We start from the raw sequence: 115,343 nt of genomic DNA, 5'->3' as shown, positions 1-115,343 counted from the left end.
GCCCTCGTCGCGCGTGGCGACGGCCGGATCGCGGAGATCGGCTCCCGCCGGCACCATCGTCCATCCCGTCCCGAGGTCCAGCAGCGACCGGTGCTTGATGTCGTAGTACCCGGCTCGCCCGGAGATCACGACGCCCGCCGCGCCCGCCGCGGCCGCCATCAGGTGGATGTGGAACCTGCTCGTGAGCCACGACTGCCCGGCGCGGGCCGGCAGGCCGTCGGCCCAGATGTGGCCGAACGGCCAGAAGCGCGCATCCGGGTCGACCATCCGGGCGTAGCGGATGTCGTCGGGCGGAACGGCCTCGACGAATCCGCGCGACGCCTCCGGCGCGGCCGCGAGGAAGCTCGCGATCGACGCGACCGCCGCCTCGTCCTCCCACGCGCGCAGATCGCCCTGGACCAGGACCATGCGATCCGGGGACGGGCGCTCGTCGAACACGGGCCGGCCGACGTCGAGCGCGAGGAAGGCGTCGTCGAGGCCGACCTCGCCGCCGATGAGCGCGGCCGACTCGGCATCCCTGGTCTCGACGACGTCGAAGCCGGCGACCTGCTCCCGCAGCCACGGACCGAACTCGCCCGCCGGCATGAGCCCCTGGCCCGTCATGTGGACGGGGATGCCGAATTCGCGCCGCAGCACCGCGAGCGCCGCGACGACGCCGAGGTTGTCGTGCCACATGGCATTGAGGTATCCGCCGCCGAGGAGGTGCACGGATGCCATCCCCCGGAGCGCGAGCAGCCCGGGATCGAATCGCGGCGAGCCGAGACCGGTCACCAGGCCCGCGATGCGCTCCGCGTCCTCCCGGGGGTCGTGCGACGGGCTGCCGTGCGCGAGCTCCCACAGCGTGTCCGTGAAGCGGACCCGGGGGTGCGTCCCGGCGAAGAGGTGGGCGGCGCGGCCGGGGCGGGGGCCGTCCAGCCACACGTCACGGTCTGGATGCCGCTCGGCGAGATGGTCGAGCCAGGCGCGTGCGATGAGTTCGTCGCCGTAGTTCGGGTGGCCCGCGGTGGAGACGAGATAGGCCGGCGGCGGCTCCGGCGCCCGTCGGCGTGCCGGGAGTCTCAGCGCCACAGCGCCCTCGTCGGTGCGTGCATTGGCGGCTCCTGGTTCGTCACGCGCGCCGGGTTCCGGGCACGCATCGATCCTATGGCGCAACGCCGGATGCTGCGCGCCCATGGGCGCGTCAACCCCACCGGGTGCCGGAGCTGGATACTTCACCGCGTAGAGTCGTCTCCGTCCGCGCGGCTCGCCTCCACCATCTCTGGAGCGATGTGAGCGGGATCGATCAGTGGAATGAAAGGCGACCACGACTCGTGACAGATGGAGACTCCCCTTCGCCGCCGACTCCTTCGCTCGGCGCCCGCGCCGCTCGAGGCAGCGCGATCACACTGGCCACCCAGCTGACGCGATCGCTCGTTCTGCTCGGGGGGACCATCGTCCTTGCGCGAATGGTGGCGCCCGCGGACTTCGGCCTGATCGCAATGGTCGTGGCCGTGAGCGGCGTGGCAGAGATTCTGCGCGACTCCGGTCTCTCGTGGGCCGCGTTGCGCCGCACCGACCTCACCCAGCAGCAGCGGTCGAATCTGTTCTGGATCAACGCGGCCATCGGACTTGGCCTCACCGCCGGCGTCTTCGGGTTATCGTGGCCGCTGGCCGCGTTCTACGGCGAGGACGTGCTCGTTCAGACCGTTCAGTGGATCGCCCCCATCTACTTCCTCAACGGGGTCGCCACGCAGTTCCGCGTCGCGATCAACCTCGACCTGAGGTTCGGCGCGCTCGCGATCATCGACGTCGCGGCCCCCGCCGTCGCCCTCGGACTGGCGGTCGCCGTCGCTGCCGGCGGACAGGGCCTGGCAGCCCTTGTCGTTCAGCAGCTCGCAACGGCCGTGCTGGCGCTCCTGCTCACTATTCCGCTCGCGCGGTGGTGGCCGAGCCTACCCCGACGCGCCCCCGAGATGAGGGCCTTGTTCGGCTTCGGTATGAGCTTCGCCAGCGTGCAGCTTCTGTCCTACGCGACTCGCAACATCGACAGCATCGCGATCGGCCGAGTGTACGGGGCTCGCCCGCTCGGTCTCTATGATCAGGCTTACCAGCTGTCAGTGGCACCGCTCGTGCTGCTGAACTCCCCGATGAGCCGTGTGGCGGTGCCGGTGCTCTCGCGCGTGCGCGACGATCGACCTCGCTACATCAAGGCCCTGCGGGATGCGCAACTCATCGCCACGTATGTCACCGCCACGGTGCTGCTCGTGGCCGCGGGTGTCGGGACGCCCCTGATCACTCTGCTTCTGGGGGCGAACTGGGCCGCGGCCGGGCCCATCTTCTCGGTCCTCGCCGTCGGTTCGGTGTTCCGCTCAATCCAGCAGATCGCCAACTGGATCTTCGTCGTCGAGGACAAGGCGGGCTCCATGCTCAGACTCAACCTGGTCGGTCAGCCGATCATCGTGGCATTGATCCTCCTCGGCCTCTTCTGGGGACCCATCGGCGTGGCAACCGGGGGTTCGCTGGGTTGGTGCGTCTTCTGGCTGATGTCGCTCGTATGGGTCCAGCGAACGACGGGACTGCCGGTGCGGCCGCTCGTCACTGACGCCGTCCGGATCGTCGGAGTCGTTGGACTGCCCGCAGGTGCGGCCGCGCTGCTGGTGACACTGCTCGTTCCGTTTGCGCCGCTGTGGGTCGTGATCCTCGGGGTCGCGGCGGCCGCTGCGTGGTGCTGCATCGCCCTGATCTCACGTCGGGTACGCTCGGACGTGCGGACGCTGACCCGCTTCGCGCGACTTGCCGCCAAGGGAGGATCCCAGCCGTCGCGAGCCAACGACGCGTGATGGAGGCTAGTCGCCATCCGGCTGGTCGATGCGGATGATCCTGGCGGGGACGCCCGCGACCGTCGCAAAGTCGGGAACGTCCTTGGTCACGACCGCGTTCGCGGCGATGACGGCGTTCCGACCGATCTTGACCGCACCCACGATCACCGCGCCGGCGAAGATGACGGTGTCGTCACCGACCTCGGGATAGTTTCCTGCCTGCCAGTCCCCGACCCGCGCGCCACCGAGGGTGACGTTCTGATAGATGCTCACGCGCTCGCCGATGCGCACGCCCTCGCCGATCACGATGCCCACGGGGTGGGGCATCCGCATCGTCGACGGGAACGTCGCATTCGGATTGACGTAGACGCCGAATCGGCGAGCGAGACGCTCCGACACGAATCGCGCGAGAAGGGGGTGCCCGGCGTCACGCAGCGTGCCGATCCGCCTCAGCCGCAGACGCACGCTCGGCCCGGGCGCACCGACGAGCACCCCCAGGAACTCCTGCACGTTCCGCCGCATCGTCATCGCGAACGTCGGTAGTCGGCGTACCACTCGACGAAGGCGCGAACGCCGTCCTCGAGGGACGTCTCGGGCACCGCACCGACGAGTTCGCGCAGCAGCGTCGGATCCGCCATCGTCATCGCCACGTCACCCGGTTGCATGGGCAGCATGTTCTTGCGCGCGACCTTCCCGGTGACCCGTTCGACTGCTTCGATGAAGGCCATCAGTCCGGTGGGACTGCCGCCAGCGATGTTCACCACTCGCCATGGAGCCACCGGCGAGAGCGAGTCCAGCCCCTCAGGGCCGACCGGCTTCCCCGACTCGGGGACGCACGAGGCGAGGTCGACGATGCCCTCGACGAGGTCGTCGACATAGGTGAAGTCGCGCGACATCCGGCCCTCGCCATACACATCGATGGGCTCATCGCGCTCGATTCGCTCGACGAACTTGAAGAGGGCCATGTCCGGCCGGCCCCACGGCCCGTAAACCGTGAAGAACCGGAAGCAGGTGGTGGGGATGTCGAACAGGTGGGCGTACGAGTGGCTCAGCGCCTCACCCGACTTCTTCGTCGCCGCGTAGAGCGAGACGGGGAAGTGGGCAGGGTCGGTCTCGCTGAACGGCACCTTCTGGTTGCCTCCATAGACCGACGACGTCGACGCGATCATCAGATGGCGAGGCGACCGTGCCCGCGCAGCCTCCAGGATCGCCTGGGTGCCGACGAGGTTCGCACTTATGTAGCTCTCGGGGTTCTCCAGGCTGTACCGGACACCTGCTTGGGCGGCCAGATGAACCCAGACGTCCAGATCATGACCGTCCAGAGCCTCGGCCATCGCGGCTGGGTCCTCGAGCCTGCCGCGCACCCAGCTGAAGTTCGGGTGCTGGTCGAGCACCGCGAGCCGGGCTTCCTTCAGGGCGGGGTCATAGTACTCGGTGACCGCGTCGAGGCCGCGGACGACGTGGCCATCGGCGAGCAGCCTGCACGCGAGGTGGAATCCGATGAACCCGGCGACGCCGGTGACGAAGTACTTCAAAGCCATTCGGCGTTCCCACCGAGCGACCGGAGCTTCTCCGCGAAATCGACGTACCCGCGCGAGATCTGCCAGGCATCCGTGACTGTGGTCTCGCCCTCCGCCATGAGACCGCAGATGGCGAGCGCGGCACCCGCGCGCAGATCGAGCGCCCGCACTGACGCCCCCGTCAGCTTGCCGTCGGCTCCGTCGATCAGCAGCCACTCGCCGTCGACGCGCGAGGTCACGCCCATCTTCGCCAACTCATCCGCGTAGCCGTAGCGTCCGGGGAAGCGCAGGTCGATGATGCGCGACTCGCCTCGCGCCCTGGCGGCCCACGCCGCCATGACCGGCTGCACATCCGAGTTGATGCCGGGGTGGGGTCCGGTGCTGATCTCGAACGGGTAGCAGTGTTCTCCGCGTACGACGAGAGAGCCGTTCCGCTCGACGTACGTCGCACCCGCCGAGCGAAGGTGGGCGAGGATCACCTCGAGGTCGCGCACCGGGAAGTCGACGATCTCAACCTCGCCGCCCGTGACACTCGCCGCGATGAGCCACGTCAACGCCTCCATGTTGTCGGGCATCACGGCGTAGTCGACCTCGTGCAGAGCTTCGACGCCCTCGATCTCGATGTGCTCCTGGCCGTGGACGACGATCTTCGCGCCCATCGCATTGAGCATCGACACGAGGTCGAGGACCTCCGGGCGGATGTGCGGATTCCACACGCGGGTCGCACCCTTGGCCAGGGTCGCCGCGAGGATGGCGTTCTCGGTGGCGCCGGTCGAACGCAGGCGCAGGTGCACGTCGGTGCCGACGAGCCCGTTCGGCGCCTCGGCGTAGAGGTAGCTCTCGTCGTCCCACACGCGCGCGCCGAGCTGCTCGAGCAGGCTCACGTGAATGTCGTACTGCCGCTCCCCGAGACGGCATCCGCCCGGAAGCGGAACCGCCGCCGCGCCGTAGCGGGCTGTGAGTGCGCCGAGAATGAGCAGAGTGTTGCGAATCGAGCGACCGGGCCAGACGAGTCGCGTCGTCAGCGGCGCCACCTGGGTGATCCGGACCGAGTCGATCCCGGTGGGCTGCACGGACTTGCCGAGCGCCTCGAGCATTCCGACATGGATCTGGGCATCGAGCAGGCCGGACGGGTAGTTGGTGAGGTGGACCGGCGCGTCGGTGAGGATGGACGCGGCAAGCAGCCGGAGCGCGGAATTCTTCGCTCCTGCCACGCTGACGCGGCCGTTCAGTGACGATTTCGACACTGTCAGTCTCTGGTAATCTGGCACATCGTCCAGCTTATCGGCCGGTTTTCCAGCCGCCGAATCCTCCCCACCCCGCGACCTGAAAGTCTGTAGTTGCCCCATCCGCCAAACGAGACGTCTGCCCGGGGGGCTCTGGGACTGCCGACGCGAGTGGCTCCCGGCCCGTCGCTCGACCCTAGGCTCGTCGTAGCGTTGAAGGAGATCGCGCCCGGAGGAGTCCACGTCGGACTCGACTTGGCACAGGCCTCGTCGTGGCGCATCGGCGGACCGGCCGACATCGTGGTCGAGCCTGAGAACTTCGAGCAGGTTGCGGCGTTCCTGCGTCTGATGGGCCAGCGGCCCGAGCCGGTACTGGTGATCGGAGAGACGACGAATCTCTTCTTCGACTCCCGTGGCTTCCGCGGCGTGCTCCTGCGCATCGGCCCGAAGCTCGCGCAGGTGAGCATCGAAGGAACACGCGTGCGCGTCCAGGCTGGCGCCCGCGTCCCTGAACTCGTTAGGCAGCTTGCCGAGGCAGGACTCGGCGGAATCTCGCACGCCGGCGGCGTACCCGGGACGATCGGCGGGCTCGTGCTCATGAACGGTGGCAGCCAGCGGAAGGGCATCGGCACCCATGTCGCTAGCGTGCTTGTGGCCGATGCCGACGGCACTCTCCGGCGGTGGGCACCCCCCGAACTCGGCTTCTCGTACCGCCATTCCGCGCTGCAGGGCCGTCGAGCGGTGATTCTGGAAGTTGAGCTCGAGCTCGAGTCCGCCCTGCCGGCGGATCAGATCGCCGAGATTGACGCCATCATCGCGGAGCGCGCCGCCAAGTTCCCGCTCGACCTGCCGAGCGGCGGGTCGGTGTTCCTCTCCGACCCCGGCATGTACGATGTCGTCGGCCCGCCCGGGCGCGCGATCGAGACCGCGGGGCTGAAGGGTCTCGCAGAGGGCGCGGCGCAGATCTCACCGAAGCACGCGAATTTCATCGTGAACCTCGGCACCGCCAGCGACGACGACGTCCTCCGTCTCATCGCGACAGCACGCAACAAGGTCCGTGCGCGGACGGGATTCTCGATGGCTTGCGAGGTGCGACACGTCGGACCCGACGGCGACCTCCGCGTCGCCCACGAGGTCGCGGACGAGCGCTGGCCCGGGCTCGACCTTTCGGAGTGATGATCGCATGCCCAAGGTTTCGGTGATCACCGCTTACTACAACCGCGCGCACGTTCTGCGGCGCACGATCGAGTCCGTCTTGCAGCAGACGTTCGCGGACCTCGAAGTCATCGTGATCGACGACACCTCGACCGACGGCACGGCAGACCGGCTGGTCGAGCTCGCGGCCGAATGGGAGGATCCGAGGCTGCGGATCGTCGTACATCCGCAGAACAAGGGGTTCGTCCGCAGCGTGCGGGACGCGATCGCGAGCACCGACGGCGAGTACATCGCAATCCAGGGTTCGGGCGATGTGGCCCATCCGGAGCGGATCGCTCAGCAGGTGGCGCTTCTCGACGAGCGGCCGGACGTCGTCGCCGTCGGCTGCTGGTATAGGAACATCGATGAGGTGAGCGGGGCGATCGAGCAAGTTCGCCCGAATGCCGCGACGGCCACCGGCGGCGTCACGACGTTCTCGCACGGCGAGATGATGATGCGCCGCTCGGCCTACGACGCAGCGGGTGGCTACCGGGCCGAGTTCACGGTAGGCCAGCTCACGGATCTCGGGTTCAGACTGCACAAGCTCGGCTCCTTCGCAACTGTGCCGCAGTTCCTCTACGACCGGCACGTGCAGGGCGACGGCGTCACCTACAATGCCGGCAAGGTGGTGCAGCAGGCGCAGTTCCTCAGCCTCGCCCGCCACCTGCAGAAGCTCCCCACGGAGCAGTCGGTCGACGCCGCCCTGGCCGAGGTCCGCGAGGGTGGCGTGAGCGCCGTGATTCCGATTCAGGATGCCGGTGTGCAGATGATCCTCGCCGAGAGGTGCATCCGATTGTGCGCCTACGATCGCGCCTCGGATGCCGCGAAGATCGCCGCGCATCTGACCAACCCCTCGCAGCGCCGGGTGGTCGAAGTGATCGCCCGCGCAGCCCGATCGCCGTTTGCGCCGCCGCTGCGTGGTGCCCTCCGCGTCGCGCTCAAGGCGACTCCGACGATGCGTTCGCTGTGGATGCGACGGACGCGCTGACGATGTCCAGTCATCTCAAGTACCTGCCCCACGTCGACGGCATCCGCGCTCTCGCGGTGGTCCCGGTCGTGCTCTTCCATCTCGGCGTTTCGGGAGTGGACGGCGGCTTCGTCGGCGTGGACACTTTCTTCGTGATCAGCGGATACCTCATCACTGGAATCCTCTGGCGGGAGATGGATCCGGATTCGGCGACCCGGGGACGCTTCTCGGTCTGGGACTTCTACAAGCGGAGGGCGCTGCGGATCCTTCCCGCTCTCGTGCTCGTCCTCGCCACTGTGGTCGCGCTCTCAGCGCTCCTGCAGACGTCCGGGGCGCAGGAGGCCCTCGGCCGGCAGGTGCTCGCGGCGACGCTGTTTGTCTCGAACTTCTACTTCTGGCAGAACGAAGACTACTTCGCCGCCGATCCGAGCAGCCAGCCGCTGCTGCATACGTGGTCCCTCGCGGTCGAAGAGCAGTTCTACCTCATCTTCCCTCTCGTCCTTCTCCTGATTGCACGCTGGATGGGCAAGCGAGTGCTCCTTGTGCTGGGGATGCTGGTGGGGGTCTCCCTCGTGGCGAGCATCGTGCTCACGCCGGTCTCGCCATCCTTCGCGTTCTATCTCCTGCCCACACGCGCCTGGGAGCTCGGCGCCGGCGCGCTGCTCGCGATCTGGCAGCAACGCCGCGGCGGGGGAACCTCGAATGCGTGGGTCGCGTCCGCCGGACTGCTCATCGTGATCGGCTCGGTCCTCTTCATCGACGAAAGCATGCCCTTCCCGGGGGCCGTCGCGATCGCGCCCGTCCTCGGTGCGACCCTGCTCATCGGATGGGCAGGCGGAACCTGGGTCGGGCGCGCCCTAGAGATTCGTCCACTGCGCTGGATCGGTGGCATCAGCTACAGCCTCTATCTGTGGCATTGGCCGGTCATCGTGTTCTGGCGCACGTTCACGGGGAACACCCTGGACCCGCTCGAAATCCTGCTCCTCGCCGCCATCTCCGTCACGCTTGCGGCCGTGTCGACTGCCTTCATCGAGAAGCCGTTCCGCACGAGGCAGGCCCGGAACCTTTCGCCGCGTCGCGTACTCATCCCGGCGACCGCGGTGCTCATAGTGTGCGCTTCGGTGGGCGGCCTATGGACCCGCTACCACTTCAGCGCTGTTCCGATGTCGACAGACTCCGAGCTGATCGCTGCCACCGCGGAGTACTCCGAAGCCGCCGACTACCGCGAACAGTTCCGACGCGGGACGTGCTTCTTCAGCGGCAGCGAGGATGGCGCGTTCGCGACATACGACAAAGACATCTGCGCAACCCCTGTACCCGGCCAGTTGAACGTCCTGGTCGTCGGCGATTCGCACGCGGCGATGTGGTGGCGCGCGCTGGATCTCGAATACCCGGATGCCCACGTCATGCAGGCAACGGCGTCCGGATGTTTCGGCCTGCTCGGCGGCGGCGGCGAAGACGACTGCCTCGAACTGCGCGACTGGGTCTGGAACGATCTTCTCCCCTCCGGCGGGATCGACCTCGTCGTCCTTGCGGGGCGTTGGCAGAGCGAGACCCTGACCGCCGTCGAGAGCTCGATCGACAGACTCGGCGACCTCGGCGTCCGCACGGTCGTCTTCGGGCCAGCAGTCGAGTACGACGGCGACTTGCCGATTCTGCTCGCCCGCAGCGTGCAGTCCGGAGCCGACTTCGACTTCGACACACTACGAGTGCATCAACGCGACCAGGTAAACGCGCAGGCACGGGCCACGGCAGAAGGCGCGGGCGCGAACGCCTTCATCGACGTCATCGATGTGCTCTGCAGCGCCAGAGGCGACTGCATCCTTCGCGCGCCCGACGGGACGCCGATGCAGTTCGACTACGGACATCTCACCCTCAGCGGCACCAAGTGGGTCATCTCGCAGGTCGCACCGAAGCTCGACCCGTACCTGGAAGCGCGCGCGGAGCGCTGAGCGCGGCCGGCTCAAGCCGCGACCAAGGTGCGCTGATCGGTTGAAGCCCTGACGGCGCTCATCGAAGGTCCTCAGGGTTGCGTCGACGGGTCCGGTGCTAGCTTCCGCAGGCCCCGCTGGTCACCGGGTCGGTCCCGCCGTTCTCCATCCGATACATGAACGCGGCCATCTGCTCACGGGTGATCTTGCTGAGCGGCCGGAACTCACGACATCCACCACCCACGACCCAACCCGTGGTCACCCCCTCCGATGCCAACCACCGGATCTCCTTGTAGAAGGTCGAACCAGCGCCGACGTCCCGGAACGGAGTACCCCCGGCGGGCACATAGTCGGGTGAACTCGAGAACCGGTAGAGGAACGCTGCCATCTGCTCACGTGTGATCTTCTCCAGCGGACGATACTCCGCACCACCACTCACGATCCAGCCGTTCGAGATGCCGGTGGTCCCCAGCCAGGCGATCTCCTTGTAGAACGTGTGCCCAGGCTTCACATCCAGAAACGGCGAAACCGCCGGCGCCGTGAAGTCCGGCTCGCCCGCGAGACGGTACAAGAACGCCGCCATCTGCTCCCGCGTGACGCTGTTCAACGGACGGAACGTGCCATCCGGCCAACCCCGCGAAATGCCCTCCGAAGCGAGCCACCTAATCTCGTCATAGAACGTCGACGACGCACCCACATCGACGAACGAGACACCCGGGGTCGTGTCCGTCGCGCCGGGGGTTACCGAGGGCGAAGGCGCGGACGCGGGTGAGCCACCGACACGGTTGGAGGCCGTCACAGTGAAGGTGTAGGCCGTTCCGGGCGTGAGCCCATTCACTTCCGCGGTTGTGGCGCCGGTGGTCGCGGCGGTCTGCCCGCCCGGAGAGGCGGTCACCGTGTAGCCCGTGATGACGGCGCCCCCGTCGTCAATGGGCGGCTGCCAGGACACCGTGGCGCTGTCGGCCGACGCGACTGCTTCTACCGCGGTCGGAGCGATCGGTGTCGTGGCCGGTGTGACCGGATCGGCCGGGTCGGATGCCGGAGATGTGCCTTGCGCGTTGGTCGCGGTCACCGTGAACGTGTACGCGGTTCCGTTCACCAGTCCATCGACCAGGACCTCGAGCGCGCCACTCGTCGTCCAGGTCTTTCCCCCGGGGAACGCATTGACGGTGTAGCCGGAGATCGTCGCGCCGCCATCCGTGGTCGGCGCCTCCCACGACACGAGCGCTTTCCCATCGCCGGGGTCGGCAACGACACCGTGCGGGCTCGATGGCGGATAGACCGGCGGCACGTAGCCCGCCGGGCGAAGCGTCCCGTCGATTCCTCCTCGAGTCACGCCGGAGGCTATTGCGATCTCGTCGGCGTTCGAGAGACGATCTTGGCCGTTCCACCACTCCTCGGACACACCGCCGACCTCGGGGTCGGTGCGATCGTTCTCGAACCCGACCGTGTACGTCCCCTCCGGAAGACGGAAGGAGAACTCCGTGGGCGCCGTCGAGCCCGCGTTCGCAAAGAGCTCGGGCACCGGAATCCATTCGCCCTCGAGCTTCTCGTAGACAATCGCGCTGCCGAGCACCTTGCCCTCGGCCGATGCCGGGAAGCCTTCCGTCGAGATGGAGCCTTCCATCACCGAGTCGACCGCGCGGGCGACGAGCGTTCCGGTGTACTCCTCGCCGGCGGCGAGTTCGATGAACGCGTCATCCTCGAAGCGAAGGTACTGCGAGGTGACGATGTCGATACCCCCGTCGGCATCCCATGTGGTCGTCAGCGCGGCGAGGCGGTACGAGCCCGGGGTGAGGTTGCGCCAGGAGGTTTCGATCTCGTCGCGGATGCCGTCCCCGCCGAACCCACCCCGGGATCCGCCGTCGAGTCCCAGAAGGAGGAAACTCACGCCCTCCGCGCCGTGCGCGTTGACCGCCGACAGGTCGACGGTTGCGTCGATCGCAGCCCCGTATCCGAGTTCCACAGTCACTCCCGTGACGTCAGAGTCACCGACGGTGATAGGGGTTGCTTCGTCCAGGCTCGCGGCGTCGTCGAAGTATTCGGTGGCTAGATTCGCCGCGCCCCAAGCCTCGAAACGGAGTACATATTCCCGGCTACCCAGGCGCTGAATCTCGAACGTTCCGGTCTCCGAATCGACTTCGCCGTATGCGATGGTCTCGCCGCTGGGAGTAAACGCCGACACCGAAACGTCCTGCATCCACTCAGCCGGGGCATCCGCCGGAATGGCGACGGTCCCGCTGATGCTCCGGCCGAGAACCATCGCGGCATCGACACCCGTCTGGTCACCGGCAGACACGTCGACCGGCGACGCATCCTCTCGGCTGCCTGCCGAGTCGAAGTACTGCGTCACCAGGTTGGTGCTGACCTCGCCCAAGCTCGGATCCCAGTACGTGTCGCCCCGGAACTCGACGAGATAGTCTCCGTCCGGCAGCCCGGAAATCGTGTATCCGCCATCCGAGTCGACCGAGGCCGTGTAGTACATGTATCCGGCCGTAGAACTGGCGGAGACGCTGATGGCCTGCATCCATTCGGCGGGTGCGCCGTCTGGGAGCGTCACCGTTCCGGAGATCGTGCGCCCCTCCTCGAGCGTTGCGTCGATGCCGGTTGCATCCCCTGCGTTGAGGTCGATGTCGGTCGCGGCATTCCAGTCCAGCGCATCGTCCCAGTACTCGGAGACGAGATTCGGCATCTGCGAGTTGCCGTCCTCATCGATGTAGGTACCGCCCGCACGGAACTCGACGCGGTAGGCACCGATCGGGAGCCCGGTGATCGCATAGGCGCCGTCTGCGTCGACCGACGCGTAGCCGTGTCCAGATCCATACACGGAGCTGGCCGACACGCTGATGGTCTGCATCCACTCCGCGGGCGCGTCGTCGGGGAGTGTCACCCGTCCGGAGATCGTGCGTCCGGACTCGAGCGTCGCGTCGATGTCCGCCACGTCGGCGTCGAGCTCGATGAGGGATGCCGATCCCCAATCGACGGTGTCGTCGTAGTACTCGGCGACCAGATTCGGTGTGACGTCACCGTCGATGTCATCCCAGTAGCTGTTGACCTGGAACTCGACCCGGTACGCGTCGGCGGGCAGTCCCGCAATCTCGTAGGCTCCGGTGCTGTCGGGGTAGCCATAGCCGTAAGCACCGCTGTCCGAGGATGCGGACACGGTGACGCCCTGCATCCACTCGGCGGGCGCGCCCGCAGGCAGTGCGATGTGACCGGTGATCGAATAGCCGACCTCGAGAGCAGCGTCGATACCGGTCGCGTCACCCGTGGCAATGTCCACCAACGTGGCGTCATCCCAGCCTGAGGCGTCATCGTAGTACTCGCCGACGAGACTCGGTGTCACATCCTGGGTTCCGTCCCAGTAGGTCCCGACCTGGAACTCGACACGGTACTCGCCTGGTTCAAGACCCGCGATCGCGTAGGAGCCGTGCTCGTCGACCGATGAGCTGTCGGCCCAACCCGTAAAGGTCGGTGAGGCGACGACGGTAATCGCCTGCAGCGCTTCGGCGGGGATCGAGCTCGGCAGGGAAACCGTGCCCGAGATTGACTGCGTGGTCGCGGCGCGCGCGGGGGACGCTGCGGCCGGAGCCACGGCGGTCGCCACGATCGCAATGATCGCGAACAGGGCCGTGATGACGATGTCTCGACGGACTGAGGATTGCTGGATGCGGGCGCGCGGCAAGGAGATCACCTCGGGATCAGGGTGCCCCATCGTCCAGGCGACGGGAATCAGAGACGGGAGTTGCTCAGCGCGGTTACCGCTTTCGGGCCGACGGGCGCAGGGAACAACGCCGATGAGTATACGCGGCTAGGAGTCGGGGCAAAGGGGACCAAGGTCCTACGGAATGGCGCATGTGTGCCGCGCCCCGACCGGTGACAACTGGTGTTGCCGCTGGGCGCTCCGCGGCGCGGCTCGCGGCGGAGCCACGGGCGCTCAACTTGCGTCGGGCTCCTCGAGGAGACCGCGCTCCAGGAGTTGGTCCTGCAACTCACCGGGCAAGACCCAGAGCCGGAAGCTGTTGTAGTCGGGATCGCCTTCGACGACGAGCGCGTCGACACCGCGCTCAGCGGAGAAGTCGCCGCAGGCCACCACGAGGTCGCTGTCGAACGGTTCGTCGCCGCGGACCACGGTGACCTCGCGCGGGGCGAACCAGTAGCCCACCCAGTTGCGGGCTTGGTGAACCGCGAGAGACGAATCGCACCGCTCGAAATAGAAGTCGACCGGCAGCAGCTCCCCGCCGTCCTCGACGCTCTCGAGCGCAGCCGTGAGGCCGTCCGGGTAGTCGCGGTACTGCTCGGGGTTCGCTGCGAGTGCCACCACGATCGACACGGCGAGCGCGACGGTCGTGAAGATGCGGGGCCTCCGGCGCAGGAGCGCGATCGCCGTAAGGACTCCGAGAACCCAAAGAGAGGCGAGCAGCCAGAAGCTGTTCTGGTTGGTGAGAGTGGGGACGAGCGGCCAGTCGAACGGACCAGCCGGCCAGAATCGACGCCACTGCTCGATCGCGGCGACGTTCGCCGGGCCGTCTGTCAGGCCCCATGTCGGCACCCACGGAGCCACCCAGAACAGCACCGGCAGGATGACAGCGACACTGCCGCCCGCCGCGACGGCGACGACAGAGATGCTGACGCCACGCACGATCGCGACCAGCGCGATCAGCACGACGACGACGACGAACGGGTCGATATAGCGGCTGTAGACCCAGACGTCGAAGCGATAGGGGGTCGTCTCGAGGAACTTCGATCCTCCCCACGCGATCACGGACATCATCACCGCGCCGAAAGCCGTGCCCACCACGAATCCGGCCGGGCCGACCTGCCACGAGCGGAGGTCGCGCACCACCCATACGGTGAGCACGACTGCGCCGATCGCGATCAGCCCCGAGGTGCCGACGAGCTGCACCCACGTCTGGTTCAGCGCGATTCGCAGGAGATCGTCCGCCGGCGCGCTGGTGAGCTTGCCCAGGAACCCCGCCTCCTGCCGGAAGCCACCCGGGATGAGTTGCGCGTTGATTGCGCGCGACACGGCGCGCACCGCGATCGCCCCGAGCACGAGGACGCCGAGCCCGACGAGCGAGACCTGCCACCTCCGGCGCACGAAGAGAACAAGCCACACACCGGCCACCGCTACGAAAACGAGCGCTCGAGCGTGCGCGAGGTATGCGCCGACCACCGCAAGAGAGAAGAGCGCCCCGTTGAGCAGCGTCGGGTTCTTCCACACCGCGAACGCCGCGAACGTTGCCCAGATGACGAGGGTGGTGAGGAGCTGCTCGGAGAGCACGTAGTCCGCGACGCCGATGCGACTGGGGAGCATCATCGTGATCGCGGCGACGGTCACGGCCTTCGCTGTCGTGAGCCCGATCCGGCGAGCGATCAGTGCGAGCGGGATGATGGCAGACAGGGCGACGATGTTGAGCAGGATGTTCGACGCTCGGTACACCGTCGCCGGGTCCTGCGTGAGCAGCCAGATCGGAGCGATGAGGAAGGACGTCCCCGGGTAGTAGCCGCTCAACGACATGGTCGAGACCTGCTCGCCGAGGATGATCCGCGCCATCTGGAGGATGCCGTTCTCATCCCAGGGAGTGCGCGGCGCAGTGGCGGAGATCGATGAGATCGCGTGCATCGCGATGCATGCGATCACCGAGATCGCCGCAACCCACCGCCACCACCACTCGGGCCCGGCGCTACTGAGAGGGGCTTCCGTACTTCGCTTCAGGCTACGCGGCAACTCGATTGGAGCAAGGGAGCGCACAGGTGACGGGCCTTTCAAGGGGAGATGACGTGTGGGTTCCGATCGGGTCAGGCCCGCGCAGACTCCCGAGTCGAGGCCGCATCCGAGGGCGGGTGCTGCGCGATGACGGCATCCATGCTAACCGCGAGAGAGGGATGCCGCGCCGCGTCGACGAGGCGCTCGGAGTTGGGGTCGAGCCGGTTCTCCGGTGCGTACTGAAGCTGCTTGATGCGCTCGAGCGAATCCTCGAGCAGCGTCCGATTCGTTCGCAGCATGTCGGAGATGACGGTGAGCGCGAGGCTCAGGAGGGCCCCCACGAGCATCGCGCTGCCGAAGATGAGGGACTGGATGTGATCGCCCGCGATGCCCATCCACGTGAGGATGAGGAAGCGCCCGAACGGGATGGCTGCGCCGATGAAGAAGAGGACGGCGAGGGTCAGGAAGACAACATGCGGCTTGAACATGATGTAGCTACGCATGATCGCCTGACCCGACCGACCCATGTGCTGGAAGATGTTCTTGAACAGCCGCGACTCGCGGGTCTTGGGGTTGGTCTTGACCGGGACGCTCGCGATCCGAAGGCGCTTGTTGCCCGCCTGGATGATCGTCTCCATGCAGTAGCTGAACTCGGTGACGATGTTCAGCCGGATGAGTGATTCGCGCGAGTAGGCACGGAAGCCGCTCGCGGCGTCGGGGAGCTTCGTCTCTGCGGCGAAGTTCACGACTCCGCTGCCCACTCCCTGCATCAACTTCTTGAACGGCGAGAAGTGCTCGATGGTCTTGGTCTGGCGGTCACCGATCACGACGTCCGCGTCGCCGCGGAGGATCGGCTGAACGAGATCGGCGATTCGCTCCTGCGGATACTGGTTGTCGCCGTCCGTGTTGACGACGATGTCGGCACCGTGCTGAAGCGCGTAGTCGATCCCGTCGCGGAACGAGCGCGCCAGTCCCATGTTGCGGGTGTGGAACACGAAGTGCTCCACACCGAGTTCGCGCGCCACCTCGACGGTGCGGTCGGTCGATCCGTCATCGACGACGACGATATGGATCTCATCGACACCGTCGATCTGCTTCGGCATCGAGCCGAGCACGAGGGGAAGGGTGTTCTCCTCGTTCAGGCACGGGATCTGGATGAATAGCCGCATGTCGATCGATTCTACCGGCTCATGCCCGGGCCACCGTCCCGAAGCATGGCACTCCCACCCAAAGGCGCGAGCCGCCGTTCAGGCCGCAATCGCATCGATGGCTTCCTCAACGTCGCCGTCGAAGACGACCGTGCCCTTGCGGATAACCACGGCGCGCGTGCATAGCTCGCGGACCATCTCCATGTCGTGGCTCACGATAACGAGGGTCTTGCCCGCGGCGATGAGCTCGTCGAACTTGCCCCGGCACTTCGCCCGGAACGGCGCGTCTCCCACCGAGAGGATCTCGTCGACGAGCAGGACGTCGACATCGACGTGTATGGCGACCGAGAACGCGAGGCGCATGAACATGCCCGACGAGTAGTGTTTGACCTCCTGGTCGATGAAGTCGCCGATCTCGCTGAAGGCGACGATGTCGTCGTATCGTTCCTCGATCTGGCTCCTGCTCATGCCGAGGATCGCGGCGTTGAGGAAGACGTTCTCCCGGCCCGAAAGCTCGGGATGAAAGCCCGCACCTACCTCGATGAGCCCCGCGACTTGACCCCGCGTGAGCACGCTCCCCGCGTCGGGCTTCATGACGCCCGAGAGCAACTTCAGCAGCGTGGACTTCCCCGATCCGTTGAAGCCGAGAATCGCCACGGACTGCCCCTCGTCGATGACGAGATCGATGCCTTTGAGCGCCTCGAACGTACTCGTCGTCTTCTTGCGGCGCACCCAGCTGACGACGGTGTCCTTGAAGGAGTGCGCGTGATTGAGCGTGAATCGCTTGTGGACGTCTTCGACGATCACGCTGGGACGTCGGGAGTTAAGGATCTCACTCATAGGTCCTGCGCGAACCTTCCTTCCAGGCGGCGGAAGACGAACTGTCCGATCAGAATCGTCGATAGGCAGACGACGAAAGCGAGCGCGGAGTTCATTGCGAGTCCGGGCGGGACCGGCAGATCGGCCAGTGAAGCGGAGCCGGCGGTGACCGGTCGCCAGAACGCGAAATGGAACAGCTCCACCGCCTGCGTGATCGGATTGAGCATGTACACCTCGGTAAGCCATCCAGGCAGAACGTCGGCGACCATGGTCCAGAAGTACAGAACGGGGGATGCCCACGTGACGAGCAATAGCAGCAGCTCCACGATGTTCTCCGCGTCGCGATATCTCACGTTGAGCGCACCGAAGAACAGTCCGAGGCCGAAGGCCAGGAGCATGACGATGATGACGGCGGCGAAGATCGCGGCGATTCCGAGGAGCGACACCTGCGTGATCCAGCCCATCACAATGCACACGACCAGCAGGAGCACCACCTGAGGAAGGAAGTGAACGAAGGCGACGATCACCGCCGACACCCCAAACAGCTGCCGCGGCAGATACACCTTGCGGACCAGCGCCGCGTTGCCCACGATCGAGGTCGTCGCGTTCTTGAAAGCCTCGGTGAACAGATTGATGATGACGATCCCCGAAAAGAGGTACACCGCGTAGTTCGGAATGCCCCGTTCGAGCGCGAGGAACAATCCGAGAACCACCCAGAACACAACGAACTGAGCGGCTGGCCGGACATAGGACCAGGTCCACCCGAGCAACGAGTTGCGGTATCGGGTTGTCACCCCGGTGCGCACGAGCAGTCGCAAGAGGTAGTGCCATCGGATCACGTCGAGCAGACCGCGGCTGGTTCCGGGGGTGCTGAACTCGGACCTGGGCACGCCGGCGAAGAGATCTCTGGTGTCTGACACGTTCTCGCAGTTCTTGGCACGCGCGACGTGATCCGCCGCGGATTCGACGACTCAGTCTAGGCGATCGCCACCGTCACCCCGCCATCACCGCGTCCAGGCGGTGGAGGAACGCGGCCATGACGTCGCGATTCACAGCGGCCGTCGGCCGGAACTCGAAGAGCCCGTCGTCCCGCTGCCAGCCCGTACTGATGCCCGTCGCTGCGAGCCACGAGATCTCCGCATAGAACGGGCTGCTCACGGGCACGTCGACGAAGGGTGAGGCCTCGGGCGGATCGAACTCGGGCGAGCCCGCGAACCGATAGAGGAACGCTGCCATCACATCGCGCCGGACCGATTCGGCCGGACGGAACTCCCGGGTGCCGTCCTCAAGCGTCCACCCTTCGCTGATGCCGGATGCCGCGAGCCAGCTGATCTCTCTGTAGAACGACCACGTCACCGGCACGTCGACAAACGGCGACTCCGCGGGCGCGACGAACTCTGGCTCGCCCGCGAGCCGGTAGAGGAAGGCGGCCATCGCCTCGCGCAGCACGGGTCGGGTGGGCCGGTATTCTCGCGCGCCGTCACCACGCGTCCAGCCCTCGGAGATTCCCTCCGACGCGAGCCACGCGATGTCGGCCGCGAACACGCTATAGACCGGCGATTCGGTGTCGCTCGACACGTCGACGAACGGATTCTGCAGCAAGTACAGGCGATGAAGGAACGCGGCCATGACGTCGCGGTTGACGACGCTCGTCGGTCGGAACTCCCGCCCGCCGTCTGTCCTGCTCCACCCCGCACTCACGCCGGAACCCGCCAGCCACGAGATCTCCCTGTAGAACGTGTCGTTCGTATCCACGTCGACGAAGGGTGACTCGTCGGGACTCGTCCATTCCGGTTCGCCCGCGTATCGGTACAAGAACGCTGCCATGACCTCCCGGCTGACGGATGCGTTCGGTCGGAACTCACGACTTCCCGCCGACGTCGTCCAACCCGTGCTGATTCCGGAGGCCGCGAGCCAGGCGATTTCCTCGTAGAAGGGTTGCGCGCTGCTGACATCCGTGAATGGAGACACCCTCGGCACGTCGAAATCCGGGCTTCCCGCCATTCGGTATAGGAACGCCGCCATGACGTCCCGCTTCACCGCCATCCGCGGGCGAAACTCCCGCCATCCGCCAGCGACGGTCCAGCCTTCGGAGATCCCTTGATCCGCCAACCACACGATGTCACTGGCGAAGGTGTTGAACACCGGAGACGACGGCTCCGACGAGACGTCGACGAAGGGCGTGTCCGTCGCCGGCGGTGCGGCCGACTGCGTCGACCCGAACCAGTCGGTGAAGTAGTTGTAGAAGTTGCGGTTGCCGTACGCCGAGCATCCGTCGCCCTCGCCGTAGCCGGCCTTCAGCGCTGCGGCGTTGGGCTGATAGGGCGTGTAGTAGTAGAGGTTCGCCGTCGCCTGGTTGCTGATGTACACCGGGGACGATCCGCATGATCTGTCCGGGTTGTAGAGGACGTTCCACGTGTTCTTCGGCGCGTACCACGTGAAGTACTGGCTCGTGCCGGGCGGGTTGGCGTAGCGCTTGAACTGCCACGCCGCGCCGTAGACCTGGTTGAAGAATCCGTAGTACTTCTCGTCGCAGGCGGCGGTGTCGGGACAGCCCTGGCCCATCGCGATCGTGTAGCGCCACTCGCTCGGCCACGTGTGCGTGACCAGTCCCTGCTCCTTCTGGAGCGTCACCAGGATCACCCGCGGGTTGATCCCGCACGCCTGCGCCACCTTGTAGATGATGCGCGAGGCGCGCTCGCTCGATCCGCCGCTGTACGCACCGCACATCGCGTCCGCCGACGTCGAGCGGGACGTGTCGTACCAGTCCTTCAGGCAGGTGTAGCCCGACCGGCACGTGGGCACCTGCGCCTCGAGGAACTTCTGGATCTGCGCCTCGGTCATCGCCCCGTCGTCGAAGAAGACGGCGTCGCTGATGATGTCGCCCGCGCTGAAGCCGGCCAGCGACGTCTGGACGACGGACCCCGACGCCGCGGCGGGCTGCGCCTGCGCCGCGGGCGCCACGATCAGCGCGGCGACGATCGCGAGCAGCCCGGTGACGGCGTGGACGAGCCGGATCACACGCGCTCCGCAGCGGCGCCAAGGATGGGGACCATGTGATCAGTGTGGCGGAAGTGACGGATGCATACAACACTCTGCCGGATTCCGCGGGAGCGACACGGCCTCCGATCGCGGCGGGTCGTCTCGGTCGACGTCATGTCGCCGAAACGCGGATCTGCTAGAGAATGGGGGGACCGCGCTCTTGCTGACGGAGGGGATCTGTATTGAAGGGCATCATCCTTGCGGGGGGTTCTGGGACGCGTCTGCATCCGATCACGTTGGGTGTGTCGAAGCAGCTGGTCCCGGTGTACGACAAGCCGATGGTGTACTACCCGCTGTCGACGCTGATGCTCGCGGGCATCCGCGAGATCCTGGTGATCACGACGCCGCACGACGCCGCGTCGTTCGAGCGGCTGCTGGGCGACGGGTCGCAGTTCGGCGTCGACATCACGTTCGCGCAGCAGGCTTCGCCGGACGGGCTGGCGCAGGCGTTCACGATCGGCGCGGACTTCATCGGCGATGACAGGGTCGCGCTGGTCCTGGGTGACAACCTGCTGTACGGGCCGGGTCTGGGCACCCAGCTGCAGCGCTTCGCGGACGTGGACGGGGGTGCGATCTTCGCGTACTGGGTCGCCGATCCGCAGGCGTACGGCGTGATCGAGTTCGACCAGTCCGGTCGTGCGGTGTCGCTGGAGGAGAAGCCCGCGGCGCCGAAGAGCAACTACGCCGTGCCGGGGCTGTACTTCTACGACAACGATGTGATCGAGATCGCCCGGGGTCTTTCGCCGTCCGCGCGCGGGGAGTACGAGATCACGGATGTGAACCGGGCGTATCTGGAGCGCGGGAAGCTGCGTGTCGAGGTCCTGCCGCGGGGCACGGCGTGGCTGGACACCGGGACGTTCGACCAGATGACGGATGCCGCCGAGTACGTCCGGACGATCGAGCGGCGCACCGGGATGAAGATCGGCTCCCCCGAGGAGATCGGCTGGCGTCAGGGGTTCCTCACCGACGACCAGCTGCGCGCCCGCGCGGACAAGCTGGTGAAGTCCGGCTACGGCCGGTACCTCCTCGAGCTGCTCGAGCGGGGGCGCTGATGCGGCGGCTGCTGGTCACCGGCGGGGCTGGGTTCATCGGATCGAACTTCGTGCACCACGTCGTCTCGCACACCGACGACCACGTCACGGTGCTCGACAAGCTCACCTACGCCGGCAACCTCGCCTCTCTCGCGGGCCTCCCCGAGGATCGGGTGCGGTTCGTCCGCGGCGACATCGCCGACGCGCCCCTGGTGGACGAGCTGTTCGCCGGTGTGGACGCCGTGGTGCACTACGCCGCGGAGAGCCACAACGACAATTCGCTGAACGATCCGCGACCGTTCCTGGACACCAACATCGTCGGCACGTACACGCTGCTGGAGGCCGCCCGCCGTCACGGAACACGGTTCCACCACATCTCGACCGACGAGGTGTACGGCGACCTCGAGCTCGACGACCCGGCCAGGTTCACCGAGACGACGCCCTACAATCCGTCGTCGCCGTACTCCTCGACCAAGGCCGGCTCCGACCTGCTCGTGCGCGCCTGGGTGCGCTCCTTCGGCGTCCAGGCGACCATCTCGAACTGCTCCAACAACTACGGCCCGTACCAGCACGTCGAGAAGTTCATCCCCCGGCAGATCACGAACGTGCTGCGCGGCATCCGCCCCAAGCTGTACGGCGCCGGCGAGAACGTGCGCGACTGGATCCACGCGGACGACCACTCCTCGGCCGTCCTCACGATCCTCGAGGGCGGCGTCACCGGCGAGACCTATCTCATCGGCGCCGACGGCGAGAAGAGCAACAAGGAGGTCGTCGAGCTGATCCTCACCCTCATGGGGCAGCCCGCCGACGCCTACGACCACGTCACCGACCGGGCCGGGCACGACCTGCGGTACGCGATCGACTCCGCCAAGCTGCGCACCGAGCTGGGCTGGCGGCCGCGCTACCGCGACTTCGAAGCGGGCCTTTCGGCGACGATCGAGTGGTACCGGACGAACGAGGCGTGGTGGGCCCCGGCGAAGGACGCGACCGAGGCCTTCTACGCGACGAAGGGACAGTGACCGTGCCCGAGGCCGACGCCATGTTCGGCAAGCCCCTCGCCTCCGCCGAGACGCCCATCCCCGGCCTGCTGGTGTGGGATCTGCCCGTGCACGGTGACGCCCGCGGCTGGTTCAAGGAGAACTGGCAGCGCGAGAAGATGACCGCCGCGGGTCTGCCCGACTTCGGCCCCGTCCAGAACAACATCTCGTTCAACGACGCCGTCGGCACCACCCGCGGCATCCACGCCGAACCCTGGGACAAGTGGGTCTCGGTCGCCACCGGCCGGATCTTCGGAGCCTGGGTCGACCTGCGCGAGGGGCCGACCTTCGGCGCCGTGTACACCGCCGAACTCGACCCGTCGCGCGCGATCTTCGTCCCCCGCGGCGTCGGCAACGCCTACCAGACCCTCGCGCCCGACACCGCCTACGTGTACCTCGTCAACGACCACTGGTCCCCCGACGCCGCCTACACGTTCCTCAACCTCGCCGACGAGACCAGCGCCGTCGACTGGCCGATACCGCTGGCGGACGTCGAGATCTCGGCGAAGGACCTCGCGCATCCGCGCCTGGCCGACGTCGTCCCGATGCGGCCCCGCAAGACGCTCGTGCTCGGTGCGAACGGACAGCTCGGCCGTGCGCTGCGGGCGGAGCTCGGCGACGAGGCGTCCGTCGAATACGCGACGCGGGCCGACCTCGACATCACCTCCCCCGACCTCGCCTCTGCCCGCCGATGGCGCGACTACGGCGTCATCGTCAACGCCGCCGCCCACACCGCCGTCGACGCCGCCGAGACCCCCGAAGGCCGCGCGCACGCCTGGAAGGCGAACGTCGCAGCCGTCGCCGGGCTCGCCCGCATCTGCACCGAGAACGGCATCACCCTCGTCCACGTCTCCAGCGACTACGTGTTCGACGGCACCCTCGACCGCGCCTACCGCGAGGACGACCCCGAATGCCCGCTGGGCGTCTACGGCCAGACCAAGGCCGCCGGAGACCAGGTCGTCACCACCGTCCCCCGGCACTACATCGTCCGCACCTCCTGGGTCATCGGCGAGGGCCGCAACTTCGTGCGCACCATGCTCTCCCTCGCCCAGCGCGGGGTCGACCCGTCGGTGGTCGACGACCAGACGGGGCGACTGACCTTCACCGACGACATCGCCCGCGGCATCCGCCATCTTCTGGACTCCGGCGCCCCGCACGGCACCTACAACCTCACCTCAGCAGGCGAACCCACCACCTGGGCGGACGTCGCCCGCCGCGTGTACGAACTGTCCGGACACGACCCGTCGCGGGTGACCGGCACCACCACCGCGGCCTACTTCGCCGGCGCGACCTCGCCGGTCGCGCCGCGCCCCGCGAACAGCGTGCTCGACCTCGCCAAGATCACCGCGGCGGGATTCGAGCCGCCGCCGCAGGACGAGCGCCTGACGGACTACGTCGCGCGCGAGGGCGGCGCTCCCGCCTGACACCGGCGCCGGCCCCGCGGGGGACGGCCGGTCAGAGGTCCGCGTGCAGCTGCCACACCCTCTCGGCCGCGCTGTGCCAGGAGAACACCCGGCCCCGGTCTCCGGCGAGCACCGCCCACCGCTCGGCGGCCTTCGTCGTGGCCAGCGCCTCGGCGAGCGCCGAGCCCATGCCCTCGGCGAGGCGGTCCGCGTCGGCGGAGTCCACCAGCATCCCGCCGTCGACGACGACGTCGGCGTGCACCGCCGAGTCGGACGCGACGACGGGAACGCCGAGAGCGAGCGCGTCGACCACGCGCCAGGGGAACGCGGAGCGCCGGGACGGGGCGAGGAGTGCGAGCGCGGCCCCGAACACCGCGCCGCGATCGTGGGTGTCGAGGACGCCGCGCACGTGGACACGACGCTCCGGGATGCCCGCGGCGACGGCGAGTTCGGCCACGGCGGGCTCGAGGCCCTCGGCCACATCGATCACCACGATCGGGATGTCGATGCCGGATGCCGCGACGGCGCGGAAGCCGACCGCGAGCGCGTCCGAGGGCATCGGGCCGCCCGCCAGCAGGACGAAGCCCTCCGGCAGCCCCAGCGAGCGCCGGCGCCCGACCTCGTCGCGCGGCACGGCGAGGTCGATCGCCGGCGCGCCCGCGATGACCCGCACGCGGCCGCCGAGCCGCGCGAGACCCGACAGGCGCTCCCCGATCGCGTGGGTCGGGACGACGACCGCATCGGCGTGCTTGGCAGCCCGCTTGAGCATCGCGCGATGCCACGTGACGACCGGCTTGGGAAGCTCGGCGGGTGCCTCCCACGGGCGCAGGTCCCACACCGTCACGACCGTCTGATCGTGATCGTGGACGCGGTCGTGGCGCACGAGCGGCGCCATCAGGGTCGGCGCGTGGATCATGCCGCCGCCGATGCCCGTCGCCACGCCCATCTGCAGCGCGGTGGCCAGTTCGCGCCGCGCGAGGGTTGTGCGGCGCACGTCGACGAGGCCGGGGATCGCGGACGGATCGCCGGCGCCGCCCGACGGCGCGATGCCCTCGACCGCGCAGCCGTCGGGTGCGACCGCGATGAGCGCCCGCGTGAGGTCGCGCGCCGCGACGGCGAGGTCGGCATCCGTGGGCGACGCGACCTGGTCGAGCATGACGCGGAGGATCGCGGTCACGGCTCAGGTGTCGGGGTCGGCGGGTGCAGCGCCTGCTGCACCAGTTCGCGGATGTAGGCGTAGTCGGGGTCGCTCTCGTCGATGCCGCCCTCGGGGGTCAGCTCGATCGTCGTGACCTCCTGCTCCTGGGCCTTCAGCGCCAGGTCCGCCAGCGCGGGGATGAGCGACTGCGGCAGGTCCGTCTCGACGAGGTTCGTCCCCGCCGCGGCGATGTCCTGGAACCGCGTGAGCACGACCTGCGGCGTGAACTGCGCGAGGATCGCCTCCTGCAGCTGACGCTGGCGCTTCATGCGGTCGAAGTCGCTCGTGGTGTAGCGCGACCGGGCGTACCACTGCGCGGTGTCGCCGTCCATGTGCTGCGGGCCCGCCTCGATCCAGCCGATCGCCCAGTCGTCGACCGGCTGGCCGTCGTACGCGGGGCCGCCGCCCTTGGGCAGCCGCTCCTCGACGGTGATGTCGACGCCGCCCAGGGCGTCGATGAGCGCCGCGAAGCCGTCCATGTCGATGAAGACGTAGTACGGGATCTCGATCCCGAGGATCCCCTCGGCGGCGTCCTTGGTCGCCTCGACGCCCGGCGTCGACCCGTTCGCGCGCGCATCCGGGTACAGCGCGTCGCCGTCGCGGCACACCTCCACCTCGGTGTTGAGCTGGTTGATGGCGCTGGTCCACCCGCAGGTGGGGTCGGCGTACCCCTGGTGCACGTCGGGGTACAGCTCCTTCATGGGGCCGTCCGAGAACGGGAAGTGGGGCATGTCGCGCGGGATGCCGGTGATCGTGGTCGCACCGGTCTCGGCGTTCACCGACACCACCGAGATGCTGTCGAACCGCATCGAGTCGCGTCCCTCGCCGCTGTCGGCGCCGAGCAGCAGGATGTTGTAGTAGCCGTCGGAAGGCGGGACGCTCGGCCCGCTCGCGCCGAAGATCGCGCCCAGGGCGTCTCGTGCCGCGCCGGCACTCGTCCCCGCGTACGCAGCAGCACCGCCCGAGACCACGAGCAGCACCACGCCGAGCAGCGCGATGCCGAAGCGCGCGATCGGCCCCGTCTTGACCAGCCGCACCAGGCGCAGGGTGTCGATGGTCAGCCAGACCCACAGCACGCCGTACGCGTACATCGCGCCCTGGACGACCAGAAGCGGCACCCCGCGCAGCAGGCTCAGCCAATCGGGGAGCCACGCGCCGGTGATGAGGCTGATGCCGGCCATCGGGGCCAGCAGCGCGAACAGCACGGCGAGGACCAGCCCCAGCCAGAGCACGAGCGTCGCGCCCAGGCCGATGCGCCCGAGGCGCCGATTCCCCGCCACCGCCTGCGCGGACCCCGGGATGAGGAAGTTCAGCACGACCAGCCACCAGCCGCGTCGGGTCATCATGGCGCGCGAGGACTGGTCGGGATGCCGCAGCGGGCGCTCCTCGACGAGGTGGCGCGCGGCTGCGGCCGGCGCGGGCGCCTGCCGGCGCGGCGGCGCGATGCTCACAGGGACTCCTTGAGCCGCCGGTTCTTCTCCTCGACCTGCGCTTCGAGGTCGCGGGCGTACTGCTCGATCCGGTCGCCGAGGCCGGAGTCCGCCGCGCCGATGATGCGCGCGGCCAGGAGCCCGGCGTTCTTCGCGCCGTTGATCGACACCGTCGCGACCGGGATCCCCGCCGGCATCTGCACGATGCTCAGGAGCGAGTCCATGCCGTCCAGCGTGGCGAGCTGCACCGGGACGCCGACGACCGGGAGCGCGGTCATCGACGCGAGCATGCCGGGGAGGTGCGCGGCACCCCCGGCGCCGGCCACGATGACGCGCAGCCCGCGCCCGCGGGCCTCGCGGGCGTACCGCATGAGCTTGTCGGGCGTGCGGTGCGCGGACACCACCTCGACCTCGTGCGGGACGCCGAGGTCGGTGAGGATCTGCGAGGCGTCGCTCATGACGCGCCAGTCCGAGTCGGAGCCCATGACGACGCCGACCAGGGGCGCTTCGGAGGAATGCAGCGGCGTGGTCACCCGTCCAGGCTAGGCCGCGACGCCGGGAGTTTCCCGCAACGGCACGGCATCCGCCCTCTCCCCGGCCCCTGCAGCTTCTCCGTCACGGCGCAACAGCACCCCCCGGCAGCGCAATCTCACCGTCACGGCGCGATAGCACCGCCAAGCGGGCAGAAGCGGTGCTATCGCGCCGTGACGGCAGAACAGCAGGGAGGGGGCGGATGCGGGGACTGAGGGGTCAGTCAGCGAAGAAGGCGGCCGCGGCGCGGGCCTGGTAGACGACGTCGTCGAGGTCGTCGCCGGCGCAGTTGACGTGCCCGACCTTGCGTCCGGGGCGCGGAGCCTTGCCGTACGTGTGGATCTTCGCCGCCGGGTGCTCGTCCATCGCGGCGGGGAAGCGGTCCGTGAGCGCGTCCGTGCGCGGTCCGCCCAGGATGTTCACCATCGCCGACCACGGATGCCGCGGCGACGGGTCGCCCAGCGGCAGATCGAGCACGGCCCGCAGGTGCTGCTCGAACTGGCCGGTCACGGCGCCGTCCTGCGTCCAGTGCCCGCTGTTGTGGGGCCGCATGGCGAGCTCGTTGACGAGGATCCGGTCGTCGGTCGTCTCGAACAGCTCGACGGCGAGCATGCCGGTGACGCCGAGCCCGGACGCGATGGCGGTGCCCACCTGGGCGGCGACCTCGATCAGGCGCGCACCTGCGTGCGGCGCGGGGGCGACCACCTCGGCGCACACGCCGTCGCGCTGGAGGGTCTGGACGACCGGGTACACGGCCGTTTCGCCGGACGGGCGGCGAGCGACCTGCTGGGCGAGCTCGCGCGTGAAGTCGACGAGCTCCTCGACCAGCAGCTGCCCGCCGCGGGCGTCCTCGGCGAGCGCGGCGAACCAGTCCTCCGCCTCGGTCGCCGCCGACACGACGCGCACGCCCTTGCCGTCGTAGCCGCCGCGCGGCGTCTTCACGACCGCGCGGCCCCCGTGGGCGTCGATGAACGCCTGCAGCTCGTCCGTCCCCGACACCGCGGCCCAGTCCGGCTGGGGCATGCCGAGCTCGGCGAGGCGCGCGCGCATCTCGAGCTTGTCCTGCGCGAACCGCAGCGCTGCGGCGCCCGGGTGCACGGGGATGCCGGCGTCCGCGACGGCGGCGAGCACTTCCTGCGGCACGTGCTCGTGGTCGAAGGTCAGCACGTCGACCTCGCGGGCGAAGGCGAGCACCGTCTCTGCGTCGCGGTAGTCCCCCACCGCGGTCGCCGCCAGCGCCGCCGACATCCCCTCGTCCTCGGCGAGCACCCGCAGCTCGACCCCCAGTTCGACCGCCGGCGCGATCATCATCCGGGCGAGCTGCCCTCCGCCGACGACTCCGACACGCAGCGCCATGCCGCTCCTTCCGTCCCCTCCATCTTTCCTCACGACGCGCCCCGTCGTGAGCCGACGGCCGTCAGGTGGCGACGGGCCCGGTCGGGAGGGACTGCGCGTCGCGGTGCGCGAGGATCTGGTTGACCTCGATCTGGTCGACCAGCGTCTCCTGCACGAGGGAGGCGCTCGGAACGTTCTTCAGGCGCATCGGCTCCTCGACGCCGCCGGCGAGCACGAGCGTGCCCGCTCCCCACATCCGCTGCAGGATGCTGCGGCGCAGCTCGACCGTGTAGCCGCGGACGTGGGCGAGTTCGCGGCGCTGGGGGACGAACAGCCCGCGGCGCTCGATGATGCGCTGCGTGGTGACGATGTAGACGTGCGCCAGCCACGACAGGTACGGCAGGACCACCACCAGCAGCACGAGCGCACCCGCCGCCGCCAGCAGCATCCAGTCCTCGTACGGAGCGGGCAGGTTGCCCAGGAGGTAGCCGCACGCGCCCGCGACGGCGATCAGGAGCGCCGCGGGCCAGAACAGCTCGCGCGCATGCGGACGGAAGCGCGCGATGCGCTTCTCGGGCGCCTCGACTCCCGGGGCCGGCGTCTGCGGGCGGCCCCCGTACGGAGTCGGCTGGGTCATGAGTCCATTGTGGGCCGAGGCGGCGACATCGCGCTCCCGGGCGCGCCACATCGCGACACACTCGGCGCGGGCCGCGCCTCAGCGCACGTGGACGACGTCGCCCGCGCCCACCGGCGTCGCCGCGCCCGAGGCGTCCTCCACCACGAGGCGGCCGTCGGCGTCGATCGCGCGCGCGATGCCCACCAGCGTGCCGCCGCCGGGAAGACTCACCTTCACCGGCTCGCCGATCGTCGCGCACAGCCCCGCGACCGCGGCGCGGATGCCCGCCGCCTCGGCGTCGCCGCCCGCTGCGGCGAGCGCCCGCAGCTGGGCGTCGAGGTCCGCGAGGTAGTCCGCGACGAGCCGGTCCGCGTCGGCCGTCAGCCCGACCGCCTGGAACGACACGGCCGTGTCGACCGGCAGCGCGTCGGCGGGCATGGCGGTGTTGACGCCGGCGCCGATGACGACGGCATCCGGATCGGCCGGCACGACCTCCGCGAGGATGCCGCACAGCTTGCGCGCACCCTCCCCCGCGCTCCCGCCCGACAGCAGCACGTCGTTGGGCCACTTCAGCCGCGCGCTCACGGACGCTGCGGCGACCTGGGCGGCGACGGCGCGGGTCATCGCCGCACCGGCGAGCAGCGGGAGCCAGCCGCGCGCGGCCGCGGGCACCGCATCCGTCCTCACCACGACCGAGATCGCCAGCGCGGTGCCGGCCGGCGCCTTCCACACCCGGTCGAGGCGTCCGCGCCCCGACCGCTGGTCGTCGGTGAGCAGCACCGACAGATGCGGCCACGCGCCGGGATCGGCCGAGACGTGACGGACCAGATCGGCATTGGTCGAGCCCGTCTGCGCGACCACCTCGACGCGGGGGCTCACCTCGCCGGTGAGCGGGAACATGTGCGCGGTCAGGACCATGCCGCCACGTTACGGCTCCCCGGGGCCCGGGCGAAGGATCCGACAGCGGATGCCGTCAGCCCTTGTGCGAACCCTCCAACCGTTGCGCGGGGACGCTCGCTAGTGTGGAACGCGTGACCGAACAGCCCGACCTGTCCACGACCGCCGGCAAGATCGCCGACCTCCGCACGCGCTATCAGGAGGCGGTGCTGGACGCCGAGAAGACGGCGAAGGACAAGCAGCACGCGAAGGGCAAGCTGACCGCGCGCGAGCGCATCGAGCTGCTGGTCGATCAGGGCTCGTTCGTCGAGTTCGACGAGTACGTCAGGCACCGCACGACCGCATTCGGCATGGACCGCTCCCGCCCCTACGGCGACTCGGTCGTCACCGGCGTCGGCACCATCCACGGCCGGCCCGTGGCGGTGTACGCCCAGGACTTCACGACGTTCGGCGGCTCCCTCGGCGAGGTCGCCGGCGAGAAGATCATCAAGATCATGGAGTTCGCGATGCGGGACGGCATGCCCTGCATCGGCATCCTCGACTCCGGCGGCGCCCGCATCCAGGAGGGCGTGGTCGCTCTCGGCAAGTACGGCGAGATCTTCCGCCTGAACACCGCCGCATCCGGCGTCATCCCGCAGATCTCGATCATCATGGGCCCGGCCGCCGGCGGCGCGGTCTACTCCCCCGCCCTGACCGACTTCGTGGTGATGGTCGACAAGACCAGCCAGATGTTCGTCACCGGCCCCGACGTCATCAAGACCGTCACCGGCGAGGACGTCGGCATGGAGGAGCTCGGGGGCGCCCTCACCCACAACACGCGCTCGGGCGTCGCGCACTACCTCGCCGAGGACGAGGACGACGCGATCGACTACGTGCGCACGCTGGTGGGCTTCCTCCCCGACAACAACATGTCGGAGCTGCCCGTCTACGAGACCGAGTTCGAGTTCGAGACGACGGATGCCGACCGTGCGCTGAACTCGATCATCCCCGACTCCCCGAACCAGCCGTACGACATCCACGACGTCATCCGCCACGTCGTCGACGCCGAGGACTTCCTGGAGGTCCAGCCGCTGTTCGCGCCGAACATCGTGATCGGCTTCGGCCGCATCGAGGGACGCACCGTCGGCATCATCGCCAATCAGCCTTCGCAGATGGCCGGAACGCTCAACATCGAGGCGGGCGAGAAGGCGAGCCGCTTCGTGCGCTTCTGCGACGCGTTCTCGGTGCCGATCGTGACCCTCGTCGACGTCCCCGGGTACCTCCCCGGCACCGACCAGGAGTGGACGGGCGTCATCCGCCGCGGCGCGAAGCTCCTCTACGCCTACGCCGAGGCCACGGTGCCGCTGGTGACGGTCATCCTGCGCAAGGCCTACGGCGGCGCCTACATCGTCATGGGCTCCAAGCAGCTCGGCGCCGACATCAACCTCGCGTGGCCGACGGCCGAGATCGCCGTCATGGGCGGCCAGGGCGCCGTCAACATCCTCTACCGCGGCGAGATCAAGCGCGCCGAAGAGGCGGGAGAGGACGTCGCGGCGGTCCGCACGCGCCTCGCCAACGAATACACCTACAACGTCGCCTCGCCGTTCCTGGCGGCCGAGCGCGGCGAGCTCGACGGCATCATCGAGCCCGCCGCCACGCGCGTCTCGATCGCCAAGGCTCTGCGCGCTCTGCGCGGCAAGCGCGCGAGCCAGCCGCCCAAGAAGCACGGGAACATCCCGCTGTGAGCGCGGCGGCGACCCCGGAGGACGACGGCGTCCGCGTCGATGTGCGACGCGGACAGCCGACCGACGACGAGCTCGCGGCGCTGGTCGCGGTGGTCAGCGAGGCGTACGTCACCGAGGCCGAGACCGCCGTGGCCGACGAGCCGGCGCGTCGCAGCGGCTGGGAGCTGTCGGCGCGGGGGCTGCGCGAGCCGCTGCGGCGCGAGCTCGGCTGGGGTCCCTGGACCTGCTGACGGTGGGCCGCGCCGCCGTGTGGCCGACGATCTTGTCCCCCGAAATACCTACAGACGAAACCCTTGCGGACCGGTTTACTTGGTATCGCTGGAACGCATCAGCGTTCGGCTGACCTGCTCTCCGCTGCACGGACAGCAACAGGTTCGGCCCTTTGCGGACGGTTTTCGGGTAACCGCTCCGCCAGGCGAGGGGCGGGCGGCTTCGCCGCCCCTCGCCTTTCCGATTCTCCTCCCCGTCCCGGTTCCCCTCCCCCACCGGGGCGGGGAGAGTTTTGCGCCTGAGCGCGCCGCGAGCGCGCTCAGGCGGCCGGGGGACGGGGGATCTCCTGCCAGAGGTCGACGGCGTCCTCGTCGCTCATGCCCTCGCCCGAGTCCGATCGCCCGACGACGGTGACCGCGACGTCGGCGTGGGGCGACGTGCGGATGTACAGCCGGTCGGACCCGGCCGCCCGCAGCGTCTCGGCCAATCGCGCGCGGATGGCGACCAGCTCGTCGTCGCCCACGCCCTCGAGCCCGCCTTCGTCGAGCACCGTGACGGTCGCGCCGCGCCGCCGGGCGCGATCGAGCTCGTCGCGGACGGCGTCGTCGAGCAGCCGCGGACCGCGCAGCTCGTCGCGCAGACGTCCTTCGGCCAGCCGCGCCTCGAGGCGCTCATCGTCGTCCAGGCGCCCGGACGTCGCGATCACCCGCGTGAGGATGGGCCCGGCCACCGAGAGAGCGCGCTGCACCTGCACGCGGCGCTCGCGCTGGCGCACCACGTGCGAGGCCTGCCAGGCCGACGCGGCGCGCTGCAGCTGCGCGAGGCGAGCGGTGTCGCGCGCCGCGCGGTCCATCGACCGCAGCAGCAGCTGGGCGGCCGCCACCCACACGAGCGACCCGACGAGGCCGAGCGACAGCGCCGCGACGGGACCGATCAGGATCATCGACGACACCGACAGGAGGCCGAGCCCGGCCCACGCGAACCACGGGCGTCGGCGCACCATGACGATCGTCATGAGCGCCCCGATCCCGCCGAGATACCACGTCGCGTAGGACTCCTGACGCGCGTCGACGCCCACGGCGATCGAGATCGCCGTGGGGATGAGGGCGGCCGTCACGACCGCGAGGATCGCCGCCGATCGCGGCAGCGTCGCCGGCCCCCGCGAGCCCGCCGTGAGGGGCGCATCCTCGCCCTCCCGGGCCGCGGCCGCCGCGGGGCGCCGCGCGGGCTCCCAGAACAGGCACAGCCACGTCGTCGCGAGGTAGAAGATGAGGGCCACGACGATCACGAGCGGGTACGGCACCGGCAGGCTCCACCACAGACCGCGCGCGGCCAGGTACGCGGTGAACGCGAACCCGAGGCCGATGAGCATCGTGCGCACGCTGATCATGACGGCCCTCCCCGCCACACCAGCCGGACCACGGTCCCGTCCGCGTCGCTGCTGATCCGTGCCGTGCCCCCGATCGAGGCCATCCGCGCGACGATCGACCCGCGGATGCCCAGTCGGTCGTCGGGCACGCTGTCGAGGTCGAACCCTCCCCCGCGATCGCGCACCTCGAGACGGATGCCCGAGCGCACGGCGTCGAGGGTGACCTCGAGCCCCTCCCCGCCGGCGTGCTCCACCGCGTTGGCGACCGCCTGCGCGGCGGCGAGCGTGATCGCCTCGGCGACGCGGCCGGGGAGGATGATCGTGGCGAACGAGATCGAGCGGGTCACGTGCAGGTCCACCCCCATCTCGGCGGCGGCGGCCTCGACGTCCTCGGCGATGAGCGCCGCATCCTGCGGCTCGTCGCTGCCGGAGCCGGACTCCTGCTCGGTGGTGGCCAGACCCGACATCGCCTCGCGCGCCATCGCGACCGCGAGGGTCCGCGCGCGGTCGGAGTCGGCGCGCTCGGCGGCGATCAGCGCCGCCAGCACGCTGTCGTGCATGAGCGCCGCGATCGCGACGCGCTCCTGCTCGGCGGCGTCGGCGGCCGCCGCCCGCGCGTACACGTCGACGGCCTGCGTCCGCGTCGCATCGACGTTCGCGGCGACGGCGCGGAACAGCCAGCCGAGCGCCAGCAGCACGCCGCCGAGGATCAGCGCGAACGACACGTCCAGCGCGACGATGAAGCCGAGGTCCGCCTCGAAGTCGCTGCTGACGATCCGCACCACGCCGTAGAGGATCGGCGTGAGCACCGTCCAGACGACCTGCAGAGGGAACGGGAACGCGAGTACGGCCGCAAGGGTCGCGATGTTGACCAGGTACCAGATCCACGGCTCGGGCACGGCCACCTGCGCCGAGGGCGACATCGGCCAGACCGTCAGGGCGAGGAGGAACATGACGGCGAACGCCCCCGCCGACACGCGCACCGCGCGCCCCACGATGCAGGCGGCGATCATGATCGCCAGCAGGCCCATGGTGACGATGATCAGCGGCTGCCGGTACCACGGCTCGGCGGCGGGGGTGCTGATCGCGACCAGGAGCGACTGCGTCCCGAGGACGACCGACCCGAACGCGGCGACCACGTCGATGATGCGCTCGACGCGCGCCCGGGTGAACGAGCCCGCGGGCACGCGCGCCTCGCGCCCCGCCGAGGGGATCTGGGTCCAGGCGCGGTCGAGCAGCGACCCGGAGCCGTCAGCGGGCACCGCGGGGGCCTCCCGGATCGCCGCCGGATTCGCTGAGGATGCCGTCTTCCATGGCGCGGCGCAGGAGATCGACCTTCGTCGGCGCGGGACGGCCCACCTCGACGTACTTCACCCGGATGCGGGTGATGTTCTCCTTCGCGGTGGAGTAGGCGACGCCGAGCCGGTCGGCGACGACCTTCAGCGGCAGGCCGGCCGCGTACAGGCGCAGCACGTCGCGCTCGCGGGCCGACAGCTGGGCGTCGGCGAACTCGCGGTCGCCTTCGACGGCGCTGGCCCACTCGACGTTGTTGAGCAGCTCACCGCGCGCGACGGTGCGCACGGCCGCCGTGACGTCGTCGATCGGCGAGGCCTTGCTCACGACGCCGGCGGCTCCCGCGGCGAGCGCTTCGCGGACGGCGGCCGGCCGGTCGGCGACGCTGTGGATGATGACGCTCGAGCCGTCGTTCACGAGCCGGCCGACGTTGCCGGTCACGGTCGTGCCGTCGCCGAGCGTGAGGTCGAGCACGACGACGTCCGCCGGCTGCGCGGAGATGCCGGCCCGCCACTGCAGGTACTCGACCACCGTGCTGCCCGAGAACACGACCTCCTGGTCTCCGGTGCGCAGGCACGCGGCCTCGAGCCCGAGCCGCACGGACTCGTGGTCGTCGATGAGGGCGACCCGCGTCATAGCCGCCACTCTAGCTTCGCGATCCGGTGGGCGTGAGCGCGGCGACCGCCTCGATGTGGTGCGAGTGCGGGAACAGGTCGACCGCCCGCACCGCATCGGCCTCGTAGCCGGCTTCGCGGAACGTCGCGAGGTCGCGCGCGAGCGCGACCGGGTCGCACGCGACGTACACCACGGCCGCCGGGCCCAGGGTCACCAGGCTCTCCACGACGTCGCGGCCGGCGCCCGAGCGCGGCGGGTCCAGCACGATCGCGCCGCGCGCGAGCCGTTCGCGGTCGCGCGCGGACGCGGTCTGCGCGAGGCGTGCGAGCCATCTGTCGACCCGGTCCGTCTCGGCGCGCGCACCGATCCACTCCGCGAGGTTCTCCCCCGCGTGCTCGGTCGCCCGCACGTCCGACTCGACGCTCGTCATCCGGATGGCCGGGCCCGCCCAGTCCCCGAGGGCGGTGGCCAGAAGGCCCACGCCGCCGTACAGGTCGAGATGCCAGGCATCCGGATCGGGCGCGACGCCCGTGCCGCTCAGCGCTGCGCCCACGCGCTCGACGAGGTTGTGCGCCGCGAGCCGGTGCACCTGCCAGAACCCGCCCGCGTCGACCCGGAACTCGCGGCCGCCCGCCCGCTCGACGACGGTCTCGCGCACGGCCCGGCTGCGCGGGCCGGACGGACGGCCGACGTGGCGCGGCCGCGGCAGGACGCGGACGCGCCCGTCCGCGGGCTGGACGAGGTCGATGCGCCCAGGCTCGCGCGACGTGAGCTTCGCCGCCGCTCGCTCGATCGCCCCCGTGGCCAGCGGCATGTCGTCGACGGCGATGACGCGGTGACTGCGCGCGGCGTAGGGGCCGATGCGGCCGTCGTCGTCGACGTGCAGGCTCACGCGCGTGCGCCAGCCGGTGCCGTCGGGGCTCTCGGCGGCGACCACCTCGCCGGCGTCGCCGAGGATCGGGCTCGCGGCGTCGATCGTGGCCTCGAGCTCCGGCAGCCCGCCGATGCGGTCGAGCGCGTCCCGCAGCACGTGCAGCTTCAGCTCGCGCTGGTGGTCGAGGTCGATGTGGCCGAAGTCGGCGCCGCCGGGCCGATCCGCGGGGGCGGCGGACACGTCGGCGGCCGCCCAGATGTGCGGACGGCGATGGGGCGAGGCGGTGAGGACCTCGAGCGTCTCGCCACGCCAGAAGGACTTCTTGCCGGTGTCGGTCAGGCGCACCCGCACGCGCTCGCCGGGGATCGCATCGGGGACGAACACGACGCGCCCCTCGTGCCGCCCCACGAACACGCCGCCGTGCGCGACGCCGGTGATGTCGAGGTCGATGAGGTCGCCTGCCCCCGCGGTCGAATCCGTCACCCCTTGAGCCTACGGTGGGATGCATGCGCGTCTGCCTCGCCTCCACGTCGCCCGCCCGCCTCATGCTGCTCCAGCAGTTCGGCATCCGTCCCCTCACCGTTGCGCCCGCCGTCGACGAGGAGGCCGTGATCGCCGCGGTGGAGGAGGCCGAGGCGCGCGTGCTCGCCCCCGACGAGCACGTTCTGCTGCTCGCGCGGCGCAAGGCCGCGGACGTGGCCGCCCGGCTCGCCGACGACATCCCGGGCTTCGACGGCATCGTCATCGGCGGCGACTCGATGTTCGAGATCGACGGCAGGGTGCTGGGAAAGCCGTACACGCCCGAGAACGCCGCCGCGCGGTGGCACGACATGCGCGGGCGCACCGGCATCCTCCACTCCGGTCACGCGGTCGTTCGCGTATCGCCGGATGCCGCGCCGCACGAGGTGCACGCCGTCGCGGCGGCAGCCGTCACGTTCGCGGGCGACATCACCGACGCCGAGATCGACGCCTACGTCGCCACCGGCGAGCCGCTGCAGGTGGCGGGAGCCTTCACCGTCGACAGTCTCGGCGGCGCGTTCATCACGCACGTGGACGGCGATCCGTCGACGGTGGTCGGCATGTCGGTGTCGACGCTGCGGCGTCTCGTGCGCGAGGTCGGCGCCGACTGGACGGCGCTGTGGAACACGGTCGACCCCTCGGTGGGCGGGTCCGACGGCGCCACCGGCGAGAACCTCCAATCCTTGTAGTTGGAGCCCCACGTTTCTCGTCGGTTCTTGTACAAAGCACTCAAAGGACCGAACGAGCCCGTCGGTAGGCTGACAGTCATGCCTCAGATCGCCAAGGTGCTCATCGCCAACCGTGGCGAGATCGCCGTCCGTGTCATCCGTGCCGCGCGAGACGCCGGCAAGGGCTCGGTCGCCGTCTACGCCGATCAGGACCGCGACGCCCTCCACGCACGCCTCGCCGACGAGGCGTACGCGCTCGACGGCGACACCAGCGCCGAGACCTACCTGTCGATCGACAAGATCCTCTCCGTCGCCCGCCGCTCCGGCGCCGACGCCGTGCACCCCGGCTACGGCTTCCTCGCCGAGAACGCCGACTTCGCGCGCGCGGTCATGAACGCCGGTCTCGTGTGGATCGGCCCGAGCCCCGAGGCCATCGAGGCCCTGGGCGACAAGGTCACCGCCCGCCACGTCGCCGAGAAGGTCGGCGCGCCGCTGGCCCCCGGAACCCCGGGCCCGGTCGCCGGCGCCGAGGAGGTCGTCGCGTTCGCCGAGGAGCACGGCCTGCCCATCGCGATCAAGGCCGCGTACGGCGGCGGCGGGCGCGGGCTCAAGGTCGCGCGCGAGTTCGACGAGGTCGCCGAGATGTTCGAGTCGGCCACGCGCGAGGCGATCACGGCCTTCGGCCGCGGCGAGTGCTTCGTCGAGAAGTACCTCGACAAGCCGCGCCACGTCGAGACGCAGTGCCTGGCCGACATCGCCGGGAACGTGATCGTGGTCTCCACGCGCGACTGCTCGCTGCAGCGCCGCCACCAGAAGCTCGTCGAGGAGGCCCCCGCGCCGTTCCTGACCGACGAGCAGAACGAGATCCTCTACGCCGCCTCCAAGGCCATCCTCCGCGAGGTCGGCTACGTCGGGGCGGGCACGTGCGAGTTCCTCATCGGCGCCGACGGCACCATCTCGTTCCTCGAGGTCAACACGCGTCTGCAGGTGGAGCACCCGGTGTCCGAGGAGGTCACCGGCATCGACCTCGTGCGCGAGCAGTTCCGCCTCGCCGAGGGCGGCACGCTCGACTACGACGACCCGACGCCCGAGGGCCACTCGATCGAGTTCCGCATCAACGGTGAGGACCCGGGGCGCAACTTCCTGCCCCAGCCCGGCCCGATCCACGTGTTCAAGACGTTCGGCGGCCCCGGCATCCGCCTCGACTCCGGCGTCACCGCCGGCGACGCCGTCTCGGGCGCCTTCGACTCGCTCCTGGCGAAGATCATCGTCACCGGGCGCAACCGCGCCGAGGCGCTCGAGCGCTCGCGCCGCGCGCTCGACGAGTTCGAGGTCGCGGGCCTGCCCACCGTGCTGCCGTTCCACCGCAAGGTGGTGCGCGACCCCGCGTTCGCGGCCGAGGACGGAGACTTCGGCGTGTTCACGCGCTGGATCGAGACCGAGTTCGACAACGACATCGCCCCGTGGGACGGCGAGCTCGAGGCTCCCAAGCCCGCCGAGACGCGCCACACGGTCGTCGTCGAGGTCGCCGGCAAGCGCCTCGAGGTGAGCCTCCCCGACCGCGTGGTCGCGGCTCCCGGTGTCAAGGGGCGCCCCGCGGCCGTCCCGCCGTCGCGTCGCACGCACGCGCCGACGGTCGTCGCCGGCGCATCCGGCGACGCCGTCAAGAGCCCCATGCAGGCCACCGTCGTCAAGATCGCCGTCGACGAGGGTCAGCAGGTCGTCAAGGGCGACCTCGTGGTGGTGCTCGAGGCGATGAAGATGGAGCAGCCCATCCAGGCGCACAAGGACGGCGTCGTGGGCGCGATCGGCGCGACCCCCGGCACGACCGTGTCGGCCGGCCACCTGCTGCTCACGATCAGCTGACGCCCTCACCCGCTTCCGCGTCGCGAACGTCGGAGAATCGCGCGATCGTCGGAGGACTCGCGCACGGATCCTCGGTGGATTCATACGGTCGTTGCATCACCTGAGGGTGGGGGGCGGCGATGCGGTTCACGGTGGCGGCGAAGGACGCGGCGTTCCTGGCGGTGTGTCAGGGGTTGTCGTTCGTGCGGGCGGGGGCGTTGATCGGCGCGTCTGGTGACGCGGTGGGGATCTGGTGGCGTGACACTGTCGGCATGCCGACACGTCGCAGTCACATCCCGGTGCCCGATCCTTTGCGGCCTGGCGCGCGGCCCGGTCGCGGGTTGAGTTTGGAGGAGCGGATCGAGATCCAGGCCGGGCGGCGGGTGGGGTTGTCGCAGCGTGAGATCGCGCGTCGGATCGGGCGTGACCAGTCGGTCATCTCCCGTGAACTCGCCCGTCATCGGGGCCGTGACGGTCACTACCGGGCCGCGGTCGCGGAGTTGGATGCGCAGCGTGCCCGCCGTCGGCCGAAACCGTTCAAGCTGATCGCCAATGCCAGCTTGGCGGCGCGGGTCGAGGAGTGGATCGATGACGGGTGGAGTCCGAAGCTGATCGCCGAGGTGCTCGAACGCGACCATCCGGACGACAAGACTTGGCGGGTGAGTCACGAGACGATCTACCAGGCGCTGTATGTGCAGGGACGCGGCCAGTTGCGGCAGGATCTCGCCCGTCGGCTGTCGACCGGGCGGGTGACGCGCAGGAGCCGCAATGGCAGCGGAGCCCGCGGACCGAGCCCGTTCAAGGACGCTTTGACGATCAGCGACCGTCCCGCGCAGGTCGAGGACCGTGCCGTGCCCGGCCACTGGGAAGGGGACCTGATCCTCGGCGCCGGCGGCCGGTCAGCGATCGGAACGCTGGTCGAGCGCACCACACGGTTCGCGGTGCTGCTGCACCTGCCCGGACGGCATACCGCGGACGAGGTCGCGAACGCGATGATCCGCGAGATGAACCAGCTGCCCTGGCATCTGCGACGCTCGATCACCTGGGACCGCGGCACCGAACTGGCCGACTACGCCGACATCCAGCTCGAGCTGCAGGCGCCGGTGTACTTCTGCGACCCGCACTCGCCCTGGCAGCGCGGTACGAACGAGAACACCAACCGGCTCCTGCGCCACTGGTTCACCAAGGGCAGCGACCTCTCGACCTGGGACGCGAACGGTCTACGGACGGTCGCCGACAAGATCAACAGCCGCCCCCGCCCCACCCTGGGCATGAAGACCCCCGCCCAAGCACTCAACGAATACCTCGCCACCGCCGCCTGATGCATCCACCACTTGACCGCGAGCTCCGTCGCAGCGCCGAATCTCCGACGCACGGATGCCGGGGCCGCCGGCATCCGCCCTCAGTCCTCGGGGTCGTCGCGGTCGACGGGATGCATCGCGCGGGCGACGTCCGTGATGCCGCCCGTGAGCGACGGGTACACGGCGAACACGCGCGAGAGCTGGTCGACCGTCAGGCGCCGCTCGACGGCGATCGCGACCGGATAGATGAGCTCCGAGGCACGGGGGCCCACGATGACGCCGCCGATCATGGTGCCCGATCCCTCGCGCGCGATGAGCTTGACGAAGCCGTCCTTGACGCCCATCATCTTCGCGCGCGCGTTGGCGGCCAGCGGCAGCTTGTGGACGACGCCGTTGATGTGCCCGGCCTCGAGGTGGTGCTCCTGCCACCCGACCGAGGCGATCTCGGGCGCCGTGAAGATGTTCGACGTGATGCGGCGCTTCTCGAGCGGGATCACGGTGTCGCCGAGGGCGTGGAAGATCGCGGTGCGGCCCTGCATGGACGCGACCGACGCGAGCGGGAAGAAGGTGGTGCAGTCGCCGGCGGCGTAGATGTTCGGCACCGACGTGCGGGCGACCTTGTTGACCTGGATGTGGCCGGACTCCGTCATCTGGACGCCCGCCTCCTCGAGCCCGATGCCGGCGGTGTTGGGGATCGAGCCGACCGCCATGAGGCAGTGGCTGCCCTCGACGACACGGCCGTCCGACAGCGTCACCGTCACACCGTCGCCGTCGCGCTCCACCGTCGAGGCGCGCGACTTCGACAGCAGCGTCATGCCACCGCGCTTGAAGACCTTCTCGAGCACGGCCGCGGCGTCCTTGTCCTCGCCGGGCAGCACCTGGTCGCGGCTGGAGACGAGCGTCACCTTCGCGCCGAGGTTCATGTAGGCGCCCGCGAACTCGGCGCCCGTCACGCCCGAGCCGACCACGATGAGATGCTCGGGCAGGGCCGGCATGTCGTACAGCTGGGTCCACGTGAGGATCCGCTCGCCGTCGGGCTTCGCGCTGGGCAGCTCGCGCGGCGACGCGCCGACGGACACCACGAGCGTGTCGGCCTCGACGCGGTCGAAGTCGGTCCCGCCCGGCCCGGTCGACACCACGACGGCGCCGGGGCCGTCGAGGCGTCCCTGGCCGGAGATGATGCGCACGCCCGCCTCGACCAGCGACGCGCGCATGTCGTCGGACTGCTGGCGTGCGAGGGCCAGCAGTCGCTTGTTGACGGCGCCCAGGTTGATCGCGATCTCGGGCTTGAGCGGCCTGCCCGACTCGCCCCGGGCGAACAGCTGGACCCCGAGGTCGCTCGCGCCGGCGATGGCGACCGCGGCATCCGCCGTCGCGATGAGCGACTTCGACGGCACGACGTCGGTGATCACGGCCGCGCCCCCGACGCCGGCGCGCTCGACGAGCGTCACTTCGGCGCCCAGCTGGGCCGCGGCGAGCGCCGCCTCGTATCCACCGGGTCCGCCGCCGATGATCGCGACGGACTGCGTGCGCTCGAAGCTCAGGGACATGCTCCCCATTCTTCCCTGTCCGACGCTGCGAGCGCGCCCCCGGGGTGTCTCTGGCCCTGACGGGCCCGCCTTCCTAGAGTGGGTGCATGTCCGACACGTACGACCATCCGCTGGATGACCCGGCCGCCGACCCGTTCGAGATCGCGGCGGCCGCCGCCGCCGACATCGCGCGGATCACCGGAGTCGACCACCACGACATCGCCCTCACGCTCGGAAGCGGGTGGGGCAAGGCCGCCGAGCTGCTCGGCGAGGTCACCGCCACCATCCCCGCCACCGAGATCACCGGCTTCAGCAAGCCCGCGCTCGAGGGGCACGTCGGGACGCTCCGCAGCATCGCGACCCCGCGCGGCAAGCACGTCCTCGTCATCGGCGCGCGCACGCACTACTACGAGGGTCACGGCGTCCGGCGCGTCGTCCACAGCGTGCGCACCGCCGCGGCGACGGGCGCCACGACGATGGTGCTGACCAACGGGGCCGGCGGGATCAAGAGGGGCTGGCGTCCCGGGCAGCCCGTCCTCATCGCCGACCACATCAACCTCACCGGCGACTCGCCCCTCGAGGGCGCGACCTTCGTCGACCTGACCGATCTGTACTCGATGCGACTGCGCGATCTCGCGCGCACGATCGACCCCTCGCTCGACGAAGGCGTGTACTGCCAGTTCCGGGGGCCCCAGTACGAGACGCCCGCCGAAGTGCGGATGGCGGGGACGATCGGCGGGCACATCGTCGGCATGTCGACGGCGCTCGAGGCGATCGCCGCGCGGCAGGCCGGCATGGAGATCCTCGGATTCTCGCTCATCACCAACATGGCCGCCGGCATCCAGACCACGCCGCTCAGCCATCAGGAGGTCATCGATGCGGGCCGCGAGGCCGAGCCGGTGATCACGTCCCTGCTGGCCCGCGTGATCGAGGCGCTGTGAGCGAGTGGGGCGGCGACGAGCCGCTGACGGGGGTGACGAGCACCGAGATCGGGCCGCACGCCGCCGAGATGATCGCGCGGGCGCACGCGTGGCTGGCCCAGGATCCCGACGGCGAGACGCGCACCGAGCTGCGCGCCATCATCGAGACGGCCGAGCGCGGCGACGCCGACGCCGCCGCGGTCCTCGACGACCGCTTCGGCAGCCGGCTGGCGTTCGGCACCGCCGGGCTGCGCGGAGCGCTGGGAGCCGGCAGCAACCGCATGAACCGCGTGCTCGTCGCGCAGGCGGCCGCGGGGCTCGCAGCGTACCTGCTCGAGAAGGCGGGCGAGGCTGCGCCGGCGAATGCCGAGGCCGTCCCCGTCGAGGATGCGGATGCGGCGGACGCGGATGCCGAGCGCCTCGAGGCCGAGAACGCGGAGTTCGAGGCCGATGAGCCCGTCGCCGCCGGCTCCGCGGACGCGGAGGAGGAGACCGAGCCCGAGGACGAGACCGGGCTGGACGAGGACGCGGCCGCCGCGGAGGACTGGGCGCCCGAGGACGCCGAACCCGTCGGCGACGGCGCGGCGGCCGAGGGACCGGCGATCGCCGAGGGGCCGCTCGTGGTCATCGGCTACGACGGCCGGCGCAACTCCGACGTGTTCGCGAAGGACTCGGCGGAGCTGTTCGCCGGCGCCGGGCTCCGCGCGGTGCTGCTCCCGCGCCTGCTTCCGACGCCCGTGCTCGCCTTCGCCGTGCGGCACCTCGGCGCCGCCGCGGGCGTGATGGTCACCGCGAGCCACAACCCGCCGAACGACAACGGGTACAAGGTGTACCTGGGCGGCGCCGACGAGGGCGCTCAGATCGTGCCGCCGGCCGACGCCGAGATCGCCGCGCACATCCAGCGTATGGCCGATGAGGCCGACGTGACGACGCTGCCGCGCTCGCTCGCGTTCGAGCAGGCGCCCGAGGAGCTCGTCGAGGCGTACATCCAGGCCACGGCGGCCGTCGCCCCCGCGTCGACCGGCGCGGCCGGCATGACGTGGGTGTACACGGCCATGCACGGCGTCGGCCTCGAGACCTTCTCGAAGGTGCTCGAGGCGGCGGGGTACCCGCAGCCGGTCCTGGTGCAGGCGCAGGCCCAGCCCGACGGCACCTTCCCCACGGTGTCGTTCCCGAATCCGGAGGAGCCGGGAGCGATGGATCTCGCCTTCGAGACGGCGAGCGACGTGGGCGCGGAGCTCATCATCGCGAACGACCCCGACGCCGACCGCCTCGCGGTGGCGGTGCCCGACCCGGATGCCGAGGGCGGCTGGCGCCGGCTCACCGGCAACCAGATCGGCATGCTCCTCGGGTGGCGCGCGGCACGGCTCGCCGCCGACGCGGGCGCGACCGAGGGCGCCTCGCTGGCGTGTTCGCTCGTGTCGAGCCCCGGCCTGGAGGTCATCGCCGAACGCTACGGGCTGGACTTCGTCGCGACGCTCACCGGCTTCAAGTGGATCTCACGAGCGCCGGGCATCGTGTTCGGCTTCGAGGAGGCGCTCGGCTACCTCGTGAACCCCGAGACGGTGCGCGACAAGGACGGCATCTCGGCCGCCGTGGCGATGCTGGGTCTCGCCGCCGAGGCGCGCGGGCGCGGGCAGTCGATCGGCGACCTCCTGGACGAGTTCGACGCCACGTTCGGCGCGTTCGCGAGCGACCAGATCTCGATCCGGGTCGAGGAGCTCGACACGATCCGCCGCATGATGAAGAAGCTGCGCAAGAAGCAGCCCGAGTCCATCGGCGATGTCGCGGTGCACCATGCGGACGACCTGCGCGACGGTGTCGACGGACTGCCGCCCGGGGACGTCCTGCGGTACTGGCTGACCGACGGCTCGCGCGTCATCGTGCGCCCGAGCGGCACCGAGCCCAAGCTCAAGGTGTATCTGGACGTCCGCGCCGACTCGGCCGAGGAGGCCCGGGCGCGCCTCGACGCTGTGACGGCCGGCGCACGCGAGCTGCTGGACCGCATCGGCTGACCCCGGCGCTCCCGGGCGCGCCGCAGGCCCTACGCTCGACGTGTGCGCCTCGACGACCCGGTCACCCTGGAGAACGCCGTCGTGCGGCTCGAGCCGCTCGGCCCCGAGCACGCCGGCGACCTCGCCGAGGCGGCGGCGGGACTCGAGCACGCCTGGTACACGTCGGTGCCCCGCCCCGACGCCGTGCCCGCGGAGATCTCGTGGCGCCGGGAGCAGCATGCCGCGGGCGGCATGAACCCGTGGGCGGTGCGGCGCCTGGACACCGGCCGCGCGGTCGGCATGACGACGTACTGCAACATCGATCAGCCCAACCGGCACGTCGAGATCGGCCACACCTGGATCGGGGCGGACGCCCAGCGCACCGCCGTCAACACCGCGGCGAAGCTGCTGCTGCTCTCGCACGCGTTCGAGGAGTGCGATGCGATCGCCGTGGAGTTCCGCACCCACTGGCACAACCGGCAGTCCCGCGCGGCGATCGAACGGCTGGGCGCGCGGCAGGACGGCGTGCTGCGCAACCACCGCCTCGGCCCCGACGGCTCGCTGCGCGACACGGTCGTCTACTCGATCCTGCCGCACGAGTGGCCCGCGGTGCGGATCGGTCTGCGCGAACGTCTCGCGCGAGGCTGACGGGGGCGGATGCCGGGTCAGCCGTCGATGACGGCGACGAGCTCGTCGAGGAAGCCCGAGAAGTCGGTCGCGCGGCGCACGATGCGCTGCGCGCTCTCGCGCTCGTTGAAGACCTCGACGAACTGCTCGAACACGGTCTGGAACGCCTCGCGGTCGCTCTCCGAGAACGCCACGAGCGCGACCACCTGCACGCGCCGGTCCCCCCACGGGATCGACGGGTCGGCGATGCCGATCGCGATGGCCGTGCGGGTGGCGGTCATCCCGATGGCGTGCGGGACGGCCAGCGCGTCGGTGAAGGCGGTCGACGAGAGCTCCTCCCGCTGCAGCGCGCGTTCGACGTAGGCCTCGTCGACCACGCCCTGGGTGATCAGGAGGTCGCCGAGGCGCCGGATCACCGCCTCGGGAGCGCCCGAGGCGTCCAGCCCGTGCACGAACGCCGAGGCGTCGAAGTACCGTTCGAGCTCGGTGCGCAGCCGCGCCAGCCGGCGCGCCCGCCGGATGCGGCCGGCCGCGGACTGGACGCGCTCGATGTCGGCGTCGGTGAGGAACGGCTGGATGCGCACGAACCTCTCGCCCGAGGCGACGGGATCGATCGTGGTCAGGACCAGATCGGTGCCGATCGTGTCCCAGTCGGGGTCGACGCGCGTCTCGACGCCCACGACCTCGATCGCCTGCCCGAGGGATCGGTCGACGCTCGAGCGCAGCAGCTCGTGCAGCTCGTAGTAGCCGGGGCACACGATCGTCGCCGTCAGCAGCTGGTCGCCGCGACGGCTGCGCTCGAGCCGACCGCCGACGTGCATCGCGATGTAGGCGATCTCATCGTCCATGAGGGGGATCTCGAGCCGCTCCGCCAGCTCGCTGGCGATGAAGACCGCCACCTCGAAGATCATCGGGTACGTCGACTTCAGCGAACGGGTGAGCGGGTTGCGCGACCACGCCTGCTCGCGCGCCCGCAGGCGGAGATTCTGCACGTGCAGGGCCAGGCGCAGGACGAAGTCCTCGTGGGCGATGTCGACGAGGAACTCCGCCGCGGCCCGCTCGACGGTCTCGCGGACCGCATGCTCCACGGCGGGGTCCAGCGCCGCGCGGGTGGAGTCGCGCCGCCCCGCGTCGCCGGCGCCGGGTGCGACCACGCGCGTGAGCACGAGCGTCGCCAGGTGCTGCAGGTCGCCGGCGCCCAGCACCACATCCAGGTCGCGGGCGACGAGCTCGGCCAGCATGCCGGCCACCTCGGTCTGCGCCTCGGATGCCGGCTGTTCGGTCGCCGCGAGCGGCCGGTCCTGCGACACGCGGTCGATCGCGATCGCGATGTGCATCAGCACGTCGGCGATGCCGATCTCGTTGACGAAGTAGCCCAGCTCGCCCAGCTGCGCGACGAGGTCCGCCTTGAACGGGCCGAACGCGGCGGCGCCGACCGATTCCGTTCCGAGGGTGCGCCGCAGCGCCGCCAGGTCGAACGAGCCGGCCTCCATCTCGTCGTGCGCGAGCGTCGACAGCAGGCGGCGCTGCGCGGCCTCGGTGCCCCGCAGCCGGGCGGTCGATGCCGAGCGCTCCAGGGTCAGCTGCGTCCCGCCCAGCAGGGCGCGCACGCGTGCGAGGTCGGCGTCGAGCGTGGCGGGACTGACGAACAGCGCATCGGCGGTGGCGAACACGTCGATGCCGTCGGGAGCATCCAGGAGCGCGCGGACGAGCGTGTGGAGCCGGTCGCGCGGCGTTCCCGTCACGGTCGGCACGCTGCGCATCGCCGCGCCGGCATCCGCTCCGGCGCGGTAGCCGTGGGGGCCCGACTCGACGGCGACGCCGGTCGGCACGCGCTCGTTGAGCGCCGTCACGTACGAGCGGATGCTGCGCGGCGTCACGCCCAGAGTGTCGGCGAGGGCTCCGGCGGTTACCCAGTCGCCGTCGCGCAGGAGCAGGCTCATCAGACGATCCTGTCTGGCTCGGGTCACGGTGCTCCCTGCGTCTCGCGGCGGTGCCGCGCAGCGACCGCCGATCCTGCCAAGTCAACCACGATCGGCGACGGCGGGCCCCGCCTCGTCGCGGCGGGGGTCATCCACCGCTAGCGTGAGCGATGCGGGCAGTCCGCCCATCCGGTCCTCCCCCGAAGGAGTAGCAGCACATGGCAGGTCAGCGCCCGTTCGGCGTCACACTCGTCGCGATCATCGCGTGGATCAACGGTCTCTTCACGATCATCAGCGGCATCTTCCACATCTTCTCGTGGGCGGGGTGGGTGAGCATCATCCTCGGCGTCATCACGATCGCGGTGAGCCTGGGGCTCTTCCGCGGCAGCAACACCTCCCGAACGATCCTCGCGATCGTGTTCGCGATCGACATCATCCTCGCGATCGTCGCGTGGTTCACCGTCGACGGCTTCGGCCTGTGGGCGACCATCGGGGCGAGCATCCTCCCCCTCATCGGTCTGATCATCCTCTACACGAAGAAGGCGAACGCGTTCTTCAGCTGATGGAGCGCTCCCACGAAGCGGCCCCCGGGTTTCCGGGGGCCGCTTCGTTTTCCGCCCCTGCGGAAAGAGGAGTGGTTGTCCGCTCCCAGGCAACTCACAAGAATGGCCACAAGAGGAGGCGGGTCGATGAGGATCCTGGTTGTCTGCGGCGCCGGTGCGTCCAGCACATTCGTCGCACAGCGCGTGCGCCACGCGGCGCATGCCGAAGGGCTCGCCTACTCCGCGTTCGCCGGCACCGAGCAGTCGCTTCCGATCGATCTCGACGCCGCGGACGTGGTCCTGGTGGGGCCGCACCTGTCTCATGCGCTGGAGCGCATCCGACACGATGCGGCCGTGCGCGGGACGACGGTCGTGCTGCTGCCCGACGACATCTTCCAGGATCTCGACGGGAGCCGGACGCTCGCCCTGCTCCAGGAGGCGATCGGCAAGCCGTAGCCGCCGGACCGACAACCGAACAGAACCACCCAGACAGAGAGGTCAAGCCATGGCTGCCGAATCGCGGACCGTACGCATCGGATCGTCACACGGGCTCCACGCGCGCCCGGCGAAGCTCTTCGCCCAGGCCGCGCGGGATGCCGGCATCCCCGTCACCGTCGCGAAGGGCTCCGGTGCTCCGGTGAACGCCGCGAGCATCCTCGGCGTGATCTCGCTCGGCGCCGAGCAGGGCGACTACGTCACCCTCACCGCCGACGGCGACGGCGCCGAGTCGGTGCTCGACGCGCTCGCAGAACTGCTGTCCACCGACCACGACGAGGAGTGACCATGGCCGAGATCAGAGGAGTCGGAATCGGGCTGGGCGTCGCGCAGGGCCCGGTCGCGCGCATGGCCGAGCCGCTGCCGGCGCCGGCCGACGAGCCGAGCACGCTCGGCGCCGACGCGGAGAAGGCCCGCGTGACCGAGGCCGTCGGCGCCGTCGCACGCGAGCTGGAGCAGCGCGGCGAGCAGGCGGGCGGGGCGGCTCGCGACGTGCTCGAGGCGCAGGCCATGATGGCCGAGGATCCCACGCTCGCCGACGAGGTGAACGCCCGCATCGCCCAGGGCAAGAACGGCGAGTTCGCGGTCTTCGACGCCTTCGCGTCGTTCCGCGACCAGCTGACCGCGCTCGGCGGCTACCTCGGCGAGCGCGCCGCCGACCTCGACGACGTCGCTCAGCGCGTCATCGCGCGCCTGCGCGGCGTGCCGGCGCCGGGCGTCCCCGAGCCGGGTCATCCGTTCGTGCTCGTCGCGAAGGACCTCGCCCCCGCCGACACGGCGCTCCTGGACCTCGACATGGTGCTCGCGCTGGTCACGACCGAGGGCGGGCCCACGTCGCACACGGCGATCCTCGCGCGGGAGAAGGCGATCGTCGCGATCGTCGGCGCGACGGCGGCGACCGGGCTCGCCGACGGCGAGACGGTGATCGTCGACGCCGCGGGCGGGGTCGTGACGACCGAGCCGACCGCCGACGAGCTCGACCGGGCGCAGAAACGCGCCGCGGCGCGCGCCGACGCGGCATCCGCTCCCCGCACGCCCGGCGCGCTCGCCGACGGCACCGCGGTGCCGCTGCTGGCGAACCTCGGCAACGCCGACGGCGCCGAGGAGGCCGTCGCGCTGGGCGCCGAGGGCGTGGGCCTGTTCCGCACCGAGTTCCTGTTCCTCAGCGCCAATCAGGCGCCGACCGTCGCCCAGCAGCGCGAGGCGTACACCAAGCTGCTGCAGGCGTTCCCCGGCAAGAAGGTCGTCGTGCGGGCGCTGGACGCCGGCGCCGACAAGCCGCTGGCGTTCCTCAACGACGCGCACGAGGAGAACCCGGCGCTCGGCCTTCGAGGCCTGCGCGCCCTCCGGGCCAGCGAGGACATCCTGCGCGAGCAGCTGACGGCGCTCGCCGAGGCGGATGCCGCCACCGAGGCGGACCTGTGGGTCATGGCCCCGATGGTCGCGACCGTCGAGGAGACCGAGTACTTCGTGACCCTCGCCCGCGAGTACGACATCAAGACCGCCGGCGTCATGGTCGAGGTTCCGTCGTCGGCGCTGCTGGCCGACCGCATCCTCGCCCACGCCGACTTCGCCTCGATCGGCACCAACGACCTGACCCAGTACACGATGGCCGCCGACCGCCTGCTCGGCTCGGTGGCCTCGTTCCAGGATCCGTGGCACCCCGCGGTGCTGCGCCTGGTGAAGGCGACCGGCGACGCCGGCCGCACCAACGGCAAGCCCGTCGGGATCTGCGGCGAAGCCGCCGCCGACCCGCTGCTGGCCGTCGTCCTCGTCGGCCTCGGCGCGACGAGCCTGTCCATGGCCCCCACGGCCCTCGCAGATGTTCGAGCGACCCTGCTCGACCACACCCTCGACGATGCGTCCCGCATCGCCGAGGCAGCCCTCGCCGCGGACGACGCGGCGTCTGCCCGAGTCGCGGCACAGGAGGCCGCGGCCCGAACGAAGGAGACACAGCAATGACAACGGCGTCACAATCCGTTTCAGGAGCGAAGAAGGCGCAGATCCACGTCCAGCGCTTCGGCACGTTCCTCTCCGGCATGATCATGCCGAACATCGCGGCATTCATCGCCTGGGGCTTCATCACGATGCTCTTCATCCCGTCCGGGTTCCTCGGGCCGAACAGCCCGTTCGGCTGGCACTGGTATCCGGTGTCGGACATCCTGGGCAGCGGCGGCGACGCGGCGCAGATCGGCTGGGACGGCGCCATGCTGGCGCTCGCCGAGGGCGAGAACGGCAACTTCTTCGCCTACGTCGGTCTCGTCGGCCCGATGATCGTCTACCTGCTGCCGCTGCTCATCGCCAACACCGCAGGTCGCATGGTCTACGGCGAGCGAGGCGGCGTGGTGGCGACGATCGCCGTGATGGGCGTCATCGTCGGCACCGACATCCCGATGTTCCTCGGCGCGATGATCATGGGACCGTTCGCGGGCCTGGCCACGAAGTGGATGGACCGCATCTGGGACGGCAAGATCAAGCCCGGGTTCGAGATGCTGGTGAACAACTTCTCCGCCGGAATCCTCGGCATGATCCTCGCCATCGTCGGGTTCTTCGTCTTCGGCCCGGTCATGCTCGGCATCAGCGCGTTCCTCGGCCTCATCGTCGGCTGGCTGGTCGACTACAACCTGCTGCCGTTCCTGTCGGTGATCGTGGAGCCGGCGAAGGTCCTGTTCCTCAACAACGCGATCAACCACGGCGTGTTCACGCCGCTGGGCATCGAGCAGGCCGCGGAGGCGGGCAAGTCGATCCTGTTCCTCATCGAGGCCAACCCCGGCCCCGGTGTCGGACTCCTCCTCGCCTTCACCTTCTTCGGTGTCGGAGCCGCCAAGGCGTCCGCTCCGGGTGCGATCATCATCCAGTTCTTCGGGGGCATCCACGAGATCTACTTCCCGTACGCACTGAGCAAGCCGATCACGCTGCTGGCCCTGATCGCGGGAGGTGCGACCGGCGTGACCACGAACATGCTCCTCGGCGGCGGACTGGCGTTCCCGGCCGCACCCGGAAGCATCATCGCGGTGACCTTCGCCGGCATCGGGCCAGGCGTCGGAAACCTGATGGTGGTGTACCTGTCGGTGATCCTGGCGGCGGCGGTGACGTTCATCCTCACCGCGATCATGCTGCGGGCCACGCGCAAGCGCGACCTGCTCGCCGAGGGCGACAAGTTCTCGTCGGCGATCGACCAGACCGAGGCGAACAAGGGCAAGTCCTCGGCCGCCCTGGACGCGCTGCGCGTCTCGGACGGCCAGGACCGCGAAGCGGTCCGCGAGGCCGAAGAGGCCGTCGACAAGCTCGAGACCGAGGCCGAGACCGGCGGGCAGCTCAGCGGCGGCACGGTCACGATCCGCAAGGTCTCGTCCATCGTGTTCGCGTGCGACGCGGGCATGGGATCGTCGGCGATGGGCGCCAGCGTCCTGCGCAACAAGATCAAGAAGATCGGCATCGAGGACGTCACCGTCGTCAACAAGGCGGTCGCGAACCTCGACGGCTCCGAGGACCTGATCATCACGCAGAACCAGCTCACCGACCGGGCGCGCCAGAAGCACCCCGACGCCATCCACGTGTCGGTGGACAACTTCATGAACTCGCCGAAGTACGACGAGGTCGTGGAGCTGGTGCGCGAGCAGCACGACAGCGGCGCGTAGCCGCACGAGCCGCTGCGGAGCCGGGACGGCGGGACGCCCCCGGCTCCGCAGCCCTCGCATATCCACGACGACGAAAGGCGAGAAGAAATGGCACGTGATGTTCTGACGCTCGGTCAGGTCCGGATCCACTCCGGCGGGGCGTCCAAGGAGGAGGCGATGGCCGAGGCCGCCGGCATCCTCGAGTCCGCGGGCGCGGTGACGAGCGCATACCTCGATGCGATGCTGCAGCGCGAGGAGACCGTCTCGACCTACATGGGCAACGAGCTGGCGATCCCCCACGGCACCAACGACACCAAGGACGAGATCCTCGAATCCGCCCTGTCGGTCGTGCGGTACGACGGCGGCATCGACTGGGACGGCGAACGGGTGACCTTCGTGGTCGGCATCGCCGGCAAGGGCGACGAGCACCTCGAGATCCTGTCGCAGATCGCGATCCTGTTCTCGGAGGAGGACGACGTCGCACGGCTCAAGCGGGCGGCGACGCCCGAGGAGCTGTTCGAGATCGTCTCGGCGGCGGGCGTGTGATGAAGGCCGTCCACTTCGGCGCCGGCAACATCGGCCGCGGGTTCGTCGGGATGCTGTTGCACGAGGGCGGCTACGACCTGGTGTTCTCCGATGTCGCGTCGCCGCTGGTCAAGGCCATCAACGGGGCATCGTCGTACACCGTCCACGAGGTCGGCGAGGGCGGGCGCGAACGCGTGATCACGGGCTTCCGCGCGGTCGACAGCGGCCAGGATCCGCAGGCCGTGGCCGACGAGATCGCGACCGCGAACGTCGTGACCACGGCGGTGGGCCCGACCATCCTGAAGTTCGTCGCGCCGCACATCATCGCGGGGCTCGCGCTGCGTGCTCCGGCGGCGGCTCCGCTGCAGGTGATGGCGTGCGAGAACGCGATCAACGCCACCGACGCGCTGCGCGACGAGATGGAGGCGCAGGCCGGCGAAGCCTGGGAGGCGCTCTCCGGGCGCGCGGTCTTCGCCAACACCGCGGTGGACCGCATCGTGCCCGCGCAGCCCCCGGGCTCGGGCATCGACGTGACGGTCGAGCCGTTCTTCGAATGGGCGATCGAGTCCGGCCCGTTCGGCGATGCACCGCCCCGCATCCCGGGCGCGCACTTCGTGGACGACCTCGCGCCGTACATCGAGCGCAAGCTCTTCACCGTCAACACCGGGCACGCCACGACGGCGTACTTCGGTGCCGCCGCGGGCATCGACCGCATCTCGGACGCCCTCGCGACGCCGGCCATCGCGGCGCACGTCGCCGCGGCGCTCGAGGAGACCTCGGCGCTGCTGGCCGCCAAGCACGGGCTGCCGGAGGACGAGCTGGCCGAGTACCGCGCGACGATCCTGGAGCGCTTCCGCAACCCCGCGCTGCCCGACACGGTGTGGCGGGTGGGACGGCAGCCGCTGCGCAAGCTGTCGCGTCATGAGCGGTTCATCGGGCCCGCGGCCGAGGCGGCCGAGCGGGGTCTGTCGGTCGAGGCGCTCGTCGACGCGATCGGCGCGGCGCTGGCGTTCGACGACCCCGAGGACGCGCAGTCGCTGGACCTCCAGCGGATGCTGCGCGAACAGGACGCCGCGACGCTGACCGCCGAGGTGACGGGGCTCGAGCCGCAGCATCCGCTGTTCGATCGCGTGGCCGCCGTCGTGGCGGAACGGCAGGCGCAGCTCGCGGGCTGAGTCGGGGGGAGGCGCGAGCGTCGCTTAGGGTTGACGCTCGTGACTCTCGTCCTCGCCGCCATCGCCGCGTTCGTGTCGGCGCTCATCCAGCGCATCACCGGACTCGGCTTCATGCTCGTCCTCGTCGGCCCCATCGTGCTTCTGTACGGCCCGTTCGAGGGGGTGACGATCGGCGTGCTGCTCGCGCTGGTCGCAGCCCTCGCGGCGATCCCGCTGGTGTGGCGCGACGTGGACTGGCGGCGCGCGTGGTGGCTGATCTGGCCCGGCCTGGTCGCAGCGCCCTTCGGCGCCCTGCTGGTCAGCGTGCTCCCCGATGCCGCGCTGCTGCTGCTGATCTCGGCGATGGCGTACTTCGCCCTCGTCGCGGGGTGGATCCCGGCGCTGTCGGCGTCGCTGCAAGGCAGGATGGGCGCCGTCGTGGCGGGTTCGTCCGCCGGCTTCATGCACGTCGCGAGCGGGCTGTCCGGCCCGCCGCTGGCCGCCTACGCGGTGGGCGACAAGTGGGAGCAGCGCCGGTTCGCCGCGAGCGCGCAGGTCATCTTCGCGGTCCTCAGCGCCATCTCGGTCGCCCTCCGCGGGCTGCCGGTCACCCCCGTGCCGGATGTCGGCATCCTGGTCGCGGCGACCATCGGCGGCATCCTCCTCGGCACTCTCCTGGTCCGCTTCGTGCCCGCGAGCATCGCGCGCCTCGCGATGCTCGCGATCGCGTGGGCGGGCGCCACCGTGGTGCTCGTGCGGGGCATCCTGGCACTGTGGATGTAGAGACCCCACAAACGGATTTCAGTTAATCCCGTGTAACGCTTAGGGTTCTTCCCTGGGGTCGGCACCGAACGCCGGCACGACGACGTGCGGAGAGGACGTATGGAGCAGCGCATTGCCATCATCGGGGCGGGGCCGTCGGGACTGTCTGCGGCGCGCGCGCTGCAGAAGGCCGGGATCGCGTTCGACGGGTTCGAGACGTCGCAGGGCGTGGGCGGACTGTGGGACATCGACAACCCGCGGTCGACGATGTACGAGTCGGCGCACCTGATCTCGTCGCGCACCACGACCGAGTTCGCCGAGTTCCCCATGGACACGAAGGCGGACTACCCGAGCCACCGGACGCTCATCCGGTACTTCCGCGACTACGCCGACCACTTCGGGCTGACCGAGCACTTCCGGTTCGACACCCGGGTGACCGCCCTCGAGCAGGATCCCGACGGCGGCTGGACCCTGCGCGCGAGCGGTCCCGACGGCGACATCGAGCAGCGCTACGACGGCGTCGTCCTCGCCAACGGCACGCTGGCCGAGCCGAACGTCCCCGTCTTCCGCGGCGAGTTCGCCGGCGAGCTGATGCACACGAGCGCCTACAAGCGCGCGACGCAGCTGACCGGCAAGCGCGTCCTCATCATCGGCGCGGGCAACTCCGGCTGCGACATCGCGGTGGACGCCGTCCACCACGCCGCCTCCGTCGACATGAGCGTGCGCCGCGGCTACTACTTCGTGCCCCGCTACCTGTTCGGCAAGCCCTCCGACACCCTCAACCAGGGCAAGCCGCTCCCCGCACCCCTCAAGCAGTTCATCGACAAGCGCGTGCTGCAGGCGTTCACCGGCGACCCGGTGCGGTTCGGCTTCCCCAAGCCCGACTACAAGATCTACGAGTCCCACCCGATCGTGAACACCCTGATCCTCAACCACCTGGGTCAGGGCGACCTCGGCATCCGCGCCGACATCGACCGGTTCGACGGGAACACCGTGCACTTCCGCGACGGCTCGAGCGGCGAGTACGACATGATCCTGCTCGCCACCGGGTACAAGCTCGACTACCCCTTCGTCGACAAGTCCCACCTGAACTGGACCGGCATGAGCCCGAGCCTGTACCTGAACGTCTTCACCCCCGACTTCAACGGGCTGTACGTCATGGGCATGATCGAGGCCTCGGGCATCGGCTGGCAGGGGCGCTACGAGCAGGCCGAGCTCATCGCCGAGTACGTGGCCGCGCTCGAGGAGCACCCCGAGCGCGCCGCGGCCTTCCGCCGTCACGTCGCCGAGGACGCCTGGCCCGACCTGACCGGCGGCTACAAGTACCTCGGGCTCGAGCGCATGTCGTACTACGTCAACAAGGACGCCTACCGCCGCGCCGTGCGCCACGCGACCGAGGAGCTCCGCGCGGAGCCGGAGACCGACGCCGACGCGGGCGCCGCCCACGGCGGGCGCTTCGTGTCGTGGCGGCGCGGTCGCCGCGACCTCGAGGTCACCGTGCGGCTCAACCCGCAGACGAAGACGAAGACGAAGGCACGGGCATGAATCCCGATGACGTCCTGCTGAACTTCAACCCCGGGTCGCTGCTGCTGCTGAACGTCGTCCTCGGGCTGATCATGTTCGGCATCGCGCTGGACACCACGATCGACGACTTCAAGGTCGTCCTGCGAAAGCCCAAGCCGTTCCTCATCGCGATCCTCGCGCAGCTCGTGGTGCTCCCGGCCGTCACGTTCGGCCTGACGCTCATCCTGCCGGTGACCCCGTCGATGGCGCTCGGCATGATCCTCGTCGCCAGCTGCCCGCCCGGGAACATCTCGCAGGTGCTGACGCACCGCTCCGGCGGCAACGTCGCCCTGTCGGTGTCGATGACGGCGGTCGGAAACCTGCTCTACATCGTGATGCTCCCGCTGAACATCGCGTTCTGGGGCTCGCTGCACCCGACCGCCCGGACGCTCCTGGAAGCGGTCGAGCTCAACCCGTGGCAGATGCTGCTGGACATCTTCCTCATCATCGGGCTGCCGTTCCTGCTGGGCCTCGTCATCCGCGCGCGCTTCCCCGAGTTCTCGAAGAAGACGCAGCCGTTCGTGCGCTGGTTCTCGCTGCTGGCGCTGTTCGGCTTCATCGTCGCGGCGCTCGTGGGCAACTGGTCCTACTTCATCGCGTTCCTCGGCATCATCCTCCTGGTCGTGACGGTGCACGACGCCGTCGCCCTCGCGATCGGCTACGGCACCGCCGTCGTCGGGGGCCTGGGCACCCGCGAGCGCAAGGCGATGACGTTCGAGGTCGGCATCCGCAACGCCGGCCTCGGGCTGGGACTCGTGTTCGCGTTCTTCGGCGGTCTCGGCGGCATGGCCATCGTGGCCGGCTGGTGGGGCATCTGGGACATCATCGCGGGCCTGGTCGTCGCGACCCTGTGGGGACGGCACACGCGTCGTCGGACCGGGTCGGTCAAGGGCGACGCGAGCCGCCACGCGATCGTCGGCGGCGAGGGCGCGGGGGCCGGCGCATGACCCGCGTCCTGATCACCGGCGGCGCCGGCTTCCTCGGCAGCCACGTCGCCGCGGCCCTCGTGGCGCGACCCGACATCGATCTCGTGGTCGCCGGCGACGTGCGCGTTCCCGAGCACCCGATCGAGCACGTCGTGTACGACCAGTGCGACGTCACGCGCGCCGAGAGCGTGGGACCCGTGCTCGAGCGGCACGACATCGACGTGGTCGTGCATCTCGCCGCGATCGTGAACCCCGGCCGCGACCACGACATGGAGCGGCTCGTCGACGTCGAGGGCACGCGCCACGTGCTCGAGGCCTGCGTCGAGCACGGCGTCCGCCGCATCGTGGTGTCGTCGTCGGGGGCGGCGTACGGCTACCACCCCGACAACCCGGAGTGGCTGCGCGAGTCCGACCCGGTGCGCGGCAACGACGAGTTCCCGTACTCCAAGCACAAGCGACTCGTCGAGCAGCTGCTCGGCGGCTACCGCGAGGCCCACCCCGAGCTCGAGCAGGTCGTGTTCCGCATCGGCACGATCCTGGGGCCCACCGTGCGCAACCAGATCACGGCGCTGTGGGACGGCCCGCGCATCCTCGCGATCCGCGGCTCGGAGTCGCCGTTCGTCTTCGTGTGGGTCGACGACGTCGCCGGCGCCATGGCGCGCGCGGCGACCGACGGCCCCGCCGGCATCTACAACGTCGCCGGCGACGGCCGCGTCACCGTGCACGAGCTGTCGCGGCGCCTCGGGAAGCCCACCATCACCGTGCCGCCGGCCCTGCTGGCCGGAGCCCTGCGCGTCGGCCGCGCGCTGCGGCTGACGGTGCACGGGCCCGAGCAGGTCGGGTTCCTGCGCTACCGCCCGGTGCTCGCCAACGACGCGCTGAAGGCGGACTTCGGGTACACGCCCGCGAAGACCTCGGCCGAGGCGTTCGAGGCGTACCTCGAGACGCACCCCGGCGTCTCCCGCGTCTGAGCCGTCACCGGGCTACTGCGCGAAGCCCTCGCCGATCAGCTCGATGAGCTCCTCGCGCTCCTCGACCGGCAGGAACGCGCCGGCGGCGGCGTTGAGCTGGAACTCCTCGAGGTCGTCGAGGGTGTAGTCGAAGGTCGACGCGAGCAGCGCGAGCTCGCGCGTGAGCGACGTCGCGCTCATCGTGCGGTTGTCCACGTTGACCGTCACGGCGAACCCGAGCTGGTACAGCAGGTCGAACGGGTGGTCCTCCATCGTCTCGCCCCAGCGGGCGATGGCGCCGGTCTGCAGGTTCGACGACGGCGACAGCTCGAGGGGGATCTCGCGGTCGCGCACCCAGCGCGCGAGGTCGCCGAACTGCACGAAGACCTCCTCGCCCTCGCGCGAGACGATCTCGAGGTCCTCGGCGAGGCGCACGCCGTGGCCGAGCCGCAGGGCGCGTCCGTCGATGAGCGCCGAGCGGATGGAGTCGAGCCCGGCCGCTTCGCCGGCGTGCACCGTGGTCGGGAAGAACTTCGCGGCGAGGTAGTCGAACGCCTTGCGGTGGCGCGACGGCGGGAAGCCGTCCTCGGGCCCCGCGATGTCGAACCCGACGGCACCGCGCGTGCGCCAGCGCACGGCGAGCTTGGCGATCTCCGGCGAGCGGTCGGTGTGCCGCATCGCCGTGATCAGCTGGCCGACGCGGATGTCGACGCCGTCGGCGGCGGCGGCGTCCTCGCCCTCCTCGATGCCCTCCTGCACGGCCTCGACGGCCTCGTCCAGCGTCAGCGCGCCCTGCAGGTGCTGCTCCGGAGCCCAGCGCACCTCGCCGTAGATCACGCCGTCGGCGGCGAGGTCCTCGACGAACTCCCGTGCCACGCGCGTGAGCGCCTCGCGGCTCTGCATGACCGACGTGGTCAGATCGAAGGTCTTGAGGTACTCCACGAGCGAGCCCGAGTCGCTCTTCTCGGCGAACCAGTCGGCGAGGTCGTCCGGGTCCTCCTCGGGGACCTCGATGCCCGCTTCGCCGGCCAGCTCGATGATCGTCTCCGGCCGTAGCGCGCCGTCGAGGTGGTCGTGGAGCGAGACCTTGGGCAGGCTCCGGATGGAGACCCCCTCCAGGACGGCGTCGCCGTGCTGATCGATGGCCATGTGCGTACTCCTCGGTCGGTGCGTCGGTGCGGATGCGGGTGGATGCGGGATGTCGCTCAGGCCGTGATGCGCTCGAGCACGAGCGGCGCGGTCTCGGGGGCGTCGGCCCCCAGCTCCCACGCGCCCTCGAGGGCGTCGAGGGCGCGGTCGAACCGGGCGGCATCCTCGCCGACCAGGGTGAACAGCGGCTGTCCTGCGGTGACCTCGTCACCGGGCTTGACGTGCAGGTCGATGCCCGCGGAGTGCACGACGGGGTCCTCGGCGCGCGCACGGCCGGCCCCCAGGCGCCAGGCGGCGACGCCGAACGGCAGCGCCTCCAGGCGCGTGACGAAGCCGGATGCCGGGGCGGTCACGGTGTGCGACTCGCACGGCTCGGGAAGTGCGGCATCCGGGTCCCCGCCCTGTGCGCGGATCATGGCCCGCCAGCTGTCCATGGCGCGGCCGTCGGCCAGAGCGTCCTCGACGTCGGCATCCGGGTGACCGGCGAGCGTCAGCATCTCGCGGGCCAGAGCGACGGTGAGCTCGACGACATCCGCCGGTCCGCCGCCGGCGAGGACCTCGACCGACTCGCGCACCTCGTTCGCGTTGCCGATCGCGAGTCCGAGCGGCGTGTTCATGTCGGTCAGCAGCGCGGTGGTCGACACACCCGAGTCGGTGCCGAGCGCGACCATCGTGCGGGCGAGCTCGCGTGCCCGGTCGACGTCCTTCATGAAGGCGCCGGAACCGAACTTCACGTCGAGGACGAGCGAGTCGGTCCCCTCGGCGATCTTCTTCGACATGATGCTCGACGCGATCAGCGGGATCGCCTCGACGGTTCCGGTGACGTCCCGCAGGGCGTACAGCTTCTTGTCCGCCGGGGCGAGACCGGACCCCGCGGCGCACACGACGGCGCCGACGCCCTGAAGCTGCGCGAACAGCTCCTCGTTCGTCAGCGCCGCACGCCAGCCCGGGATCGACTCGAGCTTGTCGAGCGTCCCGCCGGTGTGGCCGAGCCCGCGCCCGGACAGCTGCGGCACGGCGACGCCGAACGAGGCCACCAGCGGTGCCAGCGGCAGGGTGATCTTGTCGCCCACGCCGCCCGTGGAGTGCTTGTCGACGGTCGGCTTTCCGAGCCCGTCGAAGCTCATGCGCTCCCCCGACGCGATCATCGCGTCGGTGAGCACGCGGATCTCGTCGCGCTCCATGCCGTTGAGGAGCACCGCCATCGCGAACGCCGCCATCTGCGAGTCTGCGACGTAGCCGCGCGTGTAGGCATCCACCATCCACCGCAGGGCGTCCTCGTCGACCGCTCCCCCGTCGCGCTTGGTGCGGATGACGTCGACGGCGTCGTGGGTCTCGACGGCGCTCATCGGGTCGCTTCCTCGAGGTCCTTGGGCCCGAACGCGTCGGGCAGCACCTCGTCGATGGTGCGGATGCCGGACACCGTCTCGAGCAGCATGCCGGGCATCGCGAACTCGTACAGCAGCTGACGGCACCGGCCGCAGGGCATGATGGTCTCCTCGTGGCCGTTGACGCACACGAACGCGATGAGCTCGCCGCCGCCCGACATCTGCAGGTCGCTCACCAGTCCGCACTCGGCGCACAGCCCGACCCCGTACGAGGCGTTCTCGACGTTGCAGCCGGTCACGATGCGGCCGTCCGACACGAGCGCGGCCGCGCCGACCTTGTACCGCGAGTACGGGGCGTACGCGCGCTGCATCGCCTCGACGGCCGCCGCGCGCAGCTCGTCCCAGTCGATGTCGTCGCTGGGCCCTCGACGGGCCTTCTTGTCCTTCTTGCCCATCGTCACCCCTTGATGTACGGCACGCCGTCTGCGGCGGGCGGTCTCGAGCGGCCGACGACACCGGCGACGACGAAGATCGTCACGAGGTACGGCAGCATCAGCATGAACTCGCTCGGCACGGGCGACCCGATGACGCTCAGCGTGTTCTGCAGGCTCGACGCGAACCCGAACAGCAGCGCCGCCAGCGTGGCCTTGATCGGATCCCACTGACCGAAGATGACGGCGGCGAGGGCGATGAAGCCCGCACCGGCGGTCATCTCCTTGTTGAAGGCGATGCCGTTGCCGATCGTGAAGACCGATCCGCCCAGGCCGGCGATGGCGCCGGCGAGGAGCACGTTCCAGAACCGGGTCGCGTTGACCTTGATGCCGACGGTGTCGGCCGCCTGCGGGTGCTCGCCCACGGCGCGCAGGCGCAGTCCCCAGCGTGTGTGGAACATGCCGATGTACACCGCCGCGATGACGAAGTACATGATGTACACGATCAGCGTCTGGTTGAACAGCACCGGGCCGATGACGGGGATGTCCGCCAGCAGCGGGATGGCGATGCGGCCGAACCGCGGGGGCGTGTTCAGCAGCGCGGCGTTCGGCTGCAGCACCTGCGAGTAGAAGAAGCCCGTCAGGCCGATCACGAGGACGTTCAGCACGACGCCGACGATGACCTGCTCGACGAGGTACTTGATCGCGAACGCCGCCAGGACCGCGCCGACCAGGACGCCCGCGACCATCGCCGCGAGGAGCCCGAGGAACGGGATGCCGGTGATGCTCGCCACCACGGCCGCGGTGAACGCGCCCGAGAGCAGCTGCCCCTCGATCGCGATGTTGACCACGCCCGCACGCTCGCCGATGACGCCGCCGAGCGCACCGTAGATGATGGGGACCGCGAGGCCGAGCGACCCGGCGAGGAGTCCCGTGACGGGGATCGCCGCACCCGAGGCCGCCCACGTGAGGAAGCCCCAGATGATGACGACGATGTAGACGATCACGATCCACAGGGGGCTCCGTCCGCTCGCGCGGACGAAGTACGCCGATGCGAGCGTGAGCAGGGCCATCAGCGCCAGGCAGACCCAGCTCGTCAGCACCACGGGGACCACGAGATCCGGCAGCTGCAGCGGGTCGCCCGCAGACGACAGCCGGAAGGTGGTCTCGCCGGCGCGCGGCGCGGCCAGCAGCAGGATCGCGAACAGCGCGGTGAACACCGCGAGGGCGATCGGCGCCTTCCAGCTGCGGATCACCGTCGTCTCGGACGCGGTCGCCCCCGTCGGGGCCTGGGCGATCGTGCTCACTTGGACACCTCCGCCGCGTCGGCGCTGACCTCGGCCTTGAGCGCCTTCTGACGGGCCTTCTCGGCACGTCGACGGTCACGCTCGGGCGAGGGCAGGAAGAAGATCGTGCGCACCAGGGGCGGCGCCGCGATGAACAGCACGATGAGGGCCTGGACGACCGTGACGATCTCGATCGGAATCTGCTCGCCGGCCTGCATCGCGAAGCCGCCCGCCTTGAACGCGCCGAACAGCACGCCCGCCGCGAACGTGCCCCACGGGGTGGAGCGGCCCAGCAGCGCCACCGTGATCGCGTCGAATCCGATGCCGGCGTCGATGCCCGCGGTGAAGCCGGTCGTGATCGTGCCGAGCACCTGGCTGACGCCCGCGAGACCCACCAGGGCTCCGGCGATGAGCATGCCGTACACGTACATGTTCTTCACGTCGATGCCGGCGACGCGGGCCGCGTGCGGGTTCTCGCCGACCGCCCGGAACTTGAAGCCGAGGCTCGAGCGGCTCAGGATCCACCACACCAGGATCGTCGCGCCGATCACCAGGACGAAGCCGAAGTGCAGGTTGTACTGCGGCCCGAGCAGGTCGGGGAAGACCGCGGTGTCCTTCATGGCGGGGGTCTTCGGGTTGCTGGAGCCCGGCGCCTGGAGGAGGCCCGGTGTGCGCAGCATCCACGAGATGAGATAGAACGCGACGTAGTTGAGCATGATCGTCACGATGACCTCGTGCGCACCGGTGCGGGCCTTGAGGAATCCGGCGATGCCGCCCCACAGCGCACCGGCGATGAGACCGGCGACGAGCGCGACGATCATGTGGATGCCCCACGGCAGGTCGAGAGCGAACGCGACCCACCCGGCGGCGGCGGAGGCCATGAGCATCTGGCCGCGACCGCCGATGTTGAACATGCCGATGCGGAACGCCAGCGCGACGCCGAGCCCCGCCGCGATCAGCGGCGTCGCGAACGTGAGCGTCTCGGTGAGGGGGCGGATGCCGCGAGCGAACGTCGGCGCCTGGAAGTTGTAGATCGACCCCTGGAACAGCGCGATGTACGCGCCCGACACGGCCTCCCAGACGGCGACGATGGTGTCGCCCGGGCGGGCGAAGAAGTACACCGACGCCGTCTGCACGTCCTCGTCGGTGAAGGCGATCATGATTCCGCCGACGATGAGGGCGAGGACGACCGCGAGGACGGAGATCAGGGCGTTGCCCTGCGTGATCCTCAGGAACGTGTCATGCCATTTGGAGGGAGGCGGAGCCCCCGTGGCCGTTTCGGTCGCGGCGCTCACGCGGCAGCCCCCTCTCCGGCGGGCGTCTCGCCCGCCATCATCAGACCCAGCACCTCGCGCGGGGTGTCGCCGGGGACGATGCCCACGATCCGGCCGCGGTACATCACCATGATGCGGTCGGCCAGGGCGGCGACCTCATCCAGCTCGGTGGACACCACGATCACGGGCACGCCCTCGTCGCGCGTCTCGACGATGCGCTTGTGGATGAACTCGATCGATCCGACGTCGACGCCGCGCGTCGGCTGCGCCGCCACCAGGAGCGACAGGTCTCGGCTGAGCTCGCGGGCGAGCACGACCTTCTGCTGGTTTCCGCCGGACAGGTTGCCCACGAGCGTGTCGATGCCCTGGGCGCGCACGTCGAACTCCTCGAGCTTCTCGGTCGCGAACGCCTCGAGGGCCGCCCGCTGCACCGTCGCGCGCTTGACGAAGGGCTCGCCGTTGGAGCGGTCGAGCATGAGGTTCTCCGAGATCGTGAACGCGCCGACCAGACCGTCCTCCTTGCGGTCCTCGGGGACGAATCCGACGCCCTCGTCGAGGATCCTGCGCACGGAGCGTCCGTTCAGCTCCTGTCCGTTGAGGGTGATGGAGCCCTCGATCTGGTGCTGCAGGGCCAGGAGCGCCTCGGTGAGCTCGGTCTGACCGTTGCCCTGGACGCCCGCGACGGCCAGGATCTCGCCGCCGCGCACGTCGAAGCTGACGTCGTTGACCACACGCTGGCCGTTGTGGTCGAGCACCGTGAGGTTCTCGACCACGAGCGCCTTGTCGCCGAGCTGCGGCGGGTCCTTCTGCACGGTGAGCTCGACGGCGCGCCCGACCATCATCGACGCCAGCTCGCTGTTGCTCGCCGTGGGCGAGGCCTCGCCGACGACCTTGCCGAGGCGGATGACGGTGATCCGGTCCGCCACTTCGCGGACCTCGCGCAGCTTGTGCGTGATGAAGACGATGGAGGCGCCCGACTCCTTGAGCTGGCGCATGATGCCCATCAGCTCGTCGGTCTCCTGCGGCGTGAGCACCGCGGTCGGCTCGTCGAACACGAGGACCTTCGCATCGCGCGAGAGCGCCTTGATGATCTCGACGCGCTGCTGGACGCCCACCGGGAGGTCCTCGACGATGGCGTCGGGGTCGACGTCGAACCCGAACCGCGCCGAGATCTCGCGGACCCGCGCGCGTGCGGCCTCGAGGTCGAGGAAGCCGCCGGCCTTGGTCGACTCGTGGCCGAGCATGACGTTCTCGGCGACGGTGAAGACCGGCACGAGCATGAAGTGCTGGTGCACCATGCCGATGCCGGCGCGCATCGCGTCGCCCGGCCCGGCGAAGTTCTGCGGATGGTCGTCGAGCAGGATGGTGCCCTCGTCGGCGCGGTACAGCCCGTAGAGGACGTTCATCAGCGTCGACTTGCCGGCGCCGTTCTCACCCAGAAGACAGTGGATCTCACCCGGCTCGACCACGAGGTCGATGTGGTCGTTGGCGACGAGACTGCCGAACCGCTTCGTGATCCCGCGGAGTTCGAGCTTCATGTTCCCCGATCCTAGTGACGAGGGTGCGCTGGCCGCACCGGGCGAAAAGAAAGTGGGGAGGCCGTCACCGGCCTCCCCACTCGGGTGCGGGATCAGCCCGCGAGGTACGACGTGACCTCGATGGAGCCGTCGATGATGCCGGCGGCGATCGCGTCCAGCTCACCCTGCAGGTCGGGCGAGACGAGGTCCTCGAAGTCGTGGAACGGTGCGAGGCCCACGCCCTCGTTCTCGAGCGTGCCGACGAACGGCGTCGCGTCGAACTCGCCCTGACCGGCGGCGAGCACGGCCTCCTCGACACCCACGTCGATCAGCTTGCGGATCGAGGTGAGCAGCAGGTCCGAGACGCTGGGGTCGGTCTCGTAGACGTCGGCGTCGACACCGAGCAGCGCGATGTCGCGACCCGACGAGCGGATGACGGATGCGGCGCTCTGGTAGATCGGGCCGCCGACGGGCAGGAGCACGTCGACACCCTGGTCGACGAGACCCTGGGCGGCGTTGATGGCGTCCTGGTTGGCCTCGAAGCCACCGGTGAAGACACCGTCCTCGCCGTCCCAGCCGAGGACCTCGACGTCGGCGCCGTTCTCGGAGTTGTAGTACTCCACGCCCTGCTTGAAGCCGTCCATGAAGATCGAGACCGTCGGGAAGTTCATGCCGCCGAAGGTGCCGACCTTGCCGGCCTCGGAGTACGACGCCGAGGCGTAGCCGGCGAGGAACGCCGCCTGCGCGGTGTCGAACACGATGGGCTTGATGTTCTCGGAGTCGGTGACGCCGTCGAAGTCGTTGTCGACCATGTCGTCGATCGAGACGTACTCGACGTCGGGGTTGGCGATGGCCGACTCGCCGGCCGCGGCGGCCAGCGCGAAGCCGACCGTGATGATCAGCGAGCAGCCCTGGTCGACGAGGCTGGTGAGGTTCGGCGCGTAGTCGGACTCCGAGCCGGACTCGACGGCCTTGAACTCGACGCCCAGAGCGTCGGCGGCGGCCTCGAGGCCCTCGTAGCCGAGCTGGTTGAACGACTTGTCGTCGAAGCCGCCCGCGTCGGAGACCATGCAGGGCAGGAAGCCCTCGACGGCGGCGCCGGCCGCCTCGGTCTCGGTGGTCTCGTCGGGAGCTGCCGCGCAGCCCGCGAGGGCGACGGCCGTGGTCACGGCGGCGAGGCCGGCCAGCAGGCTCTTTCGGGTCGTAATGGTGGTCACTGTGCCTCCACGTGCAAGGGGACCCGCGTACCTCGCGGGTGCGCATCGAAGTTACCTCGCATGACGGGGAACTTGCCTTTCAGGAGGCTCCCTGGGCCCGAATGGTTACAAAGCCGCAATATCCGGACACACCGACGCCACAGAATGCCCGATCAGAAGCAGGTCACAGCACGTCGCCGCGACCGGTCAGCTTGAGGGCGTCCACAACCCCCTTGACGCGCTGCGCGTGCTCGCTCGTGGTGACCAGCAGCGCGTCCGCCGTATCGACCACCACGATGTCCTTGACGCCCACGAGGCTGATCACGCGGTTCGTCTGACTGACGACGATGCCGCTGGCGGCGTCGGCGAGGATTCGGGCGTTCTCTCCGAGGATCGCCAGGTCGTTCTTGCGCCCGTGGGAGTTGAGCTTGGCGAGGCTGGCGAAATCCCCCACGTCGTCCCAGTCGAAGTGCCCCGGGATCACCGCGAGCCGTCCCTTCTGGGCGGCCGGCTCGGCGACGGAGTAGTCGATCGCGATCTTCTTCAGCGTGGGCCACACGCGGTCGACGACGGGTCCGCGCGCGTCGCGGTCGTCCCACGCCTCCGCGAGATCCATCAGCCCCGCGTACAGGTGGGGCTCCTGCTCGGCGATCTCGCCGAGGATGACGTCGGCGCGGGCGATGAACATGCCGGCGTTCCACAGGTACGACCGGTCTGCGAAGTACTCCTTCGCGGTGTCGAGGTCGGGCTTCTCCACGAAGCTGTCCACGAGGGCCGCCTCGGGCGCCCCGTCGATGACGATCCCGTCGCCCTTCTTGATGTAGCCGAATCCGATCGAGGGCTCGGACGGCTGGATGCCGATGGTGCAGATGTACCCCTCGCGCGCGACGGCGACCGCCTGGCGCACCGCCCAGTCGAACAGGTGGGGCACGCGGATGACGTGGTCGGCCGCGAACGATCCGATGATGACGTCCGGCTCGCGGCGGGACAGGATCGCGGCGGCCAGGCCGATGGCCGCCGTCGAGTCGCGCGGCTCGGACTCGAGGAACACGTTGTGATCGGGGACCCCCGGCAGCTCCTTCTCGACGGCCGCGCGGTGGGCGCGGCCGGTCACGACGGCGATGCGCTCGGGACCGGCGAGCGGCTCGAGCCGGTCCCACGTGTCGGCCAGCAGCGTCTGCCCCGAACCCGTCAGATCGTGGAGGAACTTGGGCGCGTCCGCACGCGACAGCGGCCACAGCCTGCTGCCGATCCCGCCGGCGGGGATGATCGCGTAGAAGTCGTCGATGGGGTCGGGCATGCCGACAGGGTAGCCGGATGCCGGTCACACGGGGATGGCGGGCGCATGTCGGGCAGGTGACGCGGCATCCGACTTCTCTCGACGTCGAGACAGTTAGGTGAGCCTAATCCGCGCCGGGCCGCCGGACGGGAATAGGATGGCCGCAACGCCCGCGCGATGCCGGCGAACGAGGCGGTTCGACCGACCGCACGGACACGGCTTCGCGTCGCCCCACCAGTTCGAACCCAGGGAGGACGGCCGTGTCTGCACCAGCACGCGTCACACCGGAGGTATCCGAGACCACGTCCAAGACGCCGCGCGGAACGCTCTATCGCGGCCATGAGGGCATGTGGTCCTGGGTGCTGCACCGCATCACCGGCATCGCGATCTTCTTCTTCCTGCTGGTGCACGTGCTCGACACCGCCCTCATCCGCGTGTCGCCCGAGGCGTACGACGCCGTGATCGGCACCTACAAGAACCCGATCATGGGCGTCGGCGAGGTCGCCCTCGTCGGCGCGATCGCGTACCACGCCTACAACGGCCTCCGGATCATCCTGGTGGACATGTGGTCGTGGGCCACGCGCCATCAGCGCCAGCTGTGGTGGGGCGTGCTGGGACTGTGGGTCGTCACGATGGCCGGCTTCACGCCCCGCCATCTCATCAACGTCTTCTCGCAGATCGGAGGCGGGCACTGATGACCGCGATCGCCGAACCCCGCGCACCGCACTCCGCCCCGCGCCGCAGGGGACCCAACCTCGAGAAGTGGGGCTGGCTGTACATGCGCATCTCGGGCCTCGCGCTCGTGGTGCTCATCTTCGGCCACCTCTTCGTCAACCTGATGGTCGGCGACGGCATCCACGCCATCGACTTCGCCTTCGTGGCCGGCAAGTACACCACCCCGTTCTGGCAGTGGTGGGACGTGCTGATGCTGTGGCTGGCGCTCATCCACGGCGCCAACGGCATGCGCACGATCGTCAACGACTACGTGACGCACGGCGGCACCCGCCGCGTGCTGGTGTGGGCGATCGGGCTCGCCGCGGCCTTCCTCATCCTCCTCGGCACGCTCGTCGTGTTCACGTTCGACCCCTGCCTGGGCTTCGACGCGAGCACCGCCTCCGAGACCATGATCGAGATCTGCGGCTGACCCCCGGCCATCTCTTCGACTGAACAGCGCAGCGGAAAGCATCACAGTGACCACTGAGACCACAGACAGCTACGTCAAGGACGGCGTCCACTACCACCAGTTCGACGTCGTCATCGTCGGCGCCGGCGGCGCCGGCATGCGCGCCGCCATCGAGGCGGGCCCCGGCGCCAAGACCGCCGTCATCACGAAGCTCTACCCCACGCGCTCCCACACCGGCGCGGCGCAGGGCGGCATGGCCGCGGCCCTGGCCAACGTCGAGGAGGACTCGTGGGAGTGGCACACCTTCGACACCGTCAAGGGCGGCGACTACCTCGTCGACCAGGACGCCGCCGAGATCCTCGCGAGAGAGGCGATCGACGCGGTCATCGACCTCGAGAACATGGGTCTGCCGTTCAACCGAACCCCCGAGGGCAAGATCGACCAGCGCCGCTTCGGCGGCCACACCGCCGACCACGGCAAGTCGCCCGTGCGCCGCGCGTGCTACGCCGCCGACCGCACCGGCCACATGATCCTCCAGACGCTGTTCCAGAACTGCGTCAAGCTCGGCATCAACTTCTTCAACGAGTTCTACGTCCTCGACCTGATCACGGTGAAGGACGACGAGGGCAAGACCGGCGTCGCCGGCGTCGTCGCGTACGAGCTGGCCACCGGCGACCTGCACGTCTTCCACTCCAAGGCGGTCGTGTTCGCCACCGGCGGCTTCGGCAAGATCTTCAAGACGACCTCCAACGCCCACACCCTCACCGGCGACGGCGTCGGGATCGTCTGGCGCAAGGGCCTGCCGCTGGAGGACATGGAGTTCTTCCAGTTCCACCCGACCGGCCTCGCCGGCCTCGGCATCCTCCTGACCGAGGGCGCCCGCGGCGAGGGCGCGATCCTGCGCAACGTCTCGGGCGAGCGCTTCATGGAGCGCTACGCCCCCACCATCAAGGACCTCGCGCCGCGCGACATCGTCAGCCGCTGCATGGTGCAGGAGGTCGCCGAGGGACGCGGCGCCGGCCCGCACCGCGACTACGTGCTGCTGGACTGCACGCACCTGGGCGCCGAGGTGCTCGAGACCAAGCTCCCCGACATCACCGAGTTCGCCCGCACGTACCTCGGCGTCGACCCCGTCGTCGAGCCCGTGCCGGTCATGCCGACGGCCCATTACGCGATGGGCGGCATCCCGACCAACAACGATGCGCAGGTCCTCGCCGACAACACCACCGTCGTCCCCGGCCTCTACGCCGCAGGGGAGTGCGCGTGCGTGTCGGTGCACGGCTCGAACCGCCTGGGCACCAACTCGCTGCTGGACATCAACGTCTTCGGCAAGCGCGCCGGCCGCAACGCGGTCGAATACGTGCAGACCGCCGACTTCGTCCCGCTGCCCGAAGATCCCGCGAAGGAGGTCCGCGACATGATCGAGGGCCTGCGGAGCAACACCGGCACCGAGCGCATCGCGGTCCTGCGCAAGAAGCTGCAGGACGAGATGGACCGCAAGGCCCAGGTGTTCCGCACCGACGAGTCCCTCAGCGAGGTGCTCGAGGTCATCGAGGAGCTCCGCGCGCGCTACCGGAACATCCACGTCGATGACAAGGGCAAGCGGTACAACACCGATCTGCTCGAGGCGGTGGAGCTCGGCTTCCTGCTCGACATCGCCGAGGTCGTGGTCGTCACCGCGAAGAACCGCGAAGAGAGCCGCGGCGGTCACATGCGCGACGACTTCCCCACGCGCGACGACGAGAAGTACATGCAGCACACGATGGCCTACCTGTCGGGCGACGCCGGCTCCTCGAACGCCGAGGACCACATCCGCCTGGGCTGGAAGCCCGTCGTCTTCACCAAGAACGAAGCCGGCGAGTTGCGTTACCCGCCGCTGGAGAGGAAGTACTGATGGCGCAGGTCGTCGAGGCCGTCGAGGCCGCTGAGACTCCCGCCGAGGAGACCGGCGGCGACACCGGCATCCAGTCGTTCCTGGTCACCTTCATCGTGCGCCGCTTCGACCCCGAGGTCGACGAGGAGCCGCGCTGGGTCGACTACGACGTGGAGCTGTACTCCACCGACCGCGTCCTGGACGCCCTGCACAAGATCAAGTGGGAGGTCGACGGGTCGCTGAGCTTCCGCCGCTCGTGCGCCCACGGCATCTGCGGCTCGGACGCGATGCGCATCAACGGCCGCAACCGGCTCGCGTGCAAGACGCTCATCAAGGACCTCGACATCTCCAAGCCCATCTACGTCGAGGCGATCAAGGGCCTGCCGCTCGAGAAGGACCTCATCGTCGACATGGAGCCGTTCTTCGCCTCCTTCCGCGAGGTGCAGCCGTTCCTGATCTCGAACTCGGCGCCCGAGCCCGGCAAGGAGCGCGTGCAGTCGATCGTCGACCGCGAGGTCTTCGACGACACCACCAAGTGCATCCTGTGCGCCGCGTGCACGTCCTCGTGCCCGGTGTTCTGGACCGACGGGCAGTACTTCGGCCCCGCCGCGATCGTGAACGCGCACCGGTTCATCTTCGACTCGCGCGACGACGCCGGCGATGTGCGCCTGGACATCCTCAACGACAAGGAGGGCGTGTGGCGCTGCCGCACGACCTTCAACTGCACCGAGGCGTGCCCGCGCGGCATCGAGGTCACCAAGGCCATCGCCGAGGTCAAGCAGGCGGTCATCCGGGGCGGCGGGCGCTGAACCGGGCGGCGGTCACCGCCGCCTACGCGGCGCAGGGCCTCGGCTACGCCGTGGTCGTGACGTCGCTGCCCGCGCTCAAGGAGCGCCAGTCGGTCGACGACATCGTCGTGACCGCGATCGTGCTCGGCGTCGCGCTCTTCGCCGCGGCGGGGTCCGTGCTCGCCAATGCCGTGGCGGTGCGCTTCGGCAGCCGCATCGCGCTCGTGCTCGGGCTCGCGCTGCAGGGCGTGGCGCTGCCGCTCATCGCGGTGCCGACCCCCTTCCCCGTCTTCGTGGCCGCCTTCGCGGTCTTCGGCGCGGGCCTCGGCTGCGTCGACGCGGCGTCGGCGATGCAGGGCGTCGCCGTGCAGCGCGCCACGGGCCGCCAGCTGCTCGGCGGGTTCTTCGCAGCACTCACGGCCGCGGCGATCGTCGGCGCGCTGCTCGTCTCCGCGGTCGCGGCGACGGCGACCGCCGCAGGGGTGGCGCTCGCGGCCGCCGGCGCGATCGCGCTCGGCATCGCGGCGTTCGGCATCCGCGGCTTCGTGCGCGACGTGCCCGTCGACGCGGCGCTCCCCCGCGCCGAGCGAGGCGTGCTCCCCCGCGGGGCGATCTGGGCCTTCGGCCTGGTGATCCTCGCCGCGTTCGTCGTGGACTCGGCCGTGAGCACCTGGAGCGCGGTGTACCTGCAGGACGGCCTCTCGGCGGCGGCATGGCTGGCGCCGCTCGGCTACGCCGCCTATCAGGCGGTCGTCCTCGTCACACGCCTCGTGACCGACCGGCTCCTCCCCCGCTTCGGGCGGGCGCGGCTGGTCGCCGTCGCCGTGACGGTGTCGGCGATCGGCTGCGGCGCAGTCGCCCTCGTCCCGTCGCCCGCGGTCGCCGTCGCCGGCTTCGCCCTCGCGGGGCTCGCCACCGGCATCCTCGTGCCCGTCGCCTTCGGCGCCGCCGGCGACGCGGCACCGTTGCACGCCGACCAGGTCATCGCGCGGGTCAACATCTTCAACTACGCCGGCGCGATCTTCGGCGCCGTCGGCGTCGGCGTCCTCGCCGAGGGCACCGGGCTGGGGCCGGCGTTCATCGTGCCCGCGGTCGTGCTCCTCATCGCGCTGGTCGCGCTCCCCCGGTTCCGACGCGCCGGTGCGGACAGCACCGTGCAGGCGGCATCCGCTCCTCGATAGTCTGGCGCGGTGGCAGCGAAAGGCGGACGCGAGCGGCACAGGCAGGCGCGCGGCGCCGCCGACGCCGCGGCCCTCGAGGAGCAGACGCTCCGCCACCGTTGGGAGACGACGCAGGAGAGCCTCAAGGAGCGCTTCGACCAGCCCATCGAACGCGCGACCGCGATCACGCGCGTCACGCTCGGGTGGTTCCCCATCCGCGTCTGGCGGCACTTCCTGCAGCACAACGGATTCCTGCTCGCCGCCGGCGTGAGCTACCAGGCGCTGTTCGCGGCCTTCGCCGCGATCTACGTCGCCTTCGCCGCCGCCGGCATCTGGCTCGGCGGCAGCCAGCAGGCGATCGACGGGCTCATCGACTTCATCAACAGCTACATCCCGGGCCTCATCGCCCCCGAGGGCGGCGTCTTCACCCCCGAGGAGGTGGAGTCGGTCGCCGACTCGACGACGGGCGTGCTGGGGATCACCGGTGTGATCGCCCTCGCCACCCTGATCTGGACCGCGATCGGATCCATCACGTTCGCCCGCCGCGCGGTGCGCGACATCTTCGGCATCCCGCCCGACCGTCGCAACTACCTGCTGCTGAAGTCCACCGACTTCGTCGCCGCGGCAGCGTTCGGCACCGCGCTGCTGCTCGGGTGGGGACTCACCTCGGCCGGCACGTTCGCGCTGGACTGGGTCTTCGGTCTGTTCGACTGGAGCCGGAGCTCGGTCTGGTACAACGTCGCGGGCGCGCTCATCGCGTTCACGCTCCTGATCGCGCTCAACACGGGCGTGATCGCGAGCCTGGTGAAGTTCCTCACCGGCACCGCCCTGCGCTGGCGTCAGATCTGGCCGGGCGCGATGCTCGGCGGCGTCGCGACCGCCGTGCTCCAGATCGGCGCCGGCATCGCGCTGGCCTACACGCCCACGAACGTGCTGCTGGCCACGTTCGCCGTCTTCATCGGTCTGCTGCTGTGGTTCCGGCTGGTCGGCATCGTGCTGCTCGTGGCGGCATCGTGGATGGCGGTGTCGGCGGGCGACGCCGACATGCCGATCCTGGAGCAGTCCGAGGCCGACCGCCTGATCGCCGAGCACCGGGCGCTGCTGCTCGCGGCGCGCGTGCGGCTGCGCACCGCCGAGGAGGCGCTGGAGCACTCGCCGTGGTACCGGCGCTGGCAGGCGCAGCGGGCCGTCCACGAGGCCGAGGACGAGCTCGCCCAGGTCGAGGCGGAGAAGCCCCCCGAGCCCAAGCGCGGGTCCCTCTTCGAGTGACCGACGCTGTCCGCGGCCGCGGTTAGGCTGTCGGTCGTGCCTTCACGACTCCGCATCGCCTCCATCAACGTCAACGGCATCCGCGCCGCCGTCCGCAAGGGCATGATCGAGTGGCTCGACGAGGCGGACGTCGACATCATGGCGCTGCAGGAGGTGCGCGCGACCGAGGCGCAGCTGGCGGAGGCGCTGCCGGGCTGGCACATCGTGAACGACGAGGCCGCGGCGAAGGGCCGGGCGGGCGTGGCGATCGCGAGCCGGATGCCGGCGATCGCGGTGCGGCGGGCGCTGCGCGACGAGGACGCGGGCGCCGAACCGCTCGACACGGCGGGTCGATGGATCGAGGCCGACTTCGCCGTCGGCGACGAGCGCCTCACCGTCGTGAGCGCCTACGTGCACACCGGCGAGGCCGACACCCCCAAGCAGGATCCGAAGTGGGCGTTCCTCGACGCGCTCGAGGTGCGCCTGCCGCAGCTCCGGCAGCACTGCCCGCTCGCCGTCGTCATGGGCGACCTGAACGTCGGACACCGCGAGCTCGACATCCGCAACTGGAAGGGCAACGTCAAGAAGTCCGGGTTCCTGCCGCGCGAGCGCGCCTACTTCGACCGCTTCTTCGGAGCGGCCGGCGCCGAGATCGCGTGCGCCGACGGGACCACGGGAACCGGTCTCGGCTGGGTGGATGTCGGCCGACGCTTCGCCGGTGACGTCGACGGGCCCTACACGTGGTGGTCCATGCGCGGACGCGCCTTCGACAACGACACCGGATGGCGCATCGACTACCACGTCGCGACCCCCGAGCTCGCTGAGCGCGTGACCGACTACCGGGTGCACCGCGCCGACGCGTGGGACACCCGGTGGAGCGATCACGCCCCCGTCGTCGCGGACTACGCCGTCGGCTGAAGCGCCGCCTTGCGCGCGAGCGCCAGCCACGTCTCCACGACGGTGTCGGGGTTCAGCGACATGGACTCGATGCCCTGATCCAGCAGCCACTCGGCGAGATCGGGGTGGTCCGACGGGCCCTGCCCGCAGATGCCGATGTACTTGCCGCGCCGCTTGCACGCGCTGATCGCCATCTCGAGGACCTTCAGGACCGCGGGGTTGCGCTCGTCGAACGTCGATGCGACCAGCGACGAATCCCGGTCGAGCCCCAGCACGAGCTGGGTCATGTCGTTCGAGCCGATCGAGAACCCGTCGAAGTGGTCGAGGAACTCGTCCGCCAGCAGGGCGTTGGAAGGCAGCTCGCACATCATCACGACTTCGAGCCCGTTCTCGCCGCGGCGCAGGCCGTTCTCGGCGAGCAGCTCCACGACGCCGGCACCCTCGGCCACCGTCCGCACGAACGGCACCATGATCTTCACGTTCGTCAGGCCCATGTCGTCGCGCACGCGCTTCATGGCCTCGCACTCCATCTCGAAGCACTCCCGGAAGTCGGGGGCGACGTAGCGCGACGCCCCGCGCCACCCGAGCATCGGGTTCTCCTCCTCCGGCTCGTAGCGGCTGCCGCCGATCAGGTTGGCGTACTCGTTCGACTTGAAGTCGCTCATCCGCACGATCACGGGCTCGGGGGCGAAGGCCGCCGCGATCATCGACACGCCTTCGGCGACGCGGTCGACGAAGTACTCGCGCGGCGACGGGTAGGACGCGATGCGCTCATCGATCTCGGCGCGCAGGTCCGCCGGCAGCGTGTCGTGCTCGAGCAGAGCGCGCGGGTGGATGCCGATCTGACGGTTGATGATGAACTCCAGCCGCGCCAGTCCCACGCCGCGGTTGGGCAGCTTCGAGAACGAGAACGCCTGGTCGGGGGTGCCCACGTTCATCATCAGCTTCACCGGGATCTCGGGCATCTGGTCGAGGTGGGTCTCCTCCTCGACGAAGTCGAGCAGGCCGTCGTAGACGAGGCCGTCGTCGCCCTCCGCGCACGAGACGGTCACCGGGGTGCCGTCATGCAGAGCACGGGTGGCGCTGCCGGTTCCCACGACGGCGGGGATGCCGAGCTCGCGCGCGATGATCGCGGCGTGACACGTGCGCCCGCCGCGGTCGGTCACGATCGCGGCCGCCTTCTTCATGATCGGCTCCCAGTCGGGGTCGGTCATGTCGGCCACCAGCACGTCGCCGGTCTGGAACTGCGTCATCTGATCGAGGCTCGTCAGCACGCGCACCTTGCCGGCCCCGATCTTCTGACCGATCGCGCGACCGGCCACCAGCACGTCGCCGCCCTCGCGCAGGACGAAGCGACGCATGACGTTGCCGTCCGCGCGCGAGACCACCGTCTCGGGGCGCGCCTGCACCACGAACAGCTCGCCGGTCACGCCGTCCTTGGCCCACTCGATGTCCATCGGGCGACCGTAGTGCTCCTCGATGGTGAGCGCCTGCCGCGCCAGCTCCTCGACATCGGCGTCGGTGATGCAGAAGTGCTGCCGGTCCGCCTCGGGGACGTCCTCGAACGCGGTCGATCCGCCGACGTTGACGCCCGAGGTGTAGCGCATCGCGACCGCCTTCTCGCCGACCTGACGCTTCAGGATGGCCGGGCGCCCGGCGCGCAGCGCGGGCTTGTAGACGTAGAACTCGTCCGGGTTGACCGCGCCCTGCACGACGGCCTCGCCGAGCCCGTACGACCCGGTCACGAAGACGGCCCGGTCGAAGCCCGACTCGGTGTCGACGGTGAACATGACACCCGATGCACCGACGTCGGAGCGCACCATGCGCTGCACTCCCGCTGAGAGGAAGACGTCGTGGTGCTCGAATCCGTGGTGGGCGCGATAGTCGATCGCGCGGTCGTTGTAGAGCGAGGCGAACACCGCCCGAACGGCGTGGAGGATGTTGTCGACGCCGCCGATGTTCAGGAAGGTCTCCTGCTGCCCGGCGAACGAGGCGTCGGGGAGGTCCTCCGCCGTCGCGCTGGAGCGCACGGCCCAGGTCACGCCCTCGGGGTCGGGGTCGTCCGCGACGATCTTCGCGTAGGCGTCCCGCAGGTCCTGCTCCAGGTCCGGCGGGAACGGCTGGTCCTCGATCCACGCGCGCACGTCGGCGCCGACACGGGCGAGCTCGGTGACGTCGTCCATGTCCAGGGACTCGACCGCGGACTTGATGCGCTGCATGAGGCCGTCGTGTTCCAGGAATCGGCGATACGCGTCGGCGGTCGTCGCGAATCCGCCGGGCACCTTCACGCCCGCCTCCGACAGGTGGGAGACCATCTCTCCGAGCGACGCGTTCTTGCCACCCACCTGGGGAAGATCGGCCATGCCGATGTCCTGGAACCACAGAATGTTGCTCATTCGTTCGAACCTCTCTCGGACTCGGGTCACGCACGCAGCTTCATGGTCTGCATGATGACCGCGGACATCTCCTCGACGCTCTTCGTCGATGAGTTCAGGAACGGCACGCGGTTGCGCCGATACAGGTCTTCGGCACGCCGCAGCTCGAGCGTGCACTGCTCGAGGCTGGAGTAACGCGAGCTGGGACGGCGCTCGTGGCGCACCTGGCTCAACCGCAGCGGCGTGGTCGTGAGGCCGAAGCATCGCTCGGCGTACGGCGCCACCATCTTCGGCAGCGAGTCGGTCGGGAAGTCGTCGTCGGTGAGCGGATAGTTCGCCACCAGCAGCCCGTACTGCAGCGCGAGGTACATCGTGGTCGGGGTCTTGCCGCAGCGGGAGGGCGCCACGATGATGATGTCCGCAATGTCGAGAGCCCGCATGCTCTGGCCGTCGTCGTGCTCGATGGCGTATTCGACGGCGCGCATGCGCGCCTGGTAGCGCTGCATGTCGCCGACGCCGTGGTACTGCCCCATCTGCTCCGAGGCATCCGCTCCGAGCGCCTCTTCGAGCTCGGTGAGGTGACCGGCGAGCAGATCGATCGTGACGGCGCGCGCCTCGGCGAGGATGGCGCGCAGCTGAGCCTGCTTGACGGTCGTGAACACGACCGGCGCGAGGCCCGCGTCGGCGGCCCGGTCGATCTCCGAGACGACGTCGCGCGCACCGGCCTCGGTGTCGACGAACGGGATCGTGCGGTGCTCGAAGCTGATCGCGGGGAAGTTCACCAGCAGAGCGCTGCCGAGCGTCTCGGCGGTGATGCCCGTGCTGTCGGAGACGAAGTAGGCGGCGCGGCGGCCGGACACCGTCGGCACAGCGCCCGTGGCGATGGGGACGCGCGGATCGATCACCGGCTCTCCCTTCTGGGGATGAGTCAAGAACTGCGGTGAACTCACCCTACGCACCTCTCACGGGGACCTTCCGGCCAAATGGGAGCGAAACTTCTCATGTTCTTGCTCCTCGCGAAGAACCGGCGCCCATGCCGTCCTCGCTCGCCTGCTCATCGCCGCACGCGCTCACCCCTCCAGCATGGAGGCGGCCGGCCCGCCGCGCCAGGGACCTTGGGCCTGATGGAAGCCGTCGCGCGTCGCGGGGGCGACCGATCGCCGTGGCAGGATTGAGGGATGCAGAAACCGCGCCTGTACTCCGGCATGCAGCCTTCGGCCGACTCGCTCCAGATCGGCAACTACATCGGAGCTCTCATGCAGTGGCGCGACCTGCAGGAGTCCTACGACGCGTTCTTCTCGGTCGTCGACCTCCACGCGATCACCGTCGCGCAGGACCCCGAGCACCTGCGCGAGAAGACCCGCCGCACCGCCGCTCAGTACATCGCGGCCGGCATCGAGCCCTCGCGCTCGACCCTCTACGTGCAGTCGCACGTCCCCGCGCACGCCGAGCTCGCGTGGATCCTCTCGACCATCACCGGGTTCGGCGAGGCCGGCCGCATGACCCAGTTCAAGGACAAGTCCCAGCGCTACGGCGCCGACGCCACGAGCGTGGGGCTGTTCACCTACCCGGTGCTGATGGCCGCCGACATCCTGCTGTACCAGACCGACATCGTGCCGGTCGGCGACGACCAGAAGCAGCACGTCGAGCTCACGCGCGACCTCGCCGAGCGCTTCAACTCGCGCTTCGGCCAGACCTTCCGCGTCCCGATGCCCGTCATCCAGCAGGACACCGCGCGCATCTACGACCTGCAGAACCCGACGGCGAAGATGTCGAAGTCGGCCGAGACGGATGCCGGAGTCCTGTGGCTCCTGGACGAGCCGTCGAAGTCGGCGAAGAAGATCATGCGCGCCGTCACCGACAGCGAGGGCTCGGTCCGCTACGACCGCGAGAACAAGCCCGGCGTCTCGAACCTGCTCGTGATCTACGCGGCCCTCACCGGTCGCCAGATCCCGGCGATCGAGGACGAGTACGCCGGCCGCGGCTACGGCGACTTCAAGAAGGGCCTGGCGCAGGTCGTGGTCGAGGAGTTCGGCCCGGTGCGCGAGCGCGCCCTCGAACTGCTGGACGACCCGGCCGAGCTCGACCGCGTGCTCGCGGTCAACGCCGCCAAGGCGTCCGAGGTCGCGAACCGCACGCTCGCCGACGTGTACGAGAAGATCGGCCTCCTCCGCCGCGTCTGAGGCCCCCCGCCCCGTCTGAGGCCCCACCGCCGCGTCTGAGGCCCCAGGCCCCACCGCCCCGTCCGGGGTCGGGGTCGCTCCCGCCTCGACCGCGCGTGCACGGATTCAGGCAGTCCTGGACGACACGCCGCCGACCCTCGGCGCGCCGCGTGCGACTGCCTGAGTTCGTGCACCCGGGCGAAGCGGCAGCGGCCGGAGCGGGGCACGGCCCGCTCCGGACGACGGCCGCTAGGGACGACCGGCCGCTAGAGACGACGGGCCGCGAGGACGCCGCGCAGGGCGTCGACGACCTCGTGCGGGCGGTGCATGATCTGCGTCGCGGTGAACCGGAGCGTCAAGAACCCCTGCGCGGCGAGCTCGATGTCGCGCGCCCGGTCGCGCAGCTGCTCCTCCCAGGACGAGTGGAACTGCCTGCTGTCGCACTCGATGACCAGCCAGCCATCGGCGACGAGGTCGACGCGCCCGACGCCGACGAACTCCACCTGCAGCTCCACCGTGCAGCCGAGGGCGCGGAGCATCAACCGCACCAGCGTCTCGGGGCCCGACTCCGCGCGACCGTCGATATGGGGTCGGAGCGCGCGGTACTTCCTCGGCAGCGCCTCGAAGAGCACCCCCAGATCTGACTCCGCGATGAATCCGGTGAAGAGCGCGCTGTCGATCGAGGCGATCGCCTCACGGGGAGACTGACACCGCACAGCATGCGCGAGCGCGTCGACGGGATGGACGGCTGCGCCGTCATCCGGCAGAGGGCGGATCGTGCGGTGCCAGTGCAGGACGGGCGCCCGACGCGATCGGCCCGCCAGCTTGCGGCGGCGCGAGTCGGGGTCGCGCATGCGACTCATGGAGCGCGGCAGGTGGATGTGGATCGGCCCGCGGGACTGCACGAAAACGCCGTGGTGCCGCAGCAGCGACAGGCACGTGAGTCTGCCGCCCACGCGCACCGCGCGCACGAAGGCCGACGGAGCGTCTCCTGGCAGATACGCACCCTGCCGGGCGCGGATCCAGTCGCCGTGCGCGACCGCGCGCGCGAGTCCCCGGCGGCCGAACTCCGCCAGAAGCTCCGCGCGCGATCGCACGCGGATGCCCGCCTCGGCACAGGCGGCACCCGGCCCGGCCGCGGCATCCCGGCTCGCATCATCGTCCGCCTCAGTCACACCGCGATCCTCGGCATCGTCGCGGTGGGCCACCCGACCGGCCCTGCACCGGTGGATGAGTCACGGACGCCGGTCCCCTGGGGAGGAGACCCACCTGTGCCGGAACTCAGGCAGACACGCGGGCGGGGTCACGCCCACCCGGCGTGTCGTGCGACGCTGCCTGAGTTCGTGCACGCGCTGGAGGCCGCGAGGTCCGGGGGCCGCGGCGCCGCCGGAGGCGGTCGGCATCCGAGTCCCCGCCCCTAGGGTGGGGGTGTGCATCCCGTCATCCTCCGCACTCCGCGCTTGGAGCTGTCGGTGCCCACGGCGGCGGATGTCGACGCGATCTACGCCGCCTGCCAGGCGAGGGACATCCAGCGCTACACGACCGTGCCCTCGCCCTACGAGCGTCGCCACGCCGAAGGGTACGTCGCACAGATCCCCAAGGACTGGGCGACGGGCGAGAACCTCTCGTGGGGCATCCACCAGCGCGCGAGGATGATCGGCACGATCGGGCTGTACCGCATCGCGGACGGCATCGGCGAGCTCGGCTACTGGATGGCGCCGTCCTTCCGCGGCGGCGGACGCCTGCGCGAGGCGGCCACGGCGGTCATCGACTGGGGGTTCGCGCAGGAGGGACTCGACCTCGTCCGGATCTCGTGGCGTGCGGTGGCGGGGAACGTCGGCTCGGCGCGCGTCGCGCGCACCCTCGGCTTCCGGTACGAGGGGACGATGCGGCAGTCGCTCGTGAACGGCCACGGCCGCGACGACGGCTGGATCGCGGGTCTTCTGCGCACCGACGACCGCACGCCGCAGCCCTGGCCGGTGCTCGAGGACTGACCCGCCGTCGGCGGCGCGTGCCAGGATGGGCGCATGCCCGAGATGCCGGAGGTGCAGGGACTCGTCGAGTTCCTGCGCGGCCGCGCGACGGGGCTCGCCGTCACCCGCGCGACCGTCGCGAACATCGCCGCGCTGAAGACGTACGACCCCCCGCTGACCGCGCTCCACGGCGCGAAGATCGCCGGCGCGGAACGCCACGGCAAGTTCGTCGACCTCCGAGCGGATGCCGCGGGCGATGAGCTGCACCTCGTCTTCCACCTCGCCAAGGCCGGGTGGCTGCGGTGGTACGACGAGCTGCCGAAGACGGTGATCAAGCCCGGCCGCACGCCGATCGCCCTGCGCGTCGGCTTCGACGACGGATCGGGCTTCGACCTGACCGAGGCCGGCACCAAGAAGTCGCTCGCGGTCTACGCCGCGCGCTCGGCCGCGGACGTGCCCGGGATCGCGCGCCTCGGCCCCGATCCCCTCGATCCGGCGTTCGACCGCGACGCGTTCGCGGCGCTGCTCGCGGGCAGACGCACCCAGATCAAGGGCGTGCTGCGCGACCAGGCCATCATCGCGGGAGTCGGCAACGCGTACAGCGACGAGATCCTGCATGCCGCGAAGATGTCGCCGTACGCCCTGGCGGCGAGCCTCGACGACGCCGAGATCGACCGCCTCTTCCAGGCGATGACCGACACGCTGACGGATGCCGTGGCCACCGCCTCCGGCAAACCCCCCGCAGACCTGAAGGACGCCAAGCGCCGCGGGATGCAGGTGCACGGACGCCGCGGCGAAGCGTGCCCGGTGTGCGGCGACGAGGTCCGCAGCGTCTTCTTCGCCGACAACTCCCTCGAGTACTGCCCCACGTGCCAGACGGGCGGCAAGATCCTCGCCGACCGGCGCCTCTCGCGCCTGCTCAAGTGACGGCTCAGCGCCCGGTCGTCCCCATCAGCTCGCGCGCGTCCTCGTCGACCCAGTCCAGCGACTTCGACACCGCCTTCTTCCACATGCGGTACCGGCGCTCGCGCTCGTCCTCGCCCATGCGCGGCTCGAACCGCGCATCCTCCTGCCAGTGGGCGCGCAGCTCGTCGCGGCTCCCCCACACGCCGGTGGCGAGTCCGGCGGCGTAGGCGGCGCCGAGCGCCGTCGTCTCGACGACCTTCGGGCGCACGACCGGCAGCCCCAGGATGTCGGCCTGGAACTGCATCAGCAGGTCGTCGCGGGTCATGCCGCCGTCCACGCGCAGCTCGTCGAGCTCGCGGCCGGTGTCGGCGACGACCGCCTCGATGACGTCCCGGCTCTGGAACGCCGTGGACTCCAGCGCGGCCCGGGCGATGTGCGCCTTGTTGACGTAGCGGGTGAGGCCGACGAGGGCGCCGCGCGCATCCGGGCGCCAGTACGGCGCGAACAGCCCCGAGAACGCCGGCACGAAGTACGCCCCGCCCGCGTCGGCGACGGTTCCGGCGAGCTTCTCGACGTCCTCCGACCGCTGGATGATCCCGAGGTTGTCGCGCAGCCACTGCACGAGAGAGCCCGTGACCGCGATGGAGCCCTCGAGGGCGTAGTGGGCGGGCTCGTCGCCGCACCGGTATGCGACGGTCGTGATGAGTCCGCGCTCGGAGCGGACGATCTCGGTGCCGGTCCCCACGAGCAGGAAGTTCCCGGTGCCGTACGTGTTCTTCGACTCCCCCGCCTCGAACGCGGCCTGCCCGAAGGTCGCCGCCTGCTGGTCGCCGAGGATGCCGGCGATCGGGACGTCGTTCGCGACCGACGGCAGCTGCGTCCGGCCGACGACCTCGCTCGACGAGCGGATCTCGGGCATCATCGCGCGCGGGATCCCCCACACCTCGAGGAGCTCGTCGGCCCAGTCCAGGGTCTGCAGGTCCATCAGCAGCGTGCGGCTGGCGTTCGTGACGTCGGTGACGTGGATGCCCCCGCGGGTGCCGCCGGTCAGGTTCCACACCACCCACGTGTCGGGGGTGCCGAACAGCACCTCGCCGCGCTCCGCCGCCTCGCGCGCACCCGGCACGCGATCGAGCAGCCACGCGATCTTCGAGGCCGAGAAGTAGGTCGCCAGCGGCAGGCCCGTCTGCTCGGCGAACCGGTGGGTTCCGAGCTCGCCCGACGCCATCTCGTCCACCCGGGCCTGCGTCCGGGTGTCCTGCCACACGATGGCGTGGTGGACGGGCCGCCCGGTGCGCCGGTCCCACACGATCACCGTCTCGCGCTGGTTGGTCACGCCGATGCCGGCGATGTCGGATGCCGTCAGGTGCGCCCGCGACAGCGCCGCCGACACGACGAACTCGGTGTTCGTCCAGATCTCGACCGGATCGTGCTCGACCCATCCCGCGCGCGGCAGGATCTGCTCGTGCTCCCGCTGCGCGTCCGCGCGCGGCACGCCGTGCGCGTCGAACACGATCGCCCGCGTGGACGTGGTCCCCTGATCGATGGCCAGCACGTGCCCGGGCACGGCGTCTCCTTCCCGGCGGGAGCCCCGCACATCGTCGTCGATGACCCGCCCGGCAGGCGGCTGCGGTCAGGCTATCGCGACCGAGGCCGGATCCCACGTCGGATCGGCGGCGTGCACACTCGCCAGCGCCCGCGCCACCTCGGCCGCCTGCGCCGCGGCATCCCAGCCGACCGCCGTTCCGATCGCCTCGGCGATCTCGCGCGCAGCCTCGAGCGTCGCGCCGCCCGTGAACGCGATCGATGTGCGACGCAGCAGGACGTCGTCGAGGTGCACGACGTCCTCGGTGCGCGCGAGGTGCCGCAGTTCGCCGGTGCTGTAGTCGGGCAGGCTCCGCAGCGGCGCGTCGTCGGGGTCGGCGACGATCGCGTCGATGACCGCCGCCGCGTGCGTGCCGTACCGGTCGAGCAGCACTGCGGCGCGGTCCGCGCCGACGGTGTCGTCATGGCCCATCGCCCACTGGCGGCGCCGCCGCTCGGTCGTGGGGAAGCCGCGCCCGCCGCCGATCGGCACGCCCCGCGTGGAGCTGCGGCGCGGGTGGGCGAGAATCTCGAGCGCACGATCGGCGAGGGACTCCGCCGAAGCGCGGAACGTCGTCCACTTGCCGCCGACGAGGCTCAGCACGCGGCTGTCGGCTCCGGTCAGCGGCGCCTCCTCGATGCGATAGTCGCGCGAGACGAACCCCGGCGCGACGTCGCCGTGCCCGGGCAGCGGCCGCACCCCCGAGAACCGATGCACGATGTGGGACCGGTCGACGCGGATGCCGGGCAGCACGTGACCGATGAGGTCGATGAAGTAGTCAACCTCGTCCTCGGTGCACACGACGGGATCCGCCATGTCGTGCTCGAGGTCGGTCGTGCCCACCAGCACGCGGCCCTTGAGGGGGTAGATGAGGACGATGCGGCCGTCCTTGTGCTCGAAGAACAGCTCGCGCCCGGCGGTGGCCGCCAGCAGCTCGGGGTGGTCGAGCACGATGTGCGAGCCCTTGGTCCCGCCCATGAACCGCGTCGGGTCGTCGAGGGCGGCGTTGGTCACGTCGACCCAGGGCCCGCTGGCGTTGATCACGACGGATGCCGCGAAGGCCCAGCGGACGCCGGTGACGGCATCCTCGAGCACGATCCTGCCGGCTTCGACGCCCGCAGCCCGGACGTAGTTGACCGCGCGTGCGCGATGGCCGCCGGCCTCCCGTCCGTCGCGGAGGACGTCGAGCGCGAGACGCTCGGGATCGTGGAGCGATGCGTCCCAGTAGGTCGCGGTGTACTTCACGTCGGGATTCAGCCGCGGCAGGATGCGCAGCGACGCCCTCCGGCCGTGGAACGAGTGGCGGGGCACACGTCCGCCTCCGGACGAGAACGAGTCGTAGATCGTCAGCCCGATCTTGATGAGCGCGGCGCCGCGTGCGCCGCGCCGGGCGCCCCCGTGGCGCAGGAACCGCAGCGGAGCGGTCAGCACGCCGGCGAACGTGGTGAAGATGGGGATCGTCGTCTGCAGCGGACGCACATAGTGCGGCGCGATGCGCAGCAGCGCGTTCCGCTCGGTGACGGCCTCGTGCACGAGGCGGAATTCGCCGTTCTCGAGGTACCGGATGCCGCCGTGGATCATGTGCGAGGACGCGGCCGAGGCGCCGCCGACGAAGTCGCCGCGCTCGACCAGCGCGACATCGACGCCCTGCAGGGCGAGATCCCGGAAGACGGCGATCCCGTTGATGCCGCCGCCGATCACCAGCACGTCGGCGTACGGCCTCTCTGCGAGCTCCTCGCGCCGTGACGCAGGATGTTCCATGCTCCCCCTCCGATGGCTCCAGGCTAGGGCCGGCGGCGGACGTCGCGGCCGATCCGGGGCCCGTCGGTGCAGACGCACATGGAACGCGCAGGTTCGCGCGAACCGGAATGATTCGACGGCCGGTGCGTTGGGTAGACTTCAGAGATCAACGTGCTCCGGGGTCGGTGGGAATCCGAACCGGCGGTGACAGTCCGCGAACCGAGGCGACGCATCCGAAAGGGGTCGTCCCGGCCGATCCGGTGGAAATCCGGAACCGACGGTGATGCGACGGGTATCCGTCGCTAGTCCGGATGGGAGGCAGCACGAGGCGGCGCGCAACGCGCCGCGGCTTCCCGTTGCCCCGGTGCCCGAGCGGACCGGAAGACGAGGCGGCGGACATGGCGGCGAGCGACATCGAGCGCGCGGCGATGCGGCGCGCGCTCCAGCTCGCCCGCCGCGGGCCGCGCGGTCTGAACCCGCAGGTCGGCGCCGTCATCCTCTCGCCCGCCGGAGACATCGTCGCCGAGGGCTGGCACCGCGGCGCCGGCACCGCGCACGCCGAGGTCGACGCGCTGGCCCGCCTCGACCCGCGCGCGGCCGAGGGCGCGACCGCGGTGGTGACCCTCGAGCCGTGCAACCACACCGGTCGCACCGGTCCCTGCTCCGAGGCCCTCATCTCCGCCGGGATCGCACGCGTCGTCTATGCGACGCCCGATCCGGGCGCGAACTCCTCGGGTGGCGCCGCGCGTCTGCGCGCCGCCGACGTCGAGGTCGAGGCGGATGTCGAGAGCGAGGCCGCGGTCGATCTGCTCGGATCGTGGCTGGAGGTCCAGCGGCTCGGGCGCCCGCACGTCACCGTCAAGTGGGCCCAGAGCCTCGACGGTCGCGCGGCCGCCGCCGACGGCACGAGCCAGTGGATCACCGGGCCCGCCGCCCGCGCCGACGTCCATCGTCGCCGCGCGGCGGCCGACGCGATACTCGCCGGCGTCGGCACGGTCCTCGCCGACGACCCCGCCCTCACCGCCCGCACACCCGACGGCGGACTCGGTCCCGACCAGCCGATCCCGGTGGTGCTCGGCCGCCGCGACATTCCGGCGGATGCCGCCGTCCGCCGGCATCCGCGGCCCCTGCTGCAGTACCCCGGCGATCTTCCGGCCGCCCTCGAGGACCTGCGCTCCCGCGGCGTGCAGCGGGTGTTCGTGGAGGGCGGGCCCACCGTCGCCAGCGCCTTCCTGCGGGCGGGCCTCGCCGACGAGGTCCTCGCCTACATCGCCCCCGTCCTGCTGGGCGGGCCCCGCCTCGCGCTCGACGACATCGGCGTCGGCACGATCGCCGACGCCCGGCGGCTCGCCGTCGCCGCCGTCGAATCCCTCGGCGACGATCTGCTGATCGTCGCCCGCCCCGTCACCGAAGGAGACAGCTGATGTTCACCGGCATCGTCGAAGAGATCGGAGAGGTCACCGCGGTCGAGCCCGCCGGCGACGGCGTGCGCGTGACCGTGCGCGCGCCGAAGGCGGTGACGGATGCCGCCCACGGCGACTCCATCGCCGTCAGCGGCGTGTGCCTGACGGTCGTCGACCAGGGCGAGGACTGGTTCACCGCCGACGTGATGCGGCAGACGCTGGACATGTCGACGCTCGCCGGCGTCGCCGCCGGCCGTCCGGTGAACATCGAGCGCGCCACCGCCGCCCACGGCCGCCTGGGCGGCCACATCGTGCAGGGCCACATCGACGGCACCGGCGACGTGCTCGAGGTGCGTCCGGGCGAGCAGTGGCAGGTCGTCCGCATCGGCCTGCCGGCCGCCCTCGCGCCCCTCGTGGTCGACAAGGGCTCGATCGCCGTCGACGGCGTCTCGCTCACCGTGAGTGCGGTCTCGGACGCGTCGGCCTCCCCGGCATGGTTCGAGGTCTCGCTCATCCCCGAGACGCTCGCCGCGACGACGCTGGGCGCGCGCGGCGCCGGCGACCGCGTCAACCTCGAGACCGACATCCTGGCGCGGCATGTGCAGCGCCTGCTGGCTTTCACCCCGACGGCCGCGGCCGTCCCGACCGAAGGAGGCTCCCGATGAGCCTTGCCACCATCCCCGAGGCCCTCGACGCGCTGCGCGCGGGGCGTCCGGTCATCGTCGCCGACGACGAGAACCGCGAGAACGAGGGCGATGTCATCCTGTCGGCGGAACTGGCCACACCGGAGTGGGTCGCCTGGACGGTCCGCTGGACGAGCGGCTTCCTGTGCGCGCCGATGCCGGCGGACTGGGCCGACCGCCTCGACCTCCCCCCGATGGTGGAGAACAACGAAGACGCGCGCGGCACCGCGTACACGGTGAGCGTGGATGCCGCCGACCGCGTCTCGACGGGCATCAGCGCGGCAGACCGCGCACACACCCTCAACGTGCTCGCGGACCCCGCGTCGACGCCGTCGAGCGTTATCCGTCCCGGGCACGTGCTGCCGCTGCGCGCGGTCGACGGCGGCGTCCGCGAACGCGCCGGGCACACCGAGGCCGCCGTCGAGCTCACGCGTCTGGCCGGGCTCGCCCCGGTCGGCGTGATCGGCGAGGTCGTCGCCGAGGACGGCAGCATGATGCGCCTGCCGGGACTGCAGGAGATGGGCGCCGAGTACGGCGTGCCCGTGATCACGATCGAGCAGCTGATCGCGTACCTCGAAGAGCAGGAGCCGCTCACCGAGGACACCCGCCCGGTGCCCCACCGGCGCCGCGTGAGCCTGCGGGCCGAGTCGGTCGTGCCGACGGTCCACGGCAGCTTCCGGTTCCTCGCCTACAAGGACCGCGTCACCGGCACCGACCACATCGCCGTCGTGTCGGGCGACCTGACCGAGGACCCGCCCCTCGTGCGGGTGCACTCGGAGTGCCTCACCGGTGAGGCGTTCGGCTCGCTCAAGTGCGAGTGCGGCTCCCAGCTGAACGCGGCGCTCGACGCGATCGAGCGGGACGGCGGGATCGTCGTCTACATGCGCGGCCACGAGGGTCGCGGCATCGGCCTGATCAACAAGCTGCGCGCCTACAGCCTGCAGGAGCGCGGCCTCGACACCGTCGACGCGAATCTGGCGCTGGGCCTGCCCGCCGACGCCCGCGACTACGCCGCCGCCGCGGGCATCCTCGCCGACCTCGGGGTCGACGCGGTGCGCCTGCTCACCAACAACACCGACAAGGTCGATCAGCTGCGCGAACTCGGACTCGACATCGTCGAGCAGGTGCCGCTGCTGGTCGGCGTCGGCCCGAACAACCACCAGTACCTGGCGACCAAGCGCGACCGCATGGGCCATGTGATCGACGACGTCGACTTCGCCGACGCGATCGCCCGGATGCACGAGAACCACCTCACCGAAGGAGAGACCCGATGAGCGGGAAGGGATCGCCGCAGGCCGCCGGCGTCGTCGACGGAGCCGGCCTGGACGTCGTGATCGTCGCCGGGACCTGGCATGACGAGATCAGCGACGGCCTGATCGCCGGCGCCGAGCGCACGCTCGAGGCGGCCGGGGCTTCGTGGCGCCTGGTGCGCGTCCCCGGCTCGTTCGAGCTGCCGGTCGTCAGCAAGGCCGCACTCGAGGCCGGAGCCGATGCGGTCGTCGCCCTCGGCGTCATCATCCGCGGCGGCACGCCCCACTTCGAGTTCGTGTCGTCGGCCGCCACCGAGGGGCTCACCCGCGTGGCGCTCGACACCGGCAAGCCCGTCGGCTTCGGCGTGCTCACCCTGGACGACGAGCAGCAGGGCATCGACCGGGCGGGCCTGCCCGGGTCGAAGGAGGACAAGGGTCACGAGGCGGCGGATGCGGCGCTGCGGACCGCGATCGCGCTGCGGGAGCTGCGCGCGAGGGTCTGACGGGCGACGGCGCGTCAGCCGATGCGATCCCAGATCTGACGGCTGCCGTCCCCGAAGACGAACATCAGCTTGGTCCCGGCCGCCTGGTAGTGCGCGAACGGCTGGTAGCCCCAGCCCTCGTCGAGCAGGATCAGGTCGCCCCGCACGCGCCAGCGCCCGCGAGCGGTGACCTCGACGCCGCTGGACACGGTGCCCATGCTGCCCGCGCTGCCTCCGTTGGCGGACTCGAACGTCCCGTCGCCGGCCACCGCGAGGAAGTAGTCGGACGCCATCGTGAAGTCACCGGACGCCATCGTCTCGGTGCGGCGCCACTGGCCGACGACGTCCGGATCCAGGCCCTCGGGGACGTCCTCCGCGGGCGGAATGGGAATGCGCCCCGTCGAGGGCTCCCCGGTCGCCTCGGGCACCGGCGTGTCGCCGTCCGGGCGGTGGAACGGCATCGGACCGCCGCCGGCGTCGAGCGCGATCCCCTCGGGGATCGCGGCGCCCAGCAGCGGCACCCGGCCGCCCAGCGTCGGATCCACCAGTTCGCCGGAGAATCGCTCGCCGGTGACGGCTCCGACGACGCGGTACGCATAGCCGGCGACGTTCAGGTCGCCTTCCGCGCGGTCCCCCTGACGCTCGAGCGTCAGCGTGGCGGCGGCACCCGAGACCACGCCCTCGTACACGCCCGAGAAGGCGACCGCCGGTCCCCCGTCGTCCATCGTCGACTCCCTAGACCCGCCGGCCGCTCCCACGGGGCCGACGCTCGCCATTATGGCCAGCGCACGCGGATGCGCGCCACCCCTTGTGCTGACAGGGCACGGGCGCCCGGCCCACTAGGCTCGACGCATGGAGATCCTTCGCCACGTCGTCGTGCTGGTCCACCTCATCGGCTTCGCCGTCCTGTTCGGAACGTGGGTGAACGAGGCGGTCCACCGCCGCATCCGCTTCACGCAGCTGATGAACTGGGGCCTGCTGATCGCCGCGGTCGCCGGCATCATCCTCGCGGCGCCCTTCGGGATCGAGTGGGAGCTCAACTACGTCAAGCTCGGCGTGAAGCTCGTGATCCTCCTCGTCATCGGCGCGCTCCTGGGCATCGGCATGGCACGCCAGCGCAGGACCGATTCGCTGTCGCCGGCACTGTTCTGGTCGGTGGGCGCGCTCACGTTCGCCAACGCCGCGATCGCCGTGCTCTGGCGCTGACCATCACCTTTCGATCGGATGCCGCAGGCCCCCGGGCCTGCGGCATCCGTCGTCTTCGGCGGTTCGCTCAATCGAGGAACAGGGCGCGCAGTCGCCGCGTGGTGAAGACCAGGCCGAACGCGATCATCACGAGGTAGTACGCCACGTGCCACAGCAGATCGACCGACAGCATGCCGGTGGTGAGTCCGCGGACGAGCTCGACACCGTGCCACAGCGGGAACGCCATGATGACGCCCTGCACCCACTCGGGGTAGATCGCGATCGGATACAGGGTCGCCGAGAACAGGAACATCGGCAGCAGCACGATGTTGATCCAGTCCATGTGCTGGAAGGTCTTCATGTAGCTCGTGACCGCCATGCCGATGCTGGCGAACCCGAAGGCGATGAGCAGCACCGCCGGCAGTGCCAGCACGGCGGTCCAGGCGAGGTTGAGCCCCAGCACCTGCATGATGATCATGAATCCGGTGGCGTACAGCAGCCCGCGCAGCAGCGCGTAGAGGATCTCCCCGAGGGCGACGTCGAGCGGCCCGAGCGAGGTCGCCAGCATGCCTTCGTAGAGCTTTCCGTAGTTGAGCTTGAAGAAGACGTTCCACGTGGAGTCGTAGATCGCGCCGTTCATCGCCGCGACGGCCAGCAGCGCCGGCGCGATGAAGGCGGCGTACGGCACCGACACCCCCTGCGAGGTCTCGACGTCGCCGATCATGGACCCCAGGCCGATGCCCATCGACGCCAGGTAGAACACCGGCTCGAAGAAGCCGGACAGCACGATCAGCCAACTCGACGAGCGCGCCGCGATGAGGCCGCGCTGGATGACCGACTGGGGGTTGCCCGCCCACAGCGCACGGACGCCGCCGCCGCGGGATGCGACCGGGATCTGAGCCTGCGCCGTGGTCACCGTGCCAGCCGCCGTCCGAACAGACGCCACGACAGCACGAGGCCGACCGTGGCGAGCACGAGCAGGTACACGATGTGGACGGTGATCATCGCCGGGTCGACGTCCTTGCCGTAGGCGACGACGCGGCCGAGTTCGGAGGCGTGCCACAGCGGCGAGATCCAGCCGATCCACTGCAGCCACACCGGCAGCACCGTCAGCGGGTAGAACGTGCCCGAGAACAGGAACATCGGCATGAAGACGAACCGCTGCACGAGCGCGAACTGGCCCTTGTCGTCCTCGATCGAGGCGGCGTATGCCATCAGCGGAATGCCGAACGCGAGACCGCCGAGCACGCCGATGAAGATCATGAGCCAGGCCGTCGCGGGCGTCGTCGCGTCGGGCTGCAGCCACGTGAAGAACAGCATGACGAAGGCGAAGTACAACACGACGGTCACGCCCATGCGCGCCATCGCGCCGGCCACGACGCCGTTCGCGATCTGGCGTGACGACAGCGGCGACGCGCTGAAGCCGAAGAAGTACCGGCGCCACTTGAAGCCCGCCATGACCGGATACGTGAACTCCTCGGTCGCCACCGAGATCGCCGAGGTCATCAGCAGCGCGGGAGCGACGAACACCAGGTACGGCACCTGCTGGCCGCCATCGTCGACCGGCTGCTGGATGAGTGCGGCGAGACCGACGGCAAGGCCCAGCAGATACAGCACCGGCTGCCCGAACGCTCCGACGATGATCGTCCAGCCGTAGGCGCGCATCGCGCGGACCATGTGCTCGGTGACGTACCACGTGCCACGCAGGCGCGGCTTGCGCCCCCATTCCATCGCCTCGGCGCGCAGCTCGTCGAGGGTCGGGGCCGCGGTCGCGGCATCCGTGCCCCGCGTCGCCGGATCGGGCGCGCTCATTCGATCAGCGACCTTCCGGTCAGACGCAGGAAGACGTCCTCGAGGCTCGAGCGGCGCACGAGGCTCGTGACGGGGTGCAGCCCGCGGGCGGCGACCTCTTCGAGCGCGACCTCGCCGTTGTGGGCGTACACCAGGATGCGGTCGGGAAGCACCTCGATGCGATCGCCGATGCCCTGAAGCTGCCCCGCCACCTGCTCGTTGCGGTCCGAGCCGAAGCGCACCTCGAGCACCTCGCGGCTGGAGTGCTCGCGGATGAGCGACGCCGGGGTCCCCTCGGCCATGATGCGACCCTTGTCGACCACGATGAGGCGGTCGCACAGCTGCTCGGCCTCGTCCATGTAGTGCGTGGTCAGCACGAGCGTCGTGCCGCGCTCCTTGAGGCGGAACAGGCGATCCCACAGCACGTGCCGCGCCTGCGGGTCCAGGCCGGTCGTGGGCTCGTCCAGCAGCAGGATGCGGGGGTCGTTGATGAGACCGCGCGCGATCGTCAGGCGCCGCTTCATGCCGCCCGAGAGCTGGTCGACCTTGGACCTGGCCTTGTCCTCGAGCTGCGCGAAGGCGAGCAGCTCGTCGGCCTTCTGCGCGCAGACCCGGCCCGGCAGGCCGAAGTAGCGCCCGTAGATGTAGAGGTTCTCGCGCGCGTTGAGCTCGCCGTCGAGGTTGTCCTGCTGCGGCACGACGCCCAGCCGCGACCGGATCTCGGGTCCGTTGCGGTCGGGGTCCAGGCCGAGGATGCTGAGCTGGCCGCCGGTCCGGCCCGAGACGGCGCCGATCATCTTCATCGTCGTCGACTTGCCGGCGCCGTTGGGGCCGAGCAGTCCGAACGACTCCCCCGGGGCGACCTCGAACGAGAGGCCGTCGACGGCGAGGAAGTCCGGCTTGCCCTTGACCTTGTAGGCCTTGACGAGCCCGTCGGCGCGGATCACAGGTTCTGGCACCGGAACACTCTAGCCGCGACGGCCGACATCGACTCACCGCAGGTTCGCGCGCACCCGGCCACCGGCGGCACGCGGGCGCGGGGGGCTCCGGCCGTCGGGGAGAATTGAGACGGGCGAACCGGCCCCTCCCGCCGAATCGAGGACGCGATCCATGTCCACCACCACCAGCGCGCGCCGCCGCGGCCGCCGCCAGCAGGACGGCCCCCGCGCGAGCTTCCGCCAGCTGCTCCCGTTCCTGTTCGAGCACTCCCGCGTGCTCGTCATCGTCGCGATCCTGAGCGTCGTCGGCGCCGTGCTCACGCTCGCCCAGCCGCTCGTGGTCGGCCAGGTCATCACGCTCGTGCAGGCCGGCGACACCCTCGGCATGCTCGTCTGGCTCCTCGTCGCGCTCGTGGTGACGGCATCCCTCATCTCGGGCTTCCAGCACTACCTGCTGCAGCGCACCGGCACCGCCGTGGTGTTCTCGAGCCGGCGCAGCCTCATCGCGCGCATCCTGCACCTGCCGATCAGCGAGTTCGACGCGCGCCGCACCGGCGACCTCGTCTCGCGCGTGGGCACCGACACGACGCTCCTGTACGCGGTCCTCACGCAGGGGCTGGCGGATGCCGTCGGAAACTCCCTCATCTTCCTCGGGGCGCTCGTGGCGATGGCGATCATCGACCCCGTGCTGCTGCTGGCGATCGTGGTGGTCATCGGGATCTCGGTGGCCGGAGTCGTGCTGCTCAGCGGCCGCATCCGCCGCGCCACCGCCCAGCAGCAGGAGAAGGTGGGCGAGCTCGCGTCGGGCGTCGAGCGCGCCGTCGGCTCGATCCGCACGGTGCGCGCCGCCGGTGCCGGCGAGCGCGAGGAGGCCGCGGTCACCGGCCTCGCGCGCGAGGCGTACGGCATCGGCGTGCGGATCGCGAAGGTCTCGGCGCTCGTCGTGCCGATCGCCGGCATCGCCCTGCAGGTGTCGCTGCTGGTCGTGCTCGGCTTCGGCGGCTTCCGCGTCGCGTCGGGTGCGATCACGATCGCCGCCCTCGTGACCTTCGTGATGTTCCTGTTCATGCTGATCGCGCCGCTGGGCACCTTCTTCGGCGCGATCACGTCGGTCAACCAGGCCCTCGGCGCCCTCGGCCGCATCCAGGAGGTGCTGGACCTCCCGACCGAGACGACGCGGGATGCCGAGATCGCCGCATCCGTGGAGCCGGCCGCCGAGCCCCGGGACGAGGAGCCCGCCGCGATCGCCTTCCGCGACGTCCGCTTCGCGTACCCCGAGAACGTCGTCGCCGCGCGCCGCACGGCCGAGACCGAGGCCCGCGCGCTGCTCGAGAACGCCCACGTGGACGTCTCCTCGGTGCCCCTCGACGCGGATGCCGCCGACGCCGGCGCGGCGGAGGCGGCATCCGATCGCGGCGAGGTGCTGCACGGTGTCTCGTTCGACGTCCCGCGCGGATCGCGGGTGGCCCTCGTCGGCCCGTCGGGCGCCGGCAAGTCCACCACCCTCGCCCTCATCGAGCGGTTCTACGACCCGACCGGAGGCGCGATCCTGCTCGACGGGCAGGACGTGCGCACCCTCGACCGGGCCGACCTGCGCGCGCAGCTCGGCTACGTCGAGCAGGACGCGCCGACGCTCGCCGGCACCATCGCCGACAACCTGCGTCTCGCCTCACCCGATGCGACGGATGCCGACTGCGAGCGCGTGCTGCGAGCCGTCAACCTCGGCGAGGTGCTCGACCGGAGTCCCCTGGGGCTCGAGGCGCCGGTCGGCGAGTCGGGTGTCATGCTGTCGGGCGGCGAGCGCCAGCGCCTCGCGATCGCCCGGGCGCTGCTGGCCGCTCCCCCGATCCTGCTGCTGGACGAGTCGACGTCGTCGCTCGACGGCCTCAACGAGCAGCGCATGCGCGAGGCGATCGACGCCGTCGCCGCCGGCCGCACCCTGGTCGTCATCGCCCACCGCCTCTCGACGGTGGTCGACAGCGACCTGATCGTGGTCATGGAGCACGGACGCGTCGTCGGCCAGGGCACGCACTCCGAGCTCGTGGAGACGACGCCCCTGTACCGCGACCTGGCCAAGCACCAGCTGCTCGTATAGCCCTGCCTGCCGTCCATGCACGATGCCCCGCCGGGAAGCGGCGCATCGTGGCAGGCGGTCAGGGCATCAGCCGCGCTTGAGGCGGTACCGCAGCGACTCCAGCTCGGCCGTCAGCGCCGCGGGCACCTTGCCGTCGAACGTCGCGTAGAACTCCTCCGTGAGGTCGGTCTCGCGCAGCCACGAGGCCGTGTCGACCGAGAACAGCTCGTCGAGGTCCTCCTGCGGCACCTCGACGCCGTCGAGGTTGAGGTCCTCCGTCTTCGGCAGGCGCCCGATCGCGCTCTCCTGCGCGTCGACGCCGCCCTCGACTCGGCGGATGATCCAGTCGATGACGCGCGCGTTGTCGCCGAACCCGGGCCACAGGAACCGGCCGTCGCTGCCCTTGCGGAACCAGTTGACCTGGAAGATGCGGGGCGCGCGGTCGTGGCGCAGGGCCTGCCCGACCTTCAGCCAGTGGCCGAAGTAGTCGGCCATGTTGTAGCCGCAGAAGGGCAGCATCGCGAAGGGGTCGCGGCGCAGCTCGCCGACCGTGCCCTCGGCGGCGGCGGTCCGCTCGGAGGAGATGTTGGAGCCCATGAACACGCCGTGGGTCCAGTCGGTGGCCTCGACCACGAGCGGCACGTTCGTCGCGCGGCGCCCGCCGAACAGGATCGCGTCCAGCGGCACGCCCTCGGGGCGCTCCCAGTCGGGCGCGATCTGCGGGCACTGGCCGGCGCTGACGGTGAAGCGCGAGTTGGGGTGGGCGGCGGGACGACCCGAGTCCGGGGTCCAGTGGTTGCCCTCCCAGTCGATCAGTTCTGCGGGGGCCTCGTCGGTCAGGCCCTCCCACCAGACGTCGCCGTCGGGGCGGAGCGCCACGTTCGTGAAGATCGTGTTGCCCCACAGCGTCTCGACCGCGGTGATGTTCGTGGACTCGCCGGTGCCGGGCGCGACGCCGAAGAAGCCGGCCTCGGGGTTGATGGCCCACAGGCGCCCGTCCTCACCGGGACGCAGCCACGCGATGTCGTCGCCGAGCGTCTCGACCCGCCAGCCGGGGATCGTCGGACGCAGCATCGCGAGGTTGGTCTTGCCGCAGGCCGACGGGAAGGCCGCCGCGACGTGGTACGCCTTGCCGGCCGGCGAGATGACGCGGATGAGGAGCATGTGCTCGGCGAGCCAGCCCTCGTCGCGGCCGATCACCGAGGCGATGCGCAGCGCGAAGCACTTCTTCGCGAGGATGGCGTTGCCGCCGTAGCCGGAGCCGTACGACCAGACCTCGAGGGTGTCGGGGAAGTGGACGATGTACTTGTCGTCGTTGCAGGGCCACGCGACGTCCTTCTCGCCGGGCTCGAGCGGCGCGCCGACGGAGTGGACCGTCTTGACCCACGGGGCGCCCGCGGCGATCTCCTTCAGGACCTCGGTGCCGACGCGGGTCATGACCTCGATCGAGGTGACCGCGTACGCGCTGTCGGTGACCTGAACGCCGATGTGCGACAGCGGACCGCCGACGGCGCCCATCGAGAACGGCACGACGTACATCGTGCGTCCGCGCATCGATCCGTCGAAGAGCGGCGTGATGGTCTCGCGGATCTCCGCCGGGGCGACCCAGTTGTTGGTGGGACCTGCGTCCGCCTCGCGCTCGGACGAGATGAACGTGCGCGACTCGGTGCGGGCGACATCGCTCGGGTGCGAACGGGCGAGGTACGAGCCGGGGCGCCACTCGGGGTTCAGCTTGATGAGCTTGCCCTCGTCGACCTGCTGACGAAGCAGCGCGTCGTTCTCGGCACGCGAGCCGTCGACCCAGTGGATGGCGTCGGGCTTGGTGAGCGCTGCGATCTCGTCGACCCACGCCCGGAGGGCATCCATGCCCTCGCCCTCGACGGCGGGCGTCGCGCCGAACGTGCTGCGCGCTCCTCCCGACGGGACGGTCTGGACGGGCCGGGTGAAGATGTCGGCGAGGGCCATCGCGGTGCTCCTTTGTCTGCGGGGCGTTCAGATTCGAGTTCTGAGTCCACTTTCACCGCCTCCAACCCCTCTTTCGGCACAAACCGGGCGTAAAGAGTCGCGATTCTTTCACTATCATGAAGGAATGACGCCCACGCAGCTGGAACTGTCGACCCTCGGCCACCGCATCCGACACGAGCGCGTGTCCCACGGCTACACCCTCGACGAGCTCGGCGAGCTGGTCGGAGTCGCCGGATCCCAGCTGAGCCTCATCGAGAACGGCAAGCGCGAGCCGAAGCTGTCGCTGCTGCAGGCCATCGCCCAGGCGACGGGCGTCGAGGTCACCGAGCTGCTGTCGTCGGAGCCCCCCAACCGCCGCGCGGCCCTCGAGATCGAGCTCGAGAAGGCGCAGTCCTCGACGGTGTTCCGTCAGCTCGGGATCGCGCCGGTGAAGGTCACCAAGGGCATGAGCGACGAGACGATCGAGTCGATCCTGGGCATGCACCGCGAGCTGCAGCGCCGCGAGCGCGAGGCGATCGCGACGCCCGAGGAGGCGCGCCGGGCCAACACCGAGCTGCGCCTGCGGATGCGGGCCGTCGACAACTACCTGCCCGACATCGAGAAGCTCGCCGAGAAGCAGCTCAAGGCCGCGGGGCACGTCTCGGGAGCGCTCACCCACCGCACCGTGAGCATCATGGCCGATCAGCTCGGCTTCGAGCTCATCTACGTCAGCGACCTGCCGCGCTCGACCCGGTCGATCACCGATCTCGAGAACGGCCGCATCTACCTGCCCCCGGCGTCGATCCCGGGCGGACACGGCCTGCGCTCGATGGCGCTGCAGGCGATGGCCCACCGGCTCCTCGGGCACCGGCGGCCCACCGACTACGCCGACTTCCTGCAGCAGCGACTCGAGATCAACTACTACGCCGCGTGCTGCCTGATGCCCGAGACGGCGTCGGTCGCGTTCCTCCAGCAGGCCAAGAAGGAACGCGACCTGGCGGTCGAGGACTTCCGCGACGCATTCGGCGTGACCCACGAGGCGGCCGGGATGCGCCTGACCAATCTCGCGACGCACCACCTCGGCATCCGCCTCCACTTCATGCGCGTCGACGGGGCGGGAGCGATCAACCGCGTGTACGAGAACGACGACCTGCCGCTGCCCATCGATGTCACCGGCGCGGTCGACGGGCAGATCGCGTGCCGGAACTTCTCGGCCCGCCAGGCGTTCTCTGAGCAGAACCGCACGACCGAGCACTACCAGTACACCGACACCCCGGCCGGCACGTACTGGGACTCGTCGCAGACCGGCACCACCGCCGACGGCGAGTTCTCCATCACCGTGGGTGTGCCGTTCGACGACGCGCGGTGGTTCCGAGGCCGCGAGACGCAGAATCGCGCCGTCTCGACGTGCCCGGACGAGTCGTGCTGCCGCCGCGCACCGGCCCAGAGCACCGAGCGCTGGCAGGGCAAGGCGTGGCCGAGCGCCCGCGTGCACATGCAGATGTTCACACCGCTTCCGCGCGGGGCGTTCCCGGGCGTGGACGACAACGACGTGTACGCGTTCCTCGACCGGCACGCGTAGGGCGCGCGGCTCGGCGCCCGTCAGACGGTGACGAATGCGCGATACCGGGCGAGCGCCGCGTCGACCTCGTCCGGCGTGGCGGCGTCCGGCGCGAACAGCCGGCCTGCCGGCTCGTCGCGCCGACCGGCGAGCGCGGCCGCATGCGTCCACCGGCCGACAACGTCGCCGTCGGCGAGGAGGACGGCAGCGACCATGCCGTTCTTCCCGGGCCCGACCCGGTCGAGCAGCTCTGCGTCGCAGACGCCCGTGCGATCCGCGTACGAGAGGTAGTACTCGTCGAACGGCGGCAGGGCGATCACACGGGATGCCGCGGCGGAGCGGCGAGGTGGAGCGGATGCCGACACGAAGCGCGGCTCGCCCTCCCCCGGGACCTGCTCGACGGCGTCCGCGGCCGCCTCGGCGGCCTGACGCGCCGCGCCGATCGGCAGCGCCGCCCACCACGCGAAATCGGCCGCGGTCGCCGGGCCGTGTCCGGCGATGTAGCGCGCGAACAGCTCCGCGACCGGATCGTCGGGGGAGGCGGCATCCGCGGTCCAGTCGTCGAACAGCACGATGTGCTGCTCGCGCGAAAGCGCACCCCCGCGCTCGACCACCGGACCCTGAACGACGACGCGGCGAAGCGACAGGCTCGTGAGCACGTGGTAGCCGCGCTGACCCTGCGTCGGCACTCCCCCGCCGTCCAGCAGAGCGAACAGTTCGGCGCGGGTGAGCCGGCCGCCGCCGCGCAGGGCCGATCGCACGACGCGCTCGGCGCGCACGAGGTCGTCCTCGTCGATCCCCTCGCGGCGCCGGGGCGCTGCCGCCGCGCGGAACTGCCGCTCGGCGGTGACGTCCAGGATCCACGACAGGTCGCGTGCCGGCGCGATGTGGAGCGTGCCCCGCATCGTCCACGATCGCACGATGTCACCGCGATCGAACGCCGCGTCGACCTGCGCGATGGTGGCGGTGCCGCGGGTGCGCACGCCCAGGGCCCAGCGCCCGCCGCGGAAGTCCTGGGCCTGCACGGCGAGCATGCGCTGCGCCGCATCGGCGACGCTCGCCGCCGGCGCGCTCAGTCGATGCGCGCGCAGACGCGCGTGCCGCAGCCGGCGTCGGTCCATGGGCCCATCCTGCCCGCCGGCTCCGACAGGGTCGGGGCGCCGCGGCGATGACGAGGAGGATGCCGCGCCGTGCCGGCCGGGGCGTCCGGATGTTCGGCTTCTCGATCCTGGCCTGAGCGCCGAGCCCGCTCAGAACGGGTTCGGCGTGAGCGTGTACTTCGTCTGCAGGTATTCGTGGATGCCCTCGGCGCCGCCTTCGCGGCCCAGGCCCGACATCTTCCAGCCGCCGAACGGCGCCGCCGCGTTCGAGACGACGCCCGCGTTCAGGCCCATCATGCCGGTCTCGAGACGCTCGATCATGCGCTGACCGCGGGCGAGGTTCTCGGTGAAGACGTAGGAGACCAGTCCGTACTCGGTGTCGTTGGCGATGCGCACGGCGTCGTCCTCGTCCTCGAACGGGACGATCGCGAGCACCGGTCCGAAGATCTCCTCGCGCAGGATGTCGCTGCCCTCGCGCACGTCGGCGACCACGGTGGGCGCATAGAACGTCCCCGCCCCCTCGATCGCGCTGCCGCCCGTGGTCACCTGAGCGCCCCGCTCGACGGCATCGCCGACCAGCGCCGCCGCCTTCGCGACCGCACGGTCGTCGATTAGCGGGCCGATCGTGACGCCGTCCTCCGTGCCTCGGCCGACCTTCATCTGCTTGACCCGGTCGGTGACGCGGCGGGCGAACTCGTCGACGACGTCGCGGTGCACGATGAAGCGGTTGGCTGCGGTGCACGCCTGGCCGATGTTGCGGAACTTCGCCAGGATCGCGCCGTCGACCGCCTTGTCGAGGTCGGCGTCGTCGAACACGATGAACGGCGCGTTGCCGCCCAGCTCCATCGATGTGCGCAGCACGCCCTGGGCGGCCTGCTCGAGCAGCCGCTGCCCGACCGGCGTGGATCCGGTGAACGAGAGCTTCCGCAGGCGCGGGTCGCGGATGATCGGCTCCGATACCGCGCCCGACGTGGACGTGGTGAACACGTTGACGACCCCCTTGGGCAGGCCCGCGTCCTCGAGCAGCTTCGCGAAGTACAGGGTCGTCAGCGGCGTGAGCTCAGCGGGCTTGATGACCACCGTGCAGCCGGCGGCGATCGCCGGGGCGATCTTGCGGGTCGCCATCGCCAGCGGGAAGTTCCACGGAGTGATGAGGAATGCCGGTCCCACCGGATGCTGCGACACGATCATGCGACCGGTGCCCTCGGGGTTCGGCCCGTACCGGCCGCTGATGCGCGCCGCCTCCTCGCTGAACCAGCGGACGAACTCGGCACCGTAGGCGACCTCGCCGCGGGCCTCGGCGAGAGGCTTGCCCATCTCGATCGTCATCAGGAGGGCGAACTCCTCCTTGCGCTCCATCAGCAGGTCGAAGGCCCGACGCAGCAGCTCGGCGCGCTCGCGGGCCGGCGTCGCCGCCCACGTGGGGAAGGCGTCGACCGCGGCGTCCAGCGCCGCCATGCCGTCGGCCGGTGTCGCGTCGGCAATCTCCTTGACGACGTCGCCCGTCGCGGGGTCGCGCACGACCAGGGTGCGGCCGCCCTCGGCGGCGAGCCATTCGCCTCCGATGAACAGCCCGTCCGGGACGCTCGCGAGCAGTTCGTCCTCACGGATATCGGTCACAGCGCACTCCTCGAGATCGGATGCGGGTCGTGGGATGCCCACACGCGGCATCGCCCATCATGCCTCGACGCTCAGGTCCCGGCGCTGTCCACGGCGTACATCTGCGCGAGCCGACCGTCCATGGCGGCCACCAACCCGCCGCGGCTCAGGTCTTGATGTCGGTCACCAGCTGCACGTCGGCCGAGACGATCCGGTCCGGCTGCCCGGCGAATGCCGCCGCGCGGGCGTCCGATGCCCTCCACCCCGCGTCCATCTCGCGGAAGGTGTCGGCGTCCACCGGCGCGCTCACTGCCCACACGAACTGGTTCGTGTCTCGGATGCCGTAGGCGAACTCGATCGTGAACCCCTGGGCGGCCCGCGGACCGGGGATCCACTGGTCGTACCACGCCAGGAAGGCGTCGTACTCACCCGGGGCGAGGACGTAGCGGCGGATCTGGATCGTCTTCATCCGTCCATCATGCCGCGCGGCCGCCGGCGCGCGGCGGTCGTGTGGAACACGCCGTACCACGCCCGCCCCGCGCGGGAAAGGGCCCCCGACGTGCAACCTCGGTCTGTCACGCTGTCCGCATGCAGAGAGAGGTCACGAGCCGCATCGTCCTGAACGTCCTCGAGCCGGCGGAGCTGGTGCTGTCGGTCGCCGTGGCCAGGCAGTACTCGCCCGCAGAGGAGTCCCTCGTCGTCACTCTTGACGGGGACCCGTTGGAGGTCCAGGAGTGGGAGGACGCCCACGGCACGCGGTTGCATCGCGTGACGCCCGGCACCGGCGAGCTCGTCGTCGAGTACGAAGCACGCATAGACGGCGCCGCGGACCCGCTCCCCGGCGACCCGGTGGAGCGCGTCGTCTACAGCCGGCCGAGCAGGTACGCCGAGTCGGATGCGCTGGCGCCCACCGCGGCGGCCGAGTTCGATGGCCTCGATGGCAACGCGACGCTGCTGACGGCGGTCTCCTCCTGGGTGGGCACGCGGCTGGCGTACGTGCCGGGCTCGAGCCTGCCGACGGACGGCGCCCAGCGCACACTCCTCGCCCGCAAGGGCGTGTGCCGCGATTTCGCGCATCTGAGCGTCGCGCTCCTGCGCGCGACCGGCGTGCCCGCACGACTCGTGTCGGTGTATGCCCCGGGCCTCGACCCCATGGACTTCCACGCGGTCGCCGAGGCGTGGATCGGCGGCGCGTGGTGCGTGGTCGATGCCACCACGCTGGCGCCGCGCGAGACGCTGGTGCGGATCGCCACCGGCCGCGACGCCGCCGACACGGCCTTCCTCACGATCCTCTCCGGGCGCACCGAGCTGGTCGACATGACGGTCACCGCGGTCGCCGACGATCTGCCGGCCGACGACCTGGATCGTCTCGTGTCGGTCTCGTGACCGCCCGCCGTGGCACAGTGGTCGCATGAGGAAATGGGTGGTCCGGTTCGCGTCGCTGCTGGTGTTCAACATCGCGGTGCTGCTGCTCATCGGGTGGTTCACGCCGGCGCGCGTCGGCTGGTCCGCACTGTGGGCGGGGATCGTGCTGACGGCCATCGTCATCTGGATCAAGCCGCTCGTGCACCGCTGGTTCGCCTCGATGGCCGCGAAGTCCGCCCACCAGCGAACGAAGCTCGGCGAGAAGCTCGTCGAGTTCATGCTCGCCGTCGCCGTGGCGTTCCTCGTGTGGGTCGCGACGGTGCTGCTGTCGGGCGTGAGCGTCGGGGGCTGGTTCTGGGGCTGGATCCTGCCCCCGGTCTTCCTGCTCATCGGCTGGGCGATCTACGACGTCGTCGACGACCGCGTCGAGGGGCACGCGGCGGGGCTCTACGACCGCGCGCTCGGGCGCGAGGGCACGACGGATGCCGCAGCCACGGCATCCGAATCCCCCGAGAGCACCGCGGGCCGCCGCGAACTGCAGGACGGGCTCACCGACGAGCAGCGCCGCATGCTCGACGAGCTCGGCAACGGCTGAGCGCGTCCGTTCCGCAGGAGAATCCGCGTTCCGCAGGAGGATTCGGGCGCGAATCCTCGGACGTCGTGTGAATTCTCCGACGCCGCGCGAGCGACTCAGCCGGCTGCGCGCTCGGCGGCCTCCACCACGTTCGTCATCAGCAGCGCCACCGTCATCGGGCCCACTCCCCCGGGGTTCGGCGAGAGCCAGCCGGCGACCTCTGCGACGTCGGGGTGGATGTCGCCGTAGACCTTGCTCTTGCCGGTCTCGGGGTCGTCTTCGCGCGTGACGCCGACATCGAGCACCGCGGCGCCGGGCTTGACGTCCTCGGGACGCACGATGTGCTTGACGCCCGCCGCGCCCACGATGACGTCGGCCTGACGCAGGTGATGCCCCAGGTCCTTTGTGCCGGTGTGGGTCAGGGTCACGGTGGCGTTGTACTCGCGCCGTGTGAGCAGCAGCCCGATCGAGCGACCGATCGTGACGCCGCGGCCGACCACGACGACGTGCTTGCCGGCGAGCTCGTAGCCGTTGCGCACCAGCAGCTCGATGACGCCGCGGGGCGTGCACGGCAGCGGCGACGTGATCGGGGTGTTGACGTTCAGCACCAGGCGCCCGAGGTTCGTCGGGTGCAGTCCGTCGGCGTCCTTCTCGGGGTCGATGCGCTCGAGGATCGCGTCGGTGTCGAGGTGCTTCGGCAGCGGCAGCTGCACGATGTAGCCGTGGCACTCCGGGTCGGCGTTGAGCTCGTCGATGAGCGCCTCGACGTCCTCCTGGGTCGCGTCGGCCGGCAGCTCGCGCTGGATCGAGTTCATCCCGATGGCCTCGGACTGCTTGTGCTTCATCCCCACGTACAGCTGCGACGCCGGGTCGGCGCCGACGAGCACCGTGGCGATGCCGGGCGTGATGCCCTTCTCCTTGAGAGCCGCGACCCGCTGGGCGAGCTCGTCCTTGATCGCGGCCGAGGCCGCCTTGCCGTCCAGAACCTGTGCCGTCATGATCTTCCTCTCTGAAGCGCGCACCCCATCATCGGCGTCGCGCGCCGCATCCGGCGTCTTCTCTTCCGATGAGCGGATGCCGATGCCCGGCGTTCCTCGTCGAACCGCCAACCCGAATACCTATGCTCATAGGTATCTTACGGTCGGTCGCGGCGAACCGCCAGCCTCGATGCTCTCCTACTGCGTGAGCCCGGGGTAGAGCGGGAAAGCCGTCGCGAGCGCGTCGACGCGCGCCCGGAGGGCCGCGATGTCGGCCCCGGGCTGGAGCGCGAGCGCGATGATGTCGGCGACCTCGGTGAACTCCGCGTCGCCGAAGCCGCGCGTCGCGAGCGCCGGGGTGCCGATGCGCAGGCCCGACGTGATCATCGGCGGACGCGGGTCGTTCGGCACCGCGTTGCGGTTGACGGTGATGTGGATCTCGTGCAGCAGGTCCTCGGCCTGCTTGCCGTCGATCTCGGCGTCGCGCAGGTCCACCAGCACGAGGTGGACATCCGTGCCGCCCGAGCGCACCGAGATGCCGGCGCCGGCGACGTCCGGCTGCGAGAGACGCTCGGCCAGGATGGCGGCGCCGCGCACCGTGCGCTCCTGCCGCTCGCGGAACTCGGGGGTCGCCGCGAGCTTGAAGGCCGTGGCCTTCGCCGCGATGACGTGCATGAGCGGGCCGCCCTGCTGACCGGGGAACACCGCCGAGTTGATCTTCTTGGCGATGTCGGCGTCATTGGTCAGGATGAAGCCCGAACGGGGACCGCCGATGGTCTTGTGCACGGTCGACGACACGACATGCGCATGCGGCACGGGCGACGGGTGCACGCCCGCGGCCACGAGCCCGGCGAAGTGCGCCATGTCCACCCACAGCAGCGCGCCGACCTCGTCGGCGATCGCGCGGAAGGCGGCGAAGTCGAGCTGACGCGGATAGGCCGACCACCCGGCGATGATGACCTTCGGCTGGTGCTCGATGGCGAGACGGCGCACCTCGTCCATGTCGATGACGCTCGTCTCGGGGTTCACGCCGTAGGCGACCACGTTGTAGAGACGGCCCGAGAAGTTGATCTTCATGCCGTGCGTCAGGTGACCGCCGTGGTCGAGCGAGAGTCCGAGGATCGTGTCGCCGGGCCGGGCGATCGCGTGCAGGACAGCGGCGTTCGCCGACGCGCCCGAGTGCGGCTGGACGTTGGCGAACTCCGCGCCGAACAGCGCCTTGGCGCGCTCGATCGCGAGCTCCTCGGCGACGTCGACCTCTTCGCAGCCGCCGTAGTAGCGGCGGCCCGGGTACCCCTCGGCGTACTTGTTCGTCAGCACCGATCCCTGCGACTGCAGGACCGACACGGGGACGAAGTTCTCGGACGCGATCATCTCGAGGAACGAGCGCTGGCGGGCCAGTTCGCGCTCGAGCACCTCGGCGATCTCGGGGTCGACCTCTGCGAGCGGGGCGTTGAAGTGCGGATCGGTCATGGCGATCTCCTTGACTGCGGCTATGCGGGCTCCGTGGCGGGGGACGTATCGGCCCAGGCGTGCGGTCGAATGCCGTAGTCGGTCGCTCCCCGGTGGTCACCCACCTCAACGCCAGTCGCGACACGTCGAGCATAACGGATGGCGCCCGCTCGCGACCGGCCGACAGCGGCGGTAGGCTGGCGACATCCTTTTTGTTAGGACTCTTTACTTGGAGGTCCGGTGTCGCCCCTCTCGCTCGTCCCCATCCCCTCGTCGGTCCACGAGACCGGCGGCGCGCCGCTGGTCCTCGACGAGCGCACGCGCCCGACCGGGGATGCGGATGCCGCACGCGAGCTGACACGGCTGATCGAAGCCCGCACGGGGCTGCGGACGCGCGAGCTCGGCGGCGACGGCGGTGCGCCCGCGACCGCAGCCTCGGCCATCGACCTGCGCGTCGAGCCCGGCGGCGCCGCGGAGTCCTACCGGCTCCGCGTCGCCGAGGACGGCGCCACGGTCGTGGGCGCGGACGCCGCCGGCCTCTTCTACGGCGTGCAGACGCTGGCGCAGCTGATCGAGCCCGACACCGAAGGCTGGGTGATCCCGGCCGTCGAGATCGAGGACGCTCCGCGGTTCGCCTATCGCGGCGTCATGCTCGACGTCGCCCGGCACTTCTTCGACGTCCCGGCGGTGCGCGGCTACATCGACCGGGCCGCGGGCCTGAAGTTCAACGCGCTCCACCTGCATCTCACGGACGACCAGGGGTGGCGCCTGCACCTGGACTCCCGGCCGGCGCTGACCGAGCGCGCCTCGGGCAGCTCGGTCGGCGGCGACCCGGGCGGCTTCTACACGAAGGACGAGTACCGCGACCTCGTCGCGTACGCGGCGGCGCGGCACATGATCGTCGTCCCCGAGATCGACATGCCCGGCCACACGCACGCCGTCGGGCTCGCCTACCCCGAGCTCGCCGAGGATCCCGTCGTCACCGAGCACATGCTCGAGATCGTGAGCGACTACGGCGGCGAGCCCCCGGCGGCGGGCGAGGCGTACGACGGCCTGGCGGTCGGATTCTCGTCGCTGCGCATCAACGACGAGGCGACCTACGACTTCGTCGCCGACGTGTTCGGCGAGCTCGCCTCGCTCACGCCCGGCCCGTACCTCCACCTCGGCGGCGACGAGTGCCTGGGCACCGACCCGGCCGACTTCGCCGCCTTCGTCGCGCGCGCGAGCGCCATCGTCGCCGACCTCGGGAAGACGCCGGTCACATGGCACGAGGCGGGGGCGGCGGGCGGCCTGCACCCCGACACGGTCGGCCAGTACTGGGGCGGCGTGACTCCGACCGACGGCATGGACGACACGGCCCGGGCCTTCGTGAGCCGCGGCGCGCAGGTGATCCTGTCTCCCGCCGATGCCGTGTACCTCGACATGAAGCCGCGGGCGGACTCCGACCTCGGCCTGACGTGGGCGAACGGGCCGACGAGCGTGAGGCGCGCGTACGAGTGGGAGCCCGCCGACGTGATCGACGGGATCGGCGAGGCCGACATCCTCGGCGTCGAGGCGCCGCTGTGGACCGAGACGGTCCGCACGCCCGCCGACATCGACGCGCTGGCCTTCCCCCGCATCGCGGCGGCCGCCGAGGCGGCGTGGTCGCCGGCGACGGGAGCGAGCGACCAGCGCACGTGGGAGTCGTTCCGCGGCCGGGTCGCGGGGCTCGCCGGCCTGTGGGACGGCCTCGGCATCCGCTTCGACGCCGCCGACGAGATCGACTGGGTGCGCTGATGTCCACCGTCCTCCACTCGGTCCGCCTCGTCGACGACGGGGCCGAGACCCCGGACGCGTGGGTGCGGTTCGACGGCGGACGCGTCGTCGCGACCGGGGCCGGGGCGACGTGGGAGGCGGCCGACACCGTCGTCGACGGCACGGAGCTCGCCGGCCCGGGTGCGATCCTCACCCCCGGCTTCGTCGACCTGCACACCCACGGAGGCGGCGGCCGCAACCACGACGAGGGGGCGGATGCCGTGCGCACGGCGCGAGCCGTCCACCGCGCCCACGGGACCACGCGCGCCGTCGTCTCGCTCGTGACCGCATCCGTGGACGACCTCGCCGAACGCGTGACGATGATCGCCGGACTCGCGGCATCCGACCCCGACGTCCTCGGATCGCACCTGGAGGGCCCGTTCCTGGATCCCGGCCACAAGGGCGCGCACACCGAGGGGCTGCTCCGCGCGCCCGGCGCCGAGGATGTGACCCGGCTGATCGCCGCCGGACGCGGCACGATCCGGCAGATCACCCTGGCACCGGAGCTCGAGGGCGCGACGGCCGCGATCGAGCGGCTCCGCGCGGCCGGGACGGTCGTCGCACTGGGGCACACCGACGCGGACGCGGACGCAGCACGCAGCGCCTTCGACGCCGGCGCGACGCTGCTCACGCACGCCTTCAACGCCATGCGGGGCATCCACCACCGGGCCCCGGGACCGGTCGTGGCGGCGCTGCGCGACGACCGGGTCGTGCTCGAGGTCATCGCCGACGGCGTGCACGTGGACCTCGGACTCGTCGCGGTGCTCTTCGACGCCGCCCCCGGCCGCATCGCACTCGTGACGGATGCCATGGCCGCGGCCGGCGCCCCGGACGGCTCGTACGAGCTGGGCGGGCTGGCGGTGACCGTCCAGGACGGCGTCGCGCGGCTCGCCCGCGACGGCGCGATCGCCGGGTCGACCCTGACGCAGGACGTGGCCCTGCGCCGCGTCGTCTCCGCCGGCGTCGCCCTCCCGGTCGCCGTCGCCGCGCTCACCCGGACGCCCGCGCGCGTGCTCGGCATGACCGACATCGGAAGCCTCGCCGTGGGCGCCCGCGCCGATGCCGTGCTGCTTACGGCGGGACTGGACGTCCGCTCCGTCTGGATCGACGGCGCCCACGCATCATGACCGGCGCGAGGCGGCCGCCGCATTCCCCGCGATGCGGCGGCCGCATTCCCCCCGTCCCCCCGAGGAACACGGGGCCGGAAGGTCCCTCCCCCGAGACACCTCCCCGGCCCCGCGCGTCCTGGATCGGGACATCCAGGACGTCTGCCGCCCGGCTGCACGCCCCCCGGCGCGGCCGGCGGAATGCTCCTCTGCCCCATGAGATGCAGGCGGGGCCGATTCATGACGCGGTTTCGCGAGATTTCTCCGATCCGGTCGGCGCCCTGGTGCGCAGGAGCCGGACGAACCACGCTTTCGGGCTGGCGATTCTGAGTGTCAGCCGTGAGAATGGGGCGACCGCGTGATGCCCCCCATGGTCGCGCGTCTCATGGGTGACGGTGTCGCCGACGCCGCCCGCTTCGTCCCCACCGGAGAGACATGACCCAGGACCTCGCCGCCGACCGCCCCACGGCGGCTCTCGGCGATGCCGACCTGGTGCTGCGCACGCGTTCGGGCGATGCCGACGCCTTCGCCGAGCTGTGGCGCCGCCACTACCGCTCGGGCATCGCGGTCGCCCGCTCGGTCACGTCGTCCCTGGACCCCGACGACCTCGTCCAGGAGTCCTACACCCGCATCTTCCAGTCGATCCAGAACGGCGGCGGGCCGACCGGATCGTTCCGGGCCTACCTGTTCACCAGCATCCGCAACACGGCCGCCACCTGGGGGCGCGCGCGCCAGGAGACCGCCATCGACGTCCTCGACACGATGGAGGACCCCGCCACGAGCGAGCAGGCCACCGCCGAGGCGCTCGACCGGAGCCTGACGAACCAGGCGTTCCGGAGCCTGCCGACCAGATGGCAGGAGGTGCTGTGGTACACCGAGATCGAGCAGATGAAGCCCTCCGAGGTGGCGCCGCTGCTCGGGATGAAGGCCTCGGCCGTCGCACAGCTGGCCTTCCGCGCACGCGAAGGTCTGCGCGAGGCGTGGATCCAGGCGCATCTGCGCTCGGTCCACGACGGTTCGGAGTGCCAGTGGACGATCGAACGCCTCGGCGCGTACGCCCGCTCCAACGCCGCCCGGCGCGACCGCCGCAGGATCGAGCTCCATCTGAAGGACTGCGCGCGCTGCATCATCGTCGCCGGTGAGGCCGAGGAGGTCTCGCATCGCCTCGCGCTCGTGCTGCTGCCCCTCACGGTCGGCATCGCCGGGACGGCCGGCTACCTCGCGTCGCTGCAGGGTGGCGCCGTCCCCGCCGTCGCGCTCGCGGCGATGCCGTCGACGATCACGGCGGGCGCCGCGGTCGCGCCCGCGCCGGCCGGCGCCGAATCGACGGCGGCTGCGGCATCCGGCTCGTCGAGCTCGATCGGGGTCGGCGCCATGGTGAGCCTGGTGGCGGCCACCGTCGTCGTCATCGGCGGCGTCTTCGCCGGCGCGGCCATCCTGAGCACGCCCGAGGGGGGCGCCCCGTCGGCCGCGGCTCCGGATGCCGCCGACAGCCTGTCGATCGACGCGACGGTCGAAGGCCCCGACGACCCCGACGCCGTCGTCACCCGCGACCCGGCAGACGACGACGGCACCGAGCCGGATTCCCCGGCGCCGGCGCCGGAGGACCCCATCGCGCCCGACGACGACGTCGACGCCGCGGCGCCCGCCCCGGCACCCGCGCCCGCGGAACCGGCCGATCCCGGCGACGAGGCCGACCCCGCTCCGATCGAAGAGGCCGTGGTCGAGTCCGCGGTGCTCCCCGACGGCGTGCCGACCATCGTCGCCAGCTCGTCGACGACCGAGGCCGACGGGACCGTGACGTTCAGCATCGAGCTGTCGGGCGAACCGGGCGCCACCGTGCGGGCCCGCATCCGCGGCGAGGAGGTGGCCCGCACCAGCCTGGACGACGCCGGGAACGGCGTGCTGGTGCTCACCGCGGAACCGTGGGAGCTGCTCGTCGGCACCCGCGTGGAGCTGCGCTACGTCTCGGGCGACGGGCAGGGGCGGCCGCTGGGCGCGAAGCTGACCGACCTGGTCTGAGGCGGGGCCTGGGGCGCGCCGCCGTAGACTGGAGGCCATGTCCGACTCCCCCCGCGCCGAGGCCGACGCGAACGCCCAGGCCGGGACGCGCACACCGCTCGCGCCGATCGACATCCTGGCCTTCATCAGCGAGCTGTTCGCCTTCGTGACCCTCGCGATCTGGGGTTTCGCGATGTGGTCGCTGCCGTGGAACATCGTGGTCGGCATCCTCGCGCCCGTCGCCGCCATCCTCGTGTGGGCGCTGTTCGTCTCGCCCCGCGCGGTCTTCGCCGTCCACCCGTTCGTCCGGGCGGTCATCGAGATCCTCGTCTATGCCGCCGCAGGCATGGCCTGGTGGAGCATGGGGGCCACGTGGCTCGGCCTCGGCTACGGCGTGGTCGCGGTCGTGATCGGCGTCCTCGCCGGACGGCGCCGGTTCGCCTGATGCCGGTCGACGTCGTCGCACGGCTGAGGTCGCTCCTCGGCGACCGCGTCGACACCTCGCCGGCCGCCCTGGACGCGGCCCGCGCCGACAAGTCCGGCCACGCTGCCGCCGGCCGGCCCCTCGCCGTCGTGCACGCGAGCGGCGTCGACGACGTCCAGGCGACGCTGAAGATCGCCACCGAGACCGGCACGCCCGTCGTCACGCGTGGCGCCGGGACGGGTCTGGCCGGCGGGTCCATCGCGGGGCCCGGCGAGATCGCCCTGTCGGTGCGGCGCATGGACCGCATCCTCGAGGTGCGCCCGGATGATCTGATCGCCGTCGTGGAGCCGGGGATCATCAACGCCGACCTGAACGCCGCGCTCGCCGAGCACGGGCTGTGGTGGGCTCCCGATCCCGCCAGCCGGGACATCGCGACCGTCGGCGGCAACATCGCCACGGGAGCGGGAGGACTGCTGTGCGCGAAGTACGGCGTCGTGCGCGACGCCGTCCTGGGCGTCGACCTCGTGCTCGCCGACGGCCGCCTGATGCGCCTCGGCCACCGCACCGTGAAGGGCGTGACGGGGCTCGACCTCACCTCGCTCGTGATCGGCTCGGAGGGGACGCTCGGCGTCGTCGTCGGCGCGACGCTGAAGCTGCGCCGGCTCGTCCCCGGCGCGGTGTGCACGGTGGCGGTGACCTTCCCCGACGTGCGCTCGGCGGCCGCCGCGTCGGCGGCCGTGACCGCGTCCGGCGTCCAGCCGTCGATCATGGAGCTGGTGGATGCCGCGGCCCTCGCGGCGATCCACGACCTGCTCGGTCTCGACGCGCCGACGCCCGGGGCGGCGCAGCTGACGATCCAGACCGACGGGCCGGCGGCCGCCGGCGACGCCGACGCCATCGCCGAGGTGCTGCGCGGGGCCGGCGGCACCGTCGCGGTGTCGCACGACCGCGAGGAGGGCGAACGGCTGCTGGCGATCCGCCGGTCGATGCATCCGGCGATCGAGCGCCTGGGGACGACCCTCATCGAGGACGTCTCCGTCCCCCGCAGCGCCCTGCCCGACATGTTCGACGAGATCGCTCGCGTCGAGCGCGAGCACGGCATCGTGATCCCGACGGTAGCGCACGCCGGCGACGGCAATCTGCACCCGAACTTCGTGTTCGACGCGTCGGAGTCCGAGGGTGACGGGATCGCCGCCGTCCCGCCGCACATCTGGGACGCCGCCGACGACCTCTTCCGCGCGGCGCTGCGCCTGGGCGGAACGCTCACCGGCGAGCACGGCATCGGCGTGCTCAAGAGACGGTGGCTGGTCGATGAGCTGGGCGAGGACCAGTGGGAGCTGCAACGGCGGATCACGCGCGTGTTCGACCCGCAGGGCATCCTCAACCCCGGCAAGGTGTTCACCCCGTGAGCGGCGTCGTGCACGTCAGCGCGGCCGTCGTCGTGGGCGACGACGGGCGCGCGCTCGTCGTCCGCAAGCGCGGCGCGCACGTGTTCCAGCAGCCGGGCGGCAAGCCGGATCCCGGTGAGGACGCCCTCGCCGCCGTCGTGCGCGAGGTCGCCGAGGAGACCGGCATCATCGCCGACCCCGGAGCCTTCGAGCCGCTCGGCCGCTTCAGCGACACCGCCGCGAACGAGCCCGACCACCGTGTCGTCGCCGACGCGTTCCGCCTGCGGGTCCCCGCGGGGAGCGCCTCCGCCGGCGCCGAGATCGAGGAGCTGCGCTGGCTGACCGAGGCCGAGATCGACGCGGCGCCGCTGGCGCCGCTCAGCCGCAACCACCTCATCCGCTTCGCATGGCGGTGACCCGCGCGAACGGGCGTCAGGTCTCGGGCTCGTACGCCTGACGGAAGTGCGCGTCGGGGACGACCCAGCGCTCGCCGTTCTCACCCTCGACGATCCAGTCGCCGTCCTCGGCGTGCGCCGATCCCTCGAGCGTCTGCACCGTCTGCGGCTCCTCGACGCGGGTCGCGCGCACCGATCCGCGACGGCGCCACCGCCCGTCGCCGGCGGGCTCGTACATGTCCGCGAACTCCGGCGGCCTGACCGACCACTCGCGCGCTCCGTCGCGGACGCGCCAGTCCCCCGGCAGCGCCTGCATGGCACTGCCGGTCGACGTCGTCCAGGTCCACGCCTCGTCCACGCGCTCGGCGCTGACCTCGCCGCTGCGGCGGAAGCTGCGCCACACGGCGGGGCCGGCTCCGTCGCCTCCCGCCGCCGGGCGCGATGCGTACCCCATGGCGCGGAGCAGCCCCAGGGCGTCCAGCACCGAGCGGCGGGTCTTCGCCTTCCCGGCGGCGTCGACCTCGTCCCACGGCACGAGGAGCGGATGCAGCCGCCGCGCGTCGTCGCGCCGTGACGCGTGCCGCCACCCCGCTTCGAGGTGGCGGGCCCGCCACGACTCGTGCTCGCGTCGGGCCATCTCGTCGAGCTGCGCGTCGGTGGGGTGCGTGTCCTCGGGATCGGCGCCCGGCGGGACCGACCCCCACGTCCGCCCCACCGCGACCGCGGACGAGAGCGTCTCGCGCACCAGCCGGATGTTGCTGTCGCGGTAGAAGGCGCCCAGCTGGTCCCAGGGGCGGCGCGCCGGGTGCGCGGGATCGACGCCGTGGTCGTCGAGGTAGTTCTCGTGGGCCACGCGGGCCACGCGCTCCCAGCGGTCGGGGCGGCCGAGATCGCCGATCGCGGCCGCGAAGGGATAGAGCTGCTCCATGACCGGCTCCTCGGGAATCGGCCCGCCTTCCTCCACCTGCGCGTACACGGGCCATCCCGGGTGGGCAGCCGCGATCTCGGACGGGCTCAGCACGGGGGCGTCCTCCGCGGGGGCGATCATGACCGCAGGCGCCGTCGCGCCGGCCAGCGCGGTGACGAAGCCGTGCTCGGCGTCGTCGTCGTCGAGGGCTTCGACGTCGGCGGCGGCGTTGCCGAACGCACGCTGATGCAGCGTGTGGCGGCGCAGCAGCGACGAGGCGTCCGCTCCGACGATCACGATGCGCGGGGGCGGGCCGCCGACAGGCGTGCGCCGCGCCGCGCGCTCGCGTGCGCGCTCGGCGACCTCGGCGGCGATCGCCAGCACGAGGTCCGAGCCGCCGTGGACGGCGACACGATCGCAGCCGTCGCGCATCCACCGTTCGACGAGGGCCTCGGCGGTGGCCTCGTACACGCCGACGGCGTCGAGCGCCCAGCCCGGCCGGTCCACCTGGCGGCGGCGCCAGTACTCCGCGACCCACACGTCGTCGATGCGCACGACGGCGCGGATGTGGCGCGGCGAGTCGTCGGGCAGCTCCGCGAGCTGGGCCGCGAGGCGCTCGAACCGGCTCAGGTTCGTGCCGGCGACGGGGCCGAGGAGGAACAAGCCGTGCAGGGCGATGCGGTCTCCCCGCAGCGGACGCGAGCGCAGGGCGAAGGTGCGCAGCGCCACGTCCGGCGAGTCGGACCAGCGCAGCACGACGATGCCCGGATGCCGCGGCTGCGGGGGCGGCGGGTCGTTGGGGTCGGCGCGGACGACGACCATGGTGCGCTCGTCCAGGCGCGTGCGCACGCGCTCGGCGGCCGGCAGCGTGACATCGAGCGGCCCGTCGACGACCACGCGCGAACCGGTCCGCCGCATCCGGAGCACGTCCAGCTGCGAGCGGAAGACGACCGCCACCGCGGCCGCGAAGCCGATGCCGACGGTGGCGATCACCAGCATGCGCGCGGCCAGGAGCGCCAGCGGCGGCTCGGCCGCGCACCCGGGGACGACGCCGAACACCTCGGGCACGACACCGAGGAACAGCTCCATCGCCCACGTCAGCGGGCTCCAGAACGGGACCGCCTCGGCGGCGCACTCAACGTACGACACGAACGCGAGCACGACCGCCGACGTGCCGAGGATGCCGATGGCCACCAGCCGCCGTGTGCCGTAGCGACGGGTGCCCTGCAGGGAGACCAGCCAGCCGAGCAGGGCGGCGAGCGCCGTGGCGACCGTGATCACGGCCCACGACGTGGGGTTCCAGAACTCGGACCACGGGGCAGGCGGCACATGCTCCGGTTCGAGGGCGGCCACCGCGAGCATGACCAGCACGGCCGCGCACAGCGCCGACACGGCGATGATCGCGGTGCGAAGAAGCACCCGGGAGCGCCGTCGGCTCATCCGCACCCCTTGTTCGGATCAAGCGCGATGCTAGCAGGACGGATGCCGCACTCCCAGCCCGCCCCGCGGGTCACACGGCGTGCTGCTCGGCGCGCCACTCCCTCGGGGTGCGCCCGTGAGCGCGCGAGAACGCGCGCGTGAAGGTCGTGACATCGCGGAAGCCGGAGTCGTAGGCGACCGATTCGACGGTGCGCTCGGGTGCTGAGCGCAGCAGCTCCTCGGCGACCCGCATCCGCTCCCCCCGCAGCACTCGCGCGGGCGACTCGCCCACCTCCTCGAACACCTGGTAGAGCCGGCGCCTCGAGACGAAGTGCCGGTTCGCGACGTGGTCCATGTCGATCCCCGGCTCGGTGGCGTGCTCGCGGAAGTACTCGTGCACCGCGTGGCGCAGCCCTCCCGAGGTGCGCGGGATGCCGCTTCCCTCGCCGAAGGACGATCGG

General features: G+C 70.6%; 98 protein-coding genes and 2 riboswitches (2 of these 100 cut by a window edge). Of the genes, 51 read left to right on the top strand and 47 right to left on the bottom strand.

Going from position 1 to position 115,343, the window contains the following annotated elements; translation table 11 throughout:
• On the bottom strand, positions 1-1,068 hold the 5' portion of the coding sequence (locus tag HD594_RS08090) for a polysaccharide pyruvyl transferase family protein (RefSeq protein WP_184750449.1). It extends 69 nt beyond the left edge of the window; 1,068 of the gene's 1,137 nt are visible here — the first part of the coding sequence; its start codon is at positions 1,066-1,068; its stop codon lies off the left edge, out of view.
• Here HD594_RS08090 and HD594_RS08085 point away from each other — a divergent pair.
• Positions 1,047-2,819, top strand: coding sequence for a lipopolysaccharide biosynthesis protein (locus HD594_RS08085; protein ID WP_338103851.1), 1,773 nt, complete (start codon positions 1,047-1,049; stop codon positions 2,817-2,819). The two genes, HD594_RS08090 and HD594_RS08085, sit on opposite strands and share 22 nt — an antisense overlap.
• Positions 2,820-2,825: 6 nt before the next feature.
• On the opposite strand, the gene HD594_RS17695 is transcribed toward HD594_RS08085, so the two are convergent.
• The 3 genes from HD594_RS17695 to HD594_RS08070 are packed head-to-tail and all read right to left on the bottom strand — an operon-like array spanning position 2,826 to position 5,565.
• The gene (locus tag HD594_RS17695; protein WP_271171176.1) at positions 2,826-3,326 is read right to left on the bottom strand and encodes a serine O-acetyltransferase; all 501 of its coding nucleotides are present in this window, start codon (positions 3,324-3,326) and stop codon (positions 2,826-2,828) included.
• The gene (locus HD594_RS08075; RefSeq protein ID WP_246413928.1) at positions 3,323-4,339 is read right to left on the bottom strand and encodes an NAD-dependent epimerase/dehydratase family protein; all 1,017 of its coding nucleotides are present in this window, start codon (positions 4,337-4,339) and stop codon (positions 3,323-3,325) included. The genes HD594_RS17695 and HD594_RS08075 overlap by 4 nt, the downstream gene beginning before the upstream one ends.
• The gene (locus tag HD594_RS08070; RefSeq protein ID WP_221446582.1) at positions 4,330-5,565 is read right to left on the bottom strand and encodes a UDP-N-acetylglucosamine 1-carboxyvinyltransferase; all 1,236 of its coding nucleotides are present in this window, start codon (positions 5,563-5,565) and stop codon (positions 4,330-4,332) included. The genes HD594_RS08075 and HD594_RS08070 overlap by 10 nt, the downstream gene beginning before the upstream one ends.
• 192 nt (positions 5,566-5,757) lie before the next feature.
• On the opposite strand from HD594_RS08070, the gene murB reads away from it, so the two are divergent.
• The 3 genes from murB to HD594_RS08055 are packed head-to-tail and all read left to right on the top strand — an operon-like array spanning position 5,758 to position 9,657.
• Positions 5,758-6,720: a UDP-N-acetylmuramate dehydrogenase gene (murB, locus tag HD594_RS08065; RefSeq protein ID WP_221446581.1), complete on the top strand. Its 963-nt coding sequence runs from the start codon at positions 5,758-5,760 to the stop codon at positions 6,718-6,720.
• Positions 6,721-6,727: 7 nt separating this feature from the next.
• A complete protein-coding gene (locus HD594_RS08060; RefSeq protein WP_246414318.1) occupies positions 6,728-7,726 on the top strand; it encodes a glycosyltransferase family 2 protein in 999 nt (332 codons plus the stop codon).
• Positions 7,705-9,657: an acyltransferase family protein gene (locus tag HD594_RS08055; protein WP_184750445.1), complete on the top strand. Its 1,953-nt coding sequence runs from the start codon at positions 7,705-7,707 to the stop codon at positions 9,655-9,657. The genes HD594_RS08060 and HD594_RS08055 overlap by 22 nt, the downstream gene beginning before the upstream one ends.
• A gap of 97 nt (positions 9,658-9,754) precedes the next feature.
• Here the strand turns inward: HD594_RS08055 and HD594_RS08050 are convergent, their stop codons facing one another.
• The 6 genes from HD594_RS08050 to HD594_RS08025 form a co-directional block, all read right to left on the bottom strand.
• Positions 9,755-13,351 (bottom strand): carboxypeptidase regulatory-like domain-containing protein, encoded by a 3,597-nt coding sequence (locus tag HD594_RS08050; protein WP_184750444.1) that lies wholly within the window; start codon positions 13,349-13,351, stop codon positions 9,755-9,757.
• Positions 13,352-13,573: 222 nt separating this feature from the next.
• Positions 13,574-15,262, bottom strand: a complete 1,689-nt coding sequence (locus tag HD594_RS08045) for a hypothetical protein (protein WP_184750443.1) — start codon at positions 15,260-15,262, stop codon at positions 13,574-13,576.
• Between the two features lie 176 nt (positions 15,263-15,438).
• Complete coding sequence (locus tag HD594_RS08040; RefSeq protein ID WP_184750442.1) at positions 15,439-16,515, bottom strand: glycosyltransferase family 2 protein; 1,077 nt, start codon at positions 16,513-16,515, stop codon at positions 15,439-15,441.
• A 78-nt stretch (positions 16,516-16,593) separates the two neighbouring features.
• Complete coding sequence (locus HD594_RS08035; protein ID WP_184750441.1) at positions 16,594-17,334, bottom strand: ABC transporter ATP-binding protein; 741 nt, start codon at positions 17,332-17,334, stop codon at positions 16,594-16,596.
• A complete protein-coding gene (locus tag HD594_RS08030; protein ID WP_271171177.1) occupies positions 17,331-18,233 on the bottom strand; it encodes an ABC transporter permease in 903 nt (300 codons plus the stop codon). The genes HD594_RS08035 and HD594_RS08030 overlap by 4 nt, the downstream gene beginning before the upstream one ends.
• Positions 18,234-18,306: 73 nt before the next feature.
• A complete protein-coding gene (locus HD594_RS08025) occupies positions 18,307-20,334 on the bottom strand; it encodes an S-layer homology domain-containing protein (protein WP_184750440.1) in 2,028 nt (675 codons plus the stop codon).
• Positions 20,335-20,537: 203 nt separating this feature from the next.
• On the opposite strand from HD594_RS08025, the gene rfbA reads away from it, so the two are divergent.
• From rfbA to HD594_RS08010, 3 genes are read left to right on the top strand one after another with little or no spacing between them, the layout of a single operon-like run.
• Positions 20,538-21,407: a glucose-1-phosphate thymidylyltransferase RfbA gene (rfbA, locus tag HD594_RS08020; RefSeq protein ID WP_184750439.1), complete on the top strand. Its 870-nt coding sequence runs from the start codon at positions 20,538-20,540 to the stop codon at positions 21,405-21,407.
• Positions 21,407-22,405: a dTDP-glucose 4,6-dehydratase gene (gene rfbB, locus HD594_RS08015; RefSeq protein WP_184750438.1), complete on the top strand. Its 999-nt coding sequence runs from the start codon at positions 21,407-21,409 to the stop codon at positions 22,403-22,405. The genes rfbA and rfbB overlap by 1 nt, the downstream gene beginning before the upstream one ends.
• Positions 22,406-22,425: 20 nt before the next feature.
• Positions 22,426-23,847 (top strand): sugar nucleotide-binding protein, encoded by a 1,422-nt coding sequence (locus HD594_RS08010; protein WP_184752681.1) that lies wholly within the window; start codon positions 22,426-22,428, stop codon positions 23,845-23,847.
• A 31-nt stretch (positions 23,848-23,878) separates the two neighbouring features.
• Here the strand turns inward: HD594_RS08010 and HD594_RS08005 are convergent, their stop codons facing one another.
• The 6 genes from HD594_RS08005 to HD594_RS07980 all read right to left on the bottom strand — a co-directional run bounded on the left by HD594_RS08005 (position 23,879) and on the right by HD594_RS07980 (position 29,854).
• On the bottom strand, positions 23,879-25,003 hold the full coding sequence (locus HD594_RS08005) for a glycosyltransferase (protein ID WP_184750437.1): 1,125 nt from the start codon (positions 25,001-25,003) through the stop codon (positions 23,879-23,881).
• Positions 25,000-26,475 carry an LCP family protein gene (locus tag HD594_RS08000; protein ID WP_271171178.1) on the bottom strand — a complete coding sequence of 492 codons (1,476 nt, stop codon included), beginning with the start codon at positions 26,473-26,475 and terminating at the stop codon, positions 25,000-25,002. Before HD594_RS08000 ends, HD594_RS08005 begins: the two co-directional genes overlap by 4 nt.
• On the bottom strand, positions 26,472-26,939 hold the full coding sequence (gene purE, locus HD594_RS07995; protein ID WP_184752676.1) for a 5-(carboxyamino)imidazole ribonucleotide mutase: 468 nt from the start codon (positions 26,937-26,939) through the stop codon (positions 26,472-26,474). Before purE ends, HD594_RS08000 begins: the two co-directional genes overlap by 4 nt.
• A gap of 265 nt (positions 26,940-27,204) precedes the next feature.
• Complete coding sequence (locus tag HD594_RS07990; protein ID WP_184750436.1) at positions 27,205-28,341, bottom strand: 5-(carboxyamino)imidazole ribonucleotide synthase; 1,137 nt, start codon at positions 28,339-28,341, stop codon at positions 27,205-27,207.
• 61 nt (positions 28,342-28,402) lie between these two features.
• Positions 28,403-28,957 (bottom strand): PH domain-containing protein, encoded by a 555-nt coding sequence (locus tag HD594_RS07985; protein WP_184750435.1) that lies wholly within the window; start codon positions 28,955-28,957, stop codon positions 28,403-28,405.
• A gap of 78 nt (positions 28,958-29,035) precedes the next feature.
• Positions 29,036-29,854, bottom strand: coding sequence for a biotin--[acetyl-CoA-carboxylase] ligase (locus HD594_RS07980; RefSeq protein WP_184750434.1), 819 nt, complete (start codon positions 29,852-29,854; stop codon positions 29,036-29,038).
• Positions 29,855-29,967: 113 nt separating this feature from the next.
• On the opposite strand from HD594_RS07980, the gene HD594_RS07975 reads away from it, so the two are divergent.
• A complete protein-coding gene (locus tag HD594_RS07975; RefSeq protein WP_271171179.1) occupies positions 29,968-31,557 on the top strand; it encodes an acyl-CoA carboxylase subunit beta in 1,590 nt (529 codons plus the stop codon).
• Positions 31,554-31,787 carry an acyl-CoA carboxylase subunit epsilon gene (locus tag HD594_RS17175; protein ID WP_184750432.1) on the top strand — a complete coding sequence of 78 codons (234 nt, stop codon included), beginning with the start codon at positions 31,554-31,556 and terminating at the stop codon, positions 31,785-31,787. The genes HD594_RS07975 and HD594_RS17175 overlap by 4 nt, the downstream gene beginning before the upstream one ends.
• Positions 31,788-32,086: 299 nt before the next feature.
• Here HD594_RS17175 and HD594_RS07965 read toward each other — a convergent pair whose 3' ends face one another.
• The 4 genes from HD594_RS07965 to HD594_RS07950 are packed head-to-tail and all read right to left on the bottom strand — an operon-like array spanning position 32,087 to position 36,401.
• A complete protein-coding gene (locus HD594_RS07965; RefSeq protein ID WP_184750431.1) occupies positions 32,087-33,157 on the bottom strand; it encodes an MFS transporter in 1,071 nt (356 codons plus the stop codon).
• Positions 33,154-34,398, bottom strand: coding sequence for an ATP-binding protein (locus tag HD594_RS07960; RefSeq protein WP_184750430.1), 1,245 nt, complete (start codon positions 34,396-34,398; stop codon positions 33,154-33,156). Before HD594_RS07960 ends, HD594_RS07965 begins: the two co-directional genes overlap by 4 nt.
• Positions 34,388-35,065, bottom strand: coding sequence for a response regulator (locus tag HD594_RS07955; RefSeq protein ID WP_184750429.1), 678 nt, complete (start codon positions 35,063-35,065; stop codon positions 34,388-34,390). The genes HD594_RS07960 and HD594_RS07955 overlap by 11 nt, the downstream gene beginning before the upstream one ends.
• A 10-nt stretch (positions 35,066-35,075) precedes the next feature.
• Positions 35,076-36,401: a class I SAM-dependent RNA methyltransferase gene (locus tag HD594_RS07950; RefSeq protein WP_184750428.1), complete on the bottom strand. Its 1,326-nt coding sequence runs from the start codon at positions 36,399-36,401 to the stop codon at positions 35,076-35,078.
• Positions 36,402-36,424: 23 nt separating this feature from the next.
• Between HD594_RS07950 and HD594_RS07945 the strand changes: the two genes are divergently transcribed.
• The 3 genes from HD594_RS07945 to HD594_RS07935 all read left to right on the top strand — a co-directional run bounded on the left by HD594_RS07945 (position 36,425) and on the right by HD594_RS07935 (position 40,272).
• Positions 36,425-37,126: a Maf family protein gene (locus HD594_RS07945; RefSeq protein ID WP_184750427.1), complete on the top strand. Its 702-nt coding sequence runs from the start codon at positions 36,425-36,427 to the stop codon at positions 37,124-37,126.
• Positions 37,127-37,204: 78 nt separating this feature from the next.
• Positions 37,205-38,971, top strand: coding sequence for an acetyl/propionyl/methylcrotonyl-CoA carboxylase subunit alpha (locus HD594_RS07940; RefSeq protein WP_184750426.1), 1,767 nt, complete (start codon positions 37,205-37,207; stop codon positions 38,969-38,971).
• Between the two features lie 119 nt (positions 38,972-39,090).
• Positions 39,091-40,272 carry an IS30 family transposase gene (locus HD594_RS07935; RefSeq protein WP_221446580.1) on the top strand — a complete coding sequence of 394 codons (1,182 nt, stop codon included), beginning with the start codon at positions 39,091-39,093 and terminating at the stop codon, positions 40,270-40,272.
• Between the two features lie 80 nt (positions 40,273-40,352).
• Here the strand turns inward: HD594_RS07935 and HD594_RS07930 are convergent, their stop codons facing one another.
• On the bottom strand, positions 40,353-41,801 hold the full coding sequence (locus tag HD594_RS07930; RefSeq protein WP_373877187.1) for an NAD(P)H-quinone dehydrogenase: 1,449 nt from the start codon (positions 41,799-41,801) through the stop codon (positions 40,353-40,355).
• A gap of 86 nt (positions 41,802-41,887) precedes the next feature.
• Here HD594_RS07930 and HD594_RS07925 point away from each other — a divergent pair, with 86 nt between their 5' ends.
• From HD594_RS07925 to HD594_RS07915, 3 genes are all read left to right on the top strand, one after another.
• On the top strand, positions 41,888-42,721 hold the full coding sequence (locus HD594_RS07925; RefSeq protein WP_184750424.1) for a purine-nucleoside phosphorylase: 834 nt from the start codon (positions 41,888-41,890) through the stop codon (positions 42,719-42,721).
• A gap of 68 nt (positions 42,722-42,789) precedes the next feature.
• Entirely contained in the window at positions 42,790-44,715 is a 1,926-nt protein-coding gene (locus HD594_RS07920; RefSeq protein WP_184752672.1) for a phospho-sugar mutase, read from the top strand.
• A 42-nt stretch (positions 44,716-44,757) separates the two neighbouring features.
• Entirely contained in the window at positions 44,758-45,342 is a 585-nt protein-coding gene (locus HD594_RS07915; RefSeq protein WP_184750423.1) for a GNAT family N-acetyltransferase, read from the top strand.
• 17 nt (positions 45,343-45,359) lie between these two features.
• Here the strand turns inward: HD594_RS07915 and HD594_RS07910 are convergent, their stop codons facing one another.
• Positions 45,360-47,264, bottom strand: a complete 1,905-nt coding sequence (locus HD594_RS07910) for a BglG family transcription antiterminator (protein ID WP_184750422.1) — start codon at positions 47,262-47,264, stop codon at positions 45,360-45,362.
• 197 nt (positions 47,265-47,461) lie between these two features.
• Between HD594_RS07910 and HD594_RS07905 the strand changes: the two genes are divergently transcribed.
• The 11 genes from HD594_RS07905 to HD594_RS07860 all read left to right on the top strand — a co-directional run bounded on the left by HD594_RS07905 (position 47,462) and on the right by HD594_RS07860 (position 57,801).
• The gene (locus tag HD594_RS07905) at positions 47,462-47,806 is read left to right on the top strand and encodes a hypothetical protein (RefSeq protein ID WP_184750421.1); all 345 of its coding nucleotides are present in this window, start codon (positions 47,462-47,464) and stop codon (positions 47,804-47,806) included.
• A gap of 126 nt (positions 47,807-47,932) precedes the next feature.
• Positions 47,933-48,241, top strand: coding sequence for a PTS sugar transporter subunit IIB (locus HD594_RS07900; protein WP_184750420.1), 309 nt, complete (start codon positions 47,933-47,935; stop codon positions 48,239-48,241).
• Between the two features lie 49 nt (positions 48,242-48,290).
• Complete coding sequence (locus HD594_RS07895) at positions 48,291-48,566, top strand: HPr family phosphocarrier protein (RefSeq protein ID WP_184750419.1); 276 nt, start codon at positions 48,291-48,293, stop codon at positions 48,564-48,566.
• A gap of 2 nt (positions 48,567-48,568) precedes the next feature.
• Positions 48,569-50,242, top strand: coding sequence for a phosphoenolpyruvate--protein phosphotransferase (gene ptsP / locus HD594_RS07890; RefSeq protein WP_184750418.1), 1,674 nt, complete (start codon positions 48,569-48,571; stop codon positions 50,240-50,242).
• On the top strand, positions 50,239-51,921 hold the full coding sequence (locus HD594_RS07885) for a PTS mannitol transporter subunit IIBC (RefSeq protein ID WP_246413925.1): 1,683 nt from the start codon (positions 50,239-50,241) through the stop codon (positions 51,919-51,921). Before ptsP ends, HD594_RS07885 begins: the two co-directional genes overlap by 4 nt.
• 87 nt (positions 51,922-52,008) lie before the next feature.
• Positions 52,009-52,446 carry a PTS mannitol transporter subunit IIA gene (locus tag HD594_RS17400; RefSeq protein ID WP_246413924.1) on the top strand — a complete coding sequence of 146 codons (438 nt, stop codon included), beginning with the start codon at positions 52,009-52,011 and terminating at the stop codon, positions 52,444-52,446.
• On the top strand, positions 52,446-53,600 hold the full coding sequence (locus tag HD594_RS07880) for a mannitol-1-phosphate 5-dehydrogenase (protein ID WP_184750417.1): 1,155 nt from the start codon (positions 52,446-52,448) through the stop codon (positions 53,598-53,600). The genes HD594_RS17400 and HD594_RS07880 overlap by 1 nt, the downstream gene beginning before the upstream one ends.
• A 39-nt stretch (positions 53,601-53,639) precedes the next feature.
• Positions 53,640-54,362, top strand: coding sequence for a sulfite exporter TauE/SafE family protein (locus HD594_RS07875; RefSeq protein WP_184750416.1), 723 nt, complete (start codon positions 53,640-53,642; stop codon positions 54,360-54,362).
• A 99-nt stretch (positions 54,363-54,461) separates the two neighbouring features.
• A complete protein-coding gene (locus HD594_RS07870; protein WP_184750415.1) occupies positions 54,462-55,886 on the top strand; it encodes a flavin-containing monooxygenase in 1,425 nt (474 codons plus the stop codon).
• The gene (locus tag HD594_RS07865) at positions 55,883-56,851 is read left to right on the top strand and encodes a bile acid:sodium symporter family protein (protein WP_184750414.1); all 969 of its coding nucleotides are present in this window, start codon (positions 55,883-55,885) and stop codon (positions 56,849-56,851) included. The genes HD594_RS07870 and HD594_RS07865 overlap by 4 nt, the downstream gene beginning before the upstream one ends.
• A complete protein-coding gene (locus HD594_RS07860) occupies positions 56,848-57,801 on the top strand; it encodes an SDR family oxidoreductase (protein ID WP_184750413.1) in 954 nt (317 codons plus the stop codon). Before HD594_RS07865 ends, HD594_RS07860 begins: the two co-directional genes overlap by 4 nt.
• A 12-nt stretch (positions 57,802-57,813) precedes the next feature.
• On the opposite strand, the gene HD594_RS07855 is transcribed toward HD594_RS07860, so the two are convergent.
• The 8 genes from HD594_RS07855 to HD594_RS07820 form a co-directional block, all read right to left on the bottom strand.
• Positions 57,814-58,929, bottom strand: coding sequence for an adenosine deaminase (locus HD594_RS07855; RefSeq protein ID WP_184750412.1), 1,116 nt, complete (start codon positions 58,927-58,929; stop codon positions 57,814-57,816).
• Positions 58,930-58,985: 56 nt separating this feature from the next.
• Positions 58,986-60,278 carry a thymidine phosphorylase gene (locus HD594_RS07850; RefSeq protein WP_184750411.1) on the bottom strand — a complete coding sequence of 431 codons (1,293 nt, stop codon included), beginning with the start codon at positions 60,276-60,278 and terminating at the stop codon, positions 58,986-58,988.
• On the bottom strand, positions 60,275-60,712 hold the full coding sequence (locus tag HD594_RS07845; RefSeq protein WP_184750410.1) for a cytidine deaminase: 438 nt from the start codon (positions 60,710-60,712) through the stop codon (positions 60,275-60,277). Before HD594_RS07845 ends, HD594_RS07850 begins: the two co-directional genes overlap by 4 nt.
• Before the next feature lie 2 nt (positions 60,713-60,714).
• On the bottom strand, positions 60,715-61,995 hold the full coding sequence (locus HD594_RS07840; RefSeq protein ID WP_184750409.1) for an ABC transporter permease: 1,281 nt from the start codon (positions 61,993-61,995) through the stop codon (positions 60,715-60,717).
• Positions 61,992-63,269 carry an ABC transporter permease gene (locus HD594_RS07835; RefSeq protein ID WP_271171181.1) on the bottom strand — a complete coding sequence of 426 codons (1,278 nt, stop codon included), beginning with the start codon at positions 63,267-63,269 and terminating at the stop codon, positions 61,992-61,994. The genes HD594_RS07840 and HD594_RS07835 overlap by 4 nt, the downstream gene beginning before the upstream one ends.
• Complete coding sequence (locus HD594_RS07830; protein WP_184750408.1) at positions 63,266-64,786, bottom strand: ABC transporter ATP-binding protein; 1,521 nt, start codon at positions 64,784-64,786, stop codon at positions 63,266-63,268. Before HD594_RS07830 ends, HD594_RS07835 begins: the two co-directional genes overlap by 4 nt.
• Before the next feature lie 92 nt (positions 64,787-64,878).
• Complete coding sequence (locus HD594_RS07825; RefSeq protein WP_184750407.1) at positions 64,879-65,982, bottom strand: BMP family lipoprotein; 1,104 nt, start codon at positions 65,980-65,982, stop codon at positions 64,879-64,881.
• A 163-nt stretch (positions 65,983-66,145) separates the two neighbouring features.
• Positions 66,146-67,261, bottom strand: coding sequence for a mannose-1-phosphate guanylyltransferase (locus HD594_RS07820; protein ID WP_184750406.1), 1,116 nt, complete (start codon positions 67,259-67,261; stop codon positions 66,146-66,148).
• Positions 67,262-67,500: 239 nt separating this feature from the next.
• Here HD594_RS07820 and sdhC point away from each other — a divergent pair, with 239 nt between their 5' ends.
• The 7 genes from sdhC to HD594_RS07785 are packed head-to-tail and all read left to right on the top strand — an operon-like array spanning position 67,501 to position 74,350.
• Positions 67,501-67,935, top strand: a complete 435-nt coding sequence (gene sdhC, locus HD594_RS07815; RefSeq protein ID WP_184750405.1) for a succinate dehydrogenase, cytochrome b556 subunit — start codon at positions 67,501-67,503, stop codon at positions 67,933-67,935.
• Complete coding sequence (locus HD594_RS07810) at positions 67,935-68,384, top strand: succinate dehydrogenase hydrophobic membrane anchor subunit (protein ID WP_184750404.1); 450 nt, start codon at positions 67,935-67,937, stop codon at positions 68,382-68,384. The genes sdhC and HD594_RS07810 overlap by 1 nt, the downstream gene beginning before the upstream one ends.
• 46 nt (positions 68,385-68,430) lie before the next feature.
• Positions 68,431-70,257 (top strand): succinate dehydrogenase flavoprotein subunit, encoded by a 1,827-nt coding sequence (sdhA, locus tag HD594_RS07805; RefSeq protein ID WP_184750403.1) that lies wholly within the window; start codon positions 68,431-68,433, stop codon positions 70,255-70,257.
• Positions 70,257-71,045: a succinate dehydrogenase iron-sulfur subunit gene (locus tag HD594_RS07800; protein ID WP_184750402.1), complete on the top strand. Its 789-nt coding sequence runs from the start codon at positions 70,257-70,259 to the stop codon at positions 71,043-71,045. The genes sdhA and HD594_RS07800 overlap by 1 nt, the downstream gene beginning before the upstream one ends.
• Complete coding sequence (locus HD594_RS07795) at positions 70,970-72,205, top strand: MFS transporter (RefSeq protein WP_184750401.1); 1,236 nt, start codon at positions 70,970-70,972, stop codon at positions 72,203-72,205. The genes HD594_RS07800 and HD594_RS07795 overlap by 76 nt, the downstream gene beginning before the upstream one ends.
• A 9-nt stretch (positions 72,206-72,214) precedes the next feature.
• Positions 72,215-73,453, top strand: coding sequence for a YihY/virulence factor BrkB family protein (locus HD594_RS07790; RefSeq protein ID WP_184750400.1), 1,239 nt, complete (start codon positions 72,215-72,217; stop codon positions 73,451-73,453).
• A 36-nt stretch (positions 73,454-73,489) separates the two neighbouring features.
• Positions 73,490-74,350: an exodeoxyribonuclease III gene (locus tag HD594_RS07785; protein ID WP_184750399.1), complete on the top strand. Its 861-nt coding sequence runs from the start codon at positions 73,490-73,492 to the stop codon at positions 74,348-74,350.
• On the opposite strand, the gene ppsA is transcribed toward HD594_RS07785, so the two are convergent.
• Both ppsA and HD594_RS07775 read right to left on the bottom strand, forming a co-directional pair.
• Positions 74,335-76,725, bottom strand: a complete 2,391-nt coding sequence (gene ppsA, locus HD594_RS07780) for a phosphoenolpyruvate synthase (RefSeq protein ID WP_184750398.1) — start codon at positions 76,723-76,725, stop codon at positions 74,335-74,337. The two genes, HD594_RS07785 and ppsA, sit on opposite strands and share 16 nt — an antisense overlap.
• Positions 76,726-76,751: 26 nt before the next feature.
• The gene (locus HD594_RS07775) at positions 76,752-77,609 is read right to left on the bottom strand and encodes a pyruvate, water dikinase regulatory protein (RefSeq protein ID WP_373877188.1); all 858 of its coding nucleotides are present in this window, start codon (positions 77,607-77,609) and stop codon (positions 76,752-76,754) included.
• A gap of 273 nt (positions 77,610-77,882) precedes the next feature.
• Between HD594_RS07775 and trpS the strand changes: the two genes are divergently transcribed.
• Positions 77,883-78,887, top strand: coding sequence for a tryptophan--tRNA ligase (gene trpS, locus HD594_RS07770; RefSeq protein ID WP_184750397.1), 1,005 nt, complete (start codon positions 77,883-77,885; stop codon positions 78,885-78,887).
• 245 nt (positions 78,888-79,132) lie between these two features.
• On the opposite strand, the gene HD594_RS07765 is transcribed toward trpS, so the two are convergent.
• Positions 79,133-80,041: an endonuclease domain-containing protein gene (locus HD594_RS07765; RefSeq protein WP_271171182.1), complete on the bottom strand. Its 909-nt coding sequence runs from the start codon at positions 80,039-80,041 to the stop codon at positions 79,133-79,135.
• A 255-nt stretch (positions 80,042-80,296) separates the two neighbouring features.
• On the opposite strand from HD594_RS07765, the gene HD594_RS07760 reads away from it, so the two are divergent.
• On the top strand, positions 80,297-80,860 hold the full coding sequence (locus HD594_RS07760; RefSeq protein ID WP_184750396.1) for a GNAT family N-acetyltransferase: 564 nt from the start codon (positions 80,297-80,299) through the stop codon (positions 80,858-80,860).
• 33 nt (positions 80,861-80,893) lie between these two features.
• Entirely contained in the window at positions 80,894-81,766 is an 873-nt protein-coding gene (locus tag HD594_RS07755) for an Fpg/Nei family DNA glycosylase (protein WP_184750395.1), read from the top strand.
• Positions 81,767-81,770: 4 nt separating this feature from the next.
• On the opposite strand, the gene glpK is transcribed toward HD594_RS07755, so the two are convergent.
• Positions 81,771-83,312: a glycerol kinase GlpK gene (gene glpK / locus HD594_RS07750; RefSeq protein ID WP_184750394.1), complete on the bottom strand. Its 1,542-nt coding sequence runs from the start codon at positions 83,310-83,312 to the stop codon at positions 81,771-81,773.
• Between the two features lie 66 nt (positions 83,313-83,378).
• Positions 83,379-85,091 (bottom strand): glycerol-3-phosphate dehydrogenase/oxidase, encoded by a 1,713-nt coding sequence (locus HD594_RS07745; protein WP_184750393.1) that lies wholly within the window; start codon positions 85,089-85,091, stop codon positions 83,379-83,381.
• Between the two features lie 147 nt (positions 85,092-85,238).
• A riboswitch (FMN riboswitch) is annotated at positions 85,239-85,398 on the top strand.
• 70 nt (positions 85,399-85,468) lie between these two features.
• Here HD594_RS07745 and ribD point away from each other — a divergent pair.
• Genes ribD through ribH form a run of 4 tightly spaced genes read left to right on the top strand, consistent with a single transcriptional unit; the run spans position 85,469 to position 88,909 of the window.
• Complete coding sequence (gene ribD, locus HD594_RS07740; protein WP_184750392.1) at positions 85,469-86,494, top strand: bifunctional diaminohydroxyphosphoribosylaminopyrimidine deaminase/5-amino-6-(5-phosphoribosylamino)uracil reductase RibD; 1,026 nt, start codon at positions 85,469-85,471, stop codon at positions 86,492-86,494.
• Positions 86,494-87,138 carry a riboflavin synthase gene (locus HD594_RS07735; protein WP_184750391.1) on the top strand — a complete coding sequence of 215 codons (645 nt, stop codon included), beginning with the start codon at positions 86,494-86,496 and terminating at the stop codon, positions 87,136-87,138. Before ribD ends, HD594_RS07735 begins: the two co-directional genes overlap by 1 nt.
• Positions 87,135-88,430, top strand: a complete 1,296-nt coding sequence (gene ribA / locus HD594_RS07730) for a GTP cyclohydrolase II (RefSeq protein ID WP_184750390.1) — start codon at positions 87,135-87,137, stop codon at positions 88,428-88,430. Before HD594_RS07735 ends, ribA begins: the two co-directional genes overlap by 4 nt.
• A complete protein-coding gene (gene ribH / locus HD594_RS07725; RefSeq protein ID WP_184750389.1) occupies positions 88,427-88,909 on the top strand; it encodes a 6,7-dimethyl-8-ribityllumazine synthase in 483 nt (160 codons plus the stop codon). Before ribA ends, ribH begins: the two co-directional genes overlap by 4 nt.
• 14 nt (positions 88,910-88,923) lie before the next feature.
• Here ribH and HD594_RS07720 read toward each other — a convergent pair whose 3' ends face one another.
• Positions 88,924-89,613 carry a hypothetical protein gene (locus HD594_RS07720; protein ID WP_184750388.1) on the bottom strand — a complete coding sequence of 230 codons (690 nt, stop codon included), beginning with the start codon at positions 89,611-89,613 and terminating at the stop codon, positions 88,924-88,926.
• Positions 89,614-89,740: 127 nt separating this feature from the next.
• Here HD594_RS07720 and HD594_RS07715 point away from each other — a divergent pair, with 127 nt between their 5' ends.
• Positions 89,741-90,094 carry a Fe-S protein gene (locus HD594_RS07715; RefSeq protein ID WP_184750387.1) on the top strand — a complete coding sequence of 118 codons (354 nt, stop codon included), beginning with the start codon at positions 89,741-89,743 and terminating at the stop codon, positions 90,092-90,094.
• A gap of 67 nt (positions 90,095-90,161) precedes the next feature.
• On the opposite strand, the gene HD594_RS07710 is transcribed toward HD594_RS07715, so the two are convergent.
• Genes HD594_RS07710 through HD594_RS07700 form a run of 3 tightly spaced genes read right to left on the bottom strand, consistent with a single transcriptional unit; the run spans position 90,162 to position 92,823 of the window.
• Positions 90,162-90,989: an ABC transporter permease gene (locus HD594_RS07710; protein ID WP_184750386.1), complete on the bottom strand. Its 828-nt coding sequence runs from the start codon at positions 90,987-90,989 to the stop codon at positions 90,162-90,164.
• A complete protein-coding gene (locus HD594_RS07705; RefSeq protein ID WP_184750385.1) occupies positions 90,986-91,885 on the bottom strand; it encodes an ABC transporter permease in 900 nt (299 codons plus the stop codon). Before HD594_RS07705 ends, HD594_RS07710 begins: the two co-directional genes overlap by 4 nt.
• Positions 91,882-92,823, bottom strand: a complete 942-nt coding sequence (locus tag HD594_RS07700) for an ABC transporter ATP-binding protein (RefSeq protein WP_184750384.1) — start codon at positions 92,821-92,823, stop codon at positions 91,882-91,884. Before HD594_RS07700 ends, HD594_RS07705 begins: the two co-directional genes overlap by 4 nt.
• Positions 92,824-92,974: 151 nt before the next feature.
• On the opposite strand from HD594_RS07700, the gene HD594_RS07695 reads away from it, so the two are divergent.
• Positions 92,975-94,897, top strand: coding sequence for an ABC transporter ATP-binding protein (locus HD594_RS07695; RefSeq protein ID WP_184750383.1), 1,923 nt, complete (start codon positions 92,975-92,977; stop codon positions 94,895-94,897).
• Positions 94,898-94,963: 66 nt separating this feature from the next.
• Here HD594_RS07695 and HD594_RS07690 read toward each other — a convergent pair whose 3' ends face one another.
• Positions 94,964-96,841, bottom strand: coding sequence for a phosphoenolpyruvate carboxykinase (GTP) (locus HD594_RS07690; protein WP_184750382.1), 1,878 nt, complete (start codon positions 96,839-96,841; stop codon positions 94,964-94,966).
• 124 nt (positions 96,842-96,965) lie between these two features.
• On the opposite strand from HD594_RS07690, the gene HD594_RS07685 reads away from it, so the two are divergent.
• Entirely contained in the window at positions 96,966-98,402 is a 1,437-nt protein-coding gene (locus HD594_RS07685) for a helix-turn-helix transcriptional regulator (RefSeq protein WP_184750381.1), read from the top strand.
• Between the two features lie 20 nt (positions 98,403-98,422).
• On the opposite strand, the gene HD594_RS07680 is transcribed toward HD594_RS07685, so the two are convergent.
• The 3 genes from HD594_RS07680 to HD594_RS07670 all read right to left on the bottom strand — a co-directional run bounded on the left by HD594_RS07680 (position 98,423) and on the right by HD594_RS07670 (position 101,549).
• A complete protein-coding gene (locus HD594_RS07680; protein ID WP_184750380.1) occupies positions 98,423-99,502 on the bottom strand; it encodes a winged helix DNA-binding domain-containing protein in 1,080 nt (359 codons plus the stop codon).
• 129 nt (positions 99,503-99,631) lie between these two features.
• On the bottom strand, positions 99,632-101,101 hold the full coding sequence (locus tag HD594_RS07675) for an NAD-dependent succinate-semialdehyde dehydrogenase (protein WP_271171183.1): 1,470 nt from the start codon (positions 101,099-101,101) through the stop codon (positions 99,632-99,634).
• Positions 101,102-101,246: 145 nt separating this feature from the next.
• A complete protein-coding gene (locus HD594_RS07670) occupies positions 101,247-101,549 on the bottom strand; it encodes a hypothetical protein (RefSeq protein ID WP_184750378.1) in 303 nt (100 codons plus the stop codon).
• A 119-nt stretch (positions 101,550-101,668) separates the two neighbouring features.
• On the opposite strand from HD594_RS07670, the gene HD594_RS07665 reads away from it, so the two are divergent.
• A complete protein-coding gene (locus HD594_RS07665) occupies positions 101,669-102,466 on the top strand; it encodes a transglutaminase-like domain-containing protein (protein ID WP_184750377.1) in 798 nt (265 codons plus the stop codon).
• Between the two features lie 25 nt (positions 102,467-102,491).
• The gene (locus tag HD594_RS07660; RefSeq protein ID WP_184750376.1) at positions 102,492-103,040 is read left to right on the top strand and encodes a hypothetical protein; all 549 of its coding nucleotides are present in this window, start codon (positions 102,492-102,494) and stop codon (positions 103,038-103,040) included.
• 95 nt (positions 103,041-103,135) lie between these two features.
• Here HD594_RS07660 and HD594_RS07655 read toward each other — a convergent pair whose 3' ends face one another.
• Positions 103,136-104,017: a bifunctional methylenetetrahydrofolate dehydrogenase/methenyltetrahydrofolate cyclohydrolase gene (locus HD594_RS07655; protein ID WP_184750375.1), complete on the bottom strand. Its 882-nt coding sequence runs from the start codon at positions 104,015-104,017 to the stop codon at positions 103,136-103,138.
• Positions 104,018-104,194: 177 nt separating this feature from the next.
• A complete protein-coding gene (gene glyA / locus HD594_RS07650) occupies positions 104,195-105,469 on the bottom strand; it encodes a serine hydroxymethyltransferase (RefSeq protein ID WP_184750374.1) in 1,275 nt (424 codons plus the stop codon).
• Between the two features lie 44 nt (positions 105,470-105,513).
• Positions 105,514-105,598: riboswitch (ZMP/ZTP riboswitch) on the bottom strand.
• A gap of 90 nt (positions 105,599-105,688) precedes the next feature.
• On the opposite strand from glyA, the gene HD594_RS07645 reads away from it, so the two are divergent.
• The 6 genes from HD594_RS07645 to HD594_RS07620 all read left to right on the top strand — a co-directional run bounded on the left by HD594_RS07645 (position 105,689) and on the right by HD594_RS07620 (position 112,577).
• A complete protein-coding gene (locus HD594_RS07645; protein WP_184750373.1) occupies positions 105,689-107,224 on the top strand; it encodes a beta-N-acetylhexosaminidase in 1,536 nt (511 codons plus the stop codon).
• Entirely contained in the window at positions 107,224-108,369 is a 1,146-nt protein-coding gene (gene nagA, locus HD594_RS07640) for an N-acetylglucosamine-6-phosphate deacetylase (protein WP_184750372.1), read from the top strand. The genes HD594_RS07645 and nagA overlap by 1 nt, the downstream gene beginning before the upstream one ends.
• 414 nt (positions 108,370-108,783) lie before the next feature.
• Entirely contained in the window at positions 108,784-110,370 is a 1,587-nt protein-coding gene (locus HD594_RS07635) for a sigma-70 family RNA polymerase sigma factor (protein ID WP_184750371.1), read from the top strand.
• 37 nt (positions 110,371-110,407) lie between these two features.
• The gene (locus HD594_RS07630) at positions 110,408-110,794 is read left to right on the top strand and encodes a YrdB family protein (protein ID WP_184750370.1); all 387 of its coding nucleotides are present in this window, start codon (positions 110,408-110,410) and stop codon (positions 110,792-110,794) included.
• Complete coding sequence (locus tag HD594_RS07625; protein ID WP_184750369.1) at positions 110,794-112,182, top strand: FAD-binding oxidoreductase; 1,389 nt, start codon at positions 110,794-110,796, stop codon at positions 112,180-112,182. The genes HD594_RS07630 and HD594_RS07625 overlap by 1 nt, the downstream gene beginning before the upstream one ends.
• Complete coding sequence (locus HD594_RS07620; RefSeq protein ID WP_184750368.1) at positions 112,179-112,577, top strand: NUDIX hydrolase; 399 nt, start codon at positions 112,179-112,181, stop codon at positions 112,575-112,577. The genes HD594_RS07625 and HD594_RS07620 overlap by 4 nt, the downstream gene beginning before the upstream one ends.
• A gap of 16 nt (positions 112,578-112,593) precedes the next feature.
• Here the strand turns inward: HD594_RS07620 and HD594_RS07615 are convergent, their stop codons facing one another.
• Both HD594_RS07615 and HD594_RS17845 read right to left on the bottom strand, forming a co-directional pair.
• Positions 112,594-114,903, bottom strand: coding sequence for a RyR domain-containing protein (locus tag HD594_RS07615; RefSeq protein ID WP_184750367.1), 2,310 nt, complete (start codon positions 114,901-114,903; stop codon positions 112,594-112,596).
• Positions 114,904-114,973: 70 nt separating this feature from the next.
• Positions 114,974-115,343: the final stretch of a helix-turn-helix domain-containing protein gene (locus tag HD594_RS17845; protein ID WP_184750366.1), read on the bottom strand. The gene runs 551 nt beyond the window's last position; 370 of the gene's 921 nt are visible here — the last part of the coding sequence; the start codon falls outside the window, past its right edge — the gene reads right to left on this strand; the stop codon is at positions 114,974-114,976.

It is taken from the genome of Microbacterium thalassium (genome assembly GCF_014208045.1).
GTDB lineage: Bacteria > Actinomycetota > Actinomycetes > Actinomycetales > Microbacteriaceae > Microbacterium > Microbacterium thalassium.
Note: the sequence above shows the minus strand (reverse complement) of the source record. Positions and strands in the feature narration are given on the sequence as shown.

Coding starts and splice junctions, on each gene's coding strand:
- HD594_RS17695 (WP_271171176.1), bottom strand. CDS start 3,326: ATGACGATGCGGCGGAACGTGCAGGAGTTCCTGGGGGTGCTCGTCGGT.
- HD594_RS08075 (WP_246413928.1), bottom strand. CDS start 4,339: ATGGCTTTGAAGTACTTCGTCACCGGCGTCGCCGGGTTCATCGGATTC.
- HD594_RS08060 (WP_246414318.1), top strand. CDS start 6,728: ATGCCCAAGGTTTCGGTGATCACCGCTTACTACAACCGCGCGCACGTT.
- HD594_RS08050 (WP_184750444.1), bottom strand. CDS start 13,351: ATGGGGCACCCTGATCCCGAGGTGATCTCCTTGCCGCGCGCCCGCATC.
- HD594_RS08045 (WP_184750443.1), bottom strand. CDS start 15,262: ATGCACGCGATCTCATCGATCTCCGCCACTGCGCCGCGCACTCCCTGG.
- HD594_RS08040 (WP_184750442.1), bottom strand. CDS start 16,515: ATGCGGCTATTCATCCAGATCCCGTGCCTGAACGAGGAGAACACCCTT.
- HD594_RS08035 (WP_184750441.1), bottom strand. CDS start 17,334: ATGAGTGAGATCCTTAACTCCCGACGTCCCAGCGTGATCGTCGAAGAC.
- rfbB (WP_184750438.1), top strand. CDS start 21,407: ATGCGGCGGCTGCTGGTCACCGGCGGGGCTGGGTTCATCGGATCGAAC.
- HD594_RS08010 (WP_184752681.1), top strand. CDS start 22,426: ATGTTCGGCAAGCCCCTCGCCTCCGCCGAGACGCCCATCCCCGGCCTG.
- purE (WP_184752676.1), bottom strand. CDS start 26,939: ATGGGCTCCGACTCGGACTGGCGCGTCATGAGCGACGCCTCGCAGATC.
- HD594_RS07990 (WP_184750436.1), bottom strand. CDS start 28,341: ATGGCGCTGCGTGTCGGAGTCGTCGGCGGAGGGCAGCTCGCCCGGATG.
- HD594_RS07985 (WP_184750435.1), bottom strand. CDS start 28,957: ATGACCCAGCCGACTCCGTACGGGGGCCGCCCGCAGACGCCGGCCCCG.
- HD594_RS07980 (WP_184750434.1), bottom strand. CDS start 29,854: ATGGTCCTGACCGCGCACATGTTCCCGCTCACCGGCGAGGTGAGCCCC.
- HD594_RS07965 (WP_184750431.1), bottom strand. CDS start 33,157: ATGATCAGCGTGCGCACGATGCTCATCGGCCTCGGGTTCGCGTTCACC.
- HD594_RS07955 (WP_184750429.1), bottom strand. CDS start 35,065: ATGACGCGGGTCGCCCTCATCGACGACCACGAGTCCGTGCGGCTCGGG.
- HD594_RS07945 (WP_184750427.1), top strand. CDS start 36,425: ATGCGCGTCTGCCTCGCCTCCACGTCGCCCGCCCGCCTCATGCTGCTC.
- HD594_RS07940 (WP_184750426.1), top strand. CDS start 37,205: ATGCCTCAGATCGCCAAGGTGCTCATCGCCAACCGTGGCGAGATCGCC.
- HD594_RS07935 (WP_221446580.1), top strand. CDS start 39,091: ATGCGGTTCACGGTGGCGGCGAAGGACGCGGCGTTCCTGGCGGTGTGT.
- HD594_RS07930 (WP_373877187.1), bottom strand. CDS start 41,801: ATGTCCCTGAGCTTCGAGCGCACGCAGTCCGTCGCGATCATCGGCGGC.
- HD594_RS07925 (WP_184750424.1), top strand. CDS start 41,888: ATGTCCGACACGTACGACCATCCGCTGGATGACCCGGCCGCCGACCCG.
- HD594_RS07920 (WP_184752672.1), top strand. CDS start 42,790: ATGATCGCGCGGGCGCACGCGTGGCTGGCCCAGGATCCCGACGGCGAG.
- HD594_RS07910 (WP_184750422.1), bottom strand. CDS start 47,264: ATGAGCCTGCTCCTGCGCGACGGCGACTGGGTAACCGCCGGAGCCCTC.
- HD594_RS07905 (WP_184750421.1), top strand. CDS start 47,462: ATGGCAGGTCAGCGCCCGTTCGGCGTCACACTCGTCGCGATCATCGCG.
- HD594_RS07900 (WP_184750420.1), top strand. CDS start 47,933: ATGAGGATCCTGGTTGTCTGCGGCGCCGGTGCGTCCAGCACATTCGTC.
- HD594_RS07895 (WP_184750419.1), top strand. CDS start 48,291: ATGGCTGCCGAATCGCGGACCGTACGCATCGGATCGTCACACGGGCTC.
- ptsP (WP_184750418.1), top strand. CDS start 48,569: ATGGCCGAGATCAGAGGAGTCGGAATCGGGCTGGGCGTCGCGCAGGGC.
- HD594_RS07885 (WP_246413925.1), top strand. CDS start 50,239: ATGACAACGGCGTCACAATCCGTTTCAGGAGCGAAGAAGGCGCAGATC.
- HD594_RS17400 (WP_246413924.1), top strand. CDS start 52,009: ATGGCACGTGATGTTCTGACGCTCGGTCAGGTCCGGATCCACTCCGGC.
- HD594_RS07880 (WP_184750417.1), top strand. CDS start 52,446: ATGAAGGCCGTCCACTTCGGCGCCGGCAACATCGGCCGCGGGTTCGTC.
- HD594_RS07870 (WP_184750415.1), top strand. CDS start 54,462: ATGGAGCAGCGCATTGCCATCATCGGGGCGGGGCCGTCGGGACTGTCT.
- HD594_RS07865 (WP_184750414.1), top strand. CDS start 55,883: ATGAATCCCGATGACGTCCTGCTGAACTTCAACCCCGGGTCGCTGCTG.
- HD594_RS07860 (WP_184750413.1), top strand. CDS start 56,848: ATGACCCGCGTCCTGATCACCGGCGGCGCCGGCTTCCTCGGCAGCCAC.
- HD594_RS07855 (WP_184750412.1), bottom strand. CDS start 58,929: ATGGCCATCGATCAGCACGGCGACGCCGTCCTGGAGGGGGTCTCCATC.
- HD594_RS07850 (WP_184750411.1), bottom strand. CDS start 60,278: ATGAGCGCCGTCGAGACCCACGACGCCGTCGACGTCATCCGCACCAAG.
- HD594_RS07845 (WP_184750410.1), bottom strand. CDS start 60,712: ATGGGCAAGAAGGACAAGAAGGCCCGTCGAGGGCCCAGCGACGACATC.
- HD594_RS07830 (WP_184750408.1), bottom strand. CDS start 64,786: ATGAAGCTCGAACTCCGCGGGATCACGAAGCGGTTCGGCAGTCTCGTC.
- HD594_RS07820 (WP_184750406.1), bottom strand. CDS start 67,261: ATGCCCGACCCCATCGACGACTTCTACGCGATCATCCCCGCCGGCGGG.
- HD594_RS07810 (WP_184750404.1), top strand. CDS start 67,935: ATGACCGCGATCGCCGAACCCCGCGCACCGCACTCCGCCCCGCGCCGC.
- HD594_RS07800 (WP_184750402.1), top strand. CDS start 70,257: ATGGCGCAGGTCGTCGAGGCCGTCGAGGCCGCTGAGACTCCCGCCGAG.
- ppsA (WP_184750398.1), bottom strand. CDS start 76,725: ATGAGCAACATTCTGTGGTTCCAGGACATCGGCATGGCCGATCTTCCC.
- trpS (WP_184750397.1), top strand. CDS start 77,883: ATGCAGAAACCGCGCCTGTACTCCGGCATGCAGCCTTCGGCCGACTCG.
- HD594_RS07755 (WP_184750395.1), top strand. CDS start 80,894: ATGCCCGAGATGCCGGAGGTGCAGGGACTCGTCGAGTTCCTGCGCGGC.
- HD594_RS07745 (WP_184750393.1), bottom strand. CDS start 85,091: ATGGAACATCCTGCGTCACGGCGCGAGGAGCTCGCAGAGAGGCCGTAC.
- ribD (WP_184750392.1), top strand. CDS start 85,469: ATGGCGGCGAGCGACATCGAGCGCGCGGCGATGCGGCGCGCGCTCCAG.
- HD594_RS07735 (WP_184750391.1), top strand. CDS start 86,494: ATGTTCACCGGCATCGTCGAAGAGATCGGAGAGGTCACCGCGGTCGAG.
- ribA (WP_184750390.1), top strand. CDS start 87,135: ATGAGCCTTGCCACCATCCCCGAGGCCCTCGACGCGCTGCGCGCGGGG.
- ribH (WP_184750389.1), top strand. CDS start 88,427: ATGAGCGGGAAGGGATCGCCGCAGGCCGCCGGCGTCGTCGACGGAGCC.
- HD594_RS07720 (WP_184750388.1), bottom strand. CDS start 89,613: ATGGACGACGGGGGACCGGCGGTCGCCTTCTCGGGCGTGTACGAGGGC.
- HD594_RS07715 (WP_184750387.1), top strand. CDS start 89,741: ATGGAGATCCTTCGCCACGTCGTCGTGCTGGTCCACCTCATCGGCTTC.
- HD594_RS07705 (WP_184750385.1), bottom strand. CDS start 91,885: ATGAGCGCGCCCGATCCGGCGACGCGGGGCACGGATGCCGCGACCGCG.
- HD594_RS07695 (WP_184750383.1), top strand. CDS start 92,975: ATGTCCACCACCACCAGCGCGCGCCGCCGCGGCCGCCGCCAGCAGGAC.
- HD594_RS07690 (WP_184750382.1), bottom strand. CDS start 96,841: ATGGCCCTCGCCGACATCTTCACCCGGCCCGTCCAGACCGTCCCGTCG.
- HD594_RS07685 (WP_184750381.1), top strand. CDS start 96,966: ATGACGCCCACGCAGCTGGAACTGTCGACCCTCGGCCACCGCATCCGA.
- HD594_RS07680 (WP_184750380.1), bottom strand. CDS start 99,502: ATGGACCGACGCCGGCTGCGGCACGCGCGTCTGCGCGCGCATCGACTG.
- HD594_RS07670 (WP_184750378.1), bottom strand. CDS start 101,549: ATGAAGACGATCCAGATCCGCCGCTACGTCCTCGCCCCGGGTGAGTAC.
- HD594_RS07665 (WP_184750377.1), top strand. CDS start 101,669: ATGCAGAGAGAGGTCACGAGCCGCATCGTCCTGAACGTCCTCGAGCCG.
- HD594_RS07660 (WP_184750376.1), top strand. CDS start 102,492: ATGAGGAAATGGGTGGTCCGGTTCGCGTCGCTGCTGGTGTTCAACATC.
- HD594_RS07655 (WP_184750375.1), bottom strand. CDS start 104,017: ATGACGGCACAGGTTCTGGACGGCAAGGCGGCCTCGGCCGCGATCAAG.
- glyA (WP_184750374.1), bottom strand. CDS start 105,469: ATGACCGATCCGCACTTCAACGCCCCGCTCGCAGAGGTCGACCCCGAG.
- nagA (WP_184750372.1), top strand. CDS start 107,224: ATGTCCACCGTCCTCCACTCGGTCCGCCTCGTCGACGACGGGGCCGAG.
- HD594_RS07635 (WP_184750371.1), top strand. CDS start 108,784: ATGACCCAGGACCTCGCCGCCGACCGCCCCACGGCGGCTCTCGGCGAT.
- HD594_RS07630 (WP_184750370.1), top strand. CDS start 110,408: ATGTCCGACTCCCCCCGCGCCGAGGCCGACGCGAACGCCCAGGCCGGG.
- HD594_RS07625 (WP_184750369.1), top strand. CDS start 110,794: ATGCCGGTCGACGTCGTCGCACGGCTGAGGTCGCTCCTCGGCGACCGC.
- HD594_RS07615 (WP_184750367.1), bottom strand. CDS start 114,903: ATGAGCCGACGGCGCTCCCGGGTGCTTCTTCGCACCGCGATCATCGCC.